Source organism: Guptibacillus hwajinpoensis (assembly GCF_020171785.1).
In the GTDB taxonomy this organism is placed as follows: Bacteria; Bacillota; Bacilli; order Bacillales; family Guptibacillaceae; genus Guptibacillus; species Guptibacillus sedimenti.
This window is the reverse complement of the sequence record NZ_JAIVAE010000006.1, coordinates 230,686-346,028: the sequence shown is the minus strand read 5'-3', so window position 1 is coordinate 346,028 and position 115,343 is coordinate 230,686. Positions and strand designations below refer to the sequence as shown.

Sequence of the window (115,343 nt, the reverse complement as noted above, 5' to 3'; positions counted from 1 at the left end):
ACGAATGTAGAACTAGACAATCGAGCGCTCTTTAACGTTATGGTGAACATGTCTTCACCGATATATGGAACAATTGAAGAACATCAGTTAGCGAACGGCTCTTATCAACTTAAAGGAAAAACTTCCAAGCTTGACCTATATTCAGGGGATCTTGTAGAAGTACCGTCAGATTATTTTCCATTTTCAATTGTTACAAATAGCTATAATCAGACACGCGCTCAAACGTTCATGTCCGAATTGGACAAACGACTTCTTTATACCGATCGCTACCTTACGAAAGAGATTGAACCAATGAGTCACCTCTTTCTATTGCCTGTCGAAAATATCCGCTGGGCAAATTATATGAGACAACAGGGCTTTATTGACCAAAATTATCTTCTAAGTGAGTCGTCTTTCTATCAACTAGATGAGGCATACTTACTGAAGCTGTTTCTACAAATTAACCTTTTACATGACAGTACAGAAATATATGGATACGAAGAAGGTGAGTTAGTGACAAGCGCCATTCTAAGTGCTTACACTTACCTCTATGAAATAGAAAATGGAAATGAAGAAAAAGCCTCAGCTACTAGAAGATTAGTCATTACACTTAAAGACGACATTCCAATTGAGAACTATAGTGAAGAAGAGATTAAAGCAAATCGAATTTTCACTATGATTAAAACGGCAGTAGAATCTGGAAAAGAAAAGCAAGTAAAAGAGGTGCTCAACCGGATTTATAGCGAAGAATGGATTGATCCGGGATTCCCTTCCGATTTCTCTTTATTCCGTGAACCATCGACACTTCTCTCCTTTGAAGATTGGCAGCGAATATGGGATGAAGTGATGCAAGAAAGTCAGAAACGAAAGGAGAAGGTTTCATGACAGATGAAGAATTAGTACTGGCAATGGCTCGTGGAAATCAAGCTGCATTTGAAGCTTTCGTTCATCGCTACCACGCACCGCTTCTTGGCTACCTTGAGCGAATGTTGCGCGATCGAAAAAAGGCAGAAGATGTCGTCCAGGAAACTTTTCTAAAATTAATCAAACAGCTGAAATCAAATAAAATTCCTGAAAAAATAAAGCCGTGGCTCTATCAAGTAGCCACAAACCAATGCAGAGACTACTGGAAAAGCGCAGGGTTTAAATCGGAAAAACAAATCCTCGACTTTATACCTGATCAGCCTGATAAAGAGCCATCAGTCGTTGAGTTATTTGAGCGCCAGGAATCACGAGTAGAATTTCTTAAAAAGCTTGATACCTTATCAGAAACACAAAGAGAAATTGTTTATTTACGTTTTTATCAAGAGTTAAAATATCAAGAGATTGCAGAAACATTAGAACTGCCGCTTGGCACGGTAAAGTCAAACTTATTTCATGCATTAAAGAAACTAAAAGCATCTTTAGCTCGAAAGGAGGAAGTTAACCATGCAAAACATTGATCTTGAGTTAGAAAAGCTAGAAGAAGATTTAGAGCAGCCTCTCAAGTCCTATCTGGCTACGTCACCCCGTTCAGAGGATACGCAGAAACTTCTTTTGTCCTTACAGGATTCTTTTGACGAACTAAAACCGTCTCAGGTCGAATTTCAATTCGATCAAGATGCGGAACCTGCAAAACCTTCACTTGCAAAACAATGTATCAATCAATTCAGCTCTTATCACTGGGCTTACTGGTTAATAAGCTTTCTCATTTTCGCCATGCTAACGGTTATCTCTTCTGGCAGTATGGAATCAGATAGTTTATTCCCGATTGTTGTACCGATTTATTTACTATTTGGCGTTCTTTATAGTTACAAAACGTGGAATAAGGAAATGCGCATGGTCGAATCGATTACCCCATTCCCACCAGCTCTCTTACTATTAAGCAAATTACTTGTGATTCTCGTAGTAAACATCGGCCTTTCGCTGTTATCAACGCTTTATATTGTCCAAGATAATACGATGATTAATCCCGGTACTTTTCTGTTGCATTGGTTTGCACCGCTTCTCTTCTTAACGGGCTTGCTTGCTTTCGTCATGTTTCATAAAGGGGTCATCGCAGGATTTATCGCAGCGCTATTCGGATGGGTTTTGACATTCATTGTTTTACCTTATACGGTGTTTGCCATTTCGGGTGAAGCGTTTCAACAGAACTTCTTATTTGTTGTCTCTTACCTCGTTATTCTAGGTCTAGGTGTAGGTATGCTTTTCTTATCATATCGGAAAAGTTTACGCCTTTCCTACTTATGAGGTGGAGGGAATGATCCAAGTAAAGAACGTCAAACATGACCGAAAACACTTTTCTCTTTCTATTCCAGAATTAGCATTGGGTAGAGGCATCACCATCCTAGTTGGCAAGAACGGGGCTGGTAAATCAACGTTACTTCAACTAATCGCAACCGCGTTAAAGCCTCACAGAGGCACCATTCAATACGGTGGGAAAACCATTGATGACGCCCTCCCCTTCATTCGTAAAAACATCGGATTTCTTCCAACCGGTATTGAACTATATGAAGAAATGAAAGTAAAACGATTTCTTCACTACATGAGTGAATTGAAAGGTGTTGTAAATGAAGATGCTGTTGAACAATCACTTCTTGGCCTGCACCTTCAAGACGTGAAACGTGCCAAAATCAAAACCCTCTCACAGGGGATGAAACAAAGAGTTGGAATTGCCCAGGCTATTCTGGACTGTCCGCCTATCTTGCTACTTGATGAACCATTAAACTACCTGGATAGTCGTGAAAGAAAGAATGTTGTCTCGCTTTTAACAAGGTATGCACAATCCAGACTTGTTCTTATTGCCACACATGAGTTAAATGAATGGGAAGATATGGCGGACGATATCATCTGGCTTCAAGAAGGAAAAGTTCTTTTTAAAGGACCAATCAACCTCTGGAAAACACACCTACCTTTACGTGTGTATAAAGGTCAAATTCCTCTCTCTAAAATCAAAGCTCTTGACCAAGAACGAATCATTCATATGAAGCGAGGACAGGATCATTATTTGATTAAATATATCGATGAAACAAAACCATTTGAGCATTTTGAAGAAGCCGAAGTTACGATCGAAGATGCTTATTTTATTCGAAAGAAATCTAGAGATCAAGAAACCATGTCTCAACAGCCTTTAATATTCTAGAAAAGTAGCCCTTATTTATCAGGGGCTACTTTTTTTTAGCAGGTGCTTCCCTCTCTATAGCGAACTAATGGTTAACCGAGTAAAGAAGGTGATTTCCTTGCAAAAACAATCTTTAGGTATGATCTATGAATTTATTCTCGCCCTTCTTCTGATCTATTCACTCGTCGTTGATTTGCCAGATCCTGAAGGGGCAGCACTCGATTTCTTTATTTGGATGCTGTTTTTGATTGATTATGCGACACGGCTTTTCTTAAGCGAAAATAAGTGGACTTTCATTAAAAAGCACCCGCTTGATTTAATTGCCATTATCCCTCTCGATCAGTTGTTTCGGACGGCTAGATTTGTTCGATTCATACGCGTTATTCGTTTAGTGGCTCTTATCAATCACCGTACTTCTATGTTTGAACTATTTTTCACAAAATACAAGATTGATCGCGCCTTCGTCTATGTAATCTCACTTCTATTTATTTCTGCTCTTTCTATGAAATGGATCGAACCGGAGTTTGAAACCTATGGGGATGCACTCTGGTGGGCAGTTGTCACAACGACGACTGTCGGCTATGGCGACTTATATCCTGAAACAACGGTCGGAAAAATTGTGGCAGGCGTTTTAATGATCGTTGGCATCGGGACGATTGGGGTGATCACAGGGACGGTTGCAGCGATGTTTTCCAATAATAACCGAAATAACCTCCCGTCTGAATTAGAAGAAATAAGAAGAAAGATTAACAGCTACCCAAACATTAACCAGCTCGACTACAAGCATATGATTGAAAAACTTGAAGAAATCCAAAAAAGAGAAGCGAGAAAGGATCCTGATGAACAAAGGGAGACGAAACATCAAACATCTTAATGCGCTTAACCAAAAAAAATTCCCCTAAAAGGCGTTTGAAAGAACAAAGGCCTTTTAGGGGAATGAACCAAAATTCCGTTCCAATCCACTTATCCGTTACGATAATTTCTTACTTTCTTGAAGAAGTTTCGATTCTCCAGTCCGTTCCCATTCTTCCACGACTTCGTACGCTTTCTCAGGTGAATAGCCCTTTCCAACTAGTACTCCCATTAAGATGAATTCTTGCAATATGTGCGTCGCATTTATACTTCTTTTCACATCTTCTAGACCTTCATTTACGAGGTATTCCGTATACTCCACCCACTCATCTGGCGTTTTACCAAACACTTTTTGAGCTCGATTATCCTCGCCTACTTCAGCAGCTATCGCATCTGCTTTCGTTTCATGAACCGTACCAAAAGGATGATTTGGTGGAGCATAGATGGAGTAAAGCTTTATTGGGACATCACCAGTATTTGTTAGATTATGCCAAGTTCCTGCAGGAATGAAAATCGCATAATCGTCATAAACCTCTCTCTGATAATTCAAAGCATCTTTTCTTTTCCCCATTTGAACTTTTCCCTGACCTTGCTCAATCCGCAAAAACTGATCTAAATTAGGATGATTCTCAAGACCGATGTCTTCCCCAACATCAATACTCATTAACGTTAACTGTAAGTAGTCTCCCGTCCACAAAGCCGTTCGAAACGTATCGTTTAGTTTTGTCGCTTCATCAATGTTCGCAACAAAAGGTTTTGGCCCATAATCTTTAAACTCTCGACTCCCCACGCTGCTAGAGAAACGATAAGAATCCTTGTCATTGTGCATTGTATTCTCAATCCCTTCACAAATCATAAAATATCCTATGCATTTGTTCTGGGTGTGTACGTTAATTTTAAAATACTGGCCCATTTTTTTACTTTATCACGAGCAAAAAATCGCACCGTTAAAATTCAGTGCGATTTTCAATATTAAGTCTCTTATGATTTAACCACTTTTTCCGCTTTTACTTCAGTTTGGCTCCATGTAGTCGTATAAATATTAAAAAGGGATTCGAGTTGATTCACTAAATTCAGGGCGAGGAGCCCGTTCCCTTCCGCTTGCTTCGAACATCCTATGGGCACCGTTCTCTTTATTAGCTGTGAATAAATCTCGGCTTCACTGAGCGTTCGTTTAAATTCTTTCTCCGCTACGTTCATTAGAAGAGCAAGTGCACCAGATACGTGTGGAGCTGCCATGGATGTGCCCGAAAGGACGGCATACTCTCCGCCTGGATAAGTCGAGAGAATATCAACTCCGGGTGCAATTAAATCAATTTCGTTATTCGTATTCGAAAACGGTGCAAGCATACGTTGGAAAGAGGCTGCACCTACTTCAATGACTTCATTATACGCCCCTGGATAAGCATACTCAGATGTGTCTTCTCTGCCATCTCCTTCATTCCCCGCTGCGCACACGACCGATATATTTTGATTAACCGCATCTTTAATTGCTTCATATAATTCAGGAACATTTGATGGTCCACCAAGAGACATTGAGATAACATTGACTCGCTCACCATCTGGTCCCTTCCAATCGATTGCATAGCGAATTCCATTAATAATCGATTGATAAGAGCCGCTTCCCGCTTTATTTAGTACTTTTACGATTAACAATTTTGAATCTGGCGCCACACCTTGAATACCTTTTTCTCCTTTTGTCGCCGCGATCGTTCCAGCTACATGCGTACCGTGTCCATTATTATCATCGTAGCGATCCGGATCTCCATCGAAATCTTGCGTGAAATTTTTACCACCGATAATACGAGATTGAAGATCAGGATGATCCATTTGACAACCAGTGTCGATAACCGCAATGATCCGTCCCTTTCCTTTTTCTGCTTCATCCCATATCGCTGGAGCTTGGACCATTTCTACCCCGTCAGGCAGAATTCCAGCTTCCTGAACGACCGCACTTACTTCGAATGGTATTAATCTAACTTCGCTCATGTACAGCGCCCCTCTCTTTTAACAGAATTATCTGATAAAACGGCGTGATTTGTCTAGTTCCATATGGTCTATTTTCCCATTTTATTTTATAGAAAAATCATCCTTTCGTCCTAGAGTAGTCGTGCCGCTATTTCTGCAAGCTTGCTTCGCTCTGTACTCGTTAAATGAATAATGCCAACTTCATCCTCTTGCTTTAATCGCTCAACCGCATAAGTTAAGCCATTATTTACAGAGTCAAGGTAAGGATGATCAATTTGTTCAGGGTCCCCAATTAGAACGATTTTTGTCCCTTCTCCAACCCGTGTTAGAATCGTTTTCACTTCATGCGGTGATAAGTTTTGTACTTCATCGATAATTACAAATTGATTTGGAATGCTTCTCCCTCTTATGTATGTTAATGCTTCAATCTTTAGAGTCCTCAGTCCTGATAAAATATGATTTAATTCCTCTTCGTTTTTGGCATCGAATAAAAATTCCAAATTGTCATAGATTGGCTGAATCCATGGCCTAAGCTTTTCTTCTTTTTCACCGGGTAAAAAGCCAATATCATTGCCAACTGGTACGACAGGCTTTGAGACCAGGAGCTTTTGGTAATGTTGTTCATCCTCTGTCTGGCTAAGTCCAGCAGCAAGGGCAAGCAAGGTTTTCCCCGTACCAGCTTTTCCAGTCGCACAGACGAGGGAAACGTTTTTGTCCATCAATAGCTCCATAAGCATGCGCTGCTGGACATTCTTGGGTAGAACTCCCCAAATATGTTCACTTTCTCGGTTCAATCCCTGAATGACGCGTTTCTGATTGGAAATCAATACTCTCCCAATTCCAGAATGGCTGCTGCCAAACAGATCTTTTAAAAGGATAAAATCTTGACTATAAACTTCTGCGGTCGAATACTCTCGCAAAATCTCTATCGAGAGTTCCCCGTTCTTGTAAAGAGAGTCAATCACTTCAGGAGGCACAAGGATTTCATGGTATCCTCGATGAAGTCTCTCTACATGATCAATGAGTCGATCATTCTCATATAGTTCTGGAAAAAAGGCAGGTAAATCAAGTGATTTCTTTAGCGCATCTGCTTTTGCAATCATTAACGTATCATTTGAAACGAGGACGACATCACCTATTGCATCTGTACTTAAATTAATCGCTACTGCAATAATGCGATTATCATTCGAATCTTCACTAAATTCATTTCGTAATTTGTCAAAAGAGCGATGATTTAACTCAATACGAAATGTGCCTCCGGAATCGAGCGGAATCGGTTCATCGAGATTTCCTTTGTTTTTGTCTCGCAGTTTCTTATATATCCTGCTAAATTCTCGTGCATTTCGACCTACCTCATTCATTAATCGCTTCTTAGAGTCGATTTCTTCAATAACGATCGCTGGGACGACAACGTGGTTGTCTCCAAACTGAAAGAGTGAATGAGCATCATGCAAAAGAATATTGGTGTCTAGAACAAAGGTTTTCAACAACAGAACAGCTCCTTTTCAACAAGAGTTTAAGAAGGCGAAGGTATGTCCCTTCGCCTTAAGCTATTCCCGATTTTTTCTTTTGGATCCTTCCCTTTTACACAAAAACAATCTGATTTACAGTTTCTTCATAATTTGTGGTTTTCTATTCTCGCACATACTGTTTATAAGTCGCATATTCACGAAAATCAGATTTACGGAGAATGGGTTCCGACGTCCCAATCCTTGCCTGCGTCACCGCTAGCTCACATCCTCTTTTTCTCGCTTCCATTAGTCGATCTACTAACAAACTACGATAGATGCCTTTCCCTCTAGATTCAGGTAGAACACCCGCTCCGTTTAAATAGAGTACCTTTCCATTCTTACTATAGCGATAATTCGAATAACCTATGGCCTTATTGTTATCGAGGGCAATCGTGAATCCGCCTCTTCGATCAGAGAATTGAAGGTAAGACGCTCGTTCAGTAACGGCAGCCTTAATCGCTTCTTCGTCATATCCCCAAATCTTCGCTGCTACCTCAACATGCGCTTGCACGTCTTCTTCCGTTTTCACTTCTCTATACGTAAAGCCCGATATAGCCGCTTCTTCTTCTGTTAGCTTCTTCGCTAAACCTTTATATGTATCGTAATGCTGAAATCCAAATGTAAGGAGATGCTTTTCAAGTTCACTAGAATCCGAGCTTGATCGTACCCACCACGATAATGGACTTCCCCCAAAATAAGCGATAACATCTTTTACTTCTTGGACGCTTCGATGATATCGAACAACTTTATTCGCATAGACGCTAGTTGATTTATTATTTTTAATCATCACGAGGTCATCATTTTGAATATAGTGAATAGATTCAGGTACAAGAGCTTCTTCGTAATCCCATTGAATCGCTTCAATTGCACGTATGATTTGTTCTTCATCCATTGACGATCATCTCATTTCTCCATTATTTATCTCGATTGTTCTCCCCGCATCTTTATCACTAATCCGTCACATCTGATTGTGATTAAAACGCGTAGCACCCGGACATACTGGGAATAAAAATGTTAAGGAGGGTGTGCTGATGGAAACCAATCAGCTTAGAAAAGCACTAGAGCAGCGCAGAAACTACTACATCTCAAAGCTTATTGAGGCAGGAGCCTATTCCACCGCTGATCACCATCTCTATCACTGTACACTAACGGACCTTGAAAAAGAGTACAAACAACTATCCAACTATTAAAACGTTAACCCGAGATTCGATGAGAATCTCTTTTTTATTTGATTGTAGGCGTATAAAACAGCTATAGACTGGTAAAAATAGAGCCATAGCAATAAAACTAGCAATATAAGAAAGGATGAAACATGATGAATAAAGCGGAACTTTTATCGACTGTTGCGGAACGTGCAGCAATGTCAAAGAAAGATACTGCCAGAGTGGTAGACACCTTAATGGATACGATTGCCGAAGCACTTGCTAAAGGTGAAAAGGTGCAGCTTGTTGGATTTGGTAACTTTGAAGTGAGAGAACGCTCTGCTCGTAAAGGTCGCAATCCACAAACTGGCGAAGAAATTCAAATTCAAGCATCTAAGACACCTGCGTTTAAACCTGGAAAAGCATTAAAAGAAAAAGTTGTTTAACATTCAGAAGAGCTGGACCCATTTGGTTCCGGCTTTTTAATTGAGGAGAAATCGATGGAATTTATGCAGATAATTAAATACACGGTTACCTTCGTTACGATCATCATGCTGATCGTTTTTTACTACCGGATGGCTAAAAAGTAAAAGCGCGCTAATCGAGCGCGCTTAGCTGTTTGCTTAATTTATGATACCAGCTCTCATTAAGTTCTTTGGCAAGTAGCGCCTTCCCAAGTCCTACGCGGTCGGTTCGATCCTTATACGTAACCCTGTTAATCAATGAAACTGTCACATTATGGTCAGGTCGATGGTCAAGTATAATGTCATCCTGAACAGTGACATACCCCTCTTCCAATACTCGTAGATAATACCCGCTATATCCATTTTCCATCACAAATAAGTGCATATTCTCAACTTCAAACTTTTTTGCGAGCTTATAGCAAGGCTGTCTTGGTAAACTAACCTGAGCTTTTATACCACCGATTTGATAAATATCTCCAATCCGCGCTTCTTTCTCATCTAGCCCGGACACTGTGAAGTTCTCACCAAATGCCCCCGCCTGTAATTCACATCCAAGTTTCTTTTCCCAGTACGCATAATGTTCAACGGGATAAACACAAATCGCTTTCTCTGAACCACCATGATGGACGAGATCTGCCTGGCCATCGCCTTCTACTTGAACATTTGAAACGTATACAGATTCACGAACAGGCTGTTTGTAAATACCAGTAGAAATTGGTTTTCCTTTGTAAGTCGTTTCAACGGGTTTACCAACATTTACGCTTATTAATTTCCCCATTTAATCCCTCCTTCCTTAAGTTTAGCATAAGAAAAGCCCTTCCCTTTACAACGCAAAAAAACAGCCGCATAACGACTGTTTACTTTGATTTATACGTGACGATTATCAATTCGTTTTTCTATCTCAGCAAGTTCTTTTTCATTTTTAAGAAGTTCTGCTTTATTTTGATCAACGAGCTGTTTAAAAGTTAATTTTTTCAGCTTTTTCAACAAAATTCACCAACTTTCCCTCTGCATGATCTTATTATACAACAGGAAGACGTTAGATAAGTTAACAAACTATTAAAATTTTGTGAAAATTAACACACATTTCAGTTTATGAATGATTATTCAGATTCATTCCTATCGGACGAAGGGCCACCACTTAAACCATAAAAGAATAATTGCAGGACGTCGTCCAAAAAGTCTTTTCGCTCTGACCAGGTTTTCGCTGGAATTCGCTGTACCTCTGTTTTGAGGGCATTCAGATAAAACATGATCGATTCCATTGAAAGTAAAGCATTAATCTCTCCATGCTCACGCGCCCTTTCAAGGAGTTGAACGAACAGTGGAAGGGTTTGCGTTCGGTAGAAATGGTCTACATACTCTTTCAGCTCTTCATCTGCCGTTAACATCTCTTGAAGTAAAGATGGGTCCAGACTCTGCACAGCTTTATGTTTTTCAAAAACAATTAACTCAACCAATTCAGGAAACGTACGCTCTTCCTCAACACTCTCTTTAAATATTTGAAACTGTTGATGCATGTATTCCTTCATCACCGCTCGCACAAGCTCTTCTTTACTAGTGAAGTGATTGTAAATCGTTACTTGAGAAACTCCTGCAAACCGCGCAATGTCACTGATTTTCACCTTCTTAATGCCCTCTTTATTAAATAACGTAAAGGCAGCATTCATAATATCTTTACGCTTTTGTTGCTTTCGCAATTCAAATCCATTCATTTTCATCACCACTCTTAGTATAGCATTTATTGAACTATTTATTAAATTTGAGTTCAATAAATGTTGATTATTTCCGAGTAGTCATTTATGATAAAAATGAAATATATATTAGATAATAGTTCAAAATTTGACTGAGGGGGAACCCCATTGATCGAATTAAACGGCTTAACCAAAAAATTTTCAAATGGGAAAGGAATTTTTGACGTTACTTTCTCCATTCCAAAAGGAGAAGTATTTGGCTTTCTCGGACCGAACGGTGCTGGGAAATCAACAACGATTCGTCACCTGATGGGATTTATGAAACCTTCAAAAGGCTCAGCATTGATAAATGGGATGGATACATGGAAAGATGCGGCTAAGATCCAAGAAAAGATAGGATATCTTCCTGGTGAAATTTCTTTCCTTGATGGCATGGATGGGATGGCATTTCTTAAACTTGTCGGTGGCATGCGAGGAATGAAGCATACAAACTATCGCGACGAGCTCATTCATCGCCTTCAATTCGATGTGAAAACACCTATTCGTAAGATGTCGAAAGGAATGAAGCAAAAAGTCGGGATCGTGGCAGCTTTTATGCATGAACCAGAAGTGATTATTCTCGATGAACCGACATCAGGCCTCGATCCACTTATGCAGCGTATATTCATTGAAATTGTGATGGAACAGAAGGAAAAAGGGACTACATTTCTCATGTCTTCTCATAGTTTTTCAGAAATTGAACGTACGTGTGATCGAGCCGCGATAATTAAAGATGGCAAAATTGTTGTCGTCGAAAATATTCATGACCTCCAACAAAAACAGCGTCGCCTCTTTGATGTGACGTTTGCGAGCGCGGAAGAAGCTAAGCTCATAAAACAAAGTAAACTTGACGTTATTTCAGTCACCGAGAACCGGGCAGAAATTGCTGTACAGGGAGATTACAATCAATTTATTCAGGCTTTAGGAGATTATCAAATTCGAACTATTGATATTCATGAACAAAACCTTGAAGAAGTTTTTCTGAACTATTACGACAGGGAGGCGAACCGATCATGAACATCACGTTATATGCAAAGATGTTAAAGGTTCATGCCAAATCAATTTCTAGCTATGCAATTGGTTCTGCTCTCTATCTTCTGTTAATCATCGGCATTTATCCTTCGATTGCAGATGCACCTGGATTAAATGAATTAATGGAGTCGATGCCTGAAAGCTTTCTTGCGGCCTTTGGGATGGAGGGCGGCTTTCAACATGTGAGTGACTTTATCGCAGGCGAATATTATGGATTACTGTATGTGGTAATTTTGTCGATTTTCTGCTTAATGACAGCGTCTCAACTAATGGCTCGTCACATTGATCGAGGATCAATGGCTTATATTCTTGCCACTCCGAACTCCCGAAAAAAAATCGCCTTTACTCAGGCACTTGTGCTTATCACAGGACTTCTTATTATCGGATTAACGACCGCTCTTGCAGGAGTCATTGGGACAGAAATTTTAATTGAAGATAAACCTTTTGAAGCAATGACGTTTATGAATGTTAATCTTGTCGGCATCCTATTATTCTTCGTTATTTCAGGCTACTCGTTTTTATTCTCTTGTTTGTTAAATGATGAGCGGCAGGCTCTTGGGCTTTCTGGATTACTCACGATTGTCTTCTATGGCATGGATTTAGTCGGAAAAATGAGTGATCAGCTTGATTGGATGGTACACCTTTCTCTCTTCTCAACGTTTCGCCCTGTTGAAATAGCGAGAGGTTCTGTTGACGTCTGGCCAACTGCCACATTCTTATTTTTACTAGGTACAGTGCTCTATGCTGTTGCCATTCTCATTTTCTCCAAAAGAGACCTTCCTCTATAATAGGGAAGAAGATAAGGAGTGATGAAAATGAATTATGTGAAGGAACTCCGTGATCTCGTTGGGCAACGGCCGCTCATTTTAGTTGGCGCTGTCGCTTTGATTTTAAACGATAAAGATGAAGTTCTTCTCCAGCAACGGAACGAACGAAGAAAGCGATGGGGATTACCAGGCGGGTTAATGGAACCAGGTGAATCGACTGAGGAAACCGCCATAAGAGAGTCTTTTGAGGAAACAGGCTTAAGGATTCGAAACCTCGCGCTCTTCAAGCTTTATTCAGGAGAGGAATTTTTCACAAAAGCGGATAATGGTGATGAGTTCTATTCCGTTACAACCGCTTATATCACGAATGAATACGACGGAGAGCTCACCTTAACAAAGGAAAGCTTAGCATTTGAAACCTTCTCTTCTACTAATCTCCCTGCTCTAATGGTTGGTAGCCATAGACGGATGATTATGGACTATTTCAATGAAAAAAACGAGTGATCTTGAAGCAATGGAGACGTCTCCATTGCTTCTTTTTTTGCAATAAACTAGTACTGATTACCTCTTTTCCCCTTTTCATCGTCTCATTTCTCTCGGAGTTTCTTTTGTTATGTTAGAATGAGAAAGTCATTTTGACATAACTATGAATCTCATTAACTTACATAAGGAAGTGAACATTATGAGGAAATTATTCCTTTTCCTTCTCGTTGCTTTGGTCGCTTTGGTGACAGCTTGTTCGAACTCCGCATCAACAAACGAGCAAACTGATGAAAAAACAGACCAAGAAGTAGCGAAAGAAGATGAAAACAATGAAAGTGAAAATAAGCAAGATCAAAAAGAAGTGGCTCAACCTTTTGAACCACTAGCGCCATCTGAAGACGCTAAGCCGCTTGAAGAAACAATGACGGAAGAAGAATTAGCGAAAATGCCTGTTGTGGAAGCACACGGAGAAGATCGCTCAAGAAAAACACCCGTTGGCGAAACGTTAATGGAAGGCACAACTGATGAAACAGACGGTATTCTAAAAGATTATCGCCTCGTTGCTTACTATGGTCAACCAAACTCTACCCAAATGGGAATTTTGGGCGAGATGGAACCTGAAGCATTGATGACGAAATTAAAAGAACAGACTCAAGCTTATTCTGATGCTGATCCAGACCGTCCTGCTATTCCTACGATTGAGTTAATTACAACGATCGCTCAGCGTGACCCTGGTCCAAATGGAAAGTACTACCACATGACTTCAGAAGAAGATATTGATGAATACGCTGAGCTTGCAAAGAAGCATAATGCCATTCTCATGCTAGATGTTCAGCTAGGTCGTGACACTGCTCTTCATCAAGTACAGCTTCTTGAAAAATGGCTCAAGCTTCCTTACGTCCACGTTGCCATTGATACGGAGTTCCACGTAGAAGAAGGTCAAACACCTGGCATCGATCTAGGAAGTGTCGATGGTTCTGAAGTTCAGGAAGTCGTAGACTATGTTTCTAAATTTGTAGAAGAAAATAACTTACCTGACAAAATCGTACTTGTTCACCAGTTTACAGACCACGCTGTGACAAACAAGCAGGCAATCAAGCCCACTGACAACGTAGAAGTTGCCCTTAATTTCGATGGGTATGGTGATTATGGAACGAAAATGTCACTCTACCGTAAATTTGTGCGAAATGAGCCTGTTCAATACGGCGGGTTTAAAATTTTCTATAATAAAGATAAACCAGTTTTAACACCTGAAGAAGTCCTTCAGCTTGATCCGAACCCAGCGATCATTAATTATCAATAATCCACAGCGCTTTTCCCTTTCCTTTTAGGGGTAAGGCGCTTTTTTTGTTCAATAAAAAACTTCCACTCTCCCTGCGCATACTTACTTACATGATAAGCCAACCTAATCATTGGAGGTGAGTATCATGGACAAAAGGACACCAAACAAAAATGAAATCAAACAGAACAAATTGAACAAATTCACGAATGAATATGGTGCTGATTTAGATGAACAGGCGATGAACGGCGATTACGGCATGTTAGAAACAGAGGAAGAAGATCGAGCGAACAAAAAAGAGAAGAAATAATGAGAGCCACCTTGTCCATCAAGTGATAAGGTGGCCTTCGTTTTGTTGAACAGACGCTACTTCACCTACCAGCGACTAGGATTACTTCTCGCTTTCGTTTCAAATAACGAAACATCTTTTCATTATTTGATCTCCTATTCATCTCGCATTATGATAAAGCATGTGCAAAGGAGGCACGGACTCATGAGTCAATATGAAGTTTCAACGTTGAAAAAAGGATTGCAAATTCTTGATCTACTGATAGAAAACGATGGATTAACATTTGCTGAAGTGATGCATCACTTCAACTGGAACAAAACAACGACGTTTCGTTTGCTTTATACATTAGAGAATATGCACTATATCGTGAAAAAAGGAAGCCATTACTACATTGCCGAAAAAATAGACGGCGCGAAGCAAGAACATGATCCTCACGTCGACTGGGTTTCAGTTCCTCCCCTTCATGACCTTAGCCAGGAACTTGGAGAAACAGTCTATATTGGTATTCTTGACGGAACCGATGTCGTTACCACTCAAATTGTGAATGGTACCCATACGATGAGGATTCATTCTCATATAGGTGATCGCGATCCAGCTCATGGAAGTGCGCTTGGAAAAGCCATCCTAGCTTTTCTTGATAGCGATAGGAAACAAAGATTTCTTCGTCAGCTTCAGTTAAAGAAAAACACTGAAAACACCTTCGATGATGAACAGCTCTTTCTTTATCATCTAAAAGCCATTCAAGATCAAGGCTTTGCCGTTGATGACGAAGAAACAGAACTTGGCCTACGCTGTATTGCAGCTCCGATTTATCGTAATGGAGAAGTCATTGCTTCCGTTGGCCTGTCTGCTCCAACAAGTCGAATGCCAAAACAGCAGGACAAAACATTCAGTAAGAAAGTGGTCACATGCAGCAAGAAAATCACTCAACTTTTAGAATCATAAGGAGGATCTCTCATGAAGTCGATGTCAACTAAAGCCATGATTGCCTTACTCTCATTGGCCGTTAGTGCTTTTGCCATCGGAACAACAGAGTTTGTGATCGTCGGATTACTTCAAACAGTAGCCGATGATCTCCGTATATCTGTTACAAAAGCTGGTACGCTTGTCTCTGGATATGCGGCAGCGATTGCGATTGGAACGCCAATCGTTACGACGCTTACTAGTAAACTACCGAAAAAAGGTCTGTTAATGGTTTTAATGATGATTTTTATATTAGGTAACGGGTTATCAAGTATGTCCCATTCATACGAATTATTGCTTTTCTCACGTGTGATAACAGCGGTGGCGCACGGCGTGTTCTTTGCGATTGCAGCAACGGTGGCGACGGAAATTGTTCCCGAAAATAAAAAAGGTTCAGCAATCTCTATTATGTTTACCGGTCTTACAGTCGCAACGATTGTTGGGGTACCTTTTGGGACATTTGTCGGTCAAGCCTTTGGCTGGAGAGCAACTTTCTTAGCCGTTGCGGTGTTAGGACTCATTGGCCTACTCATTAACTTATTCGCCATTGAACGTATCGAGCGTGAACGGAGTGCACCTACCTTGAAAGATGTGGGTCAACTTATTACAAACCCAAGAATTTTACTCGCCCTGCTTATGACATCACTCGGTTTTGGAGGAACGTTCGCTCTCTTTACGTATCTTTCTCCTATTTTAGAAAACGTAAGTGGCATATCATCAGAAATGATCGTATGGATGCTTCTGATCTATGGTGTAGCCGTGGCAGCAGGAAACATCATTGGCGGAAAACTATCAAACAATCACCCTGTAAAAGCCCTTCGCTATGTCTTTTTCTTTCAGATGATTGTGCTACTCCTTCAGATAGTTCTATTGCCAAACAAGGCACTGAGCTATTTATCCGTTGTCATTCTCGGATTATTTGCCTTCATGTCCTCACCTGGAGTACAAGCATATATTGTGACACTTGCTGAAAAATTAGTTCCTTCAGCGAAGGACATTGCTTCCGCCCTTAATATTTCTGCATTTAATGTAGGCATCGCAGGCGGATCCGCTCTTGGAGCACTTGCAGTTGATTATATGACTTACCTTGATACGGCATGGATTGGAGCCGCTATGGTCTTAATGGCCTCCTTCCTTGCCGTACTCAACTATAAACTCGATAAAAAACAAAATTTATTTTAAAAGGAGTTTCGATAGTATGAATACAGAACAACTACTCAAACTTGAAGAAGAATTGGTTTTCACGCAATTTACAAACGAAGATGCATTACAGCTAGGAATTGAGCTAGTAAACTATGCAAAAGAAAACGAAAAATCAGTCGCTGTCCATATTGAACGCAACCGGATTCCCCTCTTCACTCACTTAATGGAGGGCACTTCAGAAGAAAACGTAAAATGGTTGTATCGTAAGAAAAATGTCGTCGATCATTATAATCACAGCACGCAATTTATCGCTGCTCGTTTTGAAGAAAGTGGCCTTACTCATGAGGCACACTCTCTTTTACCAGTTGAAAACTATCAAGCTGTCGGCGGTTCCCTTCCAATCCGTATAAATGGCGTTGGTGTCGTTGGGACAGTAACAGTAGCTGGCCTAACACCTCAGATGGACCATGATTATGCGGTAGCAGGAGTTAAACGCTTTTTAAATAAATAAGTGATTTTTTTGCATAACGACCTCCCCCTTTTCCAATGAAAGGGGGAGGTTTTTTGAATGTATACTTTATTCCAATTGCTTCACTTCTTCAGTATGAGAATTTACGGTGAATGTCTTTATTACCTTTAACGAGCTTGGGACTACCATCTCTTATGACCTTACCTGCTCTTTACCTTCCTTGTTTGAAAGATTGTAAAAAAGAGTTTCTGACGTATAGGGTATACATCAAAATGACTAGTGAAAAAATCATATTTCCGAGGAAAGGTTGCGGAGAAGATGTGGAAATGAGGAGAGCGCTAATGCAACCAAAGCTAACAGAATAAGCGATCATAAACCAGTAGCCCCAAATGGTTAGCCTAATGTATCCATAAACCAATACAAGTGAAAGAAAAGCGACGAGAACTCTCACCAGTCTTTCCGGAGCATGGGGTAATCCAAACCGCTCCGCAATTCCTATCGTATGAGGATCTGCGTCAAAAAAAATGGCGGTAAGGATTAAAACCACTGCTCCAAACAAATAGAAGTAGCTAATGAGCGTAACGCCTATCGGTCTTTTCAACTGTCTTCCTCCCTTCGTCTATCAGAGAAAACACTCCCAATTATTTCAAAACCCTAAGTTGTTGGCAAGCTTTTCTTTGAACATTAACTCGCAACAGAAACTACCCGAAATGCATCTCACCCTAACAATGTGACGTCTTACCTTTATTCAAATGACATCCTGCTTTTCCAGATCTATACTAATCTTAAGAAAGCCGCAAAACAAAGGATGTGAACAAGTGAAAATTTCACTCGATGTAGATCGAAAGTATGAAGAAACGAGCGTAACGATTCACTGTAGAGAAATGGATGATTCGATTAAAGAGATTTTAGATTATCTAAATACCCAGAAAACCGAATTCATTGTCGGAAAAAAAGGCGAACAACAGCACATTTTAAAACCAAATCACGTGCATTCTTTCCACTCAGAAGGCGATCAAGTAATGGCAACGACATCTCAAGGCGTGTTTAAAGTGAAAGAGAAATTGTATGAGCTAGAAGAAAGTTTGCCAATCAATACATTTATCCGGCTCTCGAAGTCCGTCATTGCTAATCTGCATGAAATCAGCCATTTCGAACCATCTTTTAATGGCACGCTCGCAGTACATTTCCAATCTGGTAAAAAAGAATATGCTTCAAGACATTATGTAAGCAAAATACGAGAGGTTCTAAAAATGAATAGGAGGTCAAAGTAAATGAAAACATTTTTGTTTAGAAGTATGATTGGGTTATTTTTTGGAGGGTTTCTAGCTGTTTTACTAACCTATGGGGTTATTTTCTTAGGAGATCAAGCGACGCTTGATTCGAACCTTTTTGTCACAAACTCATTAGGATCTATTTTCTGTGGATGGTTGTTTACGGTCACACCGCTACTCTTTGAAATCCATTCTCTAAAACTCCCACAGCAAACAGCATTGCACTTTTGCACTGTAATGGTTGTCTATTTTATTTTGGCCTATGGCATTGGTTGGATCCAGCCAGATTTAGTAAATATATTACTCTTTATTGCTATTGCGCTTGTATTCTACAGCATCATTTGGACGGCTTTCTACTTATATTTTAAACATCAATCTAAGAAATTAAATGAAGATCTTCAACAAATCAAGTAGTTTTTAACTGGCAGAAGCGCATTCAACTGGAATGCGCTTCTAAAGGTATTTTTGTATAGAAGTCGTAAGGGATATACTATTTGATTTTAGGACTCTGGCATAATCCAAATAATTTCGCATATGCGCACAAAGAATGTTGAATCATGTTCTTTAACCACAACATGATCTGGTTTGGCATCCATAACTGTTCCATTTACTGGACCACGCGATGTATCAATAACCACTCTATTTCCAATAAGGCTGCGAAGAGCTGCATATACGTAAGGCTCTACGACCATAACTTGCATAGGGACATTTGGCGACATGCGGGAATACATCATTCCACCGGGATTCATCTTTCCCCTCCTAGTATGTTACTCTACATGTTCATGTTATTACATACTAGCTTGACTCGTTCCCTCCTAACTTTTCACCCTCTTTCACTTTCTTATCTACATAAATTCCTATAAGTAATCGGATCAAGAGATATAACAAAATAATGACTGTCGCACATATTATTTCTGGAAATGCTCCTAATTGCAGAAGATAACGAAATAAAACTTCTCATAAGAAAAACATAGGAAGAATTTAATCCTCCTATGTTTTCCATCACATTATTTATCTGTCTGTTTTTGCTTCTTTTTTAAATACTCCGCACGTATTTTTTCAAGATGATTCTTTTTATCAAACTTGGCAGTCGACTGTTTTTCATGAAACTTTGTCACAGCTACCTTACTTTTGTGATCCAATTGATATCTTCCCATTTTGTTCACCACTTTTCTTCTCTTACAAGAGAATCTATTCAACAATATAATATACCTTATTTTACTGCAGTAATCTTTATTTTGAACACTTTTTCAAAAAAAGTATTCTTCTACTTTTTTAAAGAAATGCTCATAGATTACAGTATAAGATCACAATTTATTCCAGAAGATTTATGGTACTTAGTAAATTTCATCCTCAATAAATTTGCAGTAAAAACGTTTGAAATCCCAGTTATTAAAAATAGCACTGTAAACAATTCAAGCCCCATTGAAGGAGATCGATATATTAAAAGGCTGAGCATTAATAAGCCTACTCCTAAACCCATATGAAATGTCACCATTATTTTCTTATTAAACCTAAGTAATGTCCACGCTATTAATATAGCTAAATAAAGAAGACTAATAGTAAATATTAAAGGATACATTGGTTTAAATTTAGCAGCATAGATGAAATGATCTAAACTTAAGATATCTTTTTCTACCATTACTTTCCCATTAATAATTTTTGAGAATACAGCTGAATAACCCCATTCCCAAGGTTTATCCCTAAGTTCGCTCCCTTCATACCATGTTGCAAAACCCGAAAAAAAGATCATTACAATCGAGGTCACGTATTGGATAATGTACATCATAAACACTTCATCTCCTATTAATAAAAAATAAGTATATATTTCTTTCAATTTAAATTCTTAATAAAATCTCCAATAAAGCAAATTGTATTCAAGCTTTACTCATACTATAAGTGTGCAATTATTAAACGAATTCAGAGTTGTAAAAGTTTACTTCTTCCAGAAATTTCTCCGAGATACTGGAAGATAGTAAATAAAGATTCTTCTTTCCTCTTGATTTTCCTTTTTTACCTTGATTACTCTTGAACACCCACCAAGTCTTCAATACCAATTATTTCAAATCAGTATGAATAACTCAATCTTTCATTTCACATCAAAAGGAGCCTACCTAATTACAGATAAGCTCCGAGTTTGTTGAGTAAACTTTTTTCTCTTATTCAAACTAAAAACTACTTCGTTTTCCGTCATATTTGGCTCTAACTTTTATTAACACTATAAGATATGTATAAACCGGAATTAATATAAACGATATAAATAGAGGGTCTTGTACGTTAAATCCTCTCCACAATACGAGCCCAGCTAAGGTATAAATAATGAATGAGATCCAAAATATTGTTTTTCTTCTCGGTGAAAACAATTTTATAATTAAGTCTGTTAGTAGTGTTGTGGGCAATCCACATATAAAGTAATAAATGTAAAAGAACATCGCATAAATGAGGGCTACATCTACTCTATAAAAATTATAATCTTCGCCCAAAAAATGGCTATGAATGAAGATGGAATCACACATAACAAGTAGTATACCTGCAATAGGACCAGAAATAAGTATAGCCAGTATGATTATCAAAAGATGTTTCATTTTTACCTCGCATAGTAAATGTAATATTTGATTCAATATCAAATTCAGAATGAATATTAAGTCTGTTTATTCTTTAACTAGTTGCAGCTATTCTTATTACAGATTAGCTCCGAGTTAATTTAATAAGACGTGTAGTTTGCTCTGCTTTTGAATAGGAACAAAACCCACCATATTAACAGAAACAAATAACCTATACTTGTGAAATATGACCATAAAGCACCTTGTTGTAATTGACTAACTAAATGTTCAAACTCATTCATTTCTTCTGCTCTACCAATACTATTTATGAGGACAATTATTGGAACTGTAACAGTGAACAGAATAGCTACAATTGACAAACCTTTCATTTTCCTTTTCACAACGCTGTATATAGTTGTTCCTAATGTTGTTAATAAAAACAAGTAATATATTACCCAAAACCAATTAGGCAATGTGTCCCAATCCATTTTTCACCCCCCTATTGTTCATTGCTTACTGTTCAACAATCCTGCCCTTTAATTGAACAATTCCTCTATTGACCTTCACCACTTATTTTAACATAATATTCCAAAATCACTTACAGAAGAAACGCAGAAAAAAGGAACATTTTTCATAACTGAATTTCGTTCCATATTTAAAAAGGGACTTCCGTTATCCGGAAGCCCCTTTTTTTCTTTTTTTCTTTTTTTATTCTTCACCAAGATCTACGTTATGATAAACCTGCTGCACATCTTCCAACTCTTCAAGTGCATCGATCATTTTCAAAAACTGCTCTTGATCTTCGCCAGAAAGCTCTACATCATTTTGTGCAAGCATCGTAAGTTCAGCTACGGTGAACTCAGTAATCCCCGCATTTTTAAATGCTTCCTGCACCGCATGGAACTGATCTGGTTCAGCATAGACAATCACGACGTCATCCTCTTCCATAATGTCACGCACATCAAGATCTGCTTCCATTAACAGTTCAAGAACTTCATCTGCTGATTTGCCTTCAATGCCGAATACGGCTGTTGCCTCAAACATGTAAGCAACAGAACCGTTCACACCCATGTTTCCACCGTTTTTACCAAAAGTAGAGCGAACGTCAGAAGCTGTGCGATTCACGTTATTTGTTAATGTATCTACGATTACCATTGATCCGCTTGGACCAAACCCTTCGTAACGAAGCGTATCGTAATTTTCATCTGCTCCGCCTTTGGCTTTTTCAATCGCACGGTCAATGATGGCTTTTGGTACGTTGTATGTTTTCGCACGTTCAAGAACTAAGCGCAGCGCTTGGTTCGCTACTGGATCTGGTTCGCCTTGCTTTGCCGCTACATAAATTTCTCGACCAAACTTTGCATAAATTCGACTTGTATTCGCATCCTTAGATGCTTTCTTTTCCTTAATGTTATTCCATTTACGACCCATTCTATTTCACTCTTTTCTACTAGTTATCTGTTCACACATTCTCTATACGTCTCGTCAATTATACCATATTTTACAGTTAACATTTGCTTCAGGGACTTGGATCAACTAGAAATAATAGTAAACTAGTAGAAAAGAGGAGTGATCATGTGAGACAGAAAAGATTGCGAGATTACGGCGTTACTACCGGAGAAATGGAGCCCGGTGAAAAAAATGCCATTACAGATGTCGAAGGAGTAACCGTCGGCCATGTAACATTAAATGATGGACAGGTTCAAACTGGCGTAACAGCGATCCTTCCGCATCAAGGGAATCTGTTTCAGCAGAAAGTAATTGCATCAAGCTATATTCTTAACGGGTTTGGTAAAACAATGGGCACGATTCAGCTGGATGAGCTTGGTAACCTTGAGACACCGATCATTTTGACAAATACATTAAGCATTGGAACGGCTGCAGATGCTGTGTTTGATTATATGCTTGAACAAAACCATGAAATTGGCGATACAACTGGAACTGTTAATCCTATTATTGGCGAATGCAACGACATGTTTTTAAACGATATCCGAGGACGTCACGTTCAAAGGCATCATGTTCACGAAGCGATCGCAAATGCTTCGACTACTTTTGAAGAAGGATCCGTTGGGGCCGGACGAGGGATGCTGTGCTACTCGTTAAAAGGCGGAATTGGAACGTCTTCTAGAAAAATAGAGCTTCAACACGGTAGCTATACCATCGGGGTGCTTGTTGTAACAAACTTTGGTATCCTTCGTGATCTTCAAGTAAACGGAAAAAAAATAGGCAAAACGTTGAAAGAAACATTGCTTCATACATGGGAAGAAAAAGATAAGGGATCCGTTATGGTGATCGTTGCAACAGATCTCCCCGTTTCAGAACGCCAACTTCAGCGTATTATTAAACGGGCATCCACAGGACTAGCTCGAACAGGATCGATTATCACAACTGGAAGCGGCGAAATTATCATTGGCTTCTCCACCGCTAACAAAGTCGATCATCAATATGCGCCACAAACTCAAACACTGGAAACCATCCATGAGGAAGAAATCGATACCGCTTTTCGTGCCGTTGGTGAAGCGACAGAAGAAGCGGTACTAAATTCATTAGTATCGGCTACTCATGTGATCGGCCGTGATGGAAATGAGAGACCGACGTTAATGGATTTACTCCAGAAATTCAGTATGAAGATTACATGAAAAATCCTCCTGTCACGAAGACAGGAGGATTTTTCATTTGATTAGCGGTTGGGACCAACATACGGATAAATCGGATTTTTTAATTGAAACTCATATGTGTTGCCATCAACAATACCAACGACTTGATTGCTATCGTAAAGGTCTAGCATGAAATCTGCCATTTCCTTAGCTGTATGGTACTGTGGCACAGTTCCTTCATATTCAAAGTTATCTTCGTCTCGTGCTCGGTTCGCAAATTCTGTTTCTGTTGCTGCAGGTGCCAATACTTTCGCCTGCATTTTCGCACCTTGTCCTTGTAGCTCCTGAGCAAGTCCTTCTGTAAAGGCACTGACAAAGAATTTCGTAGCACAATATGTCACAGCATCAGCAACGATTGTATAGCCTCCGCCAGAGGAAACGTTAATTAACTGTGTTCCCTCGACATTCGCATAATCGCGAACAAACATGGATGAAAGAATTGTTAACGCCTCATTATTCAAACGAAGCATGGTTTCAATCTTAGGAAGCTTTTGTTTGCCGACCGGATCGAAATTACCGAAGCCTGCATTGTTAATAAATGTTTCAATTTCAATATTTTCAAGACTTTCATAGAAAGCATATACGTTTTCGTTTAGTGATAAATCTGCTTCACGAATGATCACATCAAGATCAGAATTAATCTTCTGTACTTCGCTTTTCAGCTCTTCTAATTTCTGAGTTCGACGCGCCGCAATCACAAGGTTTTTTCCGCGAGCCGCAAACGCGAGCGCTGCTTCATATCCAATTCCTGAACTTGCTCCTGTAATAACAGTGTACTTCATGTTAATCCCTCCACTTATTTCATTATGATACAATCTTATTGTAGACGTTTGAGTGCACTCTAAGTCAAACGAAACGAAAAAGCGAGGGGCGATTCAATGTACTCGATAAGTGAAATTGCTAAAAAGGTAGATATAAGTGCCCACACTCTCCGCTATTACGAAAAAGAAGGAATTATTGATCCGATTCGTAACGATCATGGCGTGAGACAATTTGACGAGCAGCATTTGAAGTGGTTGCAGTTCGTCAAAAAATTAAGAGAAACCCAAATGCCCGTCTCTCAAATTAAAGAATATACGCGGTTATTTCTTGAAGGAGAACACACTGCGAATGCACGCCTTAGACTCCTTGAAGATCATCGGCAGTTTATTCGTGATCAAATCGAGACCCTTCTTGGAACGGATGATATGTTATCCAAGAAAATTTCAACATATAAAGAACTGATGGAGAAATCCTTGATGAAATAATGAAAAGTCCCGCTCCTTAAAGGAACGGGACTTTCCTTGCTTTAGTTACCTCTTCCGCTACTCCAGATACGCATCACTTGCTCCGCTGAAAAGGCCAATTGAGATTTTGTTACGTCTGGGTTAAGAGCATGTTCTAATGAATGACATCCTTGCTGAATCGAAAGTACTCCCGATAATGTTTCATACAAGTTATCCACCGGTTCAACAACCTGCCCTGCTAAGGCAAAGCATGGGACGTTGTGTTTTTTCGCAAGTTTTCCAACTCCAGACGGAACTTTTCCATAAGCAGTTTGATCATCCATTTGCCCTTCCCCAGTAAAAGCGATGTCAGCCACTGCGAGCTTTTCTTCTACTTTTAGCAGTTCAAGCATCCACTCAATTCCAGGGACAAAAGTCGCTCCAAGAGAATAGAGTGATCCCCCAATCCCTCCTGCCGCTCCTGCTCCTTTTTGAGAAGGAGGAAGAGAAAGAAGATCTGCTACTCTATGAAGAGCAGCATCATAAGTCGGAATTTCTTCTTTCTTCATGCCTTTTTGCGGTCCAAAAACAGCAGCTGCTCCTCTTTGACCTGCATAAGGGTTGTCCACATCCGTCACGATATAAAGATTCGCATTAAGCTGACTACTACTTTCACGGATGGATGCTGTGTCTAGTAAAGGATTCTGTTGGAGAGGAAGTTCTTCGCATGAATGATCAAAACACGTATACCCTAGGGCCTGTAGCATTCCGACCCTCCATCGGTGGTCCCCGTCCCTCCCAGGAAGACGTATATGTCTTTGGCGCCTTTTTCTTCAGCATCCTGGATCAGCTCACCAACACCATAGCTTGTTAAACGTGAAGGTTCTAAGTTGTCTGATGAAATCAAATGCAGCCCCACCGCTTCAGCCGATTCAATGTACGCGGCTTGCTCTGTTCGATAATAACGAGCGCTTCGTTTTTTTCCGTCTAGCTGGTGGATCGGCACCATTACAAAGTGTCCCGGCAATGTTTGGATCGCTTCCAATGACCCTTCTCCTCCGTCTGCTACCGGAATAACGTCAACGACACTATCAGGGAATACTCGCTTAATCCCGAACTTAACCGCCTCACCTGCATCCTTCGAGGATAAAGAACCTTTGAACGAGTCCATCGCAATCAATACATTCATTTCTCCACCTCCTTTTACTATTGGATCAAGAAGCTTCTCACCTGACTTGGTGACAGTACGACAGCTGTTTCAATGTGAGAAGCATTCGTTTTCATTTCATTTAAATTCACTTCATTCACTTGCTGAATGGCTTCATGCTCTAACTGTACCTTTTCCTCACGAGCTGTTGGGTTATAATAGCGAATCAATAGCCCTTCATCCAACTCTGCTTTCTTCAATGTACTCATGATCAAATTCGTTTCTTCAAATGAGAAGAGAGTAAAGACAGATGGGACTTGAATATCTTCTTGATTCAGTTTCATCGCATTATGAGGAATTTTATTATATGAAATGAAAGGACTCACATACCGTTTTGCTAGCTGAGCTACTTTTGCCTCATCTCGATTGCCTTTTACATAAGCGAATCCAAATTGAAATTGGTACTCGCCGAGCATTTGGGAGTCCGGGGTCGGTAATTTAATTCCTGATGGACGCCCTGGACGTCGAACAAGCTCTTCCTTACCAAGAACACCAACGCTTCTAAAGAGCGTGAGCGCAATTGTATCAAAACGCTCTCCAATAATCTCATATTCTCTCACGCTGTTTGTCATGACCACGGCTGTTTTTTTCTCATCTTCTAGTCCCACATAACTAAGGAAAGGATAAATCGCATCCGGTCGCTCATCCCAACCTTCTTTTTCCCAAACGGCCATTCCATCATCAATGACTTTTCGTTCAATCGTTCCGAACTGTTGATCTGCAAAGGAAAATGAGCTAGCAATCTGTGTTGGAAGTAAGACGCGAATTCGGTGATCCTTCACATTATTAATCACATTACAGGAAACCTCTATCACGTTACCTTTGATTGGAATTGTAAGCTCAATGTGAAAATCAACTGTAGCAGAACTTTTACCATTCTGCTTCCTCGCTTCAAGATCTGCTGGTAAAGTCCATTGATAAGTGATAGTAGCACGATGAGTCTGTTGGGTTGACTGTAAGCTTATTTGAGTATCTTTTATTTCATCGACACTAAAGCGAGGTTTTTCACCTTCTAATGGCGAGAAATCATATTCATCTCCATCATCTCCAACATTCTCAAGCCCAAGAACGCCTACATGGGTTTGACCTGTCTCTTTATCCGTTAGTGATAATGTACCGTTTTGTTCAAATTGAATAGAATAGGCAGCTGTTTCAACAGTATGATGGTTTTCATTCGGAAGAACTAGCTGATTTTCATTCGATTCGACCACATAATAAGTTTGATAGCCGATGCCAGAAAGTTTTGTTTTCACTTCAATTGTAAATTCCACAAATGGATCATAGTTTCCGTAATGCACGATTTGTCGGTCAATTAAACCGGGATCAATAATTTTTGTAGAAAGAATTTCGTATTCGAGTTCTTTTCCGTAGTCGTCTATTAGTTTAAATGAACTAAACTTTGTCGTGACAGTCGTTGTTGTTACTTCTTCGCGTTCCTCAGGAAGAAGGTTAAAGAAAACAAGACGATCCTCTTTTCGATCAGTATTGATATGGTCTGTGATTTTACGTTTATAGAAATCGATTAAACGATCTGTCCGTTCTTCAGCATTCTGGAAACGCGCCATAATCTCCGCATGAACTTTATCAGAGCAGCAGCATCCGATACTATCATGTGCATGGTTTTTCATAATTTCTTTCCATATCGGCTCAATTAAACCGTGATGATACTCAAATCCTAGTTTGTAGGCGAGTGATGCTAAAGGTTCTAGATGATTCGTAAGTTTATTCTCGATGCGTGTATTGGCCGCTTTAATATCCGCACGCGTAGAATAAATGCTCCGGTGGACGCGCTGGTATTTACCGTGAAGAAACTCTCCGTAAATCTCATCAAGGCCTTCATTTTTCTCGATTCTCTCAAGCAAATCTTCATATCGGCTTAAGAAAAATTCTCTTTCTGGATAAAGCTTTTCTAATACGGAAATGACTTCATATATATTTTGCTGGATGGGCATCTGATCATGTCCATTTGGTAACAGAACGTCATCGCCAGTTGCCCCTCGATCGAGCACCGTAAAGTATTTATCCATTCTTTTCTGTAGTGCTTCCTCTTCTTCTGGTAAGTACTTTCCAATAGCGTACCCGAGCGGCATGAGTTGAACAAGAACTTTTGAGTCACCAGGAGCCGACCAGTAGAATTCAGTTTTATCTGTTCCGTGATTTTCAGAAGTTCCTCTCCAGAAAATCGAATATTTAATGTCAAACCCGTTCAGAATTTGTGGCATTTGCGCAGACTGCCCAAACGAATCGGGAAGGTAGCCAATTTTCATTGGCTCACCAAATTCTGCACTGTCTTTCATACCGTAATAAAGATTTCGTACAATGGATTCTCCACCAACGACCATCTCATCTGTTTGCGTGTACCACGGTCCAATGATCAACTTACCCGCTTGAACAAGTTTCTTCACACGTTCTCTTTGCTCAGGACGAATTTCAAAGAAATCCTCTAAAATCGCTGTTTGTCCATCTAATACATAGTAAGGATAATCAGGGTCGTTTTCTAATCTTGTTAGAATCTCTTCCATATTATTTACGAGTAAAATGCGTGATTCTTCTGTTGAAAAATACCATTCTCGATCCCAATGCATGTGAGGGACGATGTGGACGTTTTTTGTCATAGCTGCTCACCTCATTTAATAATTATGCTGCTTGTTGCTTTAACGCTTTTTCATATCCATATTTTTTGATCTTTTGTTTTCTCGTTAAGATAAGAAGAATCGTTGAAATGGCTGCACCAATCACTGCGGCACCAAACCAAAGGACCGCATTCATAACCCCGCCCGTTCCTCCTTGAAGGAGAGCAAGTGAGAAGATACCTGCGCCAGGGACGTTTAACCCTATATTCGCTACAGAAATAATTGCTCCGGTCACGGCTGATCCCGCTACAAGTGAAGGAATGACGCGTAATGGGTCATTAATCATAAACGGAATGGCTCCTTCCGTAATGCCTGCTAAACCAAGAATCCACGTCTGTTTCCCAACAGCTTTTTCACTTTGACTAAACGATTTATTCGCAATAATGGTAGCTGCTGTAACGGAGAAAGCGGAAACCATTTTAACTGAAGCGAAAGTGGCATAAGGTATAAAGTTGCCGCTCGCCATGGCTCCAATACAAAATGTGTACGCGGCTTTATTTACTGGACCGCCTAAATCAAAGGATACAAAGCCTCCAATTAACGCACCTAAAATAATCGCATTCGTTCCTGTCATACCATCAAGCCAATTGATTAGCGTTTCATTTAACCACGTAACAGGCTCACCTACGACAAATAGCATAATTAGGATAGTAATAAGAGAACCAAGAACCGGATATACCCAAAAGCTTACAAATCCTGCAAAAGTACCACTAGGCTTAATTTTTTGCTTCATGAATTTCAGTAGATAACCAGCAAGGAAACCACCAAGCATCCCACCAAGGAAGCCACTGCCAATCATATTGGCTGCAACACCAGCTGCAAATCCAGGTCCGAGACCAGGTATATCCGCGATGGAGTATGCCATGTAGGCAGCAAGGATCGGAACCATTAGTGTGCTAAGTAACAGTCCACCTAACGTTTTAATCTGGAATAACCACGATCCCTCGGTTGCTAGCACATCTTCTAATCCAAATCCTTGCGCAATAAGCGTAGCAAAAGCGGAGATCATTCCACCGGCAACAATGATCGGAATAATGTATGAGATTCCTGTAAGGATCGAATCTTTTATTTCAGTCTTAAAAGGCTTATGGTCTTCATCTTCACTCATGTCGTCTAGATGCTCCGTGTTTGAAGCAGTAGATTGTTTCTTTTGAAGTACCTTTTCAATTAAACCTTTACCATCTTTCATCGGTGATGCAACATTTGCTTTCACTGTTGGTAAGTGCTTGAAGCGTTCTTGATCCTTAACAGCTACGTCATTGGCGAAAATAACGCCTACTGCTTCACTTAAGTCTTTCTTCGAATGACGACCTTCAATTCCATTGGCACCTTGCTTTTCTACTTTCATTCTTACATTCATTTCTTTTGCAGCCTTCATTAGAGCTTCTGCTGCCATATAAGTATGAGCAATCCCTGCTGGACAGGCCGTAACACCTAACACAAGCGGTCGAGTTTCCTCACCTGCTTCTTCTACCAGTTTATCTTCAGCGTCTCCAAGAGCCTCGTATAAATCGTGAGGTGATTTCATTTTAACGAGTTGGTCTTTATATGTGGGATCAGAAAGGCGCGTTACTAATTCTGCTAAAAGAGAGACATGCGTTGAGCCTGCTTCCGCTTCAGGAATCGCTAGTAGAAAAACCAAATCAACCTGGTTTGTCGGATCCACACTTTCCCAATCTTCTATTGGCTTACTTACCGTCGCTACAGCGAAAGCTGCTTCTTTGACACCTTTCGATTTACCGTGCGGAATCGCAAGCCCACCTTCAAAACCTGTTGGTGAAAGCTTTTCTCGATCTAAAACAGCGTTAAAGTATTGTTCTTTATCTGATAGTTTACCTGCAACTTCTAACGCTTCTGTTAATGATTCAATCGCTTCATGTTTTGTAGCGTAATGTTGATTAATTTTAATTAAATCGAGAGAAGTGACATTTTGTAGATTCATTATTTAACCTCCTCATCAAGTAATCGCTTACAACTTCATCATAAATGTATTTAATGCTTGAACACTTATTTTGTTAGCGCATTCACAAAAATAATTAAAAATAGATAAGCCCTGTGTATTTATACACAGAGCTTGCGATAGGATTCAACTAATAAGCGTGCGACCATAGCCATTGGCACAAAGTTTGTTGTGTTATAGCCATTCGTTTCCTCTTTAGGTGCATAACAATATAACATCAAATCCGCTATCTCGCTGAGTCGACTTTCTCCAATATGACTCAAACCGATAATTTTTGCGCCTTGCTTATTCGCATATTCACCAAGATCAAGGGTTTGCGGCGTTTCTCCAGATTGACTTAGCAAAATAACAACATCTTTCTTGGTGAAATGCTGCAACGCTGCCATGTTCTCATGACGATGTTCAGAAAAAGTAACATCTTTATGAAATGGTTTGATATTCATCACAATTAATTCACTTATATACGAATGTGCTCCTGCGCCAAACACTAAAAGACGTTGAGATTGATGGATCCATTCACCTGCTAATTGAATCAACCGCTTATCCGTCAGTTCCATCGTTCGTTCCATTTCATATTGAAAAGATGAGCTTTTTGTTTCTTTCGTTGCCATTTCATCTTTCAATCTAAGTTTCAATTGCGTAAATCCTTCGTATTCCAACTTCTTCATAAGCCTCATAATGGAATTGGGTACTGTGTGAGTTTGTCGTGCAAGGTGTTGCACCGACATATTTACAACTTCCGCTTTATTTTGAAGAATATATTGAATAATTTGATCTTCGAGATCCGTTAACTGATATTCAAATTTACGAAATCGATCTTCTAAAGATAGCATGCTATACCAGTCCTTCGATTAGATTCATAGCTTTATTCTACCATCGTTTGGTTTTATGTTCTAAATCCACAGAATTATCATATTGATGATTGTCCTAATGAAGAAAGAGATGCCCCCGCTACATTATTCGGGGCATCTCTATTCTTGATTTCTTATGACTTCATCATCCCTGCTACCCATTGATCTCTATGAATCACTTCTACTGTGGGGCTCTCATTCTCCTGATTGTAAATCACCTTCTCCAAGAATGCAGACGAATATCGGACCTGTCCTTTTCCAAGTTTTCCACTCTCTCCGTGTACCTCTACAACATCCCCAACATCAAAAGATCCAACCACTTGCTTGATTCCGCTATATAGTAAACTCTTTCCTTTTAAAACAATCGCTTCTTCTGCTCCTTCATCAATATAAAGCTGACCTGATACATGAGAGTGCATCGCAATCCATTGTTTTTTTATTGGGAAAGATGTGGCTTTCTTTCGACTGATATAGGTTCCATCTCCAACACCAGAAAGAATTCGAAGTAACTTTTCGCTCCCTTTTTCGTGACCGATAAAGACGCGAACGTTCAGGTTTAAAGCTGTCTTCGCTGCAATTAGCTTTGATTTCATGCCTCCTGTTCCAGCACTTGATCCGGCGCCACCGGCTTGTTCAATCATCGTATCATCAATCTCTGCCAGAGACTGGTATTTGACTGCATTCGGATTCGTTGCCGGATTCGAATCATAGATGCCGTTCACATCCGTTAATATGATGAGCTCATCCGAATGAACCAGCCCGCTTACAAGTGCTGACAGCATATCGTTGTCGCCAAATTTTAACTCCTCCGTTGAAACCGTATCATTTTCATTAATAATTGGCATCACGCCTCTTGCCAGCAATTCAGACAGCGTATCAAAGGCATTCTTGTATCGTTCTTGATTCGAGAAATCAGGGCGTGTTAATAGAATTTGAGCGACTGAAATGTTTCGCTGATTGAATTCCTCGATATAAGATTTAATGAGTAAACTTTGTCCAAGAGCTGCTGCAGCCTGCTTACCTTTTAACGTAACCGGCCTTGCTGGATAACCTAGTTCTTTAAAACCTGCCGCCACTGCGCCTGACGAAACAAGAAGTACTTCATGTCCCTCTTGTCGAAGTAATGCAAGCGCATTGACATGATCAATAAGCTTATCTAAATCAATTTCTCCCCGTCCATTTGTTAATGAACTACTTCCAATCTTAACGACAATACGCTTCTTCCCCATGTTACATCTCCTTATCTAAACACGATCGAAACAATGATGAAATTTCTAAAATTTTAACACAAAAAGCGGAAGTTGTATTGCTTTATGCTACTAAAAATCATATATGTATCGTTATCTACTGTTAACAAGGAAACAAAAATAGTTAAATAAAGAAAAGGCGAATTGCAGAAATCTGAACAACGCGCCCTTTATAGAATATGCTCAACAGTGAGAGGGTTCAATCGTAGGTGTGCCTAAAAGTGTCCAGGTGTGTGTAGAATACTCGGGTGCAAAATACTGCTCCACAGATGCCTTTTCTCCCAGACGCTTTTGATCTTCATAAGCGATCCATTCCTCTAACTTATCAGGGACAGCAGCCCCCATCTCGGTAGCCATATTGCCTCATACATTGATAGACACACGCCTGGTACATCTGATCATTTTGACCATAATTTTGATAGCAGTTATTCAAACACTGTTGATAAAGATGGTGCTGGGTTGGCGGCAGTCCACCAGGTCCAAGCCAAGGTTGTTGTTGAGGATAAGGCTGGGGGTAAGGCTGTACCCATCCTCCTCCATTGTATCCAGGAGGAAGTCCGCCTGGTCCTACCCATTGTTGTGGAAAATTCCATCCACCTGGAATCATAGAGCCACCGCCATAAATAATTCGTTGATAATCGTTTGCCAACATCAATCTCCCCTTCTTCATAAATCGCTTCTTTATTAATTTACTGGGGGGGACAGCTTAACCGTGCTTGGATTAGAATAAAAAGGAGGGAACTATACTCCCTCCTTTTTCGGTCGATTTATAAATCATCAAACCCATTATCATCAGAAACTTTTGTATACTGACGTGACTTCTGTTCAAAGAAATCACTTTTTCCAGCATTCACATCGGCATATGCTTTGATCCATCTCATTGGATTCTCCCGATATCCTTCAAAAGGACGCTCGATGCCTAGCTGGTTTACGCGGGTATTGGCCATGAATTTAATATAGTCGCTTAGTTCATTCATTGTAATACCAGGAAAGCGATCACCAATAATATACTCTCCCCATTTAATCTCAAGCTCAGCCGCTTCTCGGAAGGTGTTTGTAATGAAAGCATGGTTCTTTTCCGTATTAAGCTCAGGGTGCTCTTTGAAAAGTTCCTTCACGATGTTTACGAACAACGTGACGTGAAGCTGTTCATCCCGGTTAATGTAATTGATCATTGTTGAAGTTGATACCATTTTTTGATTACGAGCAAGGTTATAAAAGAAAGCAAAACCGGCATAGAAGAAAAGTCCTTCCAGGATAATGTCATACACGATCGATTCAAAAAACGTTTGTGGTGATGGATCTTCTACAAATGCCTCATATCCGGCGGCAATAAATTGATTCCGTTCTAAGAGCACCTCATCATGCTTCCAGTATTCAAAGATCCGATCCTGCTCCTGTTTATTGACAATCGAAGAAAGCACATAGCTATAAGACTGATTGTGCACAACTTCCTGAAAGGAAAGCACTTGCATGAGCGCAGATAAACTTGAATCTGTTAAATAATCTGCTACTTTACTCGAGTAGTCGGTTTGAATTGAGTCTAGAAAAGCGAGAAGTCCAATGATTTTCTTAAACGTATCTTGCTCATCTTCATTTAATATTTCCCATTGCTTTACGTCGTTTGACATGTTGATTTCGAACGGTGTCCAAAAGTTTCCTAGCATATTTTTATACATCGGATACGCCCAGCTAAAGCGGACATCATCCCAATTTAGAACATTTGAACTCTCACCGTTTATTATGCCCGTCGAGCTATTTGGTGCAGACACGTCATAGAGTTTTCTTTTCTGTATCGTTCCCACTTTGATCTCCTCCTTTAACTTGCGCAGCTTTCACAGTCATCGATCTCTACTGAAGTACTCCTAGTGTAATACGTTGTCTTCAGTCCTTTTCTCCACGCCGTTAGGTGAATGTTGAGCAAGTCCTTTGCTTTCACCGTGCTCTGCACATAAATATTAAATGAAATCGACTGATCGACATGGCGCTGTCTTGCCGCATTTTGCTCAATACTCCACAGCTGATCAATGTGATACGCCGACTTGTAATACCAAGTTGTTTCAGGGGAAAGGTCAGGTGCCGTTACGGGAATTTTATAATTCTTTTTTTCCTCTGAATATTCCTTTTGGAAAATCGGATCAATTGAAGCGGTTGATCCGGCTATTAAACTCGTTGAACTGTTTGGCGCAACAGCTAGTAAATAAGCATTTCTAACACCACTTGACTGAACTTTTTCTTTCAGTGCGCTCCATTTTTCATTCGTATAACCGCGCTTTGTAAAGTACTCCCCATTTTGCCAATCAGACCCTTCAAAAAGTGAATAACTCCCTTTTTCAACCGCCAGCTCATGGCTCGCCTGGATGGTTAGGTAATTAATTGTTTCATAGAGTTCATCTGCATAGTTTGCTGCTTCATGACTTTCCCAGACAATCCCCTTTTTCGCCAGTAAGTGATGCCAACCAAACGTTCCAAGACCGATACTTCGGTATTTCTCATTTGTTAGCTGTGCTTGAGGGACTTCAATGGTGTTAATGTCGATGACGTTATCAAGCATCCTTACCTGAATTGGAATTAACCGCTCAAGCGCATCGGCCGTCACAGCACGCCCAAGATTAATACTTGATAGATTACAAACGACGTAATCACCAGGGGTTTTCGTAATGATAATTTTACCGTCTTTCGTGATTTCCTCTTCAACGGTCGTTGCACTCATATTTTGCATAATCTCCGTACAAAGGTTTGAAGCATAGATCATCCCGGCATGCTTATTCGGATTTGCGCGATTAACCGTGTCGCGATAGAACATGTACGGCGTACCTGTTTCCAATTGAGATTTCATGACACGCTTCATAACTTCAATCGCTGGAACGGTTTTTCTTGATAGTTCAGGGTGATTGACGCACAACGCATATTTCATGCGAAATTCTCCTGCTCCTTTTTCTTTGTCATAAGCATCTTCAAGAGAGAACCCCATCACCTGACGAACTTCATGCGGATCAAACAAATGCCAGTCTGACCGGTCTTCTACCGCTTCCATAAAAAGGTCTGGAATGCAAAGACCGGTAAAAAGGTCATGCGTCCTCATGCGCTCGTCTCCATTATTAAGCTTGGCATCAAGGAATTCAAAAACATCTTTGTGCCAGACATCGAGGTAAACGGCAACAGCGCCCTGGCGCTGACCTAATTGATCCACGCTAACGGCTGTATTGTTTAGTTGCTTCATCCAAGGCAAAACACCTGATGAATTCCCTTTAAATCCTTTGATATCACTTCCACGGGAACGGATTTTCCCAAGATATGCGCCAATCCCACCACCATTTTTCGATACGGTTGCGACATCCGTATTGCTGTCGTAAATACCGCGAAGGCTGTCATCCACTGTATCAATAAAGCACGAGCTAAGCTGGCCGTAACTTTTACCAGCATTTGAAAGGGTTGGCGTCGCTACGGTCATATAGAGATTGGATAACGCCCAGTAAGCTTCTTCAATGAAGTGGAGTCGCTTTTCTTTCGGTTCATTCATCATCAGTGTCATCGCAATGACAAGAAAGCGTTCTTGCGGCAATTCATACACATTTTTTTCATGATCGGTAGCAAGATAGCGATCTGCAAGTGTACGAAGGCCAATGTATGTAAAAAGACGATCTCGTGTTGGAGTGATGAACGTCGCTACCTGATCCACTTCCTTTTTCGAATAAGATTGAAGAAGGGCTTCGTTATAAATCCCTTTCTTCGTTAGCTGTTGTAGAAGCCGATAAAAGTTTCCTTTCCCGTATACTTCCTTTTCATTTCGGTTACGAAGAGAATTCCGGTAAAGCGTACGTAGATGAAAAGCTGCCGCCACATAAGTCCAATCAGGCTCCTCTGCCGTAATTCGTTCCAATGCATTTAACACAAGGATATTGTCAATCTCGTTTTGCGTACCTTTTTCTGTTAGGCCCTTTATTGTTTTCGCAAGGAAGCTTTCACTTGTCTGCAAATGATAGTCATTTAGAATAACGTTTACTTCCTCTATTAATTTTGTTAACTTCGTATCAACCACTGTGCTCATTAACCTCTCTCCTTTTTTCATTATAAAAGGCTCACTCTTAGCAGAGTGAGCCTGGAGAAAACGACAAGTTAGACGTGCACAAATGTACACATTTCCGATGCCATCTCTCACCCTCAATCCCCGAAGAATAGAAACGTTTTGAGTACACGGCAGGTCTACTGGCTTGTGCTTCGTCCTTGGCAAACCTTCCCAGATTATTCTCCAGTGGTTTCTTGCCTCGTCCACACGACAGTTGCGGGGACAGCTCCGGATTCAGACCGGATTCCCTTTTAAGTCGTTCTACGACACCGCATACTCAACTATTTAATTATTTAAGATTTACCCTATATATAGTATAAAAAACATTATCTAACTACTAAATATTGATAACACCATCTTACATGACCCATCGTTTTTGCACAAGCTCTATTGTTACATTGACGAGAATTTATTTCAACTTTAAAGACAAACACCTATCACAATCACTTCGTTTAAGCATATATTGTTAACACCTAAAAAAGTTTCCCAAAGGAAAGAAAGGTGAGTGTGATGAAAAAAACGACATGCTTTAAGAAGCTTGCTGGCTACACACAGCTCTGTCAGAAATTCGGTCTTCTAAGCGAAGAAGAAAGCAAAGAAATTCTACAAAAATTATATGAACACAAAACGTAATACCTTCATCCTGGTGGCAAAGGAAGCGTGATGATAACCCTTCCTCCCTTTTTAAGATTTTCTGCGTAAATTTCACCATGATGCTTTTCTACAATTGTTTTCGTAATCGCTAATCCGATTCCAGAGCCAGATTGATCTCCTGTATAAAACCGTTCAAAAACACGATCGGGATTCTCTCCAAATCCAGTACCATCATCTTGAATTTCGATCGCAACCTGATTTTCCTCTTTCCGCATACGAACTTCGATGAAAGAAGAGGCGAATCGTAGGGCATTTCCAATAATATTCAAGAAAGCTTGCTTCATTTTATCTGCGTCTACTTCTACATACACCGCACAACCACCATTATATTTTAGCTTTAACTTGTTCTGGTAAGCTAATGGTTTTACTGCCGTCACCGCTTCTTTCATAATAAGTTGCATGTCAACTACTTTGTAGGTGAAAGCCTCTTCTACTGTTTCTAGTCTTGTTAAATAAGAAATATCTTGCACGATTTTCTTAAGTCGCTGCGTTTCATTTACGATGACTTCAAGACTATGCCCCACCTCTTCTCCGACAATCACGTCGTCTAGAATTCCTTCCGCATTCCCTTGGATTGCCATTAAAGGGGTTTTGAGTTCATGAGAGGCATTTTGAAGAAATTCTTTTTGGTCGAAATCATTCTTTCGTAGCTGATCCGTTAGTTCTTCGAAGGTTTCCGCTAATTCATTAATTTCATCTTTTGACTTAAGTTTTAGTGGAGGCTGTGGCTTTCGCATACTAAATCGTCTCATGTGGTTTGCCAGGAGACGAATCGGTCCTGTTATGCCTCTTTGCATCCAGGCAGCAAGGAGTACCGCAACCGCCGCAGAAACAAAGAGGCTGACCGCCTGGGCTTGTTCGATGATTCGATTAAAGCCTTCTAAACTCTCTACCTTTGTAAAAAGGACAAGACGGCCAATTTGCTCACGTGAGGCATTGATTGGCACTTCCACTGTAACAAATCGCTCCCCTTTACTTTCTTCATACTCCGATTGAACGTCATCATCGACATTTGAATAAATCGCCCTGTCATTCTGGTTATAAATAATGAATTGAGAAGAAATTAAATTACCCGCCATTTCAATTCTTCTACGATCCAGTAAACTATTCGGCGGCTGATTTCCTTTCCAATTTCGATCTTCAAGCATATGACTAATTTGAACTCCTTCTTTTTGAAGTTGATCCCTCGCTTCACGAACAAGGTATTCTTGAAAAAGATAGCGAAATGAGACCGTTGTAATGAGAAGGATAACCACAATTAAAATCACGTAGCTTAGAAATAATTTCGTGCCGATTTTAAGCTTCTTCATCGATTTTATAACCATACCCCCAGACGGTCACGATTTGATAATCCGCATGTTCCATTTTTTTACGTAGCCGCTTGACTAGATCATCAATCAACCTTCCATCACCTGCATAGTGATATCCCCAAATGGTTTCAATTAGTTTTTCTCTTGTGAATGGTTGCCCGGGATTCTGAATAAGAAATGCAAGTACATCATATTCTTTTGGTGTTAAGGCTAATTCTTGATCATCGATTTTTACTTGTCGTTTTTTCTTATTCAATTGGACATTTTTCAAATGAATGTGATAGGAAGATTGCCCCTGTTCTACTCGATCGATCCGTTTAAATATATTTTTAATCCGTACAACCAATTCACGTGGACTAAATGGTTTTGTTAAATAATCATCCGCTCCCAGTTCGAGCCCCAGGATACGATCAAGTTCTTCATCCCTTGCAGAAACGACGATAACTGGTATAAAAGACTGCTTCCTTAACCGTCGAAGCAGTTCAAGTCCATCGACATTAGGCATCATAATATCCAATACGAATAAATCGGGTTCACTCGTTTTAAGAGCACTTAACACTTCAGCTCCATCCTGAAAGGTTGACACCGTAAATCCTTCTTTCTTTAAATACTTTTCTAAAATATCACGTATGTTTTGTTCATCATCGATAACAAAAACGTGTGGCATTTCTTCACTCCGTTCTTTCGTCCTCCATACTTTCTTCCTATTTTATCCTACGCTTCTCACACAGTAAATTCATCTATATAGTAGCAACGTAAATAAAAGAGATAGGGAAGCTCCCTATCTCTCATGATGACTAGCTAAGCTTTTCAATTAGCTGATCAAGCACCTTATTTTTTTGTTTAACCAGTTCGGAAGCCTGTTCTCTGTTTGCTTTCATTTCTTCATGGGCCTCTTCACGTGCAGCTTTCTCTTCTTCCGTTAACTCCGGACGTTCTCCACTATCTTTCCACTCTTGCATCTTCGCTTCTTTTTCTTCATGGGCAGCTGTGAATTTCTCTTTTAGAGCATCCAACTGAGTATTTAGATCGGCAAGCTCTTTTTGAAGCTCGTCAACGCCGTCAACGCTTGCATCTTGATCAAGTAATAGATCAATTAACTGATCTTTCTTTTCAGCCGTTTCCATTCGCAGTTCGCGCTCTTCAGAGTGACCCTTAAAGTGACCTCTTTTTCCATGATGACCATCATGTCCCGCCATTTCCTCCTGCCCCACTACTGCCTCATCTATTTCAGTTGATTCGCCATCTGCTGCATAAACATTAGCTCCAGCAATTCCTCCCGCAAGCATAACCGATGCAACTCCTATCATCCATTTGTTCAATTTCATCAATCTCCCTTCGAAGGTATGTTCTTACACTACCTATTATGGACAGCAACCTACGAAGAAATTTGTAAGAATGATGTGAAAACGATGTGAGTTTCCGCTATCGCTTTGTTAATTGCTGAATCACTTTTTCATCTAAGCTACGCACATGTAAATCTCGCTGTGGAAATGGAATTTCAACATTGTTTTCTGTGAGAATCCGATTGATGCGGAAATTCAAACTGCTTTTTGTTTCTACTGCTGCTTTTGGGGACGAGATCCAAATAAACAGTTGAAAATCTAGCGATGAATCACCAAAACCAAGAAAATTCACAAAAGGCGGTGGTGTTTCAAGAACATACATCGAATGTTCCTTTTCTTCTTCTGCTACTTGTAAAAGAAGTGATCGAACAAGCTCGACATCCGATCCGTATGCAACACCAATTGGTAAGACAAGCCGCAACCGAGAATCGCCATAGGAATGATTGACAACTTGTTCTTCAATGAAGTAGGAATTCGGCATGATAATTCGTTCATTATCTAACGTGCGAATAATGGTTGCACGCATATTAATTTTCTCAATGTCACCAATAATGTCGTTAATAATGACACGATCGCCTACTTTAATTGGCCGTTCAAATAAAATGATTAAACCAGAGATAAAGTTATTTGCGATATTTTGCATGCCAAAACCAATTCCTACGCCTAGAACACCTGCAAATACGGTTAATGCACTAAGATCAATCCCTACTGTCGTTAAACTAATAACGACTGCTACGACCATTAACGTATAGTGAAAAATCCGATTAAATGTAAATTGCAGTCCTGTATCCAAACTGTAACGATCATAAACAGGGGGCATCAGGAAGGATGTTGCGATTTTCGAGATTCGGTTTGCAAGCGTAATAATAAATAGGGCAATTAAAATAAGAAAGAGAGAAATTTCTACCTTTCCAATAGCAACCAAGGGACTAAACATCCAGCTGTTATCAGAGTAATAAAGTAATACAAATAACAGAATGGCGTACCCTGTAGTCCAATTGATAAATGATAAGAAGGCTGGACGGATTCCATTTGGATACTCCTCTTCTGTTTCCCTTTTTGTCAGCCATAATTTAATGAGAAATCGAATTAGAAAAAGACCTAGTATAACAGAAACGGTTATCACCAAATCGATAATATTCGCATTTTCAAAGATTGAAAGCACAAAAGGCAACTCCTTTTTGAGTCAGTTACTTTTTATCATATCATGGAAACGGTAACCTAAGCAGTTCTCATCCCGTCTAATTCACAAATAACTGAAGCGGAGGCAATCGCTATGAAAAGATGGCTTTTTGTAATCCTTACTTCTATTTTAATGCTAGCTGGTTGCAGTTCAAATGAAGAAAACAGCTCCAGTGATCAGGCTACTGAACATTTCACTGAACAAAACCGTGATAGTGGTGGAGCAAAAGAAAACAGGTCGTCTGAGGAAGAGAAACAAGAAATGCCTCCATTGCTAAAAGAACGCAAAGTGATTTTTAACGCTAACCTTTTCTTAACTGTGGAAGATTTAACACAAACAATTGATCTAATTAAGAAATCGACCAAACGATTTGAAGGTTATGTTGTGGAAGAAAGCACTTTTTCAGAGGAAAACGCCTATATTGGCTCAATGACCATTCGTATTCCTCAATCTCAATTTGACGCTTATCTACGCAAGGTAGAAACTCTCACAAAAGGAGAACCGCAAAAATCCATTACTAGTAAGGATGTAACAGAAAATTACGTCGATCTATCTTCTCGATTAAAGGCAAAGGAAGCCGTTCAACAGAAACTTGAATCATTTCTAAACGAAGCAACAAAAACAGGCGACCTGTTAGCCATATCAAATGAACTTTCTCGTGTACAGGAAGAGGTCGAACAGTTGAAAGGGCAAATCAATTATCTCGATAATCAAAGCGATTATTCTACTATAACAATCTCGCTTGAACAAACGAAACGACCGGTTCCCAAAAAGGATTTCGAAACACTTTCTGAAGCCAAACATCTCTTTCTAACCACATCAAACAGACTGGTTGCGTTTTTCTCCAAAACAATCGTTCTATTAATTGGTCTTTCTCCCATTCTTTTACCTCTTCTGATCATCGGTTTATTTTTCTTATACCGTTTTCGAAAAAAGACATCGAAAAAGCCGGCCCAATGACCGGCTTTTTTCTATGCAGCTACGTCTCGCTTTGTGAACAGTAGCCATGACAATAATAAGAAAACAATAAAATAGACAAGCAAAGTCATTAAGGAAAAACCAAGCGTCATGCTTTCAATAATAGGAGATCCATCGAAATAAACACTTAAATCCGTATTTGCAAATAGGATATATTTCACCCAATCGTACTGACTTAAAATATACGTAAGCTGACTTCCTGTAAACATTAAGAAAATCGCTAGCCCTATCGCAAGGGATGAACTTCTAAAAACACTTGATAGCATGAAAGCAAACGTTACCATCATAAGCAAGTTCACACTTGCAAGCGCGTATTCAACAATATAATGAATTGCCATACTCGTTTCGGCCACATCACCACCTGAATAAGTCAGGTATGGTTGATCGACGGCATTAAAACCAAGGAATAACCCACCTATTATAAAAGAAGAAATGTATAAGATAACGAGAGAAAAAAGGGCAAACAATAGCGTTGCTATGAATTTGGAAGCTAGAATTTTCGTTCGTGAAGCTGGACGAATTAACAAGAGCTTAATCGTTCCCCACGAATATTCACTCGCAATCACGCCCGCTCCGATAATGATTGTGAAGATGGAGATTAAACTCACTACGCCAGTTGAACTATCCATAAAACTCCAAATGGAATCACTTTCTAAAGGCGGAATGTCATTCTCAAGACGATATTCATTGATCGCAATCGAACGTTCCTGACTGTCTTTAAAGGCTTTCGGCATTCCTTCTGAATTATTTAACGTTTCTTCCGCTTGCTGGATCGCATTTTCAGAATCAGTGCGCCAGTTCGTGGTCTCATCACTTGCATTCATATTTGTGAAAATGGCAGCTACAAGAACAGCGGCCACGACAAGCCCAACCATCACCCACGTTCCAACTCTTCTATAAATCTTCATGTTTTCATTTTGAATTAAATGTAGCATACTAGACAACCTGCTCACCTCCCGTTACTTCAAGGAACACATCTTCTAACGTTTTCACTGAGGATTGAATACCATAAACGCGTACACCCTTTTCCACCAGTATGGCTGTTACCTCTGGAATAAGCTCATGTTCGATTTTAATCGTCAACTTACGATCCGCCTGTTCAATATCACATTCAGGGAAATTCGCTTTAACAGCATGAACGGCGTGTTCCACTGGATCAACTTCAAATGAAACCATTACCGCTTGTTCATTTTGAACAAAGTCGTTTACCCGCTGGACATCGATCATTTTACCGGCCTGAATAATGCCAATCCGATCACACATGAGCTCAATTTCGGATAACAAATGACTTGAAACAACAACGGCGACGTTTTCTTCTCTGGCAAGGGTTCGTAAATATTGTCTAATTTCTCGAATACCAGCGGGATCAAGCCCGTTTGTTGGCTCGTCTAGAATAAGTAGCTTAGGTCGATGGAGCAGGGCCTGCGCAAGTCCAAGACGCTGTCTCATTCCAAGAGAATACCCCTTCACTTTTTCATTAATACGACCTTGCAATCCAACCAATTGAACCACTTCTTGAATCCGTTCTTTTGAAACCCCTTTGACCATTCGAGCATAATGGACAAGGTTTTGATAGCCAGTTAGAAATTTGTACATTTCAGGATTTTCAACAATCGCCCCTACTTTTACAATCGCATTTTCGTAATCTGTTTTAATACTGTTTCCATCAATGAGAACTTCGCCTTCCGTCATTCTCATTAACCCAACCATCATCCGAATCGTTGTTGTTTTTCCTGCTCCATTCGGTCCTAGAAAACCAAACACTTCCCCTGGATAGACATCAAATGAAAGCTGATCAATAATTGTTTTCTTACCAATTACTTTTGTTAAGTTTCGAATCTGAACAACTGGTTTGACAGCCATGTTACGCCTCCTCTTGGTACATCTTCTTCAACCAATCCACTATTCTCATGCGATCTCGCTCGCGAATGGTTTCAACATCTTCGAGAGCCAGTACCTTACCATTTCGAATCGCAATAACCGTTTCAAGCAAAGGTTCGATTTCTGTTACTTCATGTGTCGTAATGATCACCGTTTGTTTTTCTAAATCAATAAATGAAAGTAAACCTTTCACAATTGAATCTCGCACCATCGGATCAAGTCCTGATAATGGCTCATCCATCAAAATAACCGGCACTTCTCTTGCCAGGGTGAGCGCAATCTTTAACCTCCCCCGATTTCCTTTCGATAAATGCTTTACCTTTTGACTCGAATCTACCTCCATAAAGTCAACAATATCGTTCGCTTTTTCTACATCAAAGTCCTGAAATTGTGAAGCAAAGAAATCGATTGTCTCTTTCACTGAAAAGAATGAATAATACGCATCTAATTCAGAAAGATAAGCCACTTTATTGGCTGTTCGCCTAGAAACCGGTTCTTGGTCAATCATTACTTTCCCTTCAGAAGGTCCTACAAGACCTGCGATCATTTTCATGAACGTCGATTTCCCGCTACCGTTTGACCCTACAAGACCAATGATTTTCCCCTCTGGAATCGTAACATTCACATCTGAAAGGGCATGTTTTGTCAAATATCGCTTTGATACATTCTCAAATGTAATCATGATTGATTCTCCTTTTCGTTCGTAACGTAAGTTCGAATACCTTCAATCATATCTTCTGATGAAAAGCCCATCTGCTTCATTTCTTCAATAAAATTCTGGATGTGGTTAATCTTAAGCTGTTCTCGAAGTTCGACTAGTTTTTCTTTTTGCTCTGTTACAAACGTTCCTTGTCCGCGCTTCGTCTCCACGATTTCCATCCTCTCCAGTTCATTGTAAGTTCTCGATACTGTATTAGGATTTACTCCTGATTGAATGGCCATTTCCCTCACTGAAGGAAGCTTCTCACCAGTTTTACGTTCACCTTTAATAATTTCCCAGCTAATGCGATCCACTAGCTGAAGGTAAATCGGCTTTGAGGGATTAAATTCTTCTCCCATCCGTTACACCTCCACTTTTCGATCAAGTAACCAACAAGCAATCAAGAATATAACGACTAATGTGATGATATCGAAAACCACGTTACCAACCGGAAATGGAAAGGTTGAAACGGTTAAACCAAACTCTTGCTGACTAACTTCCATATTTAACGGTGAAGGTAGTTGCACATACCCCCACTCCACAAGCACTTCTGAAAGACGGGTTCCACTAAACCACGAACCTAACCAACTAATGAAAGCAACAAGTACGAGGACAAGGAGAAGCGCCCATTTGCCAATATAGGTTTTCAACACTTGATAAAACGTCCAATAGAAGATAAGCCAAATCCCCATGTAGATAGACCCTGTCACAATGACGGCTAAAAAGTAAAACCCGAACAACCATACGTTGTCAATTGGAAGCTCCAAAGCACTTGTCTCTATGTTGTAAGCTAGAAGTGATAAGCTACTTACAAGACCAATTGAAATTAATATCGCTAATAAACCATTCAGGAATTTAGCCCCAAGTAAGCGAGCTCCAGATTGAGGATTGTGGAGCCAGAGATGTAGGTTTCTTCCTTCTGTGTTAAGACTAATCAATAAATACAGGGGCAGAAAGAAAACATGTATCGCCGTTAAGACACCACCAATAATGGCAGTTAAATAAGGGAATTCCCACCTTTCTGATGCTAAGAAGAAACCGATCATTACCAGTAAATCAAATGTTAGGACGCCTAAAAGAAGGGTTCTTGTTACACGAAATTCTTTTCGTAACAGCCCGCTCCAATTCATCATTTCATCACTCCTCATATTGTATTGGTGTATTAGTTACATAGTACACCGATACTTTGGGAAGGTCAATCTTTTTCAGATTAATTTTTTTCTTAAAAAATGATCTAAAGTGACGTTTTTTTCGTTAGCTTTGTAAGACTATTGTCAGTAAATGTTTATATGATAGAAATTAACTAAAAGAGGTGAAGAATGTGAGGAAGATCTTGTTGCTTGTCGTTGGCGCAATTATCTGGCTCGTTCTTGCTGGTTATAACAATAATTATACTGAGCCGGCGCAAGAAGCCGTAACAAACATAACCGAAGAAAACCAATCTGAGTTAGAAGTAGAAGAAATTGAAAAACCGGATGTCTTATCGGATGAATTTTTACTTCTAGATAATCAGAAGAAAAAAATTGAGAAAGCAAAAGAATCTCAGGACGTTCAAGAAGGAATTGAACCAGTGCAACTTGCAATACCCGCCATTGATGTGAAAGCCGCTATCGAGAATGTAGGCGTTCTAGATAATGGACAAATGGGTGTACCAGAGGATATTAACAAAGTTGGCTGGTTTGAGCCCGGCTTTAAGCCAGGTACAAAAGGAAATGCTGTCCTTGCTGGGCACGTCGATAGTAAAACGGGACCAGCGATCTTTTTTTATCTCGAAAAACTTTCAAAAGGAGACGAAATTATTTTAACTGGTCAAGATGGTGCAACAATGACCTTCGTTGTAACCGGTAAAGAAAGATACCCGTATGATGATTCTCCAATTGAGAAGATTTTTGGACCAACTGATTCACGTACATTGAATCTCATTACATGTGTTGGCACATTTAATCGGTCGAAAGGGACACATGAAGAAAGACTTGTTGTGTCTACCGAATTAAAAGAAGACGATTCTGATAAAAAGGAACAAGTAAATCCTGACGAAGTACCTGATGCACCAACAAACCTTAGTGTTAGCGGCAACTTTCTTTCGTGGCACGCTGTTCGTGATGAAAATGTGGTCGGTTATCGGATTTATAAAGCCGATGCGTACGGAGTATACAAACAAATTGAGAGTGTATCAAATCTTGAACGAAAGAGCTTTACAGATCCAGATGCCTCAAGCTCTTCCTACTATGTTACGGCAGTTAATATCTTTGGAAATGAATCGGCGCCTTCTAAAAAAATCACTTCAGACGAATAAGAAAGAGCCCAGCTGAAATTTTCAGCAGGGCTCTTTTTTGGCTATCTAGAACTAACTCGCTTTCTTCATTTCAAATTCAACAAGATAACGGTTAAAGTAGTCGTCTGTTTCACTCTTAATCACTTTATAAAGCAACAATAGCGCTATTAAGTTTGGTATCATCATTAAGGCATTCGCCATATCTGCAAAGGCCCACACGGTTGTTAAGTTCGCAACTGTTCCAACAAAGCACGCTAGTATATATACGGCACCATAATAAATTGTTATTTTTGTACCAACAAGGTATTCAAAACATTTATACCCATACACGTACCAGCCGATAATGGTCGAGAAACCAAAGAAAATAACAGAGAATGTGACGATATATTCACCAACTATACCGAGACTTGACCCAAAGGCAGCAGTCGTTAAAGCACCCGCTTCCAGGTTTGGATCATGCACAACTCCTGAAAGCTCTCCTCCTGTTGGATCCCAAAATCCTGTAATGAGGAGCACGAGCGCCGTCATTGTACAAACAATAATCGTTACAATAAACGTACCCGTCATCGCAACGAGCGCTTGTTTTACAGGGTGATCCGCTTTTGCATTTCCTGCAATTAGCGCTGCTGTACCAAGGCCTGCTTCATTAGAAAAAATCCCTTTGGAAACGCCGGATTTCACTGCTTCCATTACAATTACACCAGAAAATCCTCCCACAGCCGATAGAGGAGAGAAAGCATACGTAAAGATTAACTTCATTGCTGGAATAACCGCGTCGAAGTTTAGGATGATGATGATGACAGCTCCTACAATGTAAAGTACTGCCATAATTGGAACAAAGAAACCTGCGACAGAACTAATCCGTTTCACGCCACCAAAAATAATAAGTGCTGTAAGCGCAGCAAGGATAACCCCCGTTACCCATCCATCAATGTGAAAACTTTCATCAACAACACTTGCGATCGTATTCGATTGAACGCTATTCCCAATGCCAAGTGAAGCGATAGCACCAAATAACGCAAACGAGATCGCGAGCCACTTCCATTTTGGACCGAGTCCCTTTTCAACATAATACATTGGTCCACCTGCATACTCACCATTATCATTTTTCACTCGGTATTTCATAGCAAGGAGGGCTTCACCATATTTGGTTGCCATACCGACGAGACCAACGACCCACATCCAGAAAATAGCGCCAGGTCCACCGATCGTAATGGCCGTCGCAACCCCCGCAATGTTTCCATTTCCGATCGTTGCCGCAAGGGCTGTCATCAAAGCTTTATAGTTACTAACATCACCTTCAGCACTGCTGTCCTCTTCTTTTTCTTTTGAAAATGCCAATTTAAATGCATACCCAAGTTTCCGAAACTGAAGTCCTTTTAAAATTAACGTGAGAAAGACACCTGTTCCAAATAACAAAATTAGACTTGGTGCTCCCCAAAGAACGCCGTTAATTTTCTGTAGCCATTCTAAGATGTTCATTCTCTCTACTCCTTTATGTTAACGCTTTCATGCACTGACCTATACCACATTATCATTAGTTCGCCTTCATCGCAATTTTTTCGTCGAAAAATGATGAAAAAGTCACTAATTATTTTTCTATAACTATGTATTAAATACAAGGAGTAACTTTATCCAACAGAAAAAAAGAGACTTAACGGACGTTAAGTCTCCCACAAAATAAACTCTATAGCTGACCAATCGCATCACTGATGCTGTGGTCACCGTCTAGAACCTCAAATGAACGATTAAACGTATGCTCATTCTCTAGAACTTCAGCTAGAACAGCCGCTACATCTTCGCGTGGAATTTGACCAGATTTATCTTCTAATGTTTCAGAAGCTCTAATCTTTCCTGTACCAGGGTCATTTGAAAGACGGCCCGGGCGAAGGATCGTGTACGTTAAGTTTGTAGCTTTTAAGTGCTCATCAGCACGTTTTTTCGCATATAAGTATGGCTTCATTTCATCTGGTCCTTTTTCTGGGTAATCGGACCCAACCGTGCTTAGCATTACAAAGCGCTTAATGCCCTGTTGCTTCGCTTCATCAACGGCTTTAATTGCACCTTCTTGGTCAATCATGATCGTTTTATCCGCACCAGTGTGTGGGCCAGAACCTGCAGCGAAGATCACCGCTTCACAGCCATACAACGCTTGTGAGAAATCTTTCTCAAGATCACCTAGTACGGTTTTGCCGCCAGCATCTTCAATCGCCTTGACTTGATCTGTATCGCGAATCATACCGACTGGTTCGTGACCGCGTTCAGCTAATTTCGAAATTAAATGTGTTCCTACTTGTCCATTTGCTCCAATAACGAGTACTTTCATGACAATTCGTCCTCCTTTAAAAACCTTAACACTTGTTATATTCCGCAAATTCATCTTTTTAAACCGACGAATGTGCAAAGTGCTAAAAGCAGACCTGGTTTCGCCCATTTTTCTTCGCTTTATAAAGACACTTGTCTGCTCGCTCCACTGAAGTCATGAGAGGATTTTGTTGGTCGAGCTCAGCTAGTCCAATGGAAACCGAAACATTTTGTATTTCTTCTCCCATTTCAGTAATGAATTGTTGTTTACTCAAACTTCGCTGCAAGGTTTTCATACGATCGTAAGCCTCTTCCTTCGTAGCCGCTTCGAGTATAACAATAAATTCTTCTCCTCCGTATCGTCCAACAAGCCAATCATCCTGTTCTGAAAGAAAAGCCGCAAAGTCAGCAAGAACACGATCCCCATTCAAATGACCGTAAGTGTCATTAATTTGTTTGAAAAAATCAAGGTCAAGCATGGCCACCACTTTCAATACATGACTTTCATGCTCTCTCGCTTTTCTAAGAAAACTTCTAAGGTTTAAAAGACCTGTCAAAGAGTCGTGTTCAGCATAAAAACGAAGCTGCTCACTCATCTCAAGGTTTCTTGTACTCGTTTGTATAAAAAAATACATGATTAAAGCAGACAGCTGAAAAGACAAGAAACGAATGAAGTACGAATAGATTGTAACGCTGTCTGAAATGATGTAACCGATAATGGCATCGGAAATCAACCAAATCCCAATAAAATAGAGAAAGAGGTTTAGATAAGTCAGATTTCGAAAAAGCCTCTCACGAATAAGGAGAGTCACAACCGTCGGAATGAACAAGGTAAAAAGAAGCTCCAACATAATAAATTCACCTGGAAAAGCGAAGCGAGCAAGTGTAACAATTATTAAAACCGGAACCCCCAATCGGGACCCGTGGTATAGAATAAGAATGACCATTGGAATCGTACGTAAATCAAACCAATAGTTATTAAGAACGACTGGTAATTGATAAAGGAAAAAAATACCAATTACTACAATCAGCACATGTGCAACTTCGACAACTTGATCTGGCCATCGCTTCTGAAAAGCGATGTAGTATACACTTTGAATGCAAAGGTGCATAAATAGTAAGATTGAGAAGTTAGCTAATAATGATTCCATAGGCCTTGTCACTTCCATAAAAGTTATTTTTCCATGACTGTTCTCTATCGATTCTACACCTATCCTAGTATTTTGGTAAATAATAGTATGTATTTATTTTGATATTAACAATAAAAAAATCAAGTATTCCTTTAAACAAAGTAAAGGAATACTTGATTACAAAGCTGTTCATAACGTTATGCTATGACAACTTCACGTATTTAGTATAATTTTTGCAAAGCTTCTTTATCAAATGGTAATAGGTCATCTGCACGCCCATCGCGTACTTTATTTACCCATTCAGGATCCATTAATAAAGAGCGACCAATGGCAACAAGATCAAATTCCTCATTTTCTAGCTTTCCAATCAAGCCATCAAGACTCGTTGTATTGGCACCTGAGAAGCTTGTAAATTCGCCATCAAGTCCTACGGAGCCTACTGAAATAACTGGCTTACCAGTTAGTTTCTTCGTCCAACCTGCTAAATTCAATTCAGATCCTTCAAATTCAGGCTCCCAGAAACGACGTGTTGAACAGTGGAAAATATCCACTCCAGCTTCAACGAGCGGCGCTAAGAACTGTTCTAATTCCTCAGGTGTAGTAGCTAGCTTCGCTTTAAAATCGTGCATTTTCCATTGAGAAAAACGGAAGATAATCGGGAAGTCTGGACCAACCTTCCGCCGGCACGCTTCAATGATCTCAACTGCGAACTGTGTTCTCCCTACAAGATCGCCACCGTAGCGGTCAGTGCGCTGATTTGTTTGTTCATAGAAAAACTGGTCAATTAAATAACCGTGTGCTCCATGAAGTTCAATCGCATCAAAACCGAGTCGCTTCGCATCTGCTGCCGCCTGTGCGTATGCTTCAACGAGCTGCTCAACTTCTTCTGTAGTTAAAGGCTCGTTTACTTTCTCACCAGATAGTGCTAGACCTGACGGGCCAACTGGTTGTGCTTCTTCGTTTGGCAGCTCACCCATTTTTCGAGTCATTCCAACGTGCCAAAGCTGAGGCGCAATTTTACCACCAGCTTCATGCACTTCTTTGACGACATTTTCCCAGCCATTAAGTGCTTCTTCACCATGAAATACTGGAATACTTGCTCCTGAAACAGAAGAAGGATGGTTAATACCTGTCCCTTCTGTGACGATTAAGCCAACACCATTTTCAGCTCTACGGCGATAATATGCAGCTACATCTTCACCAGGTACATTTCCTGGTGAAAAACCTCTCGTCATTGGAGCCATAACCGTACGATTTTCTAAAGTTAATTTTTCACTATTGAACGTTTTGAATAACGCTTCGGTTGTTTTTGTTGTATGTGTCAATTTGATTTCCTCCTCTATCCTTCTTGCACTTCATATTATTTCAAAATCACATTTTAAATGAAAGCAATCTGTTTGTGTGATGTGCTCGTGGCGTCAATGTTCAAGAAAAATGCCGTTAATTACGCGGAAAGTCGATTATTTCTGCGATATTTGAAATATATCCGCGATTTTTAAATTAATTCCGCGATCTGCCAAATCACAAAAAAAATCATAGGCAAAGCGCCTATGATTTCCTCTCTGTATACTTACTACTTATTCTCATATTTAGCTGAAAGAAAGCCTAAAGTTGCCCCCAAAATGGCTCCACCTAGAACCTCAACAGGTTGATGCCCGAGAAGCTCTTTCAACTCTTTTTCTCTTTCCACAAATTGCATGCTGGGGTAATCGCCAGAGATCGTCGCCAGGTTATCTTCTAAATCGTTTACTAGAGCCGCAATTTCTCCAGTATGACGCCTAACTCCCTGAGCATCATACATCACAATGACCCCGAAAATAGTCGCGAGCGCCGTTTCTGTATGACGAGACCCTTTGTTTGATGCAATATAAGTTGTAAGTGCTGCAACACCAGCGGAATGTGAACTCGGCATCCCACCAGTTGTCGCCACTTGCTTCACATCCCATTCTCCTGTTAATTTCTTATGCGTCAAAATCTTCAGCCCCTGAGCAATCGCAATTGACGAAACGGCTGTTAAAATTCCTCTGTTCATTTTTTGCATCTCTCTCATCCTCCACTTTGCCATCTTTTCTGCCCGAGCAGAATGTTCTATTACACGCATTACCCTTTTCAGAGGAATTCTACGCAGAGAGAGTGCTAATTTAGAAAACAAGTTGCTTTTATCTATGCTGATCTACAAGAATAGGATTGCCATCTGGGTCTTCTATTGTAAAACTCGCTGGCCCTTCACTTGATTCATCCGCTTCAGAAAGAATTTTCACACCGTTTTCTTTTAACGTATTCTGAAGGATTCGGATGTCCGTAAACGACTCTAGGTTTTCAGCGTTCTCATCCCAACCAGGATTAAATGTAAGCATATTTTTCTCAAACATTCCTTGAAAAAGACCGATAACGGTACTTCCATTCTTTATAATGAGCCAATTTTGTGAGATATCTCCTCCTAACGTTTGAAAACCTAATTTTTCGTAAAAATTCTTTGAAGCTTGGATATCCTTTACACTTAAACTGACTGAAAAAGCTCCTAAATTCATCATTTTTACCTCCTACTAGTTGCTACAAACGTTCTTCTACATTTCTGCGTTTCTTACCTTCTTTCAAACATGAAGTAAGATTTCCGCTTGGATGGTTTTCACTACTCTTCATAATCAATTTTCAAGCCATCCACATGCTTTCGATTCATCAATTTCTTTTTCTTTCTGTTCTCAACCGATTCAAACAGGATATCAAAATCATAATTCTCAGGGTAAAGTTCGCTTGCTGGCAAAAGGAGTTTTAATCGCTTCGCATGAATCGTCTCTTTTTTGCCATTAATCATGACCATCACGTTCCCAAACTCATCAATCGGTTTGTAAACAATTCCTTTTTCCTCCATAGAAGGTATCGCCACGCTGTCTCCAATGGAAAACTGTTCAAAGTGCTTTTCAACCTGTACTTTTTGCCGTCGCGGTTGATCGACCTTTTTACTTTTCAACTGTTGTTCATAGTGCCAATCACGCTGCTCTCGCTTATTGTAAGTTTCCTTCTCCTGATACGTAATTTCATGAGCACGCTCAATAATCTTCGGATGCATGCCAAGCCTGAGGGCAATTGCAAATGCCTGACTTTCACCGGGTATGCCCATTCGCAACTTAAACGTCGGCCGCAGTGATTGTGGATCAAACTCCATCGACCCGTTCTCGAAATCAGGATGGGCAGATGCAAAATTCTTCATCTCGCTATAATGCGTTGTGGAAAGAATGGTTGCGCCGAGGCGATTTAATTGTTCTAAAATCGATACGGCAATTCCCATCCCTTCACCAGGATCTGTTCCTGAACCAAGCTCATCTAGAATGACAAGAGCATCAGGTCCAGCATCTTGCAAAATGGTAATGATATTCGAAATTCGTGAAGAGAAAGTACTTAACGATTGTTCAATACTCTGTCCATCGCCAATATCAACGAGTATGTTGCCAAACATTCCAAACACAGAAGACTCTTCAGCCGGAATGTGTAAGCCACATTGCACCATCATCGCAAGAAGACCGACTGTTTTAATGGCAACGGTTTTCCCTCCTGTATTTGGGCCAGTAATCACTAATCCTTTATATCCCTTCCCTAGTTCAAGGGTTAAGGGAACAGCTTCTTTAGCTAACAATGGATGGCGACCGTTGCGTAGTTCGATCATTGGTTCGGATGATAGCTGAACTTGACTTCCATCAATCGCTACACTATATTTTGCTTTGGCAAAAATATAATCATAGTGCGTCATCGTTTCAATGTTAATGGAGATCTCCTGTGCATATTGCTCCACTTCTCCTGTTAATTTGCTCAGAATGCGCTGTTCCTCCAGGTATTCATCCGCTTTTAATTCATTTAAATCTACTTGAACTTTTCGAACTTCCTCAGGTTCAATATAAACCGTTGAACCACTTGATGATTGATCGTGAACCGTTCCTTTGATTTGTTTACGATATTCCTTTTTAACTGCTACAACATAATGTCCGTTACGATCACTAATAATGGTATCCTGGAGAGCTTTTCGTTTTGATGATGAACGCAGAAGCTGGTTAAGTTTCTCCTTCACCCTTTCTTCATATACAGTTATTTTTTTTCTTATTCTTCCTAACTCTTTACTCGCAGTATCGTCGATTTCCCCATTTCGAATCGATTGTTTTAACTCTTCTTCAAGATCTGTAAGTTCAAAAAGAGAATACACATAGCTTGAAATCGTGGGAGCTAACCACTCTTTTCCCACCATGAACTGTTTCATTCTTCGACCACTTTCAATCAAATCCAGTACGGTTGTAAGCTGATCAGGTCGTAATGCAAGTCCTTTGTTTAATTGCTTTATCACTTGAATGATGCCATGAAGGCCATGAAGAGGAACACTAGAGCTCTTCTTTATAATCGCTTTTGCCTCGGTAGTCTCATTTAATCTGTTTTGAACCACTTTTGTATCATGTGAGGGTTTCATTTTCTGGATCTCACCTTTCGCTTCTTCGGAAAGCGCATAGTGGGCGATCTCGCTACGGATTTTATCAAATTCAAGTGTTGCCATCGTTTGTTCGTTCAATTTTTCTTCCTCCTCAGTCGTTTGTGCTCCTATAATGCGTTCGTTCAATTAACATACACACGCTCCTAACGTAAAAAAGAGCTACAAATGAACACAGGTTCACTCGTAGCTCTTTTATAAAAGGGTAGACTTCCCCATTCCCATGCTTAAAAAAGCATATAAAAAGCCGCGCACAGAGGCGCAGCTGGAATGGTCGTCATCATTCATGAGCTTAAATCTGTGTTCTTAACTAATTTGACAGAAGGCATAATTAAATAAGCATAGTATATATGCGTCTTTAAAAACCAAACTGTCTATAAAATTACGTTAGTTAAGAATCACCGATAACATAAACTTTTCCCCTTTTTCTTTTCAGGTTACATTTATTATAAGGGAGGGCCATACTTCTTTCAAGCCCATATCTAAAAGGCGTGAGAAGTTGTCCCACCATCAATGATAAGATTCTGCCCTGTTGTATAGCTAGAATAAGGGGAAGCGAGATAAAGAACAGCTGGAATTAGCTCCTCCAATTGACCAATACGATGCATTGGATTACTATTCTTAATTTTATTTAAAAGGATCGGGTTCTCAAGGGCTTTTTCGTTAAATGGTGTTTTTATAAAACCGGGACTAATCGCATTCACGGTAATGCCAAGCGGAGATAGCTCTTGTGCTAGCTGTTTCGACAATTGTGCAACTGCCGCTTTACTTGGACCATAAGGTGTGGAAAATGGCAGGCCAACTTCACTTGCCATCGATGCAATGTTAATAATTCGTGATCCTTGTTGTTCTTTCAAATCAGGGAGAATTGCTCTTGTCATCATATAAACAGATTTCACATTTGTTTCCATCACATCATCCCATTCACTAGGTTCCAACTCTTCGATCGATTTCCGCACCGTTTTACCTGCATTATTAATAAGAATAGTGATAGAACCAAGTTTCTCATGGATATCAGTTACGAGTTCTTTAATACTCTCTTCCTTTGTAACATCATAAGCAAATGGAAGAACTGTTCCATTTGTTTCTTTGCTTAATTCTTCTGCCGTTTCTTCAAGTATATTTGAGGTTCGTCCTACTATAGCAATTTTAGCGCCAGCTTCAGAGAGAGCACGAGCCATTGCTTTTCCAATCCCTCTTCCTCCACCCGTAACGACGGCTACCTTGTTTGATAGATCAAAATACTTCATTTTCAACCTCCTCCTCTACTTTCTCTACCATACAAAAGAAATTTATTTTCTTCGACTCAAATGCATTACGTCGAACAAGAAAGCGCTCTTTTCTATCATTCGACAATTTTCAGAAAAAAATTATTTTGTATTATAAAGGTTATTGTGGTAATTTGTTAGAATATTTAGTATTAACATACATAAAGGAGGAGTTCTTATTGGAAGCAGCATTAAATAATATTAGTGGATTTGTGTGGGGGTGGCCCTTGCTCATCCTGCTCGTTGGAACGGGGATTTACCTCACGATCCGTCTTGGCTTTCTCCAATTCACCATGCTTCCATATGCGTTGAAGCAAGCCTTCACGAAGAAGCAAGATAAAACATCTGAAGGGGATATTTCTCATTTCCAGGCGTTAATGACAGCCCTTGCTGCTACAATCGGAACAGGTAACATCGCCGGTGTTGCCACAGCGGTTTTCGTGGGGGGGCCTGGTGCTGTTCTTTGGATGTGGATCAGTGCGCTCTTCGGAATGGCCACAAAATATGCAGAAGCCATTCTCGCAGTTAAATACCGCTCTGTGAACGCAAAAGGTGAAATGTCAGGGGGTCCGATGTACTACCTTGATAAAGGCCTTAATATGAAGTGGCTTGGTATGATCTTTGCATTTTTTGGTGCTTTTGCTGCATTTGGTATTGGTAATATGGTGCAATCCAATTCAGTTGCTGATGCAGTGGCTACGTTTGGTATTGCACCTTGGATTACGGGTCTTGTCTTAATGTTTTTCACTGGTATGGTTATCCTTGGTGGAATAAAAAGCATTGGTAAAGTAACAGCTTACTTCGTTCCTATTATGGCCTTATTTTATGTTATCGGAGGACTAGTTGTTATTTTCATGAACCTTGAGCTTGTGCCCGCTGCTGTATCGCTTATTTTCTCGGATGCCTTTACAGGTGAAGCAGCTGCTGGTGGTGCGATTGGTGCCGTTATTCGGTACGGTGTAGCGCGTGGGGTATTCTCGAATGAAGCTGGGCTTGGTTCCGCTCCAATTGCTGCTGCAGCTGCGAAAACCGATTATCCAGGTCGTCAGGCTCTTGTATCAATGACCCAGGTTTTCATTGATACGATTGTTGTCTGTTCCATCACTGGAATCGCGCTCGTTATGGGAGACCTTTACGGAGGCGACTTGAATGGTGCTGCGTTAACAACGGCAACATTTGAAAAGTTCCTTGGCGTTCCTGGTGCACTCATTGTTACGATTGGTCTGATTCTTTTTGCTTATTCTACTGTTTTAGGCTGGTCGTATTACGGAGAAAAGTGTTTCTCTTATCTGTTTGGAGACGCATCGATCAAATATTACCGCTTTGTTTTCGTATTAGCCGTTTTTGTAGGAACAACGTTAAAACTAAACGTTGTTTGGTTACTTGCAGATATCTTCAATGGCTTAATGGCACTACCAAACTTAATCGGCCTACTCGGCCTATCTGGAGTTGTGGTTGCTGAGACAAAACGTTTCCTTGAGAAAGTAAAAGAAGAAAAACGTGAGGCGCATTCCACAGGCGTTTCAAATTAAAAAGGTGTCGGGGAAATGCCCCGACACCTTTTCTTATGAGCTTTTTTCTTCCATTTGAAACTGTTGTTGAGCGAGTTCCTTATAGAGATCGCTGTTCATAAACAATTCTTCATGAGTACCTTGAGCGGATACTCTTCCATTTTCCATTACTAATATTTGATCTGCATGGACAACCGTTGATAGACGATGAGCAATCACAATTGTCGTTCGATCTTTCATTAAATTGTTCAAGGCACGTTGCACTTGAACTTCTGACGTACTATCAAGACTAGACGTCGCTTCGTCTAACAAAAGGATAGATGGATTTCGTACAATTGCTCGAGCAATGGCTATTCGCTGACGTTGACCACCTGAAAGCTTGATTCCCCTTTCGCCAATTTCAGTATCAAATCCATTCGGAAGATCCTGTATGAAAGGAAGGGCATATGCCTGGCTGGCTGCGGCTTCAATATCCTGATCCGAAACCTCTTTCTCCAACCCATATACAATATTTTCTTTAATCGTTCCGGCTATGAGTGGACTCTCCTGTGACACATAACCGATTTGCTTCCGCCAAGAGACAAGCGAAAAGCGACTGATCTCATTATCTCCTAATTTAATTTCTCCTTCTTGTGGTCGATAAAAGCGTTCAATTAAAGAAAAAGTCGTTGTTTTTCCGCTACCGCTAGGCCCAACAATAGCCGTAACCTTACCTGGTGGCACTTCAAAAGACGCTTTTTTCAAGACCATTTCTTTCCCATAGGAAAATTCAACATTGTTAAATGAAAGGACTTGTGCCGGGTTTTTGACTTCTTCCCCATTTAGTCGCTCTTCACTCTCATGATCGAGTAAGAATTGGAGACGTTCTGTTGCGCCCATCGCTTTTTGAATGGCTGTTAGGAAACGCGCCATCGAACTAAACGGAATAATGATTTGAAACAGGTATAAAAGAAAGGCAACGAGTTCTCCTGCCGTTAATTCTCCTGTCGACACACGTACGCCGCCATATCCAACAATAATGACGAGCACCCCCATCAACAGTAGTGTCATGAGAGGCATGAGAAGCGCATAGATTTTTGCTTCTTTCATACTATAACCAAAAACATTTTTTATGCCATTCTTTCCGTTCTCTTCTTCCACATTCTCTGCCATAGAAAATTTCACGAGTCGAACTTCTGATAACACTTGAGTAATCGTTGCCGTGAATTTAGCCGTTTCTTCCTGCAATCCTTTTGATACTTTATACATTCTCTTTCCGATAAAACGAATGCCAATCATCATAATTGGAACGACAGCAAGTAAGATCGCCGTTAATTTCCAATCTAAATAAAGTAAAATCCCTATCGAACCGACAATGGAGAGCGTGCTCGTTAACAAACTAATCAAATGATTTGAGACAAGATCTTTGATAACCCCTGTATCGTTTACAATCCGACTCGTCGTATCGCCCACACGGTTTTGATCAAAGTACTCAACTTGAAGAGAAAGCACTTTCTTCATTAACCGCTCCCTTAAACGAGCCACGACTGTTTCACCGATATATAATAGCAAATACATGGATAAACCCGAAAAAATCGCTTGAACGATAAAAGCAGCAATTAATAACGTAATAACCCCTGATGAAAGCGTGCTTCCTGAAAGCTGATCCACTAGATTTTTCGTAAAAAATGGAACAATTAATCCAGCGATCGTTCCAATCATACTCATCGCAATGGCTGCTGCTACAAGAGGTTTCGACGGGTTTGTATCTCGGATTAGCTTTGAAAGTCCACGCCAGTTCATCTTTTTATCTTGATCGACTACCTTTGCCATTCTCATCCCCCTTATGCTCTCTTCTTAGTATACCGCCTTTACATATAAAATCATGAAGATAAATTCATTCTTAAATGTACCGTCATGAATCTACTCTTCCCCAACAGAAAAAGGAAGGGCTGCTGCCCTTCCTTTTTCATTCATCTTCAATTAGAAACTTTCTTTCACTACCATGCGCTCAATTGGGAAACGTCCTGTTCCATGCGCTTCAGCAGCGGCTTTCCCAACAGAAATAAGCATCGTCGGAACATACCGTGCAGGGATGTTAAATTCTTCAACAAGTGCAACTGGATTAAATCCGCCCATTGCAACTGTGTCATAGTCTTTTGCTTTTGCCGCTAGCATCAACTGCATAGCAGCTAGTGAACTATTTTTAATTGCTTCACTTAATGCAAATCCTTCTCGCTCATATGCACGGTTTATTTGACCAACTAGCGTTTCCTTCACTGCGTTGTCCATATAACCTAATTCAACAGCCTGCCCATATATTTCTTCTGCATGCAAGTTAGCTTCAAGGTCACCAAGAATCACAATGGTAGCTGAGCTATCAACGATTTGTTGTTGATTAAAAGCAATTGGTAGAAGCTTTTCTTTCTGCTCATCACTTTCAATAACAAGGAATTTCCAATGTTGTAGATTCCAAGAAGACGGTGCTTCAATCGTAGCATTTAGCATTTCATTCATCACATCTTCAGGAATCTTGACACCTTTTTCAAACTTTCGTACAGAATGACGCTCTTTCATTACATCTAAAACACTTTGATTTTCCTGTACACTTACCGACATGTTTGTTTCTCTCCTTTGAACCTATCAATAATTTTCTCTTTGTCTACTATCTTCACCAGTTATACAGTAACACATTTATTTACAGTTAGAAAACAGAAATTGCTAGCAGTTGTGGCAGTATCTACCCTTCTTGCCATTGTTTTTATTTACCCAGTTTTGAACCCCACTCTTCACTTGTTGGATAAACGAAGGTGCTTTTCGTTCTGGAAAATCCAGCGTTAGTTTTAGCTTTGATAATTCAGCTGTTAACTTGATCGCTAATTCAGGATAAGCTAAATATAGTGCACGGTAAGACGTTTGATCTAATTGAATGAGCTCAACATCAGTAACCGTTTTGGCATACAAATTTTGATGTACAAAAATCGAGCGGTTTCCGAGAACATCGTTCGCCCCAAGAACAGCAAGCGGCTCTTCCATATTGTCAGCATGATAAATAGCAATGCTTCCACTTCTAATAATGTAGACATCACGATTTGTATGCTCTGGCTTAATCAAAAACCTACTTTTGTTGCGCTTCATTAATTGACCCGATCTCTCTAATCGATTCCAATCTTTCATATTAAGCTTACTTTCGTTTTTTGCCACCAGACTTGTACTCATGTCTGCTCACCCCCATTAGGTTATTGAAATATTTTTTGTTACAGTTACACTATAAAACAAAAACAATCGTTTATAATTGTTTTTGCTTCAGGCTTTGGATAATATCACGAATCGTATATTGTTTCAAGAATGCTGTTAAGTGGTTCTCAGCATCTGTAAAAATATCGCCAAGTACATTTGACAAGTTCGCTCCAACAAGACAGTACTCATTCGAATCAGGGCACCTTGGTTGAAGTGAACCGATAGAAGTGAGGTTATAGATCTTATCAAGCGTTACTTCTTCCACTCGGCAAGATAACGTAAAACCTCCACCAGCACCTTCTTTTGAAACGATATATCCGTTTTTCTTGAGTAAACTAAGAATTTTCCTCATACGAACGGGATGGACCGAAGCACTTCCGGCAAGATAATCACTTGTTGCCATCTGCCCTGGCTTAATTGCGAGTAAAGCCAGACTGTGTACGGCGAGAGTAAAATCACTATTCATTTGCAGCGCCTCCCAACACTTTCTTCCACTTCCATCCTATCGTATTTCATTTATTGCTGGCAAGAAAATTTTAACAGGCAACTACTTCCTCCGACTCATTTCGAAGTTCTTTTAGTTGTGCTGAAAGTTCCATAAACCATTCCTTGTCTTTTGTGATCAGGGAAACTTCAATAAGATTTAACAAGAAGGATTCATCCTGCTCTAAATCAGGTTCTTCCAGCTGAGAAATACGATTCTGGAAAGTTTCAATTACTTTTCCAACAGTTTCTGGATTATCACATTCTAGAACAAATACTTTAATCGTTCCAAGATAATTATTAACAGATTCAACGTAGCCATGAATGAGTTCATCATGGACTGACTTTCCTTTTACCCAATCACCTTTTTGGTATTGTGTTTGTTGATGTAGTTGATTCATCATTTTATTACCTCCTTATTTGGAAGACTAGTTTGTGTTCCAACTGAGTCAAGGTATAGTGTAATTTTAAATATTACAGTTCATTTTGTCAAGAAGAGACGCTTTCAGTTAATTGAAATGCTTCTGCAAGTAGTTTATACGACTTCAGTCGGGCTTGAAAATCATGTGTAATGGTATTAATAATCACTTCATCCGTCTGGTATTGCTTGGCTAATTCCTCTATTTGCTGTTTCACCTGGGTCGGATTACCTACGATCATTCTTTTTCTGTTTTCCCGAATACGCTCTTTATCAAACACCGTATATGGGAAGCTTCGTGCTTCATCAGGGGATGGAAATCCGTCTCCTGATTTTCCTTGTTCAATTAATAAAATCGATAAATCCAAACTAGAAGCAAGATATTCTGCTTCTTCTTCTGTTTCACCACAAATGACGAAGATCGCAACGTTTGTTTTAGGCTCCTCGTTAAATTCAGATGGTACAAAACGAGAACGGTATTTGTCAACCACGTTCGTCCCACCATACCCATTAATGAAATGCGCAAAGGTAAAGGCTAGTCCTCGCTGGGCAGCCATCATTCCACTAGCCCCACTTGAACCTAATAACCACATTTCAGGGGTCGTACTGCCAAGGGGTGTTGCCCGTACGTTCATTCTCTGTGGGTCTTCCCCATTTAGATAGGCGGCTAACTCATTAACCTGCTCTAAATAGTTGTCCATCCCCATACTGTTTCCACCAGCCAAGGCTTTTGTAACATTCGGCATACCTCCCGGGGCACGTCCGAGCCCAATATCAATGCGGTTTGGATTTAAGGTTTCAAGCATCCGGAAATTTTCTGCTACCTTATATGGACTATAATGCGGTAACAATACACCTCCAGAACCGATTCTCATCCGCTCCGTATTGGCTGCTAAGTGAGAAATAAGGACTTCCGGACTAGATCCAGCAAGGCTTTTTGTACTGTGATGTTCCGATACCCAAAAACGGTGATAGCCTAACTTTTCTGTTTCTTGTGCGAGTGTCGTTGTTTCTCTAAGTGCTTCAGTTGGCGTATTACCTCTTGAAACAGGTGACTGATCAAGTACGCTTAATTTCATATTTAGCCGCTCCTTTAATGTAAAAATAATTATTACAGTTCATCTTATCAGAAAATATTTGGGGGACCAATTAATTTGCTTGCTGCTATTAGTTGTTACCCTTTTTGCAAACAAAAAAACGGACTGTCACGCCCAATTGGTTACGCCAGTCCGTTTCTTTCATCTTAATATACTGTATTTTAAGGGTTGTTACAGAAAAACTATTCTTCTGCAACAACTAGCTTAACCTGATGATTGCGAAGCATTGCCTGTATATTCTCCTCTGGAAGCTTGTCCGTAATAATCAAATCAATGTCTTCAAGTTGTGCAAATGTAAAAAATTCAGAACGATAAAATTTTGAATTGTCAGCAAGAGCAATCACATACTGAGATTGTTCAATCATCTTGCTTTTCACCATGCCGTCTTCTTCATGCGCAATCGTTAGTCCCTTATCTGATATGCCAATGACACCAATAAACGCAATATCCGCATTATAAGAGCCGACTTTTTCGACGACGGCAGATCCGTAAAGAAAACGGTGATCCTTCTCTAGTTTCCCCCCGAGAAGATGAATATCGAGGTACGCTCCATTTGATAAAATATCCGCCTGGTGAATAGAGTTTGTGATAACAGTCGCTTGTTTTTCCACAAGAAATTCGGCACATGCTTGAACGGTCGTAGATGCATCAAGAATAACAACGTCTCCCGGATTCACATAGTTTGAAGCCATCTTACCGATTCGCTGTTTTTCTTCGGAAACCACTTTCAGGCGATCGTGATACGACTGGATCTCATGACGTAACTCAGGAAGTACAGCGCCGCCCCGTGTCCTCGTGACTGCTCCTTTTTCTTCAAGCTTCACTAAGTCGCGTCTAGCTGTATCCCTCGATACGTGAAATAGTTCGCAAATGCGCTCTACTGAAATTCGTTCATATTGTTTCAAATAATCTAGAATGGCCAGCATTCTTTCTTCTTGATACATCGTTGCACCTCATTTCCAACCACTTACATTATAAGTTTTTATAAGTATGTAATCAATAGGAATTAAGTATTAATAATTATATTTAATTAAAAATAAGTAATCGTAAGTAAAAAGTCCTTATTTCTTTACTGGATTCTCTTGCCGAAAAATCCTTTTGCGCTTCACATCGAAATAATGTATTATTTTAAATATTTACAAGATAACAGGAGGCAAATGATGAAGGATAACTTAGAAAAAGGGATTTTATTAATTTCCTGTCCGGATAAAGAAGGAATCGTTTCAGCAGTTTCAACTTTTTTATTTTCAAACGGGGCTAACATTATTCATTCTGATCAGCACTCTACGGATCCTGTTCAGGGCCATTTTTTTATGCGGATTGAATTTAGTCATCCTCACCTGAATCATCAACTACCAGCGTTAACAGAAGCGTTTGAAGAAACCGCAAAACCCTTTGAGATGGAATGGTCCATCACTGTTTCTTCCAAAAAATCTCGCCTCGCTATCTTTGCGACAAAAGAAGATCATTGTTTACAGGAGTTACTATGGAGATGGCAATTGGGAGAGCTACATGCAGACATTGCGATGGTTATTAGTAATCACCTCGACTTTAAAGAGCTAACGGAGAACGCTGGCATTCCTTTTTACCACGTTCCAGTTACAAAAGAGTCTAAACCAGAAGCAACCTCCGAGCATCTTCGCCTCCTTAAGGAGCACGAGGTGGATACGGTTATTCTCGCCAGGTATATGCAAATCATTCCTGAAGAGCTGATTCACCTTTATCACAACGAAATCATTAATATTCATCACTCTTTTCTCCCTGCCTTTATCGGGGGTAACCCTTACCAACAGGCGTTTGATCGAGGAGTTAAACTGATTGGAGCGACGGCGCATTATGTGAATGCTCAGCTAGATGAGGGCCCAATCATTGAACAGGATATTACTCGGATCACTCACCGCTATAATGTGACTGATTTAAAAAGACATGGGAAAGATATTGAACGCATTGTGCTCTACCGGGCCGTGAAATGGCACCTTGAAAAGCGCGTGATCGTTCACGGAAACAAAACAATCGTCTTTCAATAAGCTTCCAAAAGAAAAAGCACCCCATCCGGGTGCTTTGCTTATTTTAGTAAGCCCATACTGCGCCAACGATAATCAATAGAATGAACAATACAACGATTAGCGCGAAGCCTTGACCATAACCGTAACTCATGCGTATCCCTCCCTTCATGCTAATTTAACAAGAAAGGTTTAGTAGCCATATCCGCCGTAACCGCCGTAGCCACCTTTTCCGTAACCACCACATTGACCGCCGTAATTAGCTCCACCAACTGCAGCAGCTCCAACGATAATCAAAAGAATGAACAATACAACGATTAGCGCGAAGCCTTTACCGTAGCCTCCGCCACGTACTTGCTCTTTTCCACCACTCATTAGAAAACCCCCTTTCCTGGAAGGTTACTAACACTATATGTCGCAAAGGAAAGGAAGGGTTAGGCTGGTGTCCATAGTTCTGTAGAAATATCATTTCAACTTATTTGTCACGTTCAAATAATGCCTGATACAGTTAGTAAAATAATGACAAGAAGAATGAAAAGGATAAGAAACAAAATCAATTCATCCATTGAGCTCCCCCCGAAATCGGTCATTTACTATTTTATGTCACGCTGGGCACCTAGGTGAATGAAACCTTGCTAAAAAAAAGAAGCCTCTTCCGAAATGAAGAGGCTTGCTGAATGTTTATTCCATTGTATTCCCTTTCGCAGGAATCGGGTTTTCATTAAAAATACGCGCAAAATGAATTAAATTATAAGCCATTGTTTTGGCATGCCCTGTCGAAAAATCATTTTTCTGTCCATTCGCTTCGATATAGGAATCGCCTGGTCCAGCTTCTCCTACCCAATAGGCATCCACGTTTGGTGGTACGGTTATGCCGATATGAGAAAACCCATATAGGATTGAAGCAGCAGCGTGTTTAGCCCCATCTTCGTTACCCGTAATCACAACGCCGCCTACCTTATTATAATAGAGGGACTGGCCTTTCTCGTTTGTTAAGCTACTTCCTCCGTATAAGCGTTCAATGGCAAGTGTCGCAATGCTACTTTTTTCACCTAGCCAGAGAGGTGTTCCTACTATAAGAATATCAGCAGCCTTCACCTTTTCAAAAATCGCCGGCCACTCATCTCCATCACCTTCGTCATCCGAAACTCCGTAAGCGATCTTATAATCAGCTAGCCGAATCGTTTCAGACTCAACTCCTTCTTGTTGAAAAATGGCTTCCGCTTCTTTGTAAAGAGCATCCGTATTTGATGCTGTTTCACTTGTCTTAAGCGAACAATTTAAAAATAATGCTTTCATCTTTTAACTCCTCTCCAACCTATGGTTATTCCTACCATCTTTTTACCTCTTCTAGAATTATTTAAACAAATCGTTATGCAAAAAAACACTTGAACGAAACTTCAAGTGTTTTTTTACTTTTTATTCTGTTATAAGTAATTGAGGTGGCTCATTTAAAAACTTCATCATGTTTTGGCCATCTTCCGATACTTTTACCCATGCCGGTGACTGCATGGCGTCTTCCAACTGCTCTTTGGATTCAAACACAATCGTTGCAGTTAAGAAATATTTTTTATCGGTGTTCATTGCAGCTGTAACGTAATTCACTTCTGCATGAGTGACATTAGGAACATCTTTCACTAAAGCCATATGATTCTTCTCATAGTAGTTCTTAAATTCTTCTACGTCTTTCGGTTCCTCATAAAGGACAACAATTTTAGCCAAGATTCATCGCTCCATTCATTTCATTTCTTATACCATAAGCTAAGTTGAACTGATTAGAAAGTAATATGCACCTGGTGTTCACTTATTTCTTTTTACGGCTAGCCGCAACTTTACCTATAATAATCAATAGAACAATGATGACACTTGTCCAAAGAAAACGGGTTTGATATTCGTCCAAATTAGCCACGTCATGTCCAACAAGAGTGTAAAGAATCGTTCCAGGAATTTGTCCAAGAGCTGTTGCTACAAAAAAAGAGCGAAACGTAATCTGACTAAGTCCTGCAAGAAAGCTTATAAAATCAAAAGAAACAATGGGAAGCAATCTTGCTACAAAAATTAAAAAGAAACCGTTTTTTCCGCTGTACCGATTTGCTTGTTGTAGGAGATGATTCTGTTTCGTAACTCTCTCTACAAAGCCGGCACCTAAAAGTCTTGCGAGCCAGAACATCACAATAGCAGCTGCCATTCCTCCTGTCCAGCTAATTAAGAACCCAAATGGAATGCCAAATGCAAGCCCATTTGCTGCGGTAATTACGAACGAAGGCAGCGGCGCCAATATGCCCTGAGCAATCATTAACGCTATGCTTATGATCGGTGCCCACACTCCCAAAGAGCGGAAGTAATCAGCTAGGAGAGAAAGTGATTCAAGTGAAAGCATAGAGCGCACTCTCGCCAACCACGGTGGATTGATTAGAAAGATCATTAAAATTGTAAGTAGTAAGGCAATTCCTATCCACAGGAAAGGATTTACGGACTTTTTCATAAATAACTCCTCTTTTGAAAAAACTATAGCATAAATGCTCTTAACAACAATGTTCGATTATTGAAATCAAGTGACAATCCTATCCATTTAGTACGCTGTAAGAAAAATAATAGTTGTTTTACTTTTCCTTAAAAGAGGAAAAACATCGATATAATAAGACAACTATTACATAGGAGGTGAACCCTTACAACTGTGTAAGGGCCTTATTGGAACTAATAAAAGTTATCGTTGTGATCTTGCTAATTTTATTAACCGCCTTTTTCGTAGCTTCTGAATTTGCCATTGTTAAGATAAGAAGGACGCGAATTGATGCACTTGCCAGTGAAGGAAATAAAAAAGCGAAAGCAGTTCAAAAAGTACTCGGAAACTTAGACGGCTACCTATCAGCCTGTCAATTAGGTATTACAATTACTGCGTTAGCTCTAGGTTGGCTTGGAGAAGAGACAGTAGAACTACTGTTGCATCCGTTGTTTGAGCTCATGAATCTTCCTGACTCCATAGCGACTCCACTCACGATTGCCCTAGCTTTTGCGATTATTACATTTCTTCACGTTGTTCTTGGTGAGCTTGCTCCGAAAACATTTGCCATTCAAAAAGCCGAAAGTGTGAGTTTGCTTCTTGCGAGACCGCTTATCTGGTTCTACCGCATCATGTATCCATTTATTTGGGCATTGAATGGCTCAGCCCGAGGTATTGTAAGGTTATTCGGACTTAAATCAGCAAATGAACATGAACAAGCCCATTCTGAAGATGAGCTTCGTCTTATTTTATCAGAGAGCTACAAAAGTGGTGAAATCAATAAATCTGAAATGGAATTTGTGAATAATATCTTTGAATTTGATGAGCGTATGGCTCGAGAGATTATGATTCCTAGAACGGAAATGACCTGTCTTTTCTTAGATAATACGACGGAAGAAAATCTTGAAATCATGAAAAACGGCAAGTATACACGTTATCCTGTCGCTGATGGGGATAAAGATAAAATCATTGGCGTTGTGAACATTAAAGAAATTTTAACACAGTATAGATGGGGCGAAGAGCTTGTTCTTACTGAATATATCCACCCAATTAATCACGTTATTGAGACGGCTCACATCAAAACACTCTTAGCGAAAATGCAAAAGAGCCATAATCACATTGCCATTGTTGTAGATGAGTACGGAGGTACGGCGGGACTCGTCACTGTTGAGGATATTCTTGAAGAAATCGTTGGTGAGATTCAAGATGAATTTGATTTCGATGAAAAGCTTCCCATTCGTGAAACAGAAAATGGCCAAACGATCGTTGATGGAAAAGCACTCATTAGTGATATTAACGAATTGTTTGGCACATCAATTGACCATACAGATGTGGATACAATTGGTGGTTGGATCCTTACACATGACATTGAACCTAAACAGGGAACCTCGTTTACAGTAGATAACTATCAGTTCACGGTTCTAGAAGTAGACGGACACCAAATCAAAGAACTTGAAATCAAGCAAAAATCATAAATAAAAAAAGCTGTCTCGATGTGAACCACATCGAGACAGCTTTTTCGCTTAAGATAAGAGATCAATCCAAATCTTAATGGACGTTCCAAGAATAAGGGCAGCAAGTACCCACTGAAGGATTTTTGTATTGATTTTCTTACCAGCATTGGCACCAAGCGGTGAAGCAATTAAGCTTGCGACAATCATAACTGCGGCTGGGAGTAAAAGAACTTGACCAGTTGCCAATTTACCTACAGTTGAACCGATTGAGGAAATAAACGTAATCGCAAGAGAAGAAGCAATTGTCATTCGCGTCGGAATTTTTAACACGACGAGCATGATCGGAACGAGAAGAAATGCTCCAGCCGCGCCAACGATTCCTGCACCAATCCCCACGATAAAGGCAAGAGCAGCTGAAAGAAATTTATTAAATTTCACCTGATCAAGTGGAATATCATCGATGCCTTTTTTCGGTATAAACATCATAACCGCTGCAATGGCTGCAAGCAGACCATATACAACATTAATTCCTTGCTCTGACATAATGGTGGAACCATATCCTCCGATGAAACTACCGATCAGAATGCTGACACCCATGTAGAGAATCAACTGCTTATTTAGATAACCACCTTTTCGATATGCCCATACACCGCCTATCGTGGCAAAGAATACCTGAACCGCACTAATACCAGAAACTTCATGTGCACTAAAGGCAGCAAAACCGAGTAGTGGTGGGATATAAAGCAACATTGGGTATTTAATAATCGATCCACCAATCCCAACCATTCCAGAAATAAAAGATCCTATAAATCCAATTGCAAAAATCGTTATGATAAAGCTAAAATCCATTTTGTTCACCCCTTACATTAAAAAGGAGGTACTTATTCAGTACCCCCTATCATTTTACTAAGCTTTTTTAATCCAGAAATAGAACACGCCGTCTGTTTCTTCAGACTTCATTAGTTCATGACCGCCTGATTTTGCCCATGCTGCTAGATCACTCTGTGCACCTTTATCCGTTGCTTGCACTTCAAGTACTTCACCTGACTCCATATCCTTCATTGCTTTTTTCGTTTTAACGATTGGCATTGGGCATGCGAGCCCTTTTGTGTCTAGTGTTTTTTGTGCATCCATTTGTAATTCCTCCTTATTAGTTAACCGCACAGCGGTTTGGTCCAATTTCCATTTCTCTTTTTGTTTCTTCATCGGGGTTGATTTTCCCCATGTTTGTTTCACGAATTTCTTGATAAGCATTTGGCTGTGGTGGAAGATTTTCCGTCACCATTTTTCTAAAATCTTCTTCTTTTTCTACATTAAGACCATCATTCTTTTGGTAAAGATCTTGCAGCTTTGCAGAGACCAGTCCTTTTTCATCAAGCTCCGCCATTTTTGAGAAGTGAGCTGGAAGAACAACTAATTCTCCGGCCATTTCTTTGTAACGGTTGTAAAGCGTTGTGCGAAGGTCTTGCACCCAGTCTTCAGCCTTACCAGCTAAATCTGGTCGTCCAATGGACTCGACAAATAGAATGTCACCTGTTAAAAGGTAAGCATCATGAACCATAAGTGACGTACTTCCAATTGTGTGACCTGGAGAGTAGATCGGTTCAATCGTAACCTCTCCAACCGTTACTGTGCTTCCTTCTTTCAATGCCGTATAGTCGAACGTTACTTCACCAGCATCTTCTTCTGGTAGGTAATACATTCCATTCACCTGATCAGCTAATGTCTTACCACCAGAAATATGGTCTGCGTGAAGGTGAGTATCAAACGTTGCTTTAATCGTAAGACCTTTATTCTCAGCAAACGATGAATAATTCTCAATCATGCGATTCGCATCCACAACAGCTGCTTCACCATTCGATTCGATCAAATAGGAAAGGCATCCTTTACCAAGGCGAACAAATTGATAAAGCGCTCCTCCTGGAAGGTCACCAACCTTAACTGGCTCAAGGTGTTCACTCCATGCTTTCATTCCACCTGAAAGATAAGAGACGTTCTCAAGTCCTGCTTCAACGAGTTCTTCCCCTACAAAAATGGAAGACCCCTCTTTCGCACATACAACAAGAATTTCTTTATCCCTCGGAAGCTTTGGCAGAATTTCTTCTACGCCGTCAATTAAATCGAAATAAGGAACATTCATTGATGTGACGGATGCACCTTCGATCTTCCAATCACCGTATGCTTCTTCATTTCTTACATCGAGAATAAAAAGTTCATCCTGATTGATCACTTTTGTTGCAACTTCACTTGCCTGTTTTTGTTTCAAAGCCACTTTTATACCCCCATACGTATTATAATTTGCAAAAAAATTTATGTTGAGGGGAAAAGCCCCCCGCCCATTAATGCTTAAAGATCAGACGTTGTTGGACCATCCCATTCGGACATTCCTGGAACAACATTAATTACATCGTAGCCACTCTCAGCTAGCTTTTGAGCTGCAAGATCACTTCTTGTACCTGTACGACAAACAACATAGATTTTCTTTTCCTTATCTAGCTCTGCCATGCGTGTATCTAAATCGCCTAGTGGCACTGAAATTGCATTTGGAAGGTGGCTAAATGCATATTCTGCTGGTTCTCTTACATCTACGATCGTGATTTCATCGTCAGATAGTTTCCCTGTAAGGTCTTCATTTGAAATGACGTGAGGATGGCTCTTCTCAAGCGTGGTTTCCCCATCTGATGCCTTACGAACATAATGTTTTAATACGTCGCCTTCTTCTACTGTACCAAGATAGTGATGCCCAACTTTATCAGCCCACGCTTTAAGGTCAGCTTTCGATCCTTTGTCTGTCGCTAGAATTTCTAGAACGACACCAGAATCAAGATCCTTCATCATTTTCTTTGTTTTGACAATGGGCATCGGGCACGCTAGCCCTTTCGCATCGAGTACGTGATCAGTTTGTATCATCATTCTACCTCCTGTATTGGTTATTCTGTTTCTCCAGTCCATGCAAGCATGCCGCCTGTCATATTTAGAACGGAATACCCGTTAGATTTCAAAACCATTGAAGCCATACTACTTCTGCCACCAGATTGGCAGACAATGATATGCTCCGTATCTTTATCAAGTTCATTCATTCTCGCCTGTAGTTCATTAACCGGAAGATTATAGGCACCAGGAATCTTTCCTTCGGCCACCTCTTCTGGTCCGCGAACATCGACAATACTAATCGATTTATTAGCTTTTACCATTTCATTCACTTCAGCTGGTGTAACATCTTTAACATAACCAGACATGACAATTCCTCCTATTTCCACATATTCATTCCGCCGCGAACATTATAAACAGATGTAAATCCCTGTCTTTTTAATTCTCCGCAGGCTTTTGAACTTCTCATACCACTCTGACAAATCACGACAACTTCTTTATTCATATCTAACTCTTTTGATCGTTTACTCAGTTGATTGAGGGGCATATTTTTAAATTGCTTTACTTTTTGCCCTTTGTATTCACCAGGTGTGCGCACATCAATAAATTGGACATTGCGATCGTTAAACTTTTCTTTCGCCTGTTCAGAAGTGATCGTTGTCACACCTTTTCCTGATCCTACCTTTTTATAAATGAACCATGCTGCTAACACAATGACAGCTATGATGATTAGTTCCATACTTATCGCTCCTTAAATAAAGAGATTGACGTTACCATCTTCGGCATCGCCAAGATAAGCGGCAACACCTGCATAGTCGATTTCTTCTAACAGTTCATCTTTTTGTAGGCCAAGAAGATCCATTGTCATTGTACAAGCAACGAGTTTCACTTCTTGTTCTTGTGCAAGTTCGATGAGCTGCGGAAGTTCTGTTACATTATGCTTTTTAATGACGTTCTTAATCATTTTCTTGCCCATTCCACCATAGTTCATTTTGGAAAGGCCCATTTTGTCAGCGCCACGCGGCATCATTTTCCCAAACATCTTCTCTAAGAAACCTTTGTTAACGTCAACTTGCTGATCTTTACGAAGAGCGTTCAAACCCCAGAATGTATGGAAAATCGTTACCTCATGGTCATATGCGGCGGCACCATTCGCGATAATGTAGGCAGCCATTGCTTTGTCGTAATCTCCACTAAATAGGACAATCGTTGTTTTCTTTTGTTCACTCATTCTATTTCCTCCTCTTATACACCTGGGGGTATATAATGTTTTAAATTTTTTTATCTACTTCTTACTAAAAGATTAACAGCTTCCTTCACAACATCATCAGTAGATTCTCCCTGTTCAATCTGTTGGTGAAGACACTGTTCAAGATTTGAACTTACAATTAATCCAATCGAACGATCGATACCAGAACGAGTGGCAGAAAGCTGATTTACAATGTCTTCACAGCTTTTCTCTTGTTCCATCATCTGGATAACACCGCGAATTTGTCCTTCAATTCGCTTCAATCGATTCATAACTGCTTTATCGTATTGCATTTCATTTCCTCCCCTCACCTTATACCCTTAGGGGTATAATATCAAGTAAAAAAATTTATCTGTAAATCGAATTTGTTTGTGTTTTTTAATACCTATAGGGGTATTATAACGTATCTGTATAGAATGTCAACTCCTTGGTTTTAAGAAAGCCAATTGATTTGAATAATAAAATACGTAGCAATTAAAGCAATCATTAACAATACGACTACTAGTAGAAACACGACGATCCATGAAGAGGATGGCACCTCAAATTTTAAAATGCGTTTTTTCGTGCGATAAAACTGTACAGCTCCTCCTGCGATCGTCAACAATCCAAAAAATAACGAGGAAAAACTAATAAAAACCGCTACCTGGTCATCTGCACGTTCTCCCGCAGCTCTTGTAAAATGCAAGCTTGCTGTTAGAAAACCAATACCAATGATAGCAATCGAAGTGCGAACCCACGCTAGAAAAGTTCGTTCATTTGCTAAAAGCTGCTGCACCCGTCCATCCGCTTTCTTGTTTTCCAAGTTTCTTCACCTCACATGATCTGAATTATATACCCCGCGGCGTATATACGCAACTGTTGACTACTGTTATTGTATCCTTCTAAAAATAAAAAAAGCAGAATCGCTTACGATTCTGCCTGTTCATCAAAAATGTTTACAAATTCTCCGTATCCTCTCTCTTCCATTTCCTCTTTTGGGATGAAATCAAGAGCAGCGGAGTTCAAGCAATAGCGAAGACCTGTCGGCTCAGGGCCATCTTCAAACACGTGACCAAGGTGAGAATCAGCACCTTTACTTCGGACTTCCGTTCGAACGGTAAACCAACTTTTATCTTCTTTCTCTACAATGTTCTCTGGTACTAGTGGCTTCGTAAAACTAGGCCAGCCTGTACCGGATTCATATTTATCGATCGAACTAAAAAGCGGCTCGCCTGAAACAATATCAACATAAATTCCTTGTTCTTTATTATCCCAGTATTCATTATCAAATGCTTTTTCCGTATCATCTTCCTGTGTCACACTGTATTGAATGGGCGTGAGCATTTCTTTTAATTCTTCATCAGTATACGTAACAGCCGATTTCGCTTCTGGCACGTTTATCTCACGATCATCTCCCCATGCTTTGTCGAGAAACTGATCGCGCCCGGAGTTTTCTCGATAAAATTTGTAGCGAAATTCATTTTTTTTATAATAATCTTGATGATAATCCTCTGCTACGTAAAAAGTCGTCGCTTCTTCAATCGGAGTAACAATCGCTTGATCAAAACGCCCTGAGTCCTCAATCTCCTGTTTCGACTTCACCGCAGCCGATTTTTGCTCTTCGTTATGATAAAAAATCCCCGATAAATATTGATCTCCACGATCGACAAACTGTCCTTCATTATCTGTCGGGTCAATTTGTCGCCAAAATACATCTAACAGTGTCTCATAGCTAACAACAGAAGGATCATAGTACACCTGAACGGCTTCAACATGACCGGTCCCTCCTGAAGATACTTCTTTATAAGAAGGATTTTCTGTTTCTCCACCAATATAACCAGAGACAGCTTCTCGAACGCCATCTAGCTTTTCAAATGGTGGTTCAATGCACCAAAAACATCCTCCTGCAAAAGTAGCAATCGCTTCATTATCCTGGACAGCCTGTGCCGGCTCGCTCCCATATGAACGTTTAAAGATGACATCATATAGTTTCGGCAATGTGAAAACTAAGACAGCCGCTATCCCAATTAACAAAATCCACCTTGTTGCTTTCATACGTTATTCCTCCTTTATTTCTAATGGAAGCATAAACCAAAATTCGCTACCTTCACCTTTAATACTTTCAACACCGATCTTACCTCCATGAAGCTCAATCAGCTGTCGTGAAATCGCCAGGCCAAGCCCTGACCCTCCATATTTCGTATTCCTAGATTTTTCAACACGATAGAAACGATCAAAGATTTTTTCTAATTCTGCTTCTGGAATGCCGCGCCCTTCATCTTTAATAAAAAAGACAGCGGACGTTTCTACTTTTTTCAGTGAAAGGGTAATAGTAGCGTTATCATGAGAGAAAGCAATGGCATTCTGAATCAAATTCGTTAATACGCGCTTAATCTGATCAGGCATCATCGGAATGACACCTAAATGTTCATCAATGTGCACGGACAGCTCAATTTTTCTCTCTTCAAGCTTTCGATCAAATTGCTGTAATGTTTCCACGAGAATCACATCAGGATGAACTAGCTGCGGTTCGTACGGTGACGTACCACTCTCCAGCTGTGACAAATTTAAGAGTTCCTCAATTAAATGACTTAACCGCTCTGTCTCTCTTTCAATTGTCTCAAGGTACCGCTTTTGGGTTTCCTCATCTGTTATAACCCTATCCTGTAGTGCTTCAGCAAAAGATCGAATCGAAGAAACCGGGGTTCTTAAGTCATGCGAAACATTTGCAATCAACTCTGTTTTATACCGTTCCGAACGCTTCACTTCTGAAAACATACCATTCAGTTTGTTAGACATCACATTAAAATGGTGGGCTAACTCTTGTATTTCTTTCGGCCCTTTCTCCGTCACCTTCACATCAAACTTCCCTTCTGCAATGCGACTCGTCTCTTCTGTCATCTGATTCACTGATTTTAAAATTTGAGATGTAAATAGAAAATGAGCCAGCATGGAAAGAGATCCTGCTCCCACGGTGATCAACGTAAGGGTGACTATCAATTCAGGTGAAAGAACCATTCGGGCATAACTAATAATAAGAAAAACAAGAATCAATGCTATTGAAATTCCGTTAGCAAGCATGAGCATTGTTCTAAGTTTCATGACGATGTTTCCTCAAACTTATACCCGATACCCCATACCGTTTTTATCCACTTAGGAGCTGCCGAATCTTTTTCTATTTTTTCACGAAGGCGCCTTACGTGTACATTAATCGTATTAGTGTCCCCATCAAATTCGTACCCCCATATCGCTTCAATTAATTGCGATCGTGGAAAAACTCGAGTTGGGTGACTAGCCAGTAAGTAAAGAAGATCAAATTCCTTAACAGTCAAGTCTACCGCGGCGCCATTAATCGTTACTTTCCTTTTCGTTTCATCAATTGTAAGCTCACCGAATGTTAATAAATCTTCTACATGCTGCCGTTTGGTTCTGCGCAAGATGTTTCGCACTCTAAGAACAAGTTCTCTTGGGCTAAATGGTTTGGTTAAATAATCATCCGCTCCGACCGTTAAGCCTAAAAGCCGATCTCGTTCCTGACCTAGAGCTGTTAACATAATAATAGGGACATCGTCGATCGCGCGGATCTCCTCAGCTGTTTCCATCCCATCTTTTACTGGCATCATTAAATCAAGTACAATAAGATCTGGCTTTTCTAATTGCCATCTTTTTATAGCTTCTTTTCCATCTTCTGCAGTAATCACGTGATACCCATCTCTCTCTAAGTATCTTCTACTTACATCAAGGATGGCTTCTTCATCATCTACCAGCAATATTTTCTCTGCCACCTTATTTCACCTCTATTCCTTAAGAAACAGTTCTGCAAAACCGAAATCAACTTCGAAAGCTTTGCACCAAATGACGATCCGATCGCCTTCTTCTAAAAACGTGGACTCTGGAATTCGGTAATTCTGATTTCCGATATTTCCCTTTAATTTCCCTAGAATGATCCCTTCCCTTGTGGACTGTCCTTCTTTTACGAGAATCGTATATAAGTCAGGACCATTTGTTACTTCAAAGTTCTCTAATCGAACCCATTGTTGGTTATTTGTCTGAAACGTCGTCACGTCCCCCGACGCCTGGTGCTTCTCATCGGCATTTACAAACTTTCCAGAATAATGTCTTGCTTGTGTATCTTCGGAGCGCCCATCTGACATTTCTACAGCACTGGTTGTTTCTGTTCCTTCAATCGTTGGTGGAAGCTCTTCATTTACCGTTTCATCTAAAAAAAGGGGAGAAATCAACCACCAGCCTACTATGAGCATAAGGACGAGAAGGGTACCAAGAGAAACCCATTTCTTACTCATCCACACCGTTCCTTTCTCATTTAGAATAGCCTTATCATAAGAAACAAAAATTAGCGTTTGCTGAAGAAAGTATTACGATTTCATTAACTCTTCTTTAGTGTACCTTATTTTAATTCGATCGTTTATTTTTAATCGGTTTATGAAAAACCGTCCGGGTGTGTCATCATTTTTCTGGTTAAAACACGCGATAGGTGATAGGATATATAAATAGAACTACTAAATTTTTCGTAAGGAGTATATACGATGAAAAAATATAATATCCCTGTCGAAGCTGCCCTCGAAGTGATTGGAGGAAAGTGGAAGGTCGTCATACTCTGTCACTTAATTGAAGGTACGAAACGAACCGGTGGACTTAAGAAATTGATGCCTGGTATAACGCAAAAAATGCTCACTCAACAGCTACGTGAATTAGAAGAGGATGGTGTGATTTTAAGAAAAGTGTACAATCAAATCCCACCTAAAGTTGAATACTCACTAACTGACTACGGATGGTCTTTAAAAGAAATACTTGATTCACTTTGCTCATGGGGAGAGCAGCACATCGAAAAAACTTATCCTTGTAAAGAAGATGTTCTCTTACAACCTGAAGAACGAGATACAATGAAAGCTTAATTCAAAAAACGGTCCGCACGTTTAAACGTGCGGACCGTTTTTTATCTTCGAGCAGATGTCAATTTATCTGGTGAAGGTAACCATCGATCGAATGCCAGCAGTTTCGAGAAAAACGGCATGGCGAATACGGTAGAAACGAACAGCGTAAAGATCAAGATAAATGGAATCCCCCACATGGTCGCAATAACTTCAGAAGACTGTTGTTCAAGGAACCATTTTATGACAAAACCGTGGAATAAATAAATCGCAAACGTTCTGGATCCTAACGGTGTAAAGACAATTGGTCCTTCTGGAATTACCGAAAAGAACAGAAACATAACAATTGCCGTTCCAATATAATAGGTGAGGCGAATCAACAAGTCTGTGTTTGATTCATACACATACGTCCCGTAAAGGAGATCAGCTAGTCCTTCAATTTTGTATAAATAAAACAGTAAAAACAATCCGCCAAGTACCACTGGAGCAATCCACTTCATATATGGGAAGCGGATCGGCTTCTTTTTACGCCCCATTACCATGCCAAGTACGAAGAACGGTAAGAAAACGAAGAGTCGGTCAAGTGATAGAAATCTTTCAACATCAAAGTAACCGACAACAAGACCAGCCCCGATACTTAAAGGTAGCAAAAGACTTGCCTTCATTTTAAGCAATATAGGGGATATTAGCTTATATGCAGCGATACATAATAAAAACCACATGGCCCATCTTGGGGTTAAAAACTCAATTGCAAATGATTTTTGATACAGGTTTGTGTAATAAATTGAATAAACGACCTGGAAAATGACATAAGGAAGCAAAAACGTCGTGAATACTTTCCAAAAATATTTTGTCCCAGATGCCTTTCTAGTGAAATAGCCAGCTAAAAAAATAAAAGCAGGCATGTGAAAAATAAAGATTACATGATACAAGCTGTAAAGAAAACGAGAGTCATTAATGAATGGCGTTAACAGATGACCACCGACTACTAACAATATTAAGATAGCTTTACTATTATCGAAGTATGCAATACGTTCTGACACGAAAAACAACCTCCTCAAAGGATTGAAAGACGATATTGTCCTTCTCTATATACCCTCATTTTCATATTTTCATCCTTTATATTGGTAAGTTATTCGCACCTTGACCACATAATTCTGTCAATCTCACCAAAAGAAAGAATATTCTAACACTGATTTTAGTCATAAACACAACCTTTTTACTATCTAAATCCAGGTCTATGGACTCAAATTAATATGAAAACGCTTGAATTAATAGAAAAATATATTTTTTCTGAATAATCCTATTGTTTTTTTGTGCCGCGATGAGTAGAATGAATGTTATATTTTCACACATAAAAAAGGAGGCGGGAGACATGATCACATTTGTCGGAGCCATTTGTTTATTGATTGTTGGGTATTACGTTTATTCTAAGGTGGTTGAACGAATTTTCGGCATTGACGATGATCGTGAGACGCCTGCATATACAAAGCAAGATGGCATGGATTATATGCCAATGAGCTGGTGGAAAGGAAGTTTGATTCAACTTTTAAATATCGCCGGTCTTGGTCCAATCTTTGGTGCAGTGCTTGGAGCACTATACGGTCCTGTTGCTTTCATATGGATTGTCATTGGCTCAATCTTCGCAGGAGCTGTTCACGATTATTTCTCAGGTATGATGTCACTTAGGCATAATGGGGAACAGTATCCTTCACTTGTAGGACGCTACCTTGGAAAAGGGGCAAAAGGAACGATTAATATAATCTCAATCGTTTTGATGATTCTTGTTGCTGCTGCTTTTACAGCTGGTCCTGCCCAGCTAATGGCGCAAGTAACACCGCTTAGTTTTACGATGAGCTTGATGCTCATTTTTGCTTATTTTGTACTCGCAGCGATTCTACCTGTAAATAAAATTATCGGTCGAATTTATCCTATCTTTGGAGTTATTCTGATCGTGATGGCTGTTTCAATTGCAATCGGGTTATTCTTTATGGACAATCCTATCCCAAATTTAACTTTTTCAAACTTGCATCCGGATAACTTGCCGCTATGGCCACTCTTAATGATTACCGTATCGTGCGGAGCAATCTCAGGATTCCATTCGACTCAAAGTCCAATCATTGCAAGAACAATGAAACGTGAGAGCGACGGAAAGAAAGTTTTCTACGGAGCTATGATTGCTGAAGGTGTGATTGCATTAATTTGGGCAGCTGCTGGTATGACATTCTTCGGAAGTACAGGTGGACTTCAAGGAGCACTTGCTGCTGGAGGACCATCTGGTGTAGTTAACGAAATAAGTTCTTCTTTATTAGGTACATTTGGTGGAGTGCTAGCGATTGTTGGCGTCATCATTCTTCCAATCACAACAGGTGATACATCCCTTCGCTCATCTCGTATGATGCTTGCGGATCTATTTACTAAAAAAGGGTCTTCGAAAGCGGCTGACGGCAAAGGGAAGACGCTTCTTTTAACAGCGGCTGTTGCAACACCGACATTTCTTTTAACACAGATTGATTATACGTTTTTATGGCGATACGTTGGTTTTACAAATCAACTCGTGGCTACTGTCATGCTTTGGACAGCAGCGATGTACCTTGTAAAAAAACAAAAGTTCCATTGGATTTGTAGTTTGCCTGCACTCTTCATGACAATGACGGTATCAACCTATCTTTTCCTTGCACCAGAAGGGTTTCAACTTCCATACAACATCTCAATGGTCTTTGGTGGCATCATTACTTGTATGACAACGGGATGGTTTGGTTATCAATTATGGAAAGCCCGCAAAACAAAAATGGTTACAATCGAACAAGTGGCATAAAGTAAAGCAGCCTTCCTTTTCGCTAGAAAAAGGAAGGCTGCTTTTTTGGTTGCGTATCGTAAATAGTAAGCTTGTTCTTAATAGATTTACGCTCTTTCGGATTGGGGATAAACGCTGGCTTCCCAATATGAAGCATCCCAACGATCACATCACCAGGCTCTAGTCCCATTGCATCTCGAAAGGTAGGGTCGAAAATAAAGCCGTTTGTTTTCCATACAACGCCTAATCCTTTCGCCCAAGACAGTAGCTGTATATTTTGAATGAATGCACACGTAGCCGCAAAATCTTCGTGACGCTCTTTTTCGGTCGTCGCCGCTTTTACTGTCACAAGGAGATGAATCGGTATGTTACGAATGAATTGATTAATCTTTTCCTTTTTCTTTTCCGCTTTTTCTTCATCAAATTCTATGCGGGCAATACTTTCTTCGATATGCTCAATCAGGTGTTCTTTGCCGTCACCCTTATATAACATCACTTCCCAAGGCTCTCTTAGTTTATGGTTTGGCGCCCATTTCGCATCTTCTAGAATGTCTACGATTGTATGTAATGGGATATCGTCCGGTTGAAATTTGCGAATCGTTCTTCTTGAAACAATTGTATGTTGAATCGTATCATTCATTTTTTATAAGCACCCTTTCTTAAGACAAATGGTAGACCCGTGGCTTTTAAACTCATCTTACCTCTATTCTATTGATAATGATTATCAATTTCAAATAAAAAAGAAAGCCTATGAGAGACTTTTCTTTTCTTGATGATAATTTGCAACGAGCTGATCCATTACTCTACTCGTTCTAATCGCCGTGTTTCCAGTGCTTGGTGACTGTCCTATGCCATTTAGCTCATTAACAATAGTCTGAATTAACGGCTGTTGAACATGTTCAGGATACACCACTTCAATTTCACGTTCGCCAGACACAGTTTTGAGAATGATTGGACGTTCTTGAAGTGTTGAATAAACGATTGATCCTTTATCCCCAATGATTTCATTTAAATCTTCATTTTTATAAGATTGAAAACACCACTGCCCTGTTCCGTGTACACCTGATTGAAAAACATAAGTGCCCGATACGATGTCTTCTGCTTCATAAAGACCGCCTTGATTACTCGCAAAACCATCCGCTTGTTCAATAGGACCAAAAAGATAGTCAAGAAAATCAAGCGTATGACTGGCCAAGTCGAAAAAGTGGCCCCCACCCGAAATTTCCGGTTTCACTCGCCAGGGAAGATCACCTTGTAATTCTTGTTCGGAAGCTTTCTTATGATGCACAGTCCTTACAAATCGAACATTACCGATCTCGTCATTCTCCAACAACTCTTTTACTTTCAAAAGAGCAGGCATCGCTCTACGATAAAAGGCAACGAATAAGGGCACATCGTTGGAACGGCATGCGTCGATCATCTCCTGACATTCTGCTGTGTTTAAAGCCATTGGTTTCTCAACATACACCGGCTTCCCAGCTTGGGCTGCAAGAAGCGTATATTCTTTATGGGTCGACGGTGGCGTCGCGATATAGACAGCGTCCACTTCGTCATCCTGAACCAATTGTTCCGCATTTGTATACCACTTTGGCACTTCGTGTCTCCTAGCATAATCTTCAGCTAGCTCTGCATCACGCCGCATAACCGCTACGAGCTCCGAATACTCTGCTTTTTGGAACCCCGGTCCGCTTTTCTTTTCAGTAACATTCCCGCAACCAATGATTCCCCAACGAATGGTTTTCATAAAAGCCCCCTAGTTAAAAGTTTTCTCTCCTCAATTTCATGCTCCTTAAATTCGTTTACTTCATCTTTAATTCGCATCATTTTCGCATCAAGGTAATGAACGATTTCTGCCGCTTCTTTTAATTCATTGCTTAATTTATCCGGGATCTCCCCTTCAAACTTATAGTAAATCTTGTGCTCTAAACTTGCCCAGAAATCCATGGCGATGGTACGCAATTGAATTTCCACTCTCACAAGTTCTGGTCCTTTCGATAAGAAAACGGGAATTTCCACGATCAAATGCAAGCTTTTGTATCCATTTGGTTTTGGATTTTTCACGTAATCTTTTACATCAATCAGTCGGATATCATCCTGACTTTCAATCATGTTATAAATACGATAAATATCATTAGTAAAAGAACAAGTTACGCGCACACCTGCAATATCATTAATATGTTGCTTTACATTTTCAGTCGTAACTTCTAGTCCTTTACGTTCAAGCTTTGCCATAATACTTTCTGGTGATTTTATTCGTGATTTCACATGTTCAATTGGATTATGCTGATGAACAAATTGAAATTCATCATTTAAAATTGTTAGTTTAGTGTTAATTTCATCGAGCGCAAATTTATAAATGAACAAAAAATTCTTCCATTCTTCTATTCGTTCTTGGAATTCCTTCTTCATGTTCAACCCATCCTTTCACCTGTTACCGTACCATACTTTTATGAACGGCGTATGAACGGACTTTGACGAACTCGGAACAAATGCCAACCTTGATATGTTAAGATATGATGAAAGGAGGTAAATAATGGATAAACCAAAATTTCATTTTCTAATTATCATCAATCTTTTCATAAGCGCCCTTGCCATGGCCTTGTATGCCTTCACTATGTATCAGGATCAAAAGGTAGGATATTCCTTTACCTTTGTCGTCCTTTGCTTTTTTTTCATTGTCTTGGCGATTTATGGCGTGATACGAAATCAAAAGCTTCGCGCGAACGATAACCATTAAGGCTTCATCGACAATAAAGAACAGAAGCCGCTTAAGGAAGCTTCTGTTCTACTTATACACATCGCGTTTAGGGGATAAAGACAAGGCCAAGCGAAATCGCCACACCGCTTACAATTAATACGATGAAGCAATACCCCATAATGTCCTTTGCCTTTAACCCTGCAATGGCAAGGGCTGGCAAAGCCCAAAACGGTTGAATCATATTTGTCCAAGCGTCTCCCCATGCTACAGCCATCGCTGTTTTTGGAATCGATACCTCTAATTCTTTTGCGGCATCAAGCATAATCGGCGCTTGAACCGCCCACTGCCCTCCACCCGACGGTACAAAGAAATTCACAATCCCCGCGCTTAAAAATGCAAAGAACGGAAATGAAAATTCATTTGAAATCGAAACAAAGCCCTGTGAAAGCTGAGCAGCTAGTCCAGAAGCCACCATCATTCCCATAATACCTGCGTAGAAAGGAAACTGAATGATGATCCCGCTCGCTCCCTTCACCGCATCACTTACAGCTTCTAGAAAATAGCGTGGTGTTCCATGAAAGAGGATTCCTAGAAAAAGAAAACCAAAATTGACGATATTCAGATTTAATTCAAATCCTGCATTCACAAAATAATAAACCAAGTAGGCGAGCCCGACAATTGAAATAACCAAAGAAATGATGCGACTATTCTCAAGTCTTTCGGCTGGCGTTAATTCTCCTTCAAGACTCGCCGCCTCCACGTGCCCTTTTTCAAGCAAGTTTGGATCAATATGTACACGCTCATCTTCTGAAGGTGACATGAAATAATTTACAATAGGTAAAAGAAGAAAGAGAGACGCTACAATCATTAAATTAAACAAAGAAAAAATCGTTTGATTCGTTGATACAATACCGATCAAATCAGCTGTAAAATGATCAGGCGTGGCAATTGTCAGTGGGATGGAACCAGCAAGCCCACCATGCCACACAAGAAAACCACTATAAGCACTCGCAATCAGCAAACGGTAATCAACTTTCTTCACCTGTCTCGCAAGTTCTTTCGCATAGAGTGCTCCAATAACAAGACCAAACCCCCAGTTGATCCAGCTTGCAAGCAGAGATACGAGTGTAACGTATACGATCGCCTGTCCCGGTGTTTTTGCTCTTTTTGCAAGAAAATGTAGCCCTTTCTTAAAAAGTGGACTACTTGCGAGTACATAGCCAGTGACAAGAACAAGCACCATTTGCATGGAAAAAGCAAGTAAACTCCAAAATCCTTCTCCAAAGTACTGAACCATCTGAACTGGTGAACTTCCGGTAAAAATCATTCCGAGCGCAAATACAACGAACGTTAGAATGATCACAAACAAAAACGGATCTGGCAAATACCGTTGCATGATCCGATTTGATAATGAGATAGAAGCTTTAAGCATACATTCAACTCCTTTATGTAATAAGGTTCTTCACCTTCTTTCGGTAACAATCCTTCTGTTTCCTCCTAAAAAAGAAAACGTTTTCATAATAAAAAATTCTTATAAATAAAAGAAAGAGCCGCATTATCGCGACTTTACTTTTACTTTTCCCTTTCCTCCAAAAAAGCTTGAACCATATCAACATAAGGTTGAGTGAAATAACGGTTGTAATGAATCGTTGAAAGACGTATTGGATCTCCAAAGAAAAAACGTTCAAATTGCGTTTGTCGGGAGCCAAATGCACTCATCCCAAAATCCCAAGCCATTCGAAATAGCTGCACACGCTCTTTTGCATTGATGTTCGCCCCTTGAAGATATTTGGCCAAATCTTCTTGAATGCCTGAATTAAAGTCCTTCTCAGTAGGAATTGAAATCAGCCCACTGGCACCAAGTAGTTGTATGATCTCCATTAATCTTGGATAAACACCGGAAAAATATTGAATGGCAGCCTTCAATGGCTGACTCTGCGGAACAAGCGTACCATATTGATTTATCCGACTATTGACTTCAGAAGTGACTAGCAGTGCTTTCATAATTTCAAGCGTCATGATGATTTCACTCATTTTTAACTTAATATGCTCGTACTCTTGAATTTGAATGGCTTCTCCCATTAACTCACATAGTCCAAGAATATATTCTACCTTTACTACCTGCCTGCACACAGCTTGAAATTGTAAGAACGTGTACATACCAGTCGCTTCTTCCATCTCTCCGACGATTTGAGCATCTTTATAAAGAAAGACACATTCCCAGGGGACTAAAACATCCTCAAATACGACGATAGAATCAATTTCCTCATATTGTGAAGCGAGAGGATGATCAAATCGGGAATCACGATAGCAAAACGATTCCCTACAGATGAATTTCAGTCCTGCGGTGTCAGAAGGAATCATAAAACCGAATAAATAAGCATCATCCAATGTGTAGCCTCCGGCAGGTAGAACGAGTAATTCATCTGTTAATCCCCCCTGGGTAGCTAACAATCTCGCACCTTTAATGACGATTCCTTCTTCTTTTTCCTCAACCACTTTGGCCGCTGTGACATTCGTATCATCAAAGTACTGAGTAGCCGATCGATTAACCTGCGGATTAATAAACGTATGTGTGATAGACAAATCTTTCTCTCTTGCCTTTTCATATAATCTCTTAATATTGTCTCCAAAAACTTTCTGATTTCGCGCAAAATGCGGTGCTGCATACCCAAGCGTCATAAGTAGGGTATTCATATAATCTGGTGATCTTCCCATCAGTCCTGCACTTAATCGTGCCCACGCCTGGGTTGCCAAGCGGCGATTCGTGAGATCTTCAATCGTCGTAGGCTGATGATAAGAAAAACCATAGTCTCCTTTACAATCAGGTGTTGAATATCGAAACAGCTTTTGATTAGCAGGCTGACATTGATAATCATAAAGGGCGGCTTTGCTTTTTAAAATGCCTTTAAAAGGCGCCAGTTCCGATAATTTGCCTGAACACCGTCCCCCTTCAATCCATACTTCATTTTGGAGCCCGTCAATCCGTTCAATATACTCTCTTCCGTTAATCATACCGTCTCCCCTTTTCATAAAACTACTTATTAAACTATGCAACAGTTGCATAAGAATGTAGTGCTTATGCCTTCTTCATGAAAGATTGTAATAAGAATGTGGTTTTTATCCCATACTTACTGATAGGGGTTTTCAAGTCGACACTTTTGTGGAACAATAGACACAGCCTTTTGAAAGGAGCATGTGAATTGCGTAAATTAACTTACCTATTTATAACAGGTTTATTAATCGTAGTATTAGCAGCCTGTGGAGGAAATGAAGAGAGCAGTAATGACAAAAAACAAGAAGATACAAAGACAGAAGAAAAAGCCGGTGAGCAAGAGCAACCGGAAGTTGATGAAGTCGATGCAGACAAAGTAGTAGCGACTGTCAACGATAAAGAAATTAAAGGGGAAGAATTTAATGCCCTTTATACGCAAAGCCAAATGCAATATGTGCAAATGGGTCAAGAAGTACCAAAAGATCAGCTAGATCAAATGAAAAAACAAGTCGCTGAAAGCATGGTTGGTCAGGAACTGATCCTTCAAGCGGCTCAAGAAGAAGGCATTAAAGCTTCTGATGATAAAGTGAAGGAAGAGCTTGAGAATGTCAAAAAAGGCTTTGAAGATGAGAAAAAATTCGAAGCTGCACTTAAAGAAAGTGACATGACGATGGAAGATCTTGAAAAAGAAATCGCGAAAAACATTCAATATACGAAGTACATCGATCAAGAAATTAAAGTTGATGAAGTTAGCGAAGAAGAAATGAAAGAATACTACGAGAAGGCAAAAGAACAGGGTAGTTCTGAAGAAATGCCAGCTTATGAAGATGTGAAACCTCAGATCAAAGAAGGTCTAGAAGGGGAACAAAAAAATAAGAAAACGCAAGAACTGATCGACAAACTTAAAAAAGATGCTGATGTTAAAATCAACATTTAAGTTCCTCGATGAAAAGCCACTAGCGAAATTACTCGCTGGTGGCTTTTTCAGTGTCGTAAAGATGGTCTTCAAGCTGACTTCGAATCTCATCTGGGATCGGCATGCTTTTTTGTACATCAAAATGATAGTTCACGTAAGTCGCGCTTCCTTTCACACAAATGCTCTCGTTTTGATGAATTTCCTCATAGACTTCAAAGCTTGTTTGACCAATTCGCTTAATCCATGTGTAAACAGTTATCGGCGTTCCATAATAAATTTGAGACATGTACTGTGCATTCATTTTCAAAAGAACGCAGTGCCAGTTATGGAAACTTAAATCTGGGTTAAACAAACGAAAGATCGGATCGCGACCAGATTCAAACCATACCGGAATGACCGTATTATTAATGTGTCCTGCTCCGTCTGTTTCTGAAACTCTTGGATCGATTACTTTCTGATACATAAAGCACCTCCTATTGTTTGACTAATTCGCTACGTCAAAGTGCTCTTCCTTTTTATATGAAGGGTATTCACACGATTAAGTAGAAATGTGGCATTTGATGACGAACGACTGTTCTTTGTTATTCCTCATCATGCCGTTATACTAGACGTAGATAGACAAGTACTGACTTACTTTAAAGGAGAGTGAAAGCTATGAAGCACCACCCAATTTCTTATTTCTCATTTGAAGGCACAGCTCGTGAAGCTTTGGAATACTACAAAGAAGTCTTCGAAGGCGAAATAACCGATGTTCAAACGTTTGGAGAAGCAAACTTCGAAACGCCACCAGAACTAGACGATCGCATCATGCATGCACGCTTTAAAAAAGATGACCTCTTTTTCATGGTTTCCGATGTTTTTTCGAATCAAAACGTAACTGTAGGCAATAACATCTCTCTCGCACTCGAACTGGATAGCGCTGAAGAAATCGAGTCGCTCTATGCTCGCCTGAAAGAAAAAGGAACGGTATATATGGAGCTGCAAGATACTTTCTGGGGAGCAACGTTTGCGAAAGTAAAGGATGCCTATGGAGTGATCTGGGATCTTAATTTCGAAAAACCTGGGTCTTCTAACTAGTGAAGGAGGTCCGCCATGGATGTGTGGCGGGCTTTTTTGTTGTTATTTGGAGGAGGAGAACACGTTAATTCCGCGATTTTCAGGATAATTCCGCGAAAATCATTTTTATTCCGCGAAAACACGTATTATTTCCGCGGAAATTCAATTAATTCCGCGAAACGCCAAAATCTAACTTATAGCGCCTACCTTTAGTAGATCCGGTTGACTCTAGATTTAATGATCTTAATAAGCGTGTAGCAGCATCCCCGGAATCCATCCTCAAAAACCGCCTCGCCTCTTGATTCGTAATTTCTCTAGACACAAGTAGCGCATATTCTTGGAGCGCTTTTAAGTGGGCATTCCTCGAATAAGCACCACAAGTTTCGCAAAACCATCTCCCGTGCAGTCTCTGCATAGCTAGACGAGCACAAATTGGACAAGCTACACCAACAATCAATTCGTCTGGAGAAATTGAAAATCGCTTCAGCACGTCTCGGTCGAGCGGCTCATGTAACTTAACAAGAATACGCCCTAACTTTCGAACTTCCTTCACCGTCAATCGCTCATCACAATACCTCTCATCCAGCAGATTCACTTTTGTTGGAAGAAACTCGCTCCGAATCACTTTTGAAGAAATGAACTGAGCCTCTTCTGTCGCTTTCAGGACCGCTCTGCGGTTAGCGACAACAATAAGCGTTTCAATCGGTACTTCTGGGATATTCATTTTTTGAAGCAAAGCGCGAAGTTGGGAGCGCTGCCGCTCCACCTGAGTGAGAGGATTAGGGAAGGCCTCTTCTTTCGTGTCGGAAATGCGAATCAACTGGTTGAAGATGGGATCAAACATGAGAGTGCCTGAGATGTTTTTCACCTCAAGAATGAGAAGATACTGCTGAGTCACAACAAGCGTATCGATTTGAAAATAATGGACTCCGTCATATATACGCAAATCATGATAGACGGAAAACCGCTTATCATCTAAAAAACTCAGAGGGAAGTTTAGAGATTTCTCACCTGAAATTCCTGCTTGGTACATGGCAAGTTGCTCCTTCACTTCTTCAATGCGCGAATGATAGGATGGAAGACGGTTTAGTAAAAGTTTTAATTTGTGGAGATGATGCGGGGGATCATGATCTTTCTTGATCAAAGGGAGACACTCTCCTCTGGATTTTATTTTCTAAGCTATACAAATTCATTCTCCACTAATTCATTATTTCCTTTGCTCAATAAAATCAAAAAAGCCAGCTCCTCCACATAGAAGGAAGCTGGCTTTCGCACTATCATTTACTCAAGATCAAGATCTGTTACTGCACCTTTTGCGGATGAAGAAACGAGTCTTGCATATTTACCGAGAATACCTGTCTTATATCGAAGCTCTGGGCGTACCCATTCAGCTCGGCGACGCTCGAGTTCTTCGTCAGTGACGTCAAAATTGATTTGTTGCTTGTCACTATCAATTGTAATGGTGTCCCCTTCTTTCAAGAGGCCGATCGGTCCACCAACAAACGCTTCTGGTGAGACATGACCGATCACAAAGCCGTGCGATCCGCCTGAGAAGCGTCCGTCTGTCATAAGGGCAACTTTCCCATTTAATCCTTTCCCAACAATCATGGAAGTAATGGAAAGCATTTCCGGCATACCAGGTCCGCCTTTAGGACCTACATTACGAATAACGACAACGTCACCTTCTTTAATATCATCCGCTTCGATTGCTGCCGTTGCTTCTGCTTCGTTATTATAAACACGAGCTGGTCCTTCAAATTGACTAATTTTCTGACCGGACATTTTTGCAACAGAACCTTCAGGAGCTAGGTTCCCTCGTAGAACAACAAGTGGGCCACTTGCTTTAATCGGATCATTTAGAGAACGGATAATTTCTTGTCCTTCTTTTAGCGCTGGGGCTTCGGCCAAGTTTTCTGCGACCGTTTTTCCTGTCACTGTGAGGCAATCTCCGTGAAGCAAGCCATGCTCATGAAGAAGCTTCATGACAGCAGGTACGCCGCCAATTTCATATAGATCTTGCATGACATATTTACCGCTCGGCTTCATGTCTGCAATGTATGGAACACGTTCACGAACGCGTTCGAAATCATCCAATGATAAGTCGACACCAGCTGAGTGGGCCATTGCCGTTAAATGCAAGAAGGCATTTGTTGAACCACCAAGAGCCATGACAACCGTGATCGCATTTTCGAATGCTTCTTTTGTCATAATGTCACGAGGATAGATGTCTTTTTCAAGAAGGGAAACCACTAGTTCTCCAGCTTGACGACATTCTGTTTCTTTATAATCATTCACTGCAGGCGTTGAGGATGAGCCTGGGATACTCATTCCTAGTGCTTCAACCGCAGATGCCATTGTGTTTGCCGTATACATTCCGCCACACGCGCCAGCACCAGGACAAGCAGAACATTCAACTTTGTGCAACTCTTCGTCGTTAATTGTTCCAGCTTGATATTGTCCAACCGCTTCAAATGACGAAACGATGTCAATATCATTTCCATTCAGTTTACCTGGCTGAATGGTACCACCGTACACGTACACGGACGGAATGTTCATACGACCAATTGCGATTAAGCAACCTGGCGTTGTTTTGTCACAGCCGCCAATTGCGACAATGCCATCAAGACGTTCTGCATTTGTGACCGTTTCAATTGAATCCGCGATGATTTCGCGACTTGGCAAAGAATAGAACATCCCCTCATGCCCCATCGCAATCCCATCAGAAACGGTAATCGTATTAAAAATCATTGGCGCGCCGCCGTTATCTTTAGCGCCCGCTTTCGCCTCACGCGCAAGAGAATCAATATGTACGTTACACGGCGTAACTTCACTCCACGTACTCGCTACACCAATCATTGGTTTTTTGAAATCTTCATCGGTAAAACCGACTGCTCGAAGCATGGAGCGGTTAGGTACTCGATTTACACCTTCACTGATTACTTTACTTCTGATTCGAAGATCTTTTTTGCCTTCCATTCCAATCACCCTTCCACATCACGTATAAAATTAGACAATTTATTTAATTCAAAATTTATATTCTTTGATGATACTAGTTTTCGTACTTTAACGCAAACAATTATCTGAATTTATTTGTAAACTTTTCGCGAATGCTATCTTCCTATAAGGAGTATTGATTCCAAAACAATGAGAAGCCGCCCTCTGATGAGGACGGCTTCATTTTTTATCGTAACGCTTGGAAGAGTTTAAAGGGTACCAGGCTCAAATGTTTTACAATCAGTTTCTTCACTATTACGTGCTTTATTTCCCTGATGACTGACAACATAGATTTCGTCTGCTCCACAATTTTTCCCATTACGGTTGTGAACGCAGTTTGCGACTTCGCACAACACATCTAATGCCATTCCCTTCACCTCCTTCTTTCTAGCATGAACAGAAAGAGGTGCTGACATACTGGTGAAAAAAAGATCTCTCTTCTTTTCAATAAATTCTTTCGAGATTCGTAATTCCCAACTGCATACTCATGGTATGATGATAAAAAATAAGAAAAATTGAGGTCGGCATGATGTGGCAAAATAAAAATGTTTGGATTTTACTAACAGGTGAGTTCGTGGCCGGGTTAGGTTTATGGCTCGGGATTATTGGCAACTTAGAATTTATGCAGGAAAAAGTTCCATCTGATTTTATGAAAGCCGTTATTCTGGCCATTGGACTCCTTGCCGGGGTTGCGATTGGTCCGTATGCCGGACGCGTGACAGATCAGATGAAGAAGAAAACCGTGATGATCGTAGCTGGACTTGCCAGAGCGATTAGTGTCATTTTCATGCTGGTCGCCATTCAAACTGGCTCTGTACTATGGATGGTTATTTTTCTGATTCTCATTCAAGCAGCTGCTGCTTTTTACTTTCCTGCTCTCCAGGCTGCCATTCCTCTCGTCGTAAAAGAAAAAGAGCTTCTGCAAATGAATGGGATTCATATGAATGTAGCCACGTTATCAAGAGTACTTGGCACCGCCATTGCAGGAATCTTTCTAGTGATCATGTCACTATCAACGATGTACCTTCTTTCTTTAGGGGCATATTTTCTTCTTGTCGTATTTACGTTTTTCCTTACTATTGAAGAAAATGACGTTTCCGATACGAAGCGTTCAAAAGCAGAAAGTAGCTTTACGCTTTTGTTTCCAATAATAAAAGAGCTCCCCATTGTGATGATGACACTGATTATGACGTTAGTTCCACTCTTATTTATCGGTGGATTTAATTTGCTTGTGATTAGCATCAGTGAGCTTCAAGACAATTCGCTCATTAAAAGCTGGATATATACAGCTGAAGGGCTGTCGTTTATGGTAGGGGCTTTCGCTGTAAAGAGAATTTCAAGTAAGCAATCGCCTTACACCATTCTATTTTTGTTTTCCTTTATTATCGGACTATCCCAGCTACTGCTCTTTTTTGCAAACAGTCCTGTTCTATCGGTTATCGCGTTTAGTATATTCGGTTACTCAGTTGGGTGTTTTTTTCCAACGGCTGCTACCATTTTTCAAACAAGAGTACCAAAAGAATTTCACGGACGATTCTTTTCATTCCGAAATATGCTAGATCGGATCATTTTTCAAATTGTTTTGCTTTTAACAGGGTTGATGTTAGACCTGATCGGTCTTCAAATGATGTCTGTCATTTTTGGCATTATGTCGATTACAATAACAAGTATCTTTTTCCTAAAATATCGTCAGAGCAATTCTACATCTCTAAACATGGATGTGCGTTCATAACCACCCTCGTATCATTAACATATTTTTCTGTTTTGTATAGAATACAGTAGGACGACTTTTGAAGAAGGCGATACATCATGGATAATGAAGTAAAAGGTGTATTTGGCTCTTGGATTCAAGCGATTGGAACGATCTTAGCCGCTATTGGTAGTACACCTATTAAAGAAATCCCCTCCTCTATACTTGATAGTTTAAATCTTATTGGAAATGTGATGCAGGGAACAGGAAACGCTCTAATCGCCGATACGATCACTCCCCCTTCGTTAGACAAGATTGGCAATCAGCTTCAGGCAATTGGGAACTCGACGGTTGTGACAGGAATTCTGATTGATTTTGATGATAAAGTGAAACAAATTTTAGATATTGACGGAAACTGGCTTCAAGCCCTTGGTGGTGGAGTATCTCTTGCAGATGCCTTAGGGGGGGAAGTTTCTGCATCAGCGTTATATAGCATTTATGGCAACTTTCTTCAGGCAGTCGGCAATTCGCTTCAAGCGATTTCAGGTATTAAAGAGCTGAACAATGAAGAAGCTACCACTATTAATGTCGTAGGAAGCTGGATTCAGGCAGTTGGCTCTGTTATTTCAGCTATTGGTCAAACGAAATATCCCTCTTCTTAAAAAACCCCCTGATCGGACAATCAGGGGGTTTCGCGTGTCATTATCTTAATAAACGGAGAAATTCTTTCATAAATCCTGGTAAGTCAGGCCATGCCTGCCCTGACACGAGATTATCAGCTGTATGGACTTTCTCATCAATGTATGTAGCCCCACATGCGGTTACATCCGGTTTACAAGCTGGATAAGCGGTATACTCGCGATCTTTCATCATATCAGGAACCACATTAAGAACCTGTGCCGCATGACAAATCGCACCTACCGGCTTATTTTCTTCAAAAAAGTGTCTGACGATGCCAGGTACGCTTTCATCCATTCGAATGTACTCTGGTGCTCGTCCGCCTGGAATAATTAAACCATCGTACTCAGCTGGTTTAATCTCTGCAAACGAAGTATGTGATTCAATTCCGTAGGCTTGTTTCTCAACAAACGTTTCCATTTCATCTGTAAAGTCGTGGCATACCGTTTGTAGTTTCTTAACGGTCGGGGACGCAATCGTCACATTAAATCCTTCCTCTAGACAGCGATAGTAAGGGTAGAAAATCTCAAGTGCTTCAACAGCATCACCGGAAATGATTAATACGTTTTTACTCAAAACGAGCACCTCCATAAGAATTTTGATTTCCTTTTTCATTACCCCTCTTTTTTACATTTCTAACAGATCTCTCAAAAAATACGTCTAGAATCTCTGTCTATGGTTGAATTCGCGGATGACTTGCGACTACAATAAACCATAATGCATTTCCCTTTCTGATGGGAATAGAGACAGGAGCTTTCATATGGACATTAAGCAATTAGCCTATTTCGTTGAAGTGGCAAAGCAAAAAAGCTTCACCAAAGCCTCACACTCCCTCTACATCTCACAGCCAACCTTAAGTAAAATGGTGAAAAGTTTAGAGGCTGAGTTAGATGTTGAACTACTCGATCGCTCGGCACGATCGAGTGAATTAACCGATGCAGGAAAAATCGTCTATTTGCAGGGCGAGAAAATATTAAATATGGTCGACGATCTTTCTTCTCACTTATATGACATGATGAATTTAAAGAAAGGGCACATCAAAGTCGGCCTCCCGCCACTCATCGGCGCCCTCTACTTTCCTAGTATCTTAAAAGGGTTCCAAGAACTCTATCCTGATATTACGATCGAACTAATGGAGCATGGAGCCAACATCGCGCAACAAAAAATCCTCTACGGTGAATTGGATTTTGCAGTTGGACTTTTGCCTGTCGATGAAACCAAGTTCGAAACACTCCCTTTTAAAAAGGAAGAATTAATGCTGTTTGTGCACAGTTCCCATCCATTCGCAGAAAAAAATTCGGTCTCAATTAGCGAGTTACGAAATGAGCGGATCATCCTATTTAGTGAAGACTTTATGTTACACGACCAGATGATTGAACAGTGTCGTCAGGCTGGATTTGAGCCTAATATCTCCTACGTTAGCTCTCAGTGGGATTTTATTAGCGATATGGTGAGTCACAATCTCGGCGTCACCTTTTTTCCAAAATCCATTCTTACAAAAATCAACCAAAGCAACGTCGTTTCCATTCCACTCGTCAATCCAGAAATCCCATGGGACCTTGGCATTATCCTAAGAAAAGAAAAATACATTTCTTATGCTTCCCGTGCTTTTATTAACTACATTAATTCCTCCATCTAGCTCCATACCGATAATGCATGGTCGTGATTCCTTATTGGTATTTCACACCAAAGCCTTCTAGCGTTATAGTGGGAGACGTGATCTTACTAAAGGAAAGACACCAGGAGGCTTTTACAATGGAAAATGATCGCATGAAGCAAGGGCTAGATAAATTGATGGAATACACACTGTCAACAAACGATGACATCTCAACGCATCTGAAAATTTCAGATGACCTAGAAGAGATCGCTCCAGACGTTGGAAAATACATTATCGAATTTGCCTATGGCGATATATATTCTCGGGAAGGCTTAACTAATCAGCAACGAGCACTCATCACGCTTTCTTCCCTCATTACACAAGGAACGGAACCACAGCTGGAGCTTCATATTAATACCGCTCTCACTTCCGGTCTAACACCAAAAGAATTGGTCGAAGCCATTATGCAGCTGATTCCTTATACAGGCTTTCCGCGCGTTCTCAATGCGCTTACGCTTGCAAAAAAGGTTTTTAATCAGCGTGAATTAGAAGTAAAAGAAGCAGCATCGAATTGATTTAATAATCAAGCCGTCCAAATGGGCGGCTTGTTTTATGCATCAAGATAAAAATCGGAATATTACAATTTTATCTTTTGATCTGTTTGGAAATGCTATATGATATATCTAAATGATATGTATCAATAAGATATAGGATGTGAATAAGTGGAAAAGCAAATGCATACGAAATATGCGATTCTTGGATTATTAACAATTGGTTGTCAAACGGGATATTCAATGAAGAAAATGATGGATGGAAGTTTAAATCATTTTTGGAAAATCAGCTACGGACAAATATATCCAACCCTTAAAAAACTCCTTGATGAAAAACTCATTACAGTGCAAGAGGAGAGCACGTCAGGGAAGCCCGATAAAAAGGAATATCAACTAACCTCCTTGGGGTGGGAGGCTCTTAAAGACTGGATGGAAACGCCTATTCAGGAAATCGGCGTAGAAAAAAATGAGCTTTTACTTAAACTTTTTTTCAGTCATCATCAGAGCACTGAAATAACCTTAAAGCAATTAGATCATTACCATTCAAAACTTCAAGAACGGCTGAATACGTATCACGCAATTAAAGAAATGATATATGGGACTTACGGTGATCAGGAAGAGGCAAAATTCTGGCTCCTCACATTGGATTATGGAATACGGACAACGGAAGCAGCTAATGATTGGGTGATGAATGCTAAAAACGTACTTTAAGGAGGAAAGAGAAATGGCAAATCAAGTATTCAAAGGGCGCTACACGGTAGATAAAGGACAGGATGTTGTCGTCTTTCTCATTGGAATGCGAATCAATCAATGGTGGGCTGTGCATAAGTGGCTACCCGTTTTTCTTGCGATGCCTGGTATGATTCGTGAACTTAGCATTAACAAGCAGTTAGGTTGCCTCTCAATGGAAAATTTCTTTAGCTTCCGAACAACGCTACTTCTTCAATACTGGCGCTCTTCTGAAGATCTCCGTCAATATGCGCATGGACAAGCCCATCTAAAAGCATGGAAGAACTTTAATCAAAAAATTGGAAACAACCGTGCTGTTGGGATCTACCACGAAACATATGTCCTTCCGAACTCTCATTACGAAAGTCTTTATGGTAACATGCCCGTATTTGGCTTAGGAAAAGCGCTAGGATCGATTAAGGTCACTCCACAAGCTGACTCTTTCAATAAGCGTCTGAATAAAAAGTATACCGAGGAAGGAAAATCACGTTAAAAAAAGCCCAGTCCGTCAAAGGGTGGGCCAAGGGTTCCTATATGCTATGATTTTTTCCAAATAAAAAACCACCAAATATGTATTTGGTGGAGACGGTGGGAGTCGAACCCACGTCCAGAAGTATCGGCACTTAAGCTTCTACGAGTGTAGTCGTTATATTAGCGTTTCACTACAATTCTTAGTCCCTTTAACAGTAAGACTTAGAAGTGCCATCATTAACGATTATTATTATTAGGGAGTATTACATATTTACGAACTGAGTTCGGAGACCTTCTGTGAATCATTATATACTAATTACTAGCAAGTTTTAAAGCTTTTCCCAAATGTTCCTTGTTAATAGATATAATATTATTAAAATAATTAGAAGGGATAGATAAACTTTGAAATTGGATGAAATTGCGTTAAAACATTTAGTACCATACATCAATGAGTGTTATTATCGAACAGGTCCAGAATTAGTAGATTTATTTAATCAATATGGTAGTGAAGATGTTTATGCTAGAGGGTTTCCATCTAGGAGTGATTACACTTTATCAAAGTTAGAGGACATCAATAACTCAAAACAACTTGAAAGATTTATGAACCATATTGTATATTCAAGAACATATCTTGGAAGTGATATCAATATAGCCTCAGATTTAATAGAACCTATAAACGAAATCATTAAATATTGTGGGTATGCCTTACAGAGGAATGAACAGGATGAATTTGTTGTAACAGGAGAAGGATTAATTCCAGAAGATATTATAGAGATTCAAACCTCTTTTGAAAATATTCAAAGTGAAATATTGGAACAATTAACACAAGCTAAATTTACAATCTGGGTATCAGTTGCATGGTTTACAGATAATACACTCTTTAGCATCTTAAAAAAGAAAGCATCTCAGGGTATTAATATTCAACTCATAATTAATAAGGATGATATTAATTCACAAACTGGATTTGATTTTGAAAATTATTTTGAAACATATAGAAAAACTGGTTTCGGAGCTTTTCAAGATAATATATTTCATGAAAAATTTTGCGTAATAGACTTAAAAACAGTAATAAACGGTTCATACAATTGGACAAACAAAGCAATGTACAATCATGAGAATATAAATATAATACATAGTTATTCTACCGCAGAAACTTATGCAAGTCGTTTTGTGCGAAATAAGCTATTATAACTATACATGTAACTAAAAACTCGCCTCGTATCGGTAGTTTCCATATAGTAATGTGTAGATGCACCTACTATACACCTATTGCTATATAGAAGAGCTGAAAAAAGAGGAAAATATCCCCCCTTTGGCAAATTGAAGAAGTGGATATATCCTCTTTATTTCACTGCTCTTTAACAGTTCTATATAAAGTTGCACGGCTGACCTTTGTAATTTCGCTAATTTCATTCACTGTTAGTTTATTCTCATCTCGCTTGTTGTAAAGCTCAATAGCATGTTGTAAACCTTTATGTTTATCGGTATAACGCTTCGGGCGACCTTTGTAAATACCACGTTGCTTCGCTAGTTCAATTCCTTCAAGTTGTCTTTCCTTAATCATATCCGCTTCAAATTCAGCTATACCGCTTAATACAGTAATCATGAGCTTACCGATAGCTGTAGATGTATCTACCTTATCTCCACCCATGTTCAAAACAATTAAGTTAACTTGTTTATCGTTGAGTAGTTCAATTGTTGCTAAAGCATCTTTTGTACTACGAGCGAAGCGATCTAACTTAGTAACAATAATTGTTTCACCTTTTTGTACGGTATCTAACAACTTTTTTAATTCCAAACGATTATCTTTATTACGACCACTAACCTTTTCTTGAAAGATCACATTACATTGATGCTCTTGAAGCTGTTTTACTTGAGCATCTAAATTTTGTCCAACAGAAGACACACGTGCATAACCATATCTCATAGAACTACTCCATTCACCAAAGTGTTTTGATACATGTATATGATACACTACAAAACACCAATAACACTAGCACAACATTTTGTATCAATAGGGTGTAGTTAAATGATATGTAATAATTTATTTCATTTTACTAATACTTTCATGTACTTTATTTATTGCTTGAACAAGCCTGTTCTGTTCTTCAACAGGAGGGAGAGGTATAAGATAATTTTCAACAAAGCTTTTAGCCACTCTCTGTTGTCCCGCTGTACCTGTATAGGTTTCTACACCACTAGTAATAAAATGATGGGATTTAAATAACCAAAGCAAATACTCAGGATTGATATCGTTTGTAAATGGTCTAACAACAAATAGCTCAGTTGTTCCTGCACCTACTCCATTTGGTAGACCTTTGATAATAGTCGACTTACGATTTTCAAAACAAGGTGTTATTTTTGCGATAACTACATCTCCGTTTTGAAAGTGTGTAAAGCCCTTCTTTATATCCTTCCAAGTTTTCACTTCGAACGAATGATGATTAACAAACCCATCATCAATCAACTTCATTGGTACGAATCCTGCTTTCATTTCATCATGAACTTTATTTTTAGGATTCACCTGACAGATATCTTTTAACCTCACCCATTCCCATGTTGTAGGTATCTTAAATGGAGATTTTCCTACTAAATTCTCAGTTAATGTCTTTTCTTTAGGAACTACCTTTTCTTCAATTAACTTTTCTTTCATTGCTTTAATACGATCAATTAACTTAATAACTGGTTCATCATCTGAATTCTGTTTAATTAAATCACCTTGCATAGCATATTGAAGAATTGATCTTTCAAGTTGATGAGGAAATGCTTCTTGTATTTTAAACAATCGGTTTTTTTTCTCACTATAAGTATCAATTTTCGGTTTAATATTTTTTATAGCTCTTACAATTCTTTTTTGTTCTTTAACTGGAGGAAGGGGTATTAGTAATTTATTAAAATTTGTATCATTAATTGCTGGGTAAGTTACTCCCTGCACTTTAGATTCTACCTGATAATTAAACATAGGACTTTTTAATATAAAGTATAAAAACTCATTATCAATTAGGATAGGTTTCATTACTACAAAAGCAGTACTTGCTATAGGTTCATATTCAAAATTTCTATCTATTACAGCTATGTTTAGTAGATAAGGTCTAACAGTCGCATATACAACATCACCAACCCCCAATATTTTCCTCGCTCTCGATGGGGCTTTTTGAGGGTCAATAATGTTTAATTGATTAGATAATGCACCTTCCTGATTATCAATCGCAGCTACGTCTATATAAGTGAATTCTTTATCAGGTTTTTTTTGTCCACGGTTATAATAAACGTCTCTAATTCGTACCCATTCCCATGTTTCTGGTATTTCAAAAGGAATTTCCTCTTCTGTAATTTTAGGCAATAGTTTTTCTTTTTTTATAATCTTCTCTTGAATTAACCTTTCTTTTTCTGCCTTAATCCGCTCTACTAATTCACTAGCTGGTTCTTCCTTGGGGTCTTGGGGTACTAATTTACCCTGAAGGGCAAATTGCAAAATAGAACCTTCCAGCTTTTTTGCATCCATTAATCTTCACCTAACATTTCTTGAATTACTGATAAAATATTATCGATTTCGTTATTTAATTGCGTACGCTCTTCTTGATATTTAGAAATTAATTCCTGTGGTTCTAAGACAATTTCTTCCTCTTGCTGGAATCCACATAAGTCTAAGTTGTAGTTATCATCAATAATATCTTGCACGCTATATTTTTGCGCCTTAAAACCATCATTTTCAGAGATTACATTACGATTTTCCCACCAATCCATCGCAGGTTGGAAATGCTCTAACTTGATAGGCTTAGTTTTTGAGAAGTTTTTATAACCCTCAGGCATATCTAAGCGGTAAAACCAGACATCATCTGTAGGATGTGTTTTGTCAAAGAACAATATGTTCGTATGAATAGATGTATAAGGAGCAAACACACTATGTGGTAAACGAATAATTGTATGCAAATTAAATTCTTTAATCATTTTTTCTTTAATTGCTCTCTTTGCACCGTCAGTACCAAACAAGAATCCATTTGGTAAAATAACACCTGCTCGACCATCCTTCTTTAGACGATACATTATGACTGATAAAAACAAATCCGCTGTTTCACTACTACGTAACTCCACAGGGAAATTCATCTTAATACTGTCTTTTTCTGATCCACCGTATGGGGGATTCATCATTATAACTTCAAACTTCTCGTTTTCATTGTATTCACGAACATTCTTATCTAAACTGTTACCATGGATAATGACTGGATCATCAATATCATGCAATAATAAATTTGTGATACTTAATAAATAAGGAAATGCTTTTTTTTCTATACCAAACACCGAATTATTATAGACTTCATTATCCTCTGTGGATTTCACTTGTGGTTTTAAGTAATTTAATGCAGATGTTAAGAAACCACCTGTACCAGATGCAAAATCCGCTACACGTTCTCCTAATTGTGGCTTAATCATCCGAGTTATAAAATCTGTTGTTGCACGTGGTGAATAGAACTCACCAGACGCACGTTGAGCTTGTAGATCTTTTAAAATTTGTTCGTAAATTTCATTGAAAGCATGCCTCTCTTTATAGTCCGTAAAATCAATACTATCAATAAAATTAATTACCTGACGAAGCAATACACCATCTTTCATATAGTTATAAGCATCCTCGAAAGCAAAACGCACAATCGCTTTACTTATTGGTGTATTTTCGTCTACTTCAATTTCTTTTAATACAGGGAACAATTCACCATTTACGAAGTTTAGTAAAGCCTCACCTGTCATAGCTTTACCATCTTTGTAATCTACTGCCCAATTTCTCCAACGATAATCCTCAGGTATGATGGATTGAAAAGAATCATTATGGAACTCCCATATTTCCTCTTTTGCGTCATAAATTTTCAAAAATAGTATCCATACAATTTGCTCAATGCGTTGTGCATCTCCTGAAATACCAGCGTCATTGCGCATGATGTTTTGTAATGTTTTTACAAATGATGTGATAGACATGTTTAATCTCCTAAGCTAGATATATTTCTTCTTTTAATTTTTTGATTGCTTCTAGGTATTTTTTCTTATTACCAAACGCTTTTACAATCTTTAACGGGCTTCCGAATTTTTGAAACTCATTTAATTCCAAAACTTTTGTCCCTTCAATCTCTGTAATACCTTCATCTTTATATTTTTCAAGAATCATTTCCAATACATCATGGGCAATATCTTTATATTGATAGATGTATCCTCTTTTTTTCACATTTTTCACTCGTTCAGCTTTTGTTAGTGGCGGTTGATCATATGCGAAATGAAGAATCAAGTCGAATTCATCTAGTTCTTGTAGATGTTCTTGCTCCCGCACCGCATCTAACAGCACACCACGCTCCTTTAAAGCTTCAATAATTACTTCCTTTCTATCTTCTTCATTCCATTTACGTAGAAAAGCGTCTAAATTCGCATACTCTTTACGAATATTTTTCCTAGTATAGTCTGTTAAGCTTTCTGTTATGAGCTTACCACCTACATCATAATATTGTACACGTTCGTTAACAATCTGAACATCTACATCATTTATGCGATACCTTTTACGTCCTTTTGGTGGATCTCTATCATCATCATCATCCGTACCAGTTAAACCACCTGTGGTTTCTTCATCGTCTCCACCAGCCTCTTCTCCTTCTTCACCAGGCGGGATTTCCATATCTCCATCATTAGGTATCTCTATAATCGAAATAGGGTCACCATCAAATTCGGGGTCAGCGAATAACCGACTAGCATTACGGAAATCCATAATTGTAAAATACTCTTTTCCATGTTCTATATCCAAGCGTGTTCCCCGTCCGATGATTTGCTTAAATTCAGTCATTGAATTGATATTAGAATCTAATACAATAAGCTTACATGTTTTCACATCCACACCAGTAGTTAATAACTTAGATGTAGTTACTATAGTAGGGTAATTGCTTTCTCTATCAATGAAGTTATCTAGCTGTGCTTTACCTTCTTTGTTGTCGCCAGTAATTCGCATAATATACTTATCGTTTTGTGCTACTAGGTCGCTATTTTCATTACCCAATGCCCTACGCATCCGCTCTGCATGGTCTATATCGACACAGAATATGATTGTTTTAGCAAACCGATCACTTTTCTTCAAAAATTGTGATATACGCTTAGCAACCGCTTCAGTACGTGCATCAATAATCATATTCTTATCAAAATCTTTTTGAGAATACTCTCTATCCTCAATTTCTTCCCCATACATATCTAACTTTCCAATTTCGGGTCGATAACCTTCTAAATCTTTATCAAGACCCACACGTACTACTTTATATGGTGCTAGAAATCCATCATCAATTCCTTGATTTAGGCTATACGTATATACTGGTTCACCAAAGTAAGAAATATTTGATGCTTCTTTTGTTTCTTTTGGAGTAGCCGTTAGACCAATTTGTGTTGTATCTTCAGTATCAAAATATTTTAATACTTTTCTCCAACGACTATCCTCTTTTGCTGAACCACGATGGGCTTCATCTACAATAATTAAATCAAAAAAGTCTGGTTTAAACTGTCGGAATGGCTCTTCTCCATCATCCCCAGCTAATTGATGATAAAGTGCTAAGTAAATTTCATAAGAACTATCAAGCTTATGACCTTTAATCTTAGTCATTACTTTATCAAATGGTTTAAAATCATTTGTCATTGTTTGGTCTACAAGTACATTTCTATCTGCTAAAAATAAAACTTTCTTTTTCTTACCTGCCTTCCATAATCGATATATGATTTGAAAAGCGGTATATGTTTTACCTGTACCAGTTGCCATAACAATCAGTATCTTATTTTGTCCATTAGCAATTGCTTCAACTGTGCGATTGATAGCAATACGTTGATAGTAACGAGGCGTTTTATCCCCTAATTGAAAAAAATATGGTTCATTAATTATTTCCTCTTGAGCAGGTGTAATATGAGCGTTCTCAACGTAATTATTCCATAATTCTTCCCTTGTAGGAAATTCATCCAATGTTAACTCTCTTTCAATACCTGTTAACCGATTATGTTCAATAAATCCATCACCATTTGATGAAAATGCAAATGGCACATCCAGTATACTGGCATAATCAAGAGCTTGTTGCATACCTGCTCCTACTTCATGCTTGTTATCTTTTGCTTCAATGATTGCGATAGGATAGTTCTTTTTATAAAAAAGCAGATAATCCGCTCGTTTTTGTCTACCACGTGTAGTTAAATTTCCCCGCACAATAATCCGACCATCTGTGAAACTATATTCACAAAACACATCACTTACAATATCCCATTCAGCCTTTTGAATGGCGGGTGTAATGTATTTCAATTTAATATCTTCTTCGGTCATTTGTTGTTTTGACTTACTCAACTAATCCCGCCCCCTTGAATAGTTGTCATAAATAAACTATCTATTACTATTTTACATGATAAATGGTATTTGTTGTGAGATGATCCCAAAATCCTTCTGCCATTTGTCATTGCAAAAGAAAAAGAAGTAGAGCAATGCTCTACTTCTGGCTTATCAGCCCATGCAACGCTCGTTCCTCACTGTTGCACTCCTCGATAGAGTTCACTTCTTGCTTCGCAAAAAGTAAACTCTTCAATCGCATATTGTAGTTGTGAATAAAATAATGGTTTTATTATATTTACAGCCTCCTAACTCATCTCGTCATCTTCATTATATTATAAGGGGAGGTGACGAGTTTCTATACAACTACAAAGTCAGACTTTTTTATTATATCTTTGTTTCTGATTTCAATATGCTCTTGTTCTACATGCTTTTGCATAACATCATTTTTTAAATACCTAGAAAAATTGCTTTCAGATACACCTATTGCATGAGCCAAATTCTGCTTAGCAATAAGTTCTCCTACCTCAACGTTTTCTGCTATATACATTAACATTTGAATCGCTTTTTCTTTTCGAGGAGAAACCTCTTTCTCCATAATACTTTCCCTGTTTAAGTAAAGTACATCTCCTATTTCCTTGAATTTGTTTTTAAAAGCATGCAAAACATCCTCATCATAAGTATATAAAATATACACTGCTTTAGGATTTTGATTTCGTTGTATACGTCTAGCTGCTTGATAAAAATCAGCGGCAACAAAAGCCTTTCTGATCTCTTCGAATTTTTCACTTTTAAAATGACCGCTTTCTAACTCCAATTTATCGGGAAGGTGAGTCGGATCAACTTGTCTGTTATATTGGAAAAACTGCAACAAATAAACTGGGAGCGGCATGTTAAACGTTCCTACAATCATACAAATATCATATTCTCTATATGTGTTTTTCCCGACAATATTCCCATACCAATCTACTGCTGCGATCGTTTGAAGAGCTTCTTCTTCCATAGATTCTTCATTTGGAATATATATCTTCTCACCTAAAGTTTGCTTTAGACCAGTTAGTAATTCAGTAGAATTCTCTTTATGGCACACAATAAGCGCCTGCTTATCAATGTTTTTCATCTTTCGCAGCCTATGCTGAATATCCTTAATTATGTTATCTCGATAGTTTTTCATACCACTTTTACTTGTATTAACTGGCATGCACATAATTTTAGATTGTGAATGATTTATACTTAATCTCTTCTCTACTACATTAAAATGATTTTTTAATTGATACAATGGAGTAATGTCAGCACTAGCATCTAGAATGATATTAGATTTTAATTTTCGGAATCGTTTACCTTGGTCAATAAAAAACAGAGTATCATTATGGATAAATCCTAAATTATTCTTATTGTATAAGGATTCTATTTCTTGAACTAATTCGTTATACTTATTTTTTCTCCCAGCATTAGTATTTTTCTTAACCCACTTTTTAAAATCATTTAGCGGCTCTTTACTAAATTCGCCTTTGAAAGTAATGATATTATTATATTCTTTTTCTTTGTATATAGTATCTAACCATTCTAATAATGGTAACAAGCATTTATCAAACAAAGCTTGTCCTTCATATAAATGGATTTGTTGACGTTTTGTATTGTACTCAGCTCGCCCGAATTTCATTACAGGGAACTGCACTTGCTCATCAATTATTAACACATCTCTTTTACCAAAAGATTCTATTAGTTCTTTTTCGCATGCAGCTATATACCTTGTATGAGTGATTACAAGCACTTTGCAGTTTCTAACTTGTTCTGTTGTATAGGAAGCAATATTATCACCTGTTATCCCAAGAACACCATAATCACCATACATTTTTAACGCATCACTTTTTTCTAACTGTTCTACAGTTTCATACACATCAGTTTTGAATTTTTTTACTATTAAATACTTATTAACATTACTCTCGAATCCATGATCGTTAAAATATTCTCTAATACTATTATTCACATGTGTGCTTTTTCCTAATCCCGCTTCCCAAGCATATACATGGAATCTATTAGGATCATTTGTCCCATTTTTTACTTCATGTTGTAATTGCTGTTTCATTTGCTCCAGTATCAAGTTATCCACTAGTAAATAATCACCTTTCTTACACCCGAAATTGAATTAAATAATCAATAGTACATTTCCACATAAGTTAATTATATATATATTTACGCAAATCGTTTGCTACCTCATCTACATCTAATTCTAAGTATTGTGTAGTGACAGCTATATCTGAATGTCCCAAAGCCTTACTAATAAGCGGTACACTTGCACCCTTATTTAGTAGATCCTTAGCATATGCTCTTCTAAGTGCATGTGCATTGATATTCTCTAAACCATATATTTTACTATATTTATTTAATTGCTTTGAAATAGCATTATTTGATGATTTACTACTATTCAAGGAGCAGCCATTTTGTGTGATAAATACATTAGTATTGTTTCGATTATAATATGATCGGATTCTACTATTCATATAGATGAGTGCCTTAAGCATATTTGCTAGTTCATCGTCAATTGGCAACTTTAAATAGTTGTGATTTTTCATAATTGATCCATCAAGATTTAAACACAAGTTATCAAAGTCTATATGTTGCTCCAGTAATTCTCCTATAGTCCTAATACGTATTCCAGTCTTGTACATCATTAGTATGGCAACGGTATCTCGTAAGCCTATAAAGGTACTTTGATCAATAAGAGTTATGAGCTTTTTAATATCTTCTTCTGCTGTCCCCTTTTTAACCTTCTTATCAATTTTAATTTGAATAGTTGACCAGAATTTTTTCTGTACCCAACCATTGTTGTGAAAGCGGGATAGGATAGCCTTTAGTGATTTAAGTCGAATGAGTTTTGTTTCCCTTGATACGTTCAATGCATCAAGATAGCTGTAAATACTGTCTAATGTAATATCTTCCACGTATTGGATCTGAGTCATGTCAACAAACTGCTTAAAAATATAATTATAACTTTCAATTGTTCGTTCACGATTACCAGACACTCTCATTTGTTGGAATACGTTAGTCAGTGCGTCCTTAATTGTTATTGTACTATGTTTGTTATCTTGGTTATAGCTTAATTGTCTAGCTTCCTCAGGTACAGAAAAGATGCCGTGCTTTCTGTTATTAACTATCACAAAAAAACCTCCTAATTGATGTATTAGAAGGTCTATGATCAGTTCAAATATGTAGTAGATATCCCCAAGTAAGAAAATAGGGGTATTGAGCAAGAGTTCAACTCCTGTTCAATACCCCATAACTTTATAATCGTTGATATTACTGTATTTCCACCGTATGTATTTGGTGGAGACGGTGGGAGTCGAACCCACGTCCAGAAGTATCGGCACTTAAGCTTCTACGAGTGTAGTCGTTATATTAGCGTTTCACTACAATTCAGCCCAACGACAGGCTTCCTTGTAGCTAGTCTGGTTAATCTCTTCCAACTTTCCTCAGACGGTGGATTGTTGGCGTATCCCACTTAAGTTGAGTCCCTTACCCTACCACATGGGCGATGGAGGGAGGAACCGCAAAACAGCTTACGCTGCTAGTGCGAAGTTGTTGTTTTCTTTGCCAGTTATAGGCGTGGCGTTTTTAACGTAGCTCGCCAACTCGACTCGCGACTTAAGCTCGACCTACCCCTGTCGAATCCGTAACGTCCCCATGTAAGAAAATGAGAACCGAAAACGGGTAAGCAGTTAAGCTTCATCTGCTGTTTCGGTAATTTTAATTATAACATAAATCAGCTTCCAATCAAATGGAAACTATATCCGCTGACGCTCTTTCAACGCTTTGTCCACTTCACGCTTCATTGTCTTATCTTTAAGATCCTGGCGCTTATCGTACTTTTTCTTACCTTTCGCAAGGCCAAGAAGTACTTTCGCATAGCCATTTTTAATATAAACTTTTAGTGGAATGACCGTGTAGCCCTGTTCTTTCGTTAGGCCAATGAGCTTATCAATCTCTTTCCGCTTCATCAATAGCTTACGAGTTCGGGTTGGATCGTGGTTAAAACGATTTCCCTGCTCATATTCATTGATGTGCATATTCAGAAGAAAGATTTCTCCCTTACGGATAATGGCGTGAGAGTCTTTCAGGTTTACGCGTCTTGCCCTGATGGATTTGATTTCAGTTCCTTGTAGAACCAGTCCTGCTTCATATGTTTCAATAACGGAATAATCGTGTCTAGCTTTCTTATTTTGTGCAATGAGTCCACCATCACCTTTTGGCATGACCGTCCCCCCTCTCAAGCGTCGAACTCCAGTATATCAATTTGGTCAGAATAAGTCAAGATGACTTACTCTGACCGCCGTGATTAAAATTAAGCTAATTAGGCATTGTTATTGCGACGCTTTTTCTTTTTGTTTTTCGGTTTCTTTTTCGTTCCCTGACCATCCTTTGGCGGAGAGAACTTACGCTTTTTCTTCCCTGCATCTGTTGTTTTATTTGAGGACTTTCCACGCTTCTTGCGCTTTCCGCCTTCAATGACTTTTGGACTTTCTCTACGACGACGCTCTTTCGGTGGCTTCATCCCCACTATTTCGAAGTCAATTGCTCGCTCATCAATATTCACATTTAAGACGCGAATGGCGATTTCATCACCGATGCGGTATACGTTACCGGTACGTTCACCGATCATTGCATAAGCACCTTCATCGTAATGGTAGTAGTCATCGGTTAAATAACTAACGTGAACAAGACCTTCAATCGTATTTGGCAACTCTACAAACAAACCGAAGTTCGTTACACCACTAATGACACCTTCGAACTCTTCCCCGATTTTATCTTTCATAAACTCAGCTTTTTTCAGATCATCAGTTTCGCGTTCAGCGTCAACTGCTCGACGTTCCATCGCGGAAGCGTGCTGAGCAATTTCACCAAGTGCTTCGCCCCACTTTGAAGTTGTCTGGTTATCCAGTTTTTTCTCAAATAGGTACGTACGGATTAAACGGTGTACGATTAAGTCAGGATAACGACGGATTGGTGATGTGAAATGCGTATAGAAATCTGTCGATAACCCAAAGTGACCTAGACTTTCAGGGAAGTATTTTGCCTGTTGCATCGAACGAAGCATTACTTTACTAATAACAGCTTCTTCAGGCTCTCCCTTCACTTCTTCAAGAAGCTTTTGCAGGGCACGTGGGTGTACGGTATTCGCATTCCCGCGTACAACGTAGCCAAAGTTCGTGATAAATTCAAAAAACGTATTTAGCTTGTCTGCATCTGGATCTTCGTGAATACGGTACATGAACGGTACTTCCATAAAGTGAAAATGTTGTGCAACAGTTTCATTGGCGACAAGCATAAATTCTTCAATTAAGCGTTCAGCTACCGAGCGTTCTCGTTGAACAATCTCTTGAGGGGCTCCTTCTTCATCGACGAGCACTTTTGCTTCTGCAAAATCAAAATCAATTGCACCTCGTTCGAAACGACCTTTTCTTAAAATTTCAGCTAGTTCTCCCATGCTATCGAAGAATGGAACGAGAGATTTATATCGCTCTAACACGTCATCGTCTTCACGCTGAAGAATTTTACGCACATCTGTATACGTCATACGTTCATTTGTACGGATCACACTTGGGAAAATCTCATGGTTCACAACTTCCCCTTGTGTTGTAATTTCCATCTCACACGAAATTGTTAAGCGATCCACTTGAGGATTTAAACTACAAATTCCGTTTGATAAGCGGTGTGGAATCATTGGAATCACGCGATCGACAAGATACACACTCGTACCGCGATCAAGCGCTTCCTGATCAATTGGAGAGTTTTCTGTTACGTAATACGTTACGTCTGCGATGTGAACACCAAGCTTATAGTTGCCGTTTGGAAGCTTTACAACGTTAACAGCGTCATCCAGATCCTTCGCATCTGCCCCGTCGATCGTGACAATTGTTTCTTCGCGAAGGTCCCGTCTTCCTTCAATCTCTTTTTCATCAATTTGATCAGGTGTTTTGTGAGCCTGCTCCATCGCAGCTTCAGGAAATTCACCCGGCAGTTCATGTTTATAAATAATGGACAGAATATCAACGCCTGGATCGTTTTTATGCCCAAGAATTTCAGTAATGCGACCTTCCGCGCTCATACGTCCTTCTGGATATTTTGTGATCTCGACGACGACTTTATGACCGTCTACTGCACCGCCAGTAGCTCCTTTGGGAATAAAAATGTCGTGTGGAATTCGTTTATCATCGGCGATAACAAATCCAAAATGCTTGCTATCAGAATATGTACCAACTGTGCGTTTCACACCACGCTCGATGATACGTATCACAGTGCCCTCTGGACGAGTGCCAGAAGATTTCTGATGAAGTCTTACAATGACGCGGTCACCGTTCATTGCTCCTTCTAGATCACCCTGATTAATGTAGACATCTTTCTCGCCAGTATCGCTATCAGCAATAAGGAAAGCAAACCCTTTAGCGTGGACCTGTAACTTTCCGCGAACAAGGTTCATTTTCTCAGGAATCCCGTAGCGATTGCTTCTTGTGCGAACGATTAATCCTTCATCTTCCATACTGTTTAATGTTTTGACGAATTCTTTAAATTCGCTTGAATCTTTTACACCAAATACTTCTTCAAGCTCCTGAACGGTTAGCGGCTTATATGCCTCGTCCTTCATGAAGCTCAATATCTTCTGTTCATGTTCTTCTGCCATTGTCTTCCACCTTCTTTCTAGTAACATATATCCATAGGTTATTCAGACCAATCAAGTCCATCGAGAAACGCGTGGACATCTTGATGAAGCACTTCTTTCTCTTTTCCAAGCGTAATCGCATGCGTGGAATTCTCGTACCATTTCAAGCTCTTTTCATCCGATTCAACATGATCATGAATCACGTTAGCACTTTCTGTATTAATCATCTCATCATGTCTTGCCTGTACCACGAATGTTGGCGCATAAATCATATCAATGTTATCACGCACATCATAGATTAAGTCTCGAAGTTCTCCAAGCGTATTCATTGGCGTTTCTTTGAAAGCTTCCATTTCCTCTTCAATTTGTTCAGGAGTTTTTCGTTCAAATTTCTTGTATTCTCTCGCATAGGAAAGGACACCTTGATACATGGTTTCTTCGTCTTTCATATCCATCGGGGCACACATGGGCACGATTCCCTTTACAGGAACAGTATAACCGAGCTTTAAAGAAAATACGCCTCCAAGTGATAAGCCGACAACCGCAATTTCATCATGACCCATGCTTTTCAACTTTTCATACCCTTCAGTGACGTTTTTCCACCAATCTTGTGGACCCGTATGAACGAGCTGTTCAGGTGGAACACCATGTCCCTCATACTGCGGTGCGTGGCATGTATAGCCTCTTTCCTGCAAATAACGTCCCATCATTCGTACATCTGCTGAATTACCAGTAAAGCCATGCAACATTAATACCGCGCGATTGCCTCCCTCGAATGTAAATGGCTTTGGTGCTACTACTTTCATGATGTGATCCTCCTCTAAATCAACTACCTGTTAGTTTGACCCACAAAAAACGAAATATCCAGTCTCATGAGGTCTTTATCTGCATTTTACCTGTTTCAGTCGGAAGGCAAAAGGAATTCGTTCTCATAGCTTATTTCCCTGATCCATTCGACAAAAAACTTCCTTTTCGCTTCCTCCAAAGAAAAAAGCAGCAAGTGACTCAACACCTGCTGCTTTCTCACTATCGTTACACAAGATAGGCAACGAGAATTGAAAGAACAAAGAACAATACGGCAAGTACTACCGTTACTCTATTTAAAACCGCTTCAAAACCGCGGGCCTTCTGCTTTCCGAATAGTTGCTCAGCTCCACCCGTAATCGCTCCTGATAATCCGGCGCTTTTACCTGACTGAAGCAAGACGACAGTAATAAGTAAGATTGAAACGATAACTAATGCAATTGTTGCTGCAAGATGCATGATTCCACCTCCCGGACTATAGCCTTTCCAATACTATAAATTTACCATAATTTTTTCAGTAAAAGCAATCTATTTCGGTAATACAGGACATTCTCATACCTTCTTAACATTGTGTTAACACTTCTTGAACGGTAACGACTGTTTTAGTAGACGTCGTTCCGATAAGAGTGGTGGCTGATTTGAGCTCCAGGTGGTCGCTTTCCGCGGTGCGAGCGTCGAGCACCTTCCGCTACAATGAACTACAAAATATGGCTCGTCATTCAAACCCGTTCTCAAAACAAAATCACTTTTAAAGAAAAGAACCCATTAAAAAACCCCGCGTTATCACGCGGGGTAATTCAACTTACTTCTTGTCTAAGTTATAGAAGCTTTTACGGCCACCGTAGATTGCAAGGTGCTCAAGCTCATCTTCGATACGAAGAAGTTGATTGTATTTAGCAACGCGATCCGTACGAGACGGTGCGCCTGTTTTAATTTGTCCAGCATTAGTCGCAACAGCGATGTCAGCGATTGTTGTATCTTCTGTTTCACCAGAACGGTGAGAGATAACAGCTGTGTAACCAGCGCGCTTCGCCATTTCAACAGCATCAAATGTTTCAGTTAGTGTACCAATCTGGTTCACTTTGATTAGGATTGAGTTACCTACGCTACGCTCAATTCCTTCAGAAAGTTTGTTTGTGTTCGTAACGAAAAGATCGTCACCAACAAGCTGAACTTTCTCACCAAGAGCTTGGGTAAGTTTCTCCCAACCTTCCCAGTCGTTTTCGTCAAGACCATCTTCAATTGAGATGATTGGGTATTTTTCACATAGCTGGCTGTAGAATTCGATCATCTCTTCAGAAGTCTTCACTACGCCTTCACCAGCAAGGTTGTATTTACCGTCGCTGTAGATTTCAGAAGATGCTACGTCAAGTGCGAGCATAACTTCTTCGCCTGGCTTATAGCCAGCTTTTTCGATTGCTTCGATGATTGTTTGGATCGCTTCTTCGTTTGAACCAAGGTTAGGAGCGAATCCACCTTCGTCACCTACAGAAGTGTTAAGGCCTTTTTCTTTAAGAACACCTTTAAGGCTATGGAAAATTTCAGCGCCAGTGCGTAGTGCTTCTTTGAAAGAAGGTGCACCAACAGGCATTACCATAAATTCTTGAATGTCTACGTTGTTATCAGCGTGCTCTCCACCATTAAGAATGTTCATCATTGGTGTTGGAAGAGTTTTCGCGTTAAATCCACCAAGGTATACGTAAAGTGGAAGTTCAAGCTCTTCAGCAGCAGCACGGGCAACAGCCATAGATACACCAAGAATAGCGTTAGCACCAAGCTTGCCTTTGTTATCAGTACCATCAAGGTCGATCATCATGTGGTCGATTCCAAGCTGATCATAAACGCTCATACCTACTAGTTCTGGAGCGATTGTTTCGTTGATGTTAGCTACTGCTTTTTCTACACCTTTACCAAGGTAGCGATCTTTGTCACCGTCACGAAGCTCTACTGCTTCGTATTCACCAGTGGATGCGCCAGATGGTACCATTGCACGTGCTTTAACACCTGCATCTGTAAATACTTCTACTTCAACTGTTGGATTGCCGCGGGAGTCAAGGACCTCGCGTGCATAAACGTCAGTAATGATTGGCATAACGTGTCATCTCCTTTAAATGTAAGTTATTTAATTAATGATTTTCCTGTCATTTCTTTCGGTTGCTTGCCGCCAAGCAAATCGAGAAGCGTTGGTGAAAGGTCCGCAAGAATTCCATCTGTACGAAGCTCTACACCTTCTTTTGTTACGATAACAGGTACTGGGTTTGTCGTATGAGCCGTCATCGCATCGCCATCTAGCGTTGTGACTTCATCCGAATTCCCGTGGTCAGCGGTAATGATAGCATGTCCGCCTTTTTCAGTAATTTTATCAACGATTTTACCAAGACATTCGTCAACGGCCTCAATGGCTTTAACTGTTGGCTCAAGCATTCCGGAATGCCCAACCATGTCAGGGTTCGCAAAGTTTAAGATAATCGCATCGTGCTTATCGGCATCGAGTTCTTTCAGTAACGCGTCCGTCACTTCATAGGCACTCATCTCTGGCTGCAAGTCATAGGTTGCAACTTTCGGAGAGTCGATAAGAATGCGTTCTTCCCCAGGAAACTCTTCTTCGCGTCCACCGCTAAAGAAGAACGTAACGTGTGGGTATTTCTCTGTCTCAGCAATACGCAGCTGCTTGTAATCTTGCTGAGCTAGTACTTCACCAAGCGTGTTATCAAGGTTTGTTGGTTTAAATGCAACGTCGCCTCCAACTGTTTCACTAAAACGAGTAAGTGAGACAAAGTGGATATTTTTAGGACGTTCTTCTCCACGATCGAAACCGCGGAAATCATCATTTGTGAAAACTTGTGAAATCTGGATTGCTCGGTCAGGACGGAAGTTAAAGAAGATCACTGCATCTTCATCATTTACCGTCGCAATCGGTGAACCGTCTTCTTCAGTCATAACAGAAGGAAGAACGAACTCATCATAGATTTCGTTTTCGTAATTATCATCAACTAGCTCGTATGGGTCTTTGTAAGAAGGGCCTTCACCGTATGCCAGGGCACGGTAAGACTTCTCAACGCGATCCCAACGCTTATCACGGTCCATGGAATAATAGCGGCCTGAGAGCGTCGCAAGGCGACCAACTCCGACTTCTTCCATTTTATCCTCTAACTGCTGAATGTAGGTTTTCGCAGATTGTTGGCCAACATCACGACCATCGAGGAAACCGTGAACGTACACATCTTCAAGGCCTTGCTTTGCAGCAAGTTCAAGAAGAGCGAAAAGATGTTTAATGTGGCTATGAATCCCACCATCAGAAAGAAGTCCAAACAAGTGTAGGCTTGTTCCTTTTTTCTTCACATGGTCAATTGCCTCTAGAAAAGTTTCATTTTCAAAGAAGTCGC

At 39.7% G+C, this 115,343-nt stretch carries 123 protein-coding genes, 1 other RNA gene, 2 pseudogenes and 1 riboswitch (2 of these 127 only partly in view); of the genes and pseudogenes, 37 read left to right on the top strand and 89 right to left on the bottom strand.

Annotated features, from left to right (window positions below):
* From LCL91_RS10930 to LCL91_RS10910, 5 genes are all read left to right on the top strand, one after another.
* Positions 1-864 carry the 3' portion of an ABC transporter permease gene (locus LCL91_RS10930; protein ID WP_224882337.1) on the top strand. The gene continues 1,392 nt to the left of window position 1, outside the view, so the window shows 864 of its 2,256 coding nt (coding positions 1,393-2,256); its start codon lies off the left edge, out of view; it ends in the stop codon at positions 862-864.
* On the top strand, positions 861-1,421 hold the full coding sequence (locus LCL91_RS10925; protein ID WP_159784678.1) for an RNA polymerase sigma factor: 561 nt from the start codon (positions 861-863) through the stop codon (positions 1,419-1,421). Before LCL91_RS10930 ends, LCL91_RS10925 begins: the two co-directional genes overlap by 4 nt.
* A complete protein-coding gene (locus tag LCL91_RS10920; RefSeq protein ID WP_224882336.1) occupies positions 1,408-2,208 on the top strand; it encodes a hypothetical protein in 801 nt (266 codons plus the stop codon). Before LCL91_RS10925 ends, LCL91_RS10920 begins: the two co-directional genes overlap by 14 nt.
* A gap of 10 nt (positions 2,209-2,218) precedes the next feature.
* On the top strand, positions 2,219-3,100 hold the full coding sequence (locus LCL91_RS10915) for an ATP-binding cassette domain-containing protein (protein WP_224882333.1): 882 nt from the start codon (positions 2,219-2,221) through the stop codon (positions 3,098-3,100).
* Positions 3,101-3,197: 97 nt separating this feature from the next.
* The gene (locus LCL91_RS10910) at positions 3,198-3,953 is read left to right on the top strand and encodes a potassium channel family protein (protein WP_224882331.1); all 756 of its coding nucleotides are present in this window, start codon (positions 3,198-3,200) and stop codon (positions 3,951-3,953) included.
* Positions 3,954-4,049: 96 nt separating this feature from the next.
* Here LCL91_RS10910 and LCL91_RS10905 read toward each other — a convergent pair whose 3' ends face one another.
* The 4 genes from LCL91_RS10905 to LCL91_RS10890 all read right to left on the bottom strand — a co-directional run bounded on the left by LCL91_RS10905 (position 4,050) and on the right by LCL91_RS10890 (position 8,302).
* Positions 4,050-4,760 carry a cupin domain-containing protein gene (locus LCL91_RS10905; RefSeq protein WP_224882329.1) on the bottom strand — a complete coding sequence of 237 codons (711 nt, stop codon included), beginning with the start codon at positions 4,758-4,760 and terminating at the stop codon, positions 4,050-4,052.
* Positions 4,761-4,912: 152 nt separating this feature from the next.
* Positions 4,913-5,920 carry a S8 family peptidase gene (locus LCL91_RS10900; protein WP_224882327.1) on the bottom strand — a complete coding sequence of 336 codons (1,008 nt, stop codon included), beginning with the start codon at positions 5,918-5,920 and terminating at the stop codon, positions 4,913-4,915.
* Positions 5,921-6,030: 110 nt separating this feature from the next.
* Positions 6,031-7,392, bottom strand: a complete 1,362-nt coding sequence (locus LCL91_RS10895; RefSeq protein WP_425589678.1) for a PhoH family protein — start codon at positions 7,390-7,392, stop codon at positions 6,031-6,033.
* Between the two features lie 139 nt (positions 7,393-7,531).
* Complete coding sequence (locus tag LCL91_RS10890) at positions 7,532-8,302, bottom strand: GNAT family N-acetyltransferase (protein WP_224882323.1); 771 nt, start codon at positions 8,300-8,302, stop codon at positions 7,532-7,534.
* 139 nt (positions 8,303-8,441) lie between these two features.
* Between LCL91_RS10890 and LCL91_RS10885 the strand changes: the two genes are divergently transcribed.
* On the top strand, positions 8,442-8,600 hold the full coding sequence (locus LCL91_RS10885) for a Fur-regulated basic protein FbpA (protein ID WP_098444902.1): 159 nt from the start codon (positions 8,442-8,444) through the stop codon (positions 8,598-8,600).
* Positions 8,601-8,725: 125 nt separating this feature from the next.
* Entirely contained in the window at positions 8,726-8,998 is a 273-nt protein-coding gene (locus tag LCL91_RS10880) for an HU family DNA-binding protein (RefSeq protein ID WP_098444903.1), read from the top strand.
* A 151-nt stretch (positions 8,999-9,149) separates the two neighbouring features.
* Here LCL91_RS10880 and LCL91_RS10875 read toward each other — a convergent pair whose 3' ends face one another.
* The 3 genes from LCL91_RS10875 to LCL91_RS10865 all read right to left on the bottom strand — a co-directional run bounded on the left by LCL91_RS10875 (position 9,150) and on the right by LCL91_RS10865 (position 10,731).
* On the bottom strand, positions 9,150-9,794 hold the full coding sequence (locus tag LCL91_RS10875) for an MOSC domain-containing protein (RefSeq protein ID WP_224882321.1): 645 nt from the start codon (positions 9,792-9,794) through the stop codon (positions 9,150-9,152).
* Between the two features lie 89 nt (positions 9,795-9,883).
* Positions 9,884-10,003: an FbpB family small basic protein gene (locus LCL91_RS10870; protein WP_370314259.1), complete on the bottom strand. Its 120-nt coding sequence runs from the start codon at positions 10,001-10,003 to the stop codon at positions 9,884-9,886.
* 116 nt (positions 10,004-10,119) lie between these two features.
* On the bottom strand, positions 10,120-10,731 hold the full coding sequence (locus LCL91_RS10865; protein WP_224882319.1) for a TetR/AcrR family transcriptional regulator: 612 nt from the start codon (positions 10,729-10,731) through the stop codon (positions 10,120-10,122).
* A 147-nt stretch (positions 10,732-10,878) separates the two neighbouring features.
* Between LCL91_RS10865 and LCL91_RS10860 the strand changes: the two genes are divergently transcribed.
* The 8 genes from LCL91_RS10860 (at position 10,879) to LCL91_RS10825 (ending at position 17,216) form a co-directional block, all read left to right on the top strand.
* Entirely contained in the window at positions 10,879-11,766 is an 888-nt protein-coding gene (locus tag LCL91_RS10860) for an ABC transporter ATP-binding protein (protein WP_224882317.1), read from the top strand.
* Positions 11,763-12,569 (top strand): ABC transporter permease subunit, encoded by an 807-nt coding sequence (locus tag LCL91_RS10855; RefSeq protein ID WP_224882314.1) that lies wholly within the window; start codon positions 11,763-11,765, stop codon positions 12,567-12,569. The genes LCL91_RS10860 and LCL91_RS10855 overlap by 4 nt, the downstream gene beginning before the upstream one ends.
* Positions 12,570-12,596: 27 nt before the next feature.
* Positions 12,597-13,052, top strand: coding sequence for an NUDIX hydrolase (locus LCL91_RS10850; protein ID WP_224882312.1), 456 nt, complete (start codon positions 12,597-12,599; stop codon positions 13,050-13,052).
* A 178-nt stretch (positions 13,053-13,230) separates the two neighbouring features.
* Positions 13,231-14,334 (top strand): hypothetical protein, encoded by a 1,104-nt coding sequence (locus LCL91_RS10845; protein ID WP_224882310.1) that lies wholly within the window; start codon positions 13,231-13,233, stop codon positions 14,332-14,334.
* Positions 14,335-14,458: 124 nt separating this feature from the next.
* On the top strand, positions 14,459-14,620 hold the full coding sequence (locus tag LCL91_RS10840) for a DUF4021 domain-containing protein (RefSeq protein WP_224882308.1): 162 nt from the start codon (positions 14,459-14,461) through the stop codon (positions 14,618-14,620).
* Positions 14,621-14,803: 183 nt separating this feature from the next.
* A complete protein-coding gene (locus LCL91_RS10835) occupies positions 14,804-15,544 on the top strand; it encodes an IclR family transcriptional regulator (protein ID WP_224882306.1) in 741 nt (246 codons plus the stop codon).
* Between the two features lie 12 nt (positions 15,545-15,556).
* Positions 15,557-16,744 (top strand): MFS transporter, encoded by a 1,188-nt coding sequence (locus LCL91_RS10830; protein WP_224882305.1) that lies wholly within the window; start codon positions 15,557-15,559, stop codon positions 16,742-16,744.
* Positions 16,745-16,760: 16 nt separating this feature from the next.
* The gene (locus LCL91_RS10825; RefSeq protein WP_224882304.1) at positions 16,761-17,216 is read left to right on the top strand and encodes a heme-binding protein; all 456 of its coding nucleotides are present in this window, start codon (positions 16,761-16,763) and stop codon (positions 17,214-17,216) included.
* Positions 17,217-17,385: 169 nt separating this feature from the next.
* On the opposite strand, the gene LCL91_RS10820 is transcribed toward LCL91_RS10825, so the two are convergent.
* The gene (locus LCL91_RS10820) at positions 17,386-17,775 is read right to left on the bottom strand and encodes a hypothetical protein (RefSeq protein ID WP_224882303.1); all 390 of its coding nucleotides are present in this window, start codon (positions 17,773-17,775) and stop codon (positions 17,386-17,388) included.
* Between the two features lie 217 nt (positions 17,776-17,992).
* On the opposite strand from LCL91_RS10820, the gene LCL91_RS10815 reads away from it, so the two are divergent.
* Positions 17,993-18,448 (top strand): LytTR family DNA-binding domain-containing protein, encoded by a 456-nt coding sequence (locus tag LCL91_RS10815; protein WP_224882302.1) that lies wholly within the window; start codon positions 17,993-17,995, stop codon positions 18,446-18,448.
* Positions 18,449-18,862, top strand: coding sequence for a DUF3021 domain-containing protein (locus LCL91_RS10810; protein ID WP_224882301.1), 414 nt, complete (start codon positions 18,449-18,451; stop codon positions 18,860-18,862).
* An 86-nt stretch (positions 18,863-18,948) separates the two neighbouring features.
* Here LCL91_RS10810 and LCL91_RS10805 read toward each other — a convergent pair whose 3' ends face one another.
* From LCL91_RS10805 to LCL91_RS10785, 5 genes are all read right to left on the bottom strand, one after another.
* Positions 18,949-19,197, bottom strand: a complete 249-nt coding sequence (locus tag LCL91_RS10805; protein WP_224882298.1) for a YuzF family protein — start codon at positions 19,195-19,197, stop codon at positions 18,949-18,951.
* 258 nt (positions 19,198-19,455) lie between these two features.
* Entirely contained in the window at positions 19,456-19,605 is a 150-nt protein-coding gene (locus tag LCL91_RS10800) for a hypothetical protein (protein ID WP_224882296.1), read from the bottom strand.
* 137 nt (positions 19,606-19,742) lie between these two features.
* Complete coding sequence (locus LCL91_RS10795; protein WP_224882294.1) at positions 19,743-20,237, bottom strand: DUF4306 domain-containing protein; 495 nt, start codon at positions 20,235-20,237, stop codon at positions 19,743-19,745.
* Positions 20,238-21,152: 915 nt separating this feature from the next.
* Positions 21,153-21,479 (bottom strand): hypothetical protein, encoded by a 327-nt coding sequence (locus LCL91_RS10790; RefSeq protein WP_224882293.1) that lies wholly within the window; start codon positions 21,477-21,479, stop codon positions 21,153-21,155.
* A 220-nt stretch (positions 21,480-21,699) separates the two neighbouring features.
* Positions 21,700-22,422: a YebC/PmpR family DNA-binding transcriptional regulator gene (locus LCL91_RS10785; protein WP_224882292.1), complete on the bottom strand. Its 723-nt coding sequence runs from the start codon at positions 22,420-22,422 to the stop codon at positions 21,700-21,702.
* 191 nt (positions 22,423-22,613) lie between these two features.
* On the opposite strand from LCL91_RS10785, the gene LCL91_RS10780 reads away from it, so the two are divergent.
* Complete coding sequence (locus tag LCL91_RS10780; RefSeq protein ID WP_224882359.1) at positions 22,614-23,630, top strand: P1 family peptidase; 1,017 nt, start codon at positions 22,614-22,616, stop codon at positions 23,628-23,630.
* A gap of 41 nt (positions 23,631-23,671) precedes the next feature.
* Here LCL91_RS10780 and LCL91_RS10775 read toward each other — a convergent pair whose 3' ends face one another.
* Positions 23,672-24,430, bottom strand: coding sequence for an SDR family NAD(P)-dependent oxidoreductase (locus LCL91_RS10775; RefSeq protein WP_224882291.1), 759 nt, complete (start codon positions 24,428-24,430; stop codon positions 23,672-23,674).
* A 96-nt stretch (positions 24,431-24,526) separates the two neighbouring features.
* On the opposite strand from LCL91_RS10775, the gene LCL91_RS10770 reads away from it, so the two are divergent.
* On the top strand, positions 24,527-24,895 hold the full coding sequence (locus tag LCL91_RS10770) for a MerR family transcriptional regulator (RefSeq protein WP_224882290.1): 369 nt from the start codon (positions 24,527-24,529) through the stop codon (positions 24,893-24,895).
* Positions 24,896-24,936: 41 nt separating this feature from the next.
* Here LCL91_RS10770 and LCL91_RS10765 read toward each other — a convergent pair.
* The 9 genes and pseudogenes from LCL91_RS10765 to LCL91_RS10725 form a co-directional block, all read right to left on the bottom strand.
* A pseudogene (locus LCL91_RS10765) lies at positions 24,937-26,024 on the bottom strand (glycerate kinase).
* A 35-nt stretch (positions 26,025-26,059) separates the two neighbouring features.
* Positions 26,060-28,675 carry a mannosylglycerate hydrolase gene (gene mngB, locus LCL91_RS10760; protein WP_224882289.1) on the bottom strand — a complete coding sequence of 872 codons (2,616 nt, stop codon included), beginning with the start codon at positions 28,673-28,675 and terminating at the stop codon, positions 26,060-26,062.
* 22 nt (positions 28,676-28,697) lie between these two features.
* Positions 28,698-30,635, bottom strand: a complete 1,938-nt coding sequence (mngA, locus tag LCL91_RS10755; RefSeq protein WP_224882288.1) for a PTS 2-O-a-mannosyl-D-glycerate transporter subunit IIABC — start codon at positions 30,633-30,635, stop codon at positions 28,698-28,700.
* 119 nt (positions 30,636-30,754) lie between these two features.
* On the bottom strand, positions 30,755-31,486 hold the full coding sequence (locus LCL91_RS10750) for a MurR/RpiR family transcriptional regulator (protein WP_224882286.1): 732 nt from the start codon (positions 31,484-31,486) through the stop codon (positions 30,755-30,757).
* 152 nt (positions 31,487-31,638) lie between these two features.
* Positions 31,639-32,733 carry a glutamate 5-kinase gene (gene proB, locus LCL91_RS10745; protein ID WP_224882283.1) on the bottom strand — a complete coding sequence of 365 codons (1,095 nt, stop codon included), beginning with the start codon at positions 32,731-32,733 and terminating at the stop codon, positions 31,639-31,641.
* Positions 32,734-32,934: 201 nt separating this feature from the next.
* Positions 32,935-33,108, bottom strand: coding sequence for a hypothetical protein (locus LCL91_RS10740; RefSeq protein ID WP_224882281.1), 174 nt, complete (start codon positions 33,106-33,108; stop codon positions 32,935-32,937).
* Positions 33,077-33,400: a hypothetical protein gene (locus LCL91_RS10735; protein ID WP_224882279.1), complete on the bottom strand. Its 324-nt coding sequence runs from the start codon at positions 33,398-33,400 to the stop codon at positions 33,077-33,079. Before LCL91_RS10735 ends, LCL91_RS10740 begins: the two co-directional genes overlap by 32 nt.
* Positions 33,401-33,518: 118 nt before the next feature.
* Positions 33,519-34,556 carry a ribonucleotide-diphosphate reductase subunit beta gene (locus LCL91_RS10730; RefSeq protein ID WP_224882278.1) on the bottom strand — a complete coding sequence of 346 codons (1,038 nt, stop codon included), beginning with the start codon at positions 34,554-34,556 and terminating at the stop codon, positions 33,519-33,521.
* 14 nt (positions 34,557-34,570) lie between these two features.
* Positions 34,571-36,802 carry a ribonucleoside-diphosphate reductase subunit alpha gene (locus LCL91_RS10725; RefSeq protein ID WP_224882277.1) on the bottom strand — a complete coding sequence of 744 codons (2,232 nt, stop codon included), beginning with the start codon at positions 36,800-36,802 and terminating at the stop codon, positions 34,571-34,573.
* A gap of 131 nt (positions 36,803-36,933) precedes the next feature.
* Positions 36,934-37,109, bottom strand: a riboswitch (cobalamin riboswitch).
* A 221-nt stretch (positions 37,110-37,330) separates the two neighbouring features.
* Between LCL91_RS10725 and LCL91_RS22030 the strand changes: the two genes are divergently transcribed.
* Positions 37,331-37,453, top strand: a complete 123-nt coding sequence (locus LCL91_RS22030; protein WP_255639996.1) for a hypothetical protein — start codon at positions 37,331-37,333, stop codon at positions 37,451-37,453.
* Between the two features lie 5 nt (positions 37,454-37,458).
* Here LCL91_RS22030 and LCL91_RS10720 read toward each other — a convergent pair whose 3' ends face one another.
* The 4 genes from LCL91_RS10720 to LCL91_RS10705 all read right to left on the bottom strand — a co-directional run bounded on the left by LCL91_RS10720 (position 37,459) and on the right by LCL91_RS10705 (position 41,295).
* Positions 37,459-38,784: a sensor histidine kinase gene (locus tag LCL91_RS10720; protein ID WP_224882276.1), complete on the bottom strand. Its 1,326-nt coding sequence runs from the start codon at positions 38,782-38,784 to the stop codon at positions 37,459-37,461.
* On the bottom strand, positions 38,771-39,451 hold the full coding sequence (locus tag LCL91_RS10715) for a response regulator transcription factor (RefSeq protein ID WP_224882275.1): 681 nt from the start codon (positions 39,449-39,451) through the stop codon (positions 38,771-38,773). Before LCL91_RS10715 ends, LCL91_RS10720 begins: the two co-directional genes overlap by 14 nt.
* Positions 39,452-39,581: 130 nt before the next feature.
* Positions 39,582-40,106, bottom strand: a complete 525-nt coding sequence (locus LCL91_RS10710; protein ID WP_224882272.1) for a hypothetical protein — start codon at positions 40,104-40,106, stop codon at positions 39,582-39,584.
* Positions 40,107-40,209: 103 nt separating this feature from the next.
* Complete coding sequence (locus LCL91_RS10705; RefSeq protein WP_224882270.1) at positions 40,210-41,295, bottom strand: mechanosensitive ion channel family protein; 1,086 nt, start codon at positions 41,293-41,295, stop codon at positions 40,210-40,212.
* A 111-nt stretch (positions 41,296-41,406) separates the two neighbouring features.
* Between LCL91_RS10705 and LCL91_RS10700 the strand changes: the two genes are divergently transcribed.
* Positions 41,407-42,273: a DUF4349 domain-containing protein gene (locus LCL91_RS10700; RefSeq protein WP_224882268.1), complete on the top strand. Its 867-nt coding sequence runs from the start codon at positions 41,407-41,409 to the stop codon at positions 42,271-42,273.
* 11 nt (positions 42,274-42,284) lie between these two features.
* Here the strand turns inward: LCL91_RS10700 and LCL91_RS10695 are convergent, their stop codons facing one another.
* Genes LCL91_RS10695 through LCL91_RS10675 form a run of 5 tightly spaced genes read right to left on the bottom strand, consistent with a single transcriptional unit; the run spans position 42,285 to position 46,005 of the window.
* Complete coding sequence (locus LCL91_RS10695) at positions 42,285-43,226, bottom strand: ABC transporter permease (RefSeq protein ID WP_369522950.1); 942 nt, start codon at positions 43,224-43,226, stop codon at positions 42,285-42,287.
* A gap of 1 nt (position 43,227) precedes the next feature.
* The gene (locus LCL91_RS10690; RefSeq protein WP_224882266.1) at positions 43,228-44,154 is read right to left on the bottom strand and encodes an ABC transporter ATP-binding protein; all 927 of its coding nucleotides are present in this window, start codon (positions 44,152-44,154) and stop codon (positions 43,228-43,230) included.
* A 1-nt stretch (position 44,155) separates the two neighbouring features.
* Positions 44,156-44,854 carry an ATP-binding cassette domain-containing protein gene (locus LCL91_RS10685; protein WP_224882265.1) on the bottom strand — a complete coding sequence of 233 codons (699 nt, stop codon included), beginning with the start codon at positions 44,852-44,854 and terminating at the stop codon, positions 44,156-44,158.
* A complete protein-coding gene (locus LCL91_RS10680) occupies positions 44,851-45,231 on the bottom strand; it encodes a GntR family transcriptional regulator (RefSeq protein ID WP_160917789.1) in 381 nt (126 codons plus the stop codon). Before LCL91_RS10680 ends, LCL91_RS10685 begins: the two co-directional genes overlap by 4 nt.
* 3 nt (positions 45,232-45,234) lie before the next feature.
* Positions 45,235-46,005 carry a hypothetical protein gene (locus LCL91_RS10675; protein WP_224882264.1) on the bottom strand — a complete coding sequence of 257 codons (771 nt, stop codon included), beginning with the start codon at positions 46,003-46,005 and terminating at the stop codon, positions 45,235-45,237.
* A gap of 188 nt (positions 46,006-46,193) precedes the next feature.
* On the opposite strand from LCL91_RS10675, the gene LCL91_RS10670 reads away from it, so the two are divergent.
* Positions 46,194-47,168 (top strand): class F sortase, encoded by a 975-nt coding sequence (locus LCL91_RS10670; protein WP_224882263.1) that lies wholly within the window; start codon positions 46,194-46,196, stop codon positions 47,166-47,168.
* 51 nt (positions 47,169-47,219) lie between these two features.
* Here the strand turns inward: LCL91_RS10670 and LCL91_RS10665 are convergent, their stop codons facing one another.
* From LCL91_RS10665 to LCL91_RS10630, 8 genes are all read right to left on the bottom strand, one after another.
* Positions 47,220-48,629 (bottom strand): alanine/glycine:cation symporter family protein, encoded by a 1,410-nt coding sequence (locus LCL91_RS10665; RefSeq protein WP_224882262.1) that lies wholly within the window; start codon positions 48,627-48,629, stop codon positions 47,220-47,222.
* Between the two features lie 205 nt (positions 48,630-48,834).
* Positions 48,835-49,473, bottom strand: coding sequence for an SDR family oxidoreductase (locus LCL91_RS10660; protein ID WP_165997837.1), 639 nt, complete (start codon positions 49,471-49,473; stop codon positions 48,835-48,837).
* An 82-nt stretch (positions 49,474-49,555) separates the two neighbouring features.
* Positions 49,556-50,602 carry a GGDEF domain-containing protein gene (locus LCL91_RS10655; RefSeq protein WP_224882260.1) on the bottom strand — a complete coding sequence of 349 codons (1,047 nt, stop codon included), beginning with the start codon at positions 50,600-50,602 and terminating at the stop codon, positions 49,556-49,558.
* Between the two features lie 200 nt (positions 50,603-50,802).
* Positions 50,803-51,906: an NADH:flavin oxidoreductase gene (locus tag LCL91_RS10650; RefSeq protein ID WP_224882258.1), complete on the bottom strand. Its 1,104-nt coding sequence runs from the start codon at positions 51,904-51,906 to the stop codon at positions 50,803-50,805.
* Between the two features lie 248 nt (positions 51,907-52,154).
* Positions 52,155-52,622: a divergent PAP2 family protein gene (locus tag LCL91_RS10645; protein WP_224882256.1), complete on the bottom strand. Its 468-nt coding sequence runs from the start codon at positions 52,620-52,622 to the stop codon at positions 52,155-52,157.
* Positions 52,623-52,740: 118 nt separating this feature from the next.
* Positions 52,741-53,112, bottom strand: coding sequence for a VOC family protein (locus tag LCL91_RS10640; RefSeq protein ID WP_224882255.1), 372 nt, complete (start codon positions 53,110-53,112; stop codon positions 52,741-52,743).
* 101 nt (positions 53,113-53,213) lie between these two features.
* Entirely contained in the window at positions 53,214-55,133 is a 1,920-nt protein-coding gene (locus tag LCL91_RS10635; RefSeq protein WP_224882254.1) for an endonuclease MutS2, read from the bottom strand.
* A 401-nt stretch (positions 55,134-55,534) separates the two neighbouring features.
* Entirely contained in the window at positions 55,535-56,302 is a 768-nt protein-coding gene (locus tag LCL91_RS10630; RefSeq protein ID WP_224882253.1) for an SDR family NAD(P)-dependent oxidoreductase, read from the bottom strand.
* A gap of 197 nt (positions 56,303-56,499) precedes the next feature.
* Between LCL91_RS10630 and LCL91_RS10625 the strand changes: the two genes are divergently transcribed.
* Complete coding sequence (locus LCL91_RS10625; RefSeq protein ID WP_224882252.1) at positions 56,500-57,852, top strand: alanine/glycine:cation symporter family protein; 1,353 nt, start codon at positions 56,500-56,502, stop codon at positions 57,850-57,852.
* Between the two features lie 33 nt (positions 57,853-57,885).
* On the opposite strand, the gene LCL91_RS10620 is transcribed toward LCL91_RS10625, so the two are convergent.
* From LCL91_RS10620 to LCL91_RS10590, 7 genes are all read right to left on the bottom strand, one after another.
* Entirely contained in the window at positions 57,886-59,643 is a 1,758-nt protein-coding gene (locus tag LCL91_RS10620; protein ID WP_224882251.1) for an ABC transporter ATP-binding protein, read from the bottom strand.
* Between the two features lie 150 nt (positions 59,644-59,793).
* Entirely contained in the window at positions 59,794-60,429 is a 636-nt protein-coding gene (locus LCL91_RS10615; RefSeq protein ID WP_224882250.1) for a nitroreductase family protein, read from the bottom strand.
* Between the two features lie 102 nt (positions 60,430-60,531).
* Positions 60,532-61,029, bottom strand: coding sequence for a Crp/Fnr family transcriptional regulator (locus LCL91_RS10610; protein ID WP_224882249.1), 498 nt, complete (start codon positions 61,027-61,029; stop codon positions 60,532-60,534).
* 70 nt (positions 61,030-61,099) lie between these two features.
* Positions 61,100-61,516, bottom strand: a complete 417-nt coding sequence (locus LCL91_RS10605) for an RrF2 family transcriptional regulator (RefSeq protein ID WP_098444970.1) — start codon at positions 61,514-61,516, stop codon at positions 61,100-61,102.
* Positions 61,517-61,586: 70 nt separating this feature from the next.
* Positions 61,587-61,937, bottom strand: a complete 351-nt coding sequence (locus tag LCL91_RS10600; RefSeq protein ID WP_224882248.1) for an IDEAL domain-containing protein — start codon at positions 61,935-61,937, stop codon at positions 61,587-61,589.
* A gap of 85 nt (positions 61,938-62,022) precedes the next feature.
* Positions 62,023-63,030: an LLM class flavin-dependent oxidoreductase gene (locus LCL91_RS10595; protein ID WP_224882247.1), complete on the bottom strand. Its 1,008-nt coding sequence runs from the start codon at positions 63,028-63,030 to the stop codon at positions 62,023-62,025.
* 200 nt (positions 63,031-63,230) lie between these two features.
* Positions 63,231-63,992: a DeoR/GlpR family DNA-binding transcription regulator gene (locus LCL91_RS10590; RefSeq protein ID WP_224882246.1), complete on the bottom strand. Its 762-nt coding sequence runs from the start codon at positions 63,990-63,992 to the stop codon at positions 63,231-63,233.
* A gap of 213 nt (positions 63,993-64,205) precedes the next feature.
* Between LCL91_RS10590 and purU the strand changes: the two genes are divergently transcribed.
* Positions 64,206-65,075, top strand: a complete 870-nt coding sequence (gene purU, locus LCL91_RS10585) for a formyltetrahydrofolate deformylase (RefSeq protein ID WP_425589675.1) — start codon at positions 64,206-64,208, stop codon at positions 65,073-65,075.
* A 43-nt stretch (positions 65,076-65,118) separates the two neighbouring features.
* Here purU and LCL91_RS10580 read toward each other — a convergent pair whose 3' ends face one another.
* From LCL91_RS10580 to LCL91_RS10560, 5 genes and pseudogenes are all read right to left on the bottom strand, one after another.
* The gene (locus LCL91_RS10580; protein ID WP_136948892.1) at positions 65,119-65,205 is read right to left on the bottom strand and encodes a YjcZ family sporulation protein; all 87 of its coding nucleotides are present in this window, start codon (positions 65,203-65,205) and stop codon (positions 65,119-65,121) included.
* Positions 65,206-65,321: 116 nt separating this feature from the next.
* A pseudogene (locus tag LCL91_RS10575) lies at positions 65,322-65,426 on the bottom strand (YjcZ family sporulation protein); the annotation flags it as partial.
* 306 nt (positions 65,427-65,732) lie between these two features.
* Positions 65,733-66,350: a flavodoxin family protein gene (locus LCL91_RS10570; RefSeq protein WP_224882242.1), complete on the bottom strand. Its 618-nt coding sequence runs from the start codon at positions 66,348-66,350 to the stop codon at positions 65,733-65,735.
* Between the two features lie 120 nt (positions 66,351-66,470).
* Positions 66,471-66,773, bottom strand: coding sequence for an EthD family reductase (locus LCL91_RS10565; protein ID WP_224882240.1), 303 nt, complete (start codon positions 66,771-66,773; stop codon positions 66,471-66,473).
* Between the two features lie 82 nt (positions 66,774-66,855).
* On the bottom strand, positions 66,856-67,536 hold the full coding sequence (locus LCL91_RS10560) for a TVP38/TMEM64 family protein (protein WP_224882239.1): 681 nt from the start codon (positions 67,534-67,536) through the stop codon (positions 66,856-66,858).
* A 206-nt stretch (positions 67,537-67,742) separates the two neighbouring features.
* On the opposite strand from LCL91_RS10560, the gene LCL91_RS10555 reads away from it, so the two are divergent.
* Entirely contained in the window at positions 67,743-69,029 is a 1,287-nt protein-coding gene (locus LCL91_RS10555) for a hemolysin family protein (RefSeq protein ID WP_224882238.1), read from the top strand.
* A gap of 48 nt (positions 69,030-69,077) precedes the next feature.
* Here LCL91_RS10555 and LCL91_RS10550 read toward each other — a convergent pair whose 3' ends face one another.
* The 13 genes from LCL91_RS10550 to LCL91_RS10490 form a co-directional block, all read right to left on the bottom strand.
* Positions 69,078-69,857: a sulfite exporter TauE/SafE family protein gene (locus tag LCL91_RS10550; protein ID WP_098444981.1), complete on the bottom strand. Its 780-nt coding sequence runs from the start codon at positions 69,855-69,857 to the stop codon at positions 69,078-69,080.
* 57 nt (positions 69,858-69,914) lie between these two features.
* Positions 69,915-70,142: a sulfurtransferase TusA family protein gene (locus LCL91_RS10545; protein ID WP_098444982.1), complete on the bottom strand. Its 228-nt coding sequence runs from the start codon at positions 70,140-70,142 to the stop codon at positions 69,915-69,917.
* Positions 70,143-70,158: 16 nt separating this feature from the next.
* On the bottom strand, positions 70,159-71,280 hold the full coding sequence (locus tag LCL91_RS10540) for an MBL fold metallo-hydrolase (protein ID WP_224882237.1): 1,122 nt from the start codon (positions 71,278-71,280) through the stop codon (positions 70,159-70,161).
* A 74-nt stretch (positions 71,281-71,354) separates the two neighbouring features.
* A complete protein-coding gene (locus LCL91_RS10535; protein ID WP_224882236.1) occupies positions 71,355-71,918 on the bottom strand; it encodes a sulfurtransferase TusA family protein in 564 nt (187 codons plus the stop codon).
* A gap of 20 nt (positions 71,919-71,938) precedes the next feature.
* Positions 71,939-72,247 (bottom strand): rhodanese-like domain-containing protein, encoded by a 309-nt coding sequence (locus LCL91_RS10530; protein WP_224882235.1) that lies wholly within the window; start codon positions 72,245-72,247, stop codon positions 71,939-71,941.
* Between the two features lie 11 nt (positions 72,248-72,258).
* Positions 72,259-72,618 (bottom strand): rhodanese-like domain-containing protein, encoded by a 360-nt coding sequence (locus LCL91_RS10525; RefSeq protein ID WP_224882234.1) that lies wholly within the window; start codon positions 72,616-72,618, stop codon positions 72,259-72,261.
* A gap of 12 nt (positions 72,619-72,630) precedes the next feature.
* The gene (locus LCL91_RS10520; protein WP_098444987.1) at positions 72,631-73,110 is read right to left on the bottom strand and encodes a DsrE/DsrF/DrsH-like family protein; all 480 of its coding nucleotides are present in this window, start codon (positions 73,108-73,110) and stop codon (positions 72,631-72,633) included.
* A gap of 50 nt (positions 73,111-73,160) precedes the next feature.
* Entirely contained in the window at positions 73,161-73,421 is a 261-nt protein-coding gene (locus tag LCL91_RS10515) for a metal-sensitive transcriptional regulator (RefSeq protein WP_194218830.1), read from the bottom strand.
* A 140-nt stretch (positions 73,422-73,561) separates the two neighbouring features.
* Positions 73,562-73,930 carry a YidH family protein gene (locus tag LCL91_RS10510; RefSeq protein ID WP_098444989.1) on the bottom strand — a complete coding sequence of 123 codons (369 nt, stop codon included), beginning with the start codon at positions 73,928-73,930 and terminating at the stop codon, positions 73,562-73,564.
* 104 nt (positions 73,931-74,034) lie between these two features.
* Complete coding sequence (gene msrA, locus LCL91_RS10505; protein WP_224882232.1) at positions 74,035-75,162, bottom strand: peptide-methionine (S)-S-oxide reductase MsrA; 1,128 nt, start codon at positions 75,160-75,162, stop codon at positions 74,035-74,037.
* 3 nt (positions 75,163-75,165) lie between these two features.
* Entirely contained in the window at positions 75,166-76,209 is a 1,044-nt protein-coding gene (locus LCL91_RS10500; RefSeq protein WP_224882230.1) for a sensor histidine kinase, read from the bottom strand.
* Complete coding sequence (locus LCL91_RS10495) at positions 76,206-76,892, bottom strand: response regulator transcription factor (protein WP_224882228.1); 687 nt, start codon at positions 76,890-76,892, stop codon at positions 76,206-76,208. The genes LCL91_RS10500 and LCL91_RS10495 overlap by 4 nt, the downstream gene beginning before the upstream one ends.
* Before the next feature lie 12 nt (positions 76,893-76,904).
* Positions 76,905-77,411, bottom strand: a complete 507-nt coding sequence (locus LCL91_RS10490; protein ID WP_224882227.1) for a DM13 domain-containing protein — start codon at positions 77,409-77,411, stop codon at positions 76,905-76,907.
* Positions 77,412-77,654: 243 nt separating this feature from the next.
* Here LCL91_RS10490 and LCL91_RS10485 point away from each other — a divergent pair, with 243 nt between their 5' ends.
* Positions 77,655-78,023 (top strand): winged helix-turn-helix transcriptional regulator, encoded by a 369-nt coding sequence (locus LCL91_RS10485; protein WP_224596255.1) that lies wholly within the window; start codon positions 77,655-77,657, stop codon positions 78,021-78,023.
* A gap of 41 nt (positions 78,024-78,064) precedes the next feature.
* Here LCL91_RS10485 and LCL91_RS10480 read toward each other — a convergent pair whose 3' ends face one another.
* Positions 78,065-79,042, bottom strand: a complete 978-nt coding sequence (locus LCL91_RS10480; protein ID WP_224882225.1) for an acyltransferase family protein — start codon at positions 79,040-79,042, stop codon at positions 78,065-78,067.
* A gap of 332 nt (positions 79,043-79,374) precedes the next feature.
* Between LCL91_RS10480 and LCL91_RS10475 the strand changes: the two genes are divergently transcribed.
* On the top strand, positions 79,375-80,817 hold the full coding sequence (locus tag LCL91_RS10475) for a carbon starvation CstA family protein (RefSeq protein ID WP_224882223.1): 1,443 nt from the start codon (positions 79,375-79,377) through the stop codon (positions 80,815-80,817).
* Positions 80,818-80,839: 22 nt separating this feature from the next.
* Here LCL91_RS10475 and LCL91_RS10470 read toward each other — a convergent pair whose 3' ends face one another.
* From LCL91_RS10470 to LCL91_RS10460, 3 genes are all read right to left on the bottom strand, one after another.
* A complete protein-coding gene (locus tag LCL91_RS10470) occupies positions 80,840-81,436 on the bottom strand; it encodes a nitroreductase family protein (protein ID WP_224882221.1) in 597 nt (198 codons plus the stop codon).
* A 108-nt stretch (positions 81,437-81,544) separates the two neighbouring features.
* Positions 81,545-82,540, bottom strand: coding sequence for a Gfo/Idh/MocA family protein (locus tag LCL91_RS10465; RefSeq protein ID WP_224882219.1), 996 nt, complete (start codon positions 82,538-82,540; stop codon positions 81,545-81,547).
* The gene (locus LCL91_RS10460; RefSeq protein ID WP_224882218.1) at positions 82,537-83,205 is read right to left on the bottom strand and encodes a GTP pyrophosphokinase; all 669 of its coding nucleotides are present in this window, start codon (positions 83,203-83,205) and stop codon (positions 82,537-82,539) included. The genes LCL91_RS10465 and LCL91_RS10460 overlap by 4 nt, the downstream gene beginning before the upstream one ends.
* A 124-nt stretch (positions 83,206-83,329) precedes the next feature.
* Here LCL91_RS10460 and LCL91_RS10455 point away from each other — a divergent pair, with 124 nt between their 5' ends.
* Complete coding sequence (locus tag LCL91_RS10455) at positions 83,330-83,533, top strand: hypothetical protein (protein ID WP_224882217.1); 204 nt, start codon at positions 83,330-83,332, stop codon at positions 83,531-83,533.
* Positions 83,534-83,600: 67 nt separating this feature from the next.
* On the opposite strand, the gene LCL91_RS10450 is transcribed toward LCL91_RS10455, so the two are convergent.
* Both LCL91_RS10450 and hpaB read right to left on the bottom strand, forming a co-directional pair.
* On the bottom strand, positions 83,601-84,926 hold the full coding sequence (locus tag LCL91_RS10450) for a short-chain fatty acid transporter (protein ID WP_224882216.1): 1,326 nt from the start codon (positions 84,924-84,926) through the stop codon (positions 83,601-83,603).
* 140 nt (positions 84,927-85,066) lie between these two features.
* The gene (hpaB, locus tag LCL91_RS10445; RefSeq protein WP_224882215.1) at positions 85,067-86,509 is read right to left on the bottom strand and encodes a 4-hydroxyphenylacetate 3-monooxygenase, oxygenase component; all 1,443 of its coding nucleotides are present in this window, start codon (positions 86,507-86,509) and stop codon (positions 85,067-85,069) included.
* A 188-nt stretch (positions 86,510-86,697) separates the two neighbouring features.
* Between hpaB and LCL91_RS10440 the strand changes: the two genes are divergently transcribed.
* Positions 86,698-87,426, top strand: a complete 729-nt coding sequence (locus tag LCL91_RS10440; RefSeq protein WP_160917820.1) for a SurA N-terminal domain-containing protein — start codon at positions 86,698-86,700, stop codon at positions 87,424-87,426.
* 28 nt (positions 87,427-87,454) lie between these two features.
* On the opposite strand, the gene LCL91_RS10435 is transcribed toward LCL91_RS10440, so the two are convergent.
* Positions 87,455-87,868 carry an acyl-CoA thioesterase gene (locus LCL91_RS10435; protein WP_224882214.1) on the bottom strand — a complete coding sequence of 138 codons (414 nt, stop codon included), beginning with the start codon at positions 87,866-87,868 and terminating at the stop codon, positions 87,455-87,457.
* 191 nt (positions 87,869-88,059) lie between these two features.
* Here LCL91_RS10435 and LCL91_RS10430 point away from each other — a divergent pair, with 191 nt between their 5' ends.
* The gene (locus LCL91_RS10430; protein ID WP_224882213.1) at positions 88,060-88,482 is read left to right on the top strand and encodes a VOC family protein; all 423 of its coding nucleotides are present in this window, start codon (positions 88,060-88,062) and stop codon (positions 88,480-88,482) included.
* A gap of 145 nt (positions 88,483-88,627) precedes the next feature.
* Here the strand turns inward: LCL91_RS10430 and LCL91_RS10425 are convergent, their stop codons facing one another.
* The 3 genes from LCL91_RS10425 to LCL91_RS10415 all read right to left on the bottom strand — a co-directional run bounded on the left by LCL91_RS10425 (position 88,628) and on the right by LCL91_RS10415 (position 91,823).
* Positions 88,628-89,605, bottom strand: coding sequence for a nuclease-related domain-containing protein (locus LCL91_RS10425; RefSeq protein WP_224882210.1), 978 nt, complete (start codon positions 89,603-89,605; stop codon positions 88,628-88,630).
* Between the two features lie 137 nt (positions 89,606-89,742).
* Positions 89,743-91,437 carry a dihydroxy-acid dehydratase gene (gene ilvD, locus LCL91_RS10420; RefSeq protein ID WP_224882207.1) on the bottom strand — a complete coding sequence of 565 codons (1,695 nt, stop codon included), beginning with the start codon at positions 91,435-91,437 and terminating at the stop codon, positions 89,743-89,745.
* A 227-nt stretch (positions 91,438-91,664) separates the two neighbouring features.
* Positions 91,665-91,823, bottom strand: a complete 159-nt coding sequence (locus tag LCL91_RS10415; RefSeq protein WP_159784912.1) for a DUF1540 domain-containing protein — start codon at positions 91,821-91,823, stop codon at positions 91,665-91,667.
* 161 nt (positions 91,824-91,984) lie between these two features.
* Here LCL91_RS10415 and LCL91_RS10410 point away from each other — a divergent pair, with 161 nt between their 5' ends.
* Both LCL91_RS10410 and LCL91_RS10405 read left to right on the top strand, forming a co-directional pair.
* Positions 91,985-93,187, top strand: coding sequence for an MFS transporter (locus LCL91_RS10410; protein ID WP_224882205.1), 1,203 nt, complete (start codon positions 91,985-91,987; stop codon positions 93,185-93,187).
* A gap of 77 nt (positions 93,188-93,264) precedes the next feature.
* Entirely contained in the window at positions 93,265-93,807 is a 543-nt protein-coding gene (locus LCL91_RS10405; protein WP_224882203.1) for a DUF6944 family repetitive protein, read from the top strand.
* A 40-nt stretch (positions 93,808-93,847) separates the two neighbouring features.
* Here the strand turns inward: LCL91_RS10405 and LCL91_RS10400 are convergent, their stop codons facing one another.
* On the bottom strand, positions 93,848-94,399 hold the full coding sequence (locus LCL91_RS10400) for a DJ-1/PfpI family protein (RefSeq protein ID WP_224882201.1): 552 nt from the start codon (positions 94,397-94,399) through the stop codon (positions 93,848-93,850).
* Positions 94,400-94,583: 184 nt separating this feature from the next.
* On the opposite strand from LCL91_RS10400, the gene LCL91_RS10395 reads away from it, so the two are divergent.
* From LCL91_RS10395 to LCL91_RS10375, 5 genes are all read left to right on the top strand, one after another.
* Complete coding sequence (locus LCL91_RS10395; protein WP_224882199.1) at positions 94,584-95,462, top strand: LysR family transcriptional regulator; 879 nt, start codon at positions 94,584-94,586, stop codon at positions 95,460-95,462.
* Between the two features lie 116 nt (positions 95,463-95,578).
* Positions 95,579-95,995 carry a carboxymuconolactone decarboxylase family protein gene (locus LCL91_RS10390; RefSeq protein WP_224882197.1) on the top strand — a complete coding sequence of 139 codons (417 nt, stop codon included), beginning with the start codon at positions 95,579-95,581 and terminating at the stop codon, positions 95,993-95,995.
* A 147-nt stretch (positions 95,996-96,142) separates the two neighbouring features.
* Complete coding sequence (locus tag LCL91_RS10385; RefSeq protein ID WP_224882194.1) at positions 96,143-96,682, top strand: PadR family transcriptional regulator; 540 nt, start codon at positions 96,143-96,145, stop codon at positions 96,680-96,682.
* Positions 96,683-96,695: 13 nt separating this feature from the next.
* A complete protein-coding gene (locus LCL91_RS10380) occupies positions 96,696-97,193 on the top strand; it encodes a DUF4188 domain-containing protein (protein ID WP_224882191.1) in 498 nt (165 codons plus the stop codon).
* Between the two features lie 380 nt (positions 97,194-97,573).
* Positions 97,574-98,362 (top strand): phospholipase D-like domain-containing protein, encoded by a 789-nt coding sequence (locus tag LCL91_RS10375; protein ID WP_224882187.1) that lies wholly within the window; start codon positions 97,574-97,576, stop codon positions 98,360-98,362.
* A 157-nt stretch (positions 98,363-98,519) separates the two neighbouring features.
* Here the strand turns inward: LCL91_RS10375 and LCL91_RS10370 are convergent, their stop codons facing one another.
* The 13 genes from LCL91_RS10370 to gpmI all read right to left on the bottom strand — a co-directional run.
* Positions 98,520-99,098 carry a recombinase family protein gene (locus LCL91_RS10370; RefSeq protein WP_224882185.1) on the bottom strand — a complete coding sequence of 193 codons (579 nt, stop codon included), beginning with the start codon at positions 99,096-99,098 and terminating at the stop codon, positions 98,520-98,522.
* A 117-nt stretch (positions 99,099-99,215) separates the two neighbouring features.
* Positions 99,216-100,676, bottom strand: a complete 1,461-nt coding sequence (locus tag LCL91_RS10365) for a restriction endonuclease subunit S (protein WP_224882183.1) — start codon at positions 100,674-100,676, stop codon at positions 99,216-99,218.
* Positions 100,676-102,142: an HsdM family class I SAM-dependent methyltransferase gene (locus LCL91_RS10360; protein WP_224882182.1), complete on the bottom strand. Its 1,467-nt coding sequence runs from the start codon at positions 102,140-102,142 to the stop codon at positions 100,676-100,678. The genes LCL91_RS10365 and LCL91_RS10360 overlap by 1 nt, the downstream gene beginning before the upstream one ends.
* 10 nt (positions 102,143-102,152) lie before the next feature.
* Positions 102,153-104,495, bottom strand: a complete 2,343-nt coding sequence (hsdR, locus tag LCL91_RS10355; protein WP_369522949.1) for an EcoAI/FtnUII family type I restriction enzme subunit R — start codon at positions 104,493-104,495, stop codon at positions 102,153-102,155.
* 358 nt (positions 104,496-104,853) lie between these two features.
* Entirely contained in the window at positions 104,854-106,584 is a 1,731-nt protein-coding gene (locus tag LCL91_RS10350; protein ID WP_224882180.1) for a hypothetical protein, read from the bottom strand.
* Between the two features lie 91 nt (positions 106,585-106,675).
* Entirely contained in the window at positions 106,676-107,656 is a 981-nt protein-coding gene (locus LCL91_RS10345) for a tyrosine-type recombinase/integrase (RefSeq protein WP_224882178.1), read from the bottom strand.
* Between the two features lie 164 nt (positions 107,657-107,820).
* Positions 107,821-108,179: a transfer-messenger RNA gene (gene ssrA, locus LCL91_RS10340) on the bottom strand.
* A gap of 101 nt (positions 108,180-108,280) precedes the next feature.
* Positions 108,281-108,748, bottom strand: coding sequence for an SsrA-binding protein SmpB (smpB, locus tag LCL91_RS10335; protein WP_048311765.1), 468 nt, complete (start codon positions 108,746-108,748; stop codon positions 108,281-108,283).
* A 98-nt stretch (positions 108,749-108,846) separates the two neighbouring features.
* Complete coding sequence (gene rnr / locus LCL91_RS10330; RefSeq protein ID WP_224882176.1) at positions 108,847-111,174, bottom strand: ribonuclease R; 2,328 nt, start codon at positions 111,172-111,174, stop codon at positions 108,847-108,849.
* Positions 111,175-111,212: 38 nt separating this feature from the next.
* Positions 111,213-111,959: an alpha/beta hydrolase gene (locus LCL91_RS10325; protein WP_224882174.1), complete on the bottom strand. Its 747-nt coding sequence runs from the start codon at positions 111,957-111,959 to the stop codon at positions 111,213-111,215.
* A gap of 226 nt (positions 111,960-112,185) precedes the next feature.
* The gene (gene secG / locus LCL91_RS10320; RefSeq protein ID WP_224596343.1) at positions 112,186-112,416 is read right to left on the bottom strand and encodes a preprotein translocase subunit SecG; all 231 of its coding nucleotides are present in this window, start codon (positions 112,414-112,416) and stop codon (positions 112,186-112,188) included.
* Between the two features lie 343 nt (positions 112,417-112,759).
* The gene (gene eno / locus LCL91_RS10315) at positions 112,760-114,049 is read right to left on the bottom strand and encodes a phosphopyruvate hydratase (RefSeq protein ID WP_224882172.1); all 1,290 of its coding nucleotides are present in this window, start codon (positions 114,047-114,049) and stop codon (positions 112,760-112,762) included.
* A 26-nt stretch (positions 114,050-114,075) separates the two neighbouring features.
* Positions 114,076-115,343 carry the 3' portion of a 2,3-bisphosphoglycerate-independent phosphoglycerate mutase gene (gene gpmI, locus LCL91_RS10310; RefSeq protein WP_224882171.1) on the bottom strand. The gene runs 265 nt beyond the window's last position, so only the last 1,268 of its 1,533 coding nucleotides appear in the window; its start codon lies beyond the right edge, outside the window; the stop codon is at positions 114,076-114,078.

What these genes read in the sequence shown, in the direction of transcription:
- LCL91_RS10675 (WP_224882264.1), bottom strand. Translation starts at nt 46,005, where the DNA reads ATGATGAATTGGAGCGGGCTGTTACGAAAAGAATTTCGTGTAACAAGA.
- LCL91_RS10525 (WP_224882234.1), bottom strand. Translation starts at nt 72,618, where the DNA reads ATGGAACTAATCATCATAGCTGTCATTGTGTTAGCAGCATGGTTCATT.
- LCL91_RS10390 (WP_224882197.1), top strand. Translation starts at nt 95,579, where the DNA reads ATGGAAAATGATCGCATGAAGCAAGGGCTAGATAAATTGATGGAATAC.
- LCL91_RS10435 (WP_224882214.1), bottom strand. Translation starts at nt 87,868, where the DNA reads ATGTATCAGAAAGTAATCGATCCAAGAGTTTCAGAAACAGACGGAGCA.
- LCL91_RS10680 (WP_160917789.1), bottom strand. Translation starts at nt 45,231, where the DNA reads ATGGGAGAAGAATTTAATCCCTCAAAGCCGATTTACCTTCAGCTAGTG.
- LCL91_RS10645 (WP_224882256.1), bottom strand. Translation starts at nt 52,622, where the DNA reads ATGCAAAAAATGAACAGAGGAATTTTAACAGCCGTTTCGTCAATTGCG.
- LCL91_RS10460 (WP_224882218.1), bottom strand. Translation starts at nt 83,205, where the DNA reads ATGAAGAAGGAATTCCAAGAACGAATAGAAGAATGGAAGAATTTTTTG.
- LCL91_RS10665 (WP_224882262.1), bottom strand. Translation starts at nt 48,629, where the DNA reads ATGAACATCTTAGAATGGCTACAGAAAATTAACGGCGTTCTTTGGGGA.
- LCL91_RS10840 (WP_224882308.1), top strand. Translation starts at nt 14,459, where the DNA reads ATGGACAAAAGGACACCAAACAAAAATGAAATCAAACAGAACAAATTG.
- LCL91_RS10785 (WP_224882292.1), bottom strand. Translation starts at nt 22,422, where the DNA reads ATGGGTCGTAAATGGAATAACATTAAGGAAAAGAAAGCATCTAAGGAT.
- LCL91_RS10455 (WP_224882217.1), top strand. Translation starts at nt 83,330, where the DNA reads ATGGATAAACCAAAATTTCATTTTCTAATTATCATCAATCTTTTCATA.
- LCL91_RS10850 (WP_224882312.1), top strand. Translation starts at nt 12,597, where the DNA reads ATGAATTATGTGAAGGAACTCCGTGATCTCGTTGGGCAACGGCCGCTC.
- LCL91_RS10845 (WP_224882310.1), top strand. Translation starts at nt 13,231, where the DNA reads ATGAGGAAATTATTCCTTTTCCTTCTCGTTGCTTTGGTCGCTTTGGTG.
- LCL91_RS10890 (WP_224882323.1), bottom strand. Translation starts at nt 8,302, where the DNA reads ATGGATGAAGAACAAATCATACGTGCAATTGAAGCGATTCAATGGGAT.
- LCL91_RS10580 (WP_136948892.1), bottom strand. Translation starts at nt 65,205, where the DNA reads ATGAGTTACGGTTATGGTCAAGGCTTCGCGCTAATCGTTGTATTGTTC.
- LCL91_RS10405 (WP_224882203.1), top strand. Translation starts at nt 93,265, where the DNA reads ATGGATAATGAAGTAAAAGGTGTATTTGGCTCTTGGATTCAAGCGATT.
- LCL91_RS10695 (WP_369522950.1), bottom strand. Translation starts at nt 43,226, where the DNA reads ATGCTACATTTAATTCAAAATGAAAACATGAAGATTTATAGAAGAGTT.
- LCL91_RS10430 (WP_224882213.1), top strand. Translation starts at nt 88,060, where the DNA reads ATGAAGCACCACCCAATTTCTTATTTCTCATTTGAAGGCACAGCTCGT.
- LCL91_RS10360 (WP_224882182.1), bottom strand. Translation starts at nt 102,142, where the DNA reads ATGTCTATCACATCATTTGTAAAAACATTACAAAACATCATGCGCAAT.
- LCL91_RS10900 (WP_224882327.1), bottom strand. Translation starts at nt 5,920, where the DNA reads ATGAGCGAAGTTAGATTAATACCATTCGAAGTAAGTGCGGTCGTTCAG.
- hsdR (WP_369522949.1), bottom strand. Translation starts at nt 104,495, where the DNA reads ATGACCGAAGAAGATATTAAATTGAAATACATTACACCCGCCATTCAA.
- LCL91_RS10800 (WP_224882296.1), bottom strand. Translation starts at nt 19,605, where the DNA reads ATGGGAAGATATCAATTGGATCACAAAAGTAAGGTAGCTGTGACAAAG.
- LCL91_RS10485 (WP_224596255.1), top strand. Translation starts at nt 77,655, where the DNA reads ATGAAAAAATATAATATCCCTGTCGAAGCTGCCCTCGAAGTGATTGGA.
- LCL91_RS10725 (WP_224882277.1), bottom strand. Translation starts at nt 36,802, where the DNA reads ATGAGCACAGTGGTTGATACGAAGTTAACAAAATTAATAGAGGAAGTA.
- LCL91_RS10880 (WP_098444903.1), top strand. Translation starts at nt 8,726, where the DNA reads ATGAATAAAGCGGAACTTTTATCGACTGTTGCGGAACGTGCAGCAATG.
- rnr (WP_224882176.1), bottom strand. Translation starts at nt 111,174, where the DNA reads ATGGCAGAAGAACATGAACAGAAGATATTGAGCTTCATGAAGGACGAG.
- LCL91_RS10655 (WP_224882260.1), bottom strand. Translation starts at nt 50,602, where the DNA reads ATGGAATCATTATTAGCTAACTTCTCAATCTTACTATTTATGCACCTT.
- LCL91_RS10365 (WP_224882183.1), bottom strand. Translation starts at nt 100,676, where the DNA reads ATGGATGCAAAAAAGCTGGAAGGTTCTATTTTGCAATTTGCCCTTCAG.
- LCL91_RS10515 (WP_194218830.1), bottom strand. Translation starts at nt 73,421, where the DNA reads ATGCAATACGATAAAGCAGTTATGAATCGATTGAAGCGAATTGAAGGA.
- LCL91_RS10830 (WP_224882305.1), top strand. Translation starts at nt 15,557, where the DNA reads ATGAAGTCGATGTCAACTAAAGCCATGATTGCCTTACTCTCATTGGCC.
- LCL91_RS10770 (WP_224882290.1), top strand. Translation starts at nt 24,527, where the DNA reads ATGTACTCGATAAGTGAAATTGCTAAAAAGGTAGATATAAGTGCCCAC.
- LCL91_RS10855 (WP_224882314.1), top strand. Translation starts at nt 11,763, where the DNA reads ATGAACATCACGTTATATGCAAAGATGTTAAAGGTTCATGCCAAATCA.
- LCL91_RS10690 (WP_224882266.1), bottom strand. Translation starts at nt 44,154, where the DNA reads ATGGCTGTCAAACCAGTTGTTCAGATTCGAAACTTAACAAAAGTAATT.
- LCL91_RS10630 (WP_224882253.1), bottom strand. Translation starts at nt 56,302, where the DNA reads ATGAAGTATTTTGATCTATCAAACAAGGTAGCCGTCGTTACGGGTGGA.
- eno (WP_224882172.1), bottom strand. Translation starts at nt 114,049, where the DNA reads ATGCCAATCATTACTGACGTTTATGCACGCGAGGTCCTTGACTCCCGC.
- LCL91_RS10660 (WP_165997837.1), bottom strand. Translation starts at nt 49,473, where the DNA reads ATGAAAGTACTCGTTATTGGAGCAAATGGACAAGTAGGAACACATTTA.
- LCL91_RS10825 (WP_224882304.1), top strand. Translation starts at nt 16,761, where the DNA reads ATGAATACAGAACAACTACTCAAACTTGAAGAAGAATTGGTTTTCACG.
- mngB (WP_224882289.1), bottom strand. Translation starts at nt 28,675, where the DNA reads ATGACAAAAAACGTCCACATCGTCCCTCACATGCATTGGGATCGAGAA.
- LCL91_RS10805 (WP_224882298.1), bottom strand. Translation starts at nt 19,197, where the DNA reads ATGAATCCCGGTGGAATGATGTATTCCCGCATGTCGCCAAATGTCCCT.
- LCL91_RS10915 (WP_224882333.1), top strand. Translation starts at nt 2,219, where the DNA reads ATGATCCAAGTAAAGAACGTCAAACATGACCGAAAACACTTTTCTCTT.
- LCL91_RS10620 (WP_224882251.1), bottom strand. Translation starts at nt 59,643, where the DNA reads ATGGCAAAGGTAGTCGATCAAGATAAAAAGATGAACTGGCGTGGACTT.
- LCL91_RS10600 (WP_224882248.1), bottom strand. Translation starts at nt 61,937, where the DNA reads ATGATGAATCAACTACATCAACAAACACAATACCAAAAAGGTGATTGG.
- LCL91_RS10370 (WP_224882185.1), bottom strand. Translation starts at nt 99,098, where the DNA reads ATGAGATATGGTTATGCACGTGTGTCTTCTGTTGGACAAAATTTAGAT.
- LCL91_RS10450 (WP_224882216.1), bottom strand. Translation starts at nt 84,926, where the DNA reads ATGCTTAAAGCTTCTATCTCATTATCAAATCGGATCATGCAACGGTAT.
- hpaB (WP_224882215.1), bottom strand. Translation starts at nt 86,509, where the DNA reads ATGATTAACGGAAGAGAGTATATTGAACGGATTGACGGGCTCCAAAAT.
- LCL91_RS10475 (WP_224882223.1), top strand. Translation starts at nt 79,375, where the DNA reads ATGATCACATTTGTCGGAGCCATTTGTTTATTGATTGTTGGGTATTAC.
- LCL91_RS10865 (WP_224882319.1), bottom strand. Translation starts at nt 10,731, where the DNA reads ATGAATGGATTTGAATTGCGAAAGCAACAAAAGCGTAAAGATATTATG.
- LCL91_RS10415 (WP_159784912.1), bottom strand. Translation starts at nt 91,823, where the DNA reads ATGGCATTAGATGTGTTGTGCGAAGTCGCAAACTGCGTTCACAACCGT.
- proB (WP_224882283.1), bottom strand. Translation starts at nt 32,733, where the DNA reads ATGGGGAAGAAGCGTATTGTCGTTAAGATTGGAAGTAGTTCATTAACA.
- LCL91_RS10715 (WP_224882275.1), bottom strand. Translation starts at nt 39,451, where the DNA reads ATGCCACACGTTTTTGTTATCGATGATGAACAAAACATACGTGATATT.
- LCL91_RS10350 (WP_224882180.1), bottom strand. Translation starts at nt 106,584, where the DNA reads ATGAAACAGCAATTACAACATGAAGTAAAAAATGGGACAAATGATCCT.
- secG (WP_224596343.1), bottom strand. Translation starts at nt 112,416, where the DNA reads ATGCATCTTGCAGCAACAATTGCATTAGTTATCGTTTCAATCTTACTT.
- LCL91_RS10590 (WP_224882246.1), bottom strand. Translation starts at nt 63,992, where the DNA reads ATGTATCAAGAAGAAAGAATGCTGGCCATTCTAGATTATTTGAAACAA.
- purU (WP_425589675.1), top strand. Translation starts at nt 64,206, where the DNA reads ATGATGAAGGATAACTTAGAAAAAGGGATTTTATTAATTTCCTGTCCG.
- LCL91_RS10925 (WP_159784678.1), top strand. Translation starts at nt 861, where the DNA reads ATGACAGATGAAGAATTAGTACTGGCAATGGCTCGTGGAAATCAAGCT.
- LCL91_RS10605 (WP_098444970.1), bottom strand. Translation starts at nt 61,516, where the DNA reads ATGAATAGTGATTTTACTCTCGCCGTACACAGTCTGGCTTTACTCGCA.
- LCL91_RS10790 (WP_224882293.1), bottom strand. Translation starts at nt 21,479, where the DNA reads ATGGATTGGGACACATTGCCTAATTGGTTTTGGGTAATATATTACTTG.
- LCL91_RS10410 (WP_224882205.1), top strand. Translation starts at nt 91,985, where the DNA reads ATGTGGCAAAATAAAAATGTTTGGATTTTACTAACAGGTGAGTTCGTG.
- LCL91_RS10610 (WP_224882249.1), bottom strand. Translation starts at nt 61,029, where the DNA reads ATGAGTACAAGTCTGGTGGCAAAAAACGAAAGTAAGCTTAATATGAAA.
- mngA (WP_224882288.1), bottom strand. Translation starts at nt 30,635, where the DNA reads ATGAATCTACAAAATGTCACTTCTCTCGATTTAATTAAAATTAATCAA.
- LCL91_RS10795 (WP_224882294.1), bottom strand. Translation starts at nt 20,237, where the DNA reads ATGATGTACATTATCCAATACGTGACCTCGATTGTAATGATCTTTTTT.
- smpB (WP_048311765.1), bottom strand. Translation starts at nt 108,748, where the DNA reads ATGCCAAAAGGTGATGGTGGACTCATTGCACAAAATAAGAAAGCTAGA.
- LCL91_RS10740 (WP_224882281.1), bottom strand. Translation starts at nt 33,108, where the DNA reads ATGGCTACCGAGATGGGGGCTGCTGTCCCTGATAAGTTAGAGGAATGG.
- LCL91_RS10700 (WP_224882268.1), top strand. Translation starts at nt 41,407, where the DNA reads ATGAAAAGATGGCTTTTTGTAATCCTTACTTCTATTTTAATGCTAGCT.
- LCL91_RS10810 (WP_224882301.1), top strand. Translation starts at nt 18,449, where the DNA reads ATGAAAACATTTTTGTTTAGAAGTATGATTGGGTTATTTTTTGGAGGG.
- LCL91_RS10595 (WP_224882247.1), bottom strand. Translation starts at nt 63,030, where the DNA reads ATGAAATTAAGCGTACTTGATCAGTCACCTGTTTCAAGAGGTAATACG.
- LCL91_RS10545 (WP_098444982.1), bottom strand. Translation starts at nt 70,142, where the DNA reads ATGGATGCACAAAAAACACTAGACACAAAAGGGCTCGCATGCCCAATG.
- LCL91_RS10470 (WP_224882221.1), bottom strand. Translation starts at nt 81,436, where the DNA reads ATGAATGATACGATTCAACATACAATTGTTTCAAGAAGAACGATTCGC.
- LCL91_RS10780 (WP_224882359.1), top strand. Translation starts at nt 22,614, where the DNA reads ATGGAGCCCGGTGAAAAAAATGCCATTACAGATGTCGAAGGAGTAACC.
- LCL91_RS10905 (WP_224882329.1), bottom strand. Translation starts at nt 4,760, where the DNA reads ATGCACAATGACAAGGATTCTTATCGTTTCTCTAGCAGCGTGGGGAGT.
- LCL91_RS22030 (WP_255639996.1), top strand. Translation starts at nt 37,331, where the DNA reads ATGAAAAAAACGACATGCTTTAAGAAGCTTGCTGGCTACACACAGCTC.
- LCL91_RS10885 (WP_098444902.1), top strand. Translation starts at nt 8,442, where the DNA reads ATGGAAACCAATCAGCTTAGAAAAGCACTAGAGCAGCGCAGAAACTAC.
- LCL91_RS10500 (WP_224882230.1), bottom strand. Translation starts at nt 76,209, where the DNA reads ATGAAACTTAGAACAATGCTCATGCTTGCTAACGGAATTTCAATAGCA.
- LCL91_RS10750 (WP_224882286.1), bottom strand. Translation starts at nt 31,486, where the DNA reads ATGCTATCTTTAGAAGATCGATTTCGTAAATTTGAATATCAGTTAACG.
- LCL91_RS10920 (WP_224882336.1), top strand. Translation starts at nt 1,408, where the DNA reads ATGCAAAACATTGATCTTGAGTTAGAAAAGCTAGAAGAAGATTTAGAG.
- msrA (WP_224882232.1), bottom strand. Translation starts at nt 75,162, where the DNA reads ATGAAAGCAACAAGGTGGATTTTGTTAATTGGGATAGCGGCTGTCTTA.
- LCL91_RS10560 (WP_224882239.1), bottom strand. Translation starts at nt 67,536, where the DNA reads ATGAAAAAGTCCGTAAATCCTTTCCTGTGGATAGGAATTGCCTTACTA.
- LCL91_RS10875 (WP_224882321.1), bottom strand. Translation starts at nt 9,794, where the DNA reads ATGGGGAAATTAATAAGCGTAAATGTTGGTAAACCCGTTGAAACGACT.
- ilvD (WP_224882207.1), bottom strand. Translation starts at nt 91,437, where the DNA reads ATGGAAGGCAAAAAAGATCTTCGAATCAGAAGTAAAGTAATCAGTGAA.
- LCL91_RS10640 (WP_224882255.1), bottom strand. Translation starts at nt 53,112, where the DNA reads ATGAATTTAGGAGCTTTTTCAGTCAGTTTAAGTGTAAAGGATATCCAA.
- LCL91_RS10380 (WP_224882191.1), top strand. Translation starts at nt 96,696, where the DNA reads ATGGCAAATCAAGTATTCAAAGGGCGCTACACGGTAGATAAAGGACAG.
- LCL91_RS10520 (WP_098444987.1), bottom strand. Translation starts at nt 73,110, where the DNA reads ATGAGTGAACAAAAGAAAACAACGATTGTCCTATTTAGTGGAGATTAC.
- LCL91_RS10570 (WP_224882242.1), bottom strand. Translation starts at nt 66,350, where the DNA reads ATGAAAGCATTATTTTTAAATTGTTCGCTTAAGACAAGTGAAACAGCA.
- LCL91_RS10465 (WP_224882219.1), bottom strand. Translation starts at nt 82,540, where the DNA reads ATGAAAACCATTCGTTGGGGAATCATTGGTTGCGGGAATGTTACTGAA.
- LCL91_RS10530 (WP_224882235.1), bottom strand. Translation starts at nt 72,247, where the DNA reads ATGTCTGGTTATGTTAAAGATGTTACACCAGCTGAAGTGAATGAAATG.
- LCL91_RS10615 (WP_224882250.1), bottom strand. Translation starts at nt 60,429, where the DNA reads ATGTCGGTAAGTGTACAGGAAAATCAAAGTGTTTTAGATGTAATGAAA.
- LCL91_RS10395 (WP_224882199.1), top strand. Translation starts at nt 94,584, where the DNA reads ATGGACATTAAGCAATTAGCCTATTTCGTTGAAGTGGCAAAGCAAAAA.
- LCL91_RS10835 (WP_224882306.1), top strand. Translation starts at nt 14,804, where the DNA reads ATGAGTCAATATGAAGTTTCAACGTTGAAAAAAGGATTGCAAATTCTT.
- LCL91_RS10775 (WP_224882291.1), bottom strand. Translation starts at nt 24,430, where the DNA reads ATGAAGTACACTGTTATTACAGGAGCAAGTTCAGGAATTGGATATGAA.
- LCL91_RS10685 (WP_224882265.1), bottom strand. Translation starts at nt 44,854, where the DNA reads ATGATTACATTTGAGAATGTATCAAAGCGATATTTGACAAAACATGCC.
- LCL91_RS10720 (WP_224882276.1), bottom strand. Translation starts at nt 38,784, where the DNA reads ATGAAGAAGCTTAAAATCGGCACGAAATTATTTCTAAGCTACGTGATT.
- LCL91_RS10490 (WP_224882227.1), bottom strand. Translation starts at nt 77,411, where the DNA reads ATGAGTAAGAAATGGGTTTCTCTTGGTACCCTTCTCGTCCTTATGCTC.
- LCL91_RS10535 (WP_224882236.1), bottom strand. Translation starts at nt 71,918, where the DNA reads ATGATACAAACTGATCACGTACTCGATGCGAAAGGGCTAGCGTGCCCG.
- LCL91_RS10550 (WP_098444981.1), bottom strand. Translation starts at nt 69,857, where the DNA reads ATGGATTTTAGCTTTATCATAACGATTTTTGCAATTGGATTTATAGGA.
- LCL91_RS10325 (WP_224882174.1), bottom strand. Translation starts at nt 111,959, where the DNA reads ATGAAAGTAGTAGCACCAAAGCCATTTACATTCGAGGGAGGCAATCGC.